This window comes from Streptomyces sp. f51, from assembly GCF_037940415.1.
Taxonomy (GTDB): Bacteria; Actinomycetota; Actinomycetes; order Streptomycetales; family Streptomycetaceae; genus Streptomyces.
Genome location: NZ_CP149798.1, coordinates 6,240,145 through 6,355,487, shown reverse-complemented (window position 1 = coordinate 6,355,487; position 115,343 = coordinate 6,240,145). Strand labels below are relative to the sequence as shown.

Below are 115,343 nucleotides of genomic sequence, written 5' to 3'. Positions count from 1 at the left end.
CGGGCGGTGGACTTCGAGAACGTGCCCGGCCAGGGAGCGATCGCCCGGGTGTCGGGCCACCGGGTCGTGGTCGGCAACCGCCGGCTGGCCGAGCGTGAGGGCGTCGACCTCGCGGAACTGGCCCGGGACCGGGAGGGGCTGGCCACCACGGGTCGTACGGTCGTGATCGCGGCGGTCGACGGCCGCGCGGCCGGACTCATCGGCATCGCCGACGCGCCGAGGGAGACATCGGGGGCCGCGGTCCGCGAACTGCACGCGCTCGGTGTCGAGGTCGTCATGCTCACCGGCGACAACCGTGCGACCGCAGAGCGGATCGCCGGGCAGCTCGGTGTCGACACGGTCGTCGCCGACGTCCTGCCCGGGGACAAAGCGGCGAAGGTGGCGGAACTACAGGCCGGTGGCCGCGAGGTGGCCATGGTGGGCGACGGTGTGAACGATGCTCCGGCGCTCGCGCGGGCCGACCTCGGCATCGCGATCGGCGCGGGCACCGACGTCGCCATCGAGACGGCGGACCTGGTCCTGATGCGCTCCGACCCGCTGGACGTGCCCACCGCCCTGCGCATCGGTCGCGGCACCCTGCGCACGATGCGGCAGAACCTCGGTTGGGCCATCGGCTACAACGCGCTGGCGCTGCCGATCGCCGCGGGCGTGTTCGAACCGGCCTTCGGTTTCGTCCTGCGGCCGGAGATCGCCGCGCTGGCCATGTCCGGCTCCAGCTTCGTCGTCGCCGTCAACGCCCTCGCCCTGAAGCGGCTTCGGCTGCCCGACGGCGGCCGGCCCTCCGCGCCCGCTCCACGGTAGACCCGAGCCTCCGAGCCGGGTCCGACCCGCTCGTCCGGCCGCCCCGCCGGCACCGTCGCACGTCGTACCGCGGCCGCCGGACAGGCCACTCCTCCCCGTGGCTCCGGCGGTCGTACGGTTCGGGGTGATTTATGGTGGCTCAAGGAGGATGCCCCCACCGGAGGTGCAATGATGCGCGCCGCGGCAGCGATCGTCTCCCTGGCTGCCGGCGTGGCGCTCATCGTCACGACATCGGCTTGTGACAAGGGCGAGTCCGAGTCGTCGAAGGCCCAGTACGGGGACTGTCAGGTCACGGGACACTACGGGCAGTTCCATCTGTCGCCCAGGACCCCTGGCGTCCTCACGGTGAAGACGACCCTGCCCGCACCCGGCTGGTGGAACGGCAAGACGCCGGCCACCGTCAAGAGCGGCTACGAGTACTGCATGGCCGCCAACATCGCCTACCGGTCCGGACTCAACCGGGTGAAGGTGGAGAACGCTCCCTTCCCGGTGGTCGTGTCCGGGAAGACCAAGAACTTCGACCTGGCCCTGGCGCAGATCACGATCACCCCGGAACGCAGCAAGGTCGCCGAGTTCTCCCCGCCCTACCTCGACTCGACCCTGGGCGTGCTGATCAGGGACGACGAGAAGATCAACGGGAACAACATCCGTGACGTCCGCATCGGAGTGGCGGAGGGCACCACGGGCGAGGCGTTCGTCAAGAACCGCCTCAAGCCGACCAAGCCCGTCACCGCCTTCCCCAACGACCCGGACATGGTCACGGCGCTGGAGAAGGGCCGGATCGACGCGGTGGTCCACGACACGACGATCCTCCTCGCGTATCCCCAGAAGCGGGCGGGCCGGGTGCGGCTCGTGGGCCAGTACCGGACCGACCAGGGGTACGGAGCCCTGTACCCGTTGGGGACGCCGAACAAGAAGGAGCTGGACCGCGTCATCAAGCAGCTGATCGACGACGGGACCCTCGCCAAGCTGTCGGTCGTCTATCTCGGTGCCGCCTTCGGCCAGGACCCGGACAAGATCCCGTACTTCAAGGTCGTCTCCTGAGCGCTCCGGGCCACCGCTCCCGCCGAGGCGGTCAGGCTCCCTCCCCCTTCACAGGTCCGCCATCAGCAGGGCGCCCAGGTCACCGGCGGCTCCGGCGTCGAGCGCCTGCTCGGCCCAGATGATCTTGCCTCGGTCGGTGTACCGGGTCCCCCAGCGGCGGGACATCTGCGCGACGAGGAACAGACCACGCCCGCCTTCGTCCGTGAGGGTCGCGCGGCGCAGGTGCGGGGAGGTGCTGGTGCCGTCGCCGACCTCGCAGATCAGGCTGTCGCGGTCGTGGAGCAGCCGCAGGGTGATGGGGCTGCCTCCGTACCGGATGGCGTTCGTGACCAGTTCGCTGAGGATCAGCTCGGTCGTGAACGCGGCCTCGCCGAGCCCCCACGCCTCCAGTCTGCGGGTGGCCTCCGCGCGGATCCGGGGGACGGCCGCGGGGTCGTCGGGCACCTCCCACTCCTCGACCTGGTCCGGGTCGAGCAGCCGGGTGCGTGCGACGAGCAGGGCGACGTCGTCGCTCGACCCGGTGCGCAGCATCGCGTCGAGCACCACCTGGCAGGTGTCGTCCGGGGTGGCTCCGTCCGTCCCGGCGAGCGCCTCCCTGAGCATGCCGAGCCCGACGTCGATGTCACGTCCGCGGGCCTCGACCAGGCCGTCGGTGTAGAGGACCAGGCGGCTGTCGGCGGCCAGCCGGAGTTCCGCCGTCTCGACCGGCAGACCCGCCCCCACGCCCAGGGGCGGGGCGACGGGGATGTCGGGGAAGGTCACGGAGCCGTCGGGCGCGACCAGTGCGGGACCGGGATGACCGGCCCGGGCGAGGACGCACCGCCCCGAGGCCGGATCGTAGACGGCGTACAGGCAGGTGGCGCCGGTGATGGCCTCGGCCGCCGCGTCCTCGTCGATCCGGGTGATCAGATCGTCCAGGTGCCCGAGGATCTCGTCCGGGGCCAGGTCGAGGGCGGCGAAGTTGTGCACCGCCGTCCTCAGCCGGCCCATCGTCGCGGCCGCGTGCAGACCGTGTCCCACGACGTCGCCGACCACCAGGGCCACCCGGGCGCCCGGCAGCGGGATGACGTCGTACCAGTCGCCGCCCACGCCCGCCTGGGCGGGCAGGTAGCGGTGGCCGACCTCCAGGGCGGACAGCTCGGGAAGCACGCCGGGCAGCAGGCTGCGCTGGAGGGTGACGGCCGTGATGTGCTCCCGGGTGTAGCGGCGCGCGTTGTCGATGCACACGGCCGCCCGGGCGGCGAGTTCCTCCGCCGGGGACAGGTCGTCCGCCTCGAAGGGGTCCTGGTCCGAACGCCAGAACTCCACGACCCCCAGCAGTTGGCCCCGCGCCTTCAGTGGTACCGAGATCATGGAGTGGATACCGTATTCGATGATCTTCCGGGCCTTCTCCGGGTCCTGGGCCCGCCAGCCGTCCGCCCAGGCGAGGTTCTCCACCAGGACGGACCGGCCGGTGGTCATGCCGATGGTCACGGGGTTGCCGGGCACGTAGCGCATCAGCGTTCCGGCGGGGCGCAGCGGCGCGTCGTCCCGGATGCCCGCGGCGGCGATACGGCGCATGTCCGTACTCGCCTCCGTCGGTTCGCCGCCTTGCAGCACGGGTTCGACCAGCTCGACGGTGGCGAAGTCGGCGAAGCGCGGGACCGCCACCTCGGTCAGTTCCTCGGCGGTGCGCGTCACGTCGAGGGTGGTGCCGATCCGGGTGCTGGCCTCGTAGAGCAGGCGCAGGCGCCCGCCCGCCACGTCCGCCCGGCCCGCGAGGGCGCGCAGCTCGGTGGTGTCCCGCAGGGTGGCGACGCTGCCCGCCTTGGGTCCCACCGGCCGCACGTTGACCGCGAGCAGGGTGTCTCCGGCCAGGAACACCTTGTCCGTGGCCGCCCGGCCCGATGCCAGCAGCGCGGCGAGGGCGGGGCTCAGTCCGAGTTCGGTGACCGGCCTGCCCTCGGCGTCGGGCGGCAGCGCGACCAGCCGGCGCGCCTCGTCGTTGACCAGCAGCAGCCTTCCGTCGCCGTCCAGGATGATCACGCCTTCACGGACCGCGTGCAGCACCGCGTCGTGGTGCTCGTACATGCGGGTCATCTCGACCGGTCCCAGGCCCCCGGTCTGGCGCCGCAGACGCCCGCTGACCAGTGCCGACCCGCCCGCGGCCAGCAGCAGTGCGACACCGCCGGCGGCGAAGATCACCGGGAGCTGGTTCTGCACCACACCGGCCACCTTGTCCACCGTGACCCCCACGGTGATGAGACCGACGACGGTTCCCTTGGCGTCGAAGACGGCCACGGTCGAGTCGACGGCCTTTCCCAAGCTGCTGTCGAAGGTGGTCTGGTGCGGCTGGCCACCGAGCGCGTCGCTGTAGGAGGTGGAGACGTGCTTCCCGATCTGTGCCGGGTCCGGGTGGGTCCACCGGAAGCCGTACGGGCTCAGGGCCACGACGTAGTCGACGCCGCTCTTCTTGCGCACCACCTCGGCGTGGGGCTGGAGCAGCGCCGTGGGGTGCTTGCTCTTCATGGCCGCCGCCGTGCCCGGGGCGTTGGCGAAGGACTCGGCCACCGCCAGTGACCGGTCGGCGGCCTCCCGGATCGCGCGGTTGCGGTCCTGGATGACGAGCACCACCACAGCGGTGGTGATGAGCATCAGGACGACCACGAGTTGCAGCAGGAAGACCTGACCGGCGACGCTGCGCGGAGTCAGCAGCGACCGCAGCCGCGTGCCGGCCGATCGGCGATGGGCCTCCGGGCCGGTTTTCGGCGGTCCGGTCTTCGGCGGCACACGGTCGCCCCGGCGGCTCGCCGGGACTTTTCGCCCAAGTTTGCCCATTTCCTCAGTATCAGTGACCGGCCCGGCGGGCGCGGCTCAGGGCGGCCACCTCAGGACTCCCGGGCGACGCCGTCACCGTCCCGGCCCGGCGGCCGGGCGGCGGAGACAGGGGGCGAGCCCGGCCGGCTCGCCCCGGGGGAGGTCAGCTGTTGGCGTTGAGGACGGGGTAGTAGCCACTGGCGTGGCCGGTGGCGGTGGGGTGGTACGACTCCCAGCTCGGCGAGACGACCAGGGAGTGCAGCCAGCCGTCGCTGGAGCACAGCTCATGTCCGCCGAACGCGGCGCGGACGTCTCCGAAGACGAAGCCGTGGGCGGCGGCACGGGCGGCGATGACGCCATCGATGACGTCCGAAGCCTCGTCGATCTTGCTGTGCTTGGTGGCGCTGAGGCCGACGCAGAAGACGTTGAGCGTATACATGTGCGGGTAGCCCAGGACGACCACCTTGGCGTTGGGAGCCTTGGCGCGGATGGCGTTGTAGGTGGCGTCGAGGCGGGCGGGGAGCGTGTTCTGCGCGTAGCTCTCGGCCGTGTTGACGCGGTTGACGCAGTCGCTGTCGGAACCGGTCACACAGGTGGTCATGACGTCCGAGAAGCCGGCGTCGTTGCCGCCGATGGTGAGGGAGACGAGGCCGGTGGAGGAGTTCAGCGGGGCGAGCTGACTGTTCGTCACATCCGTGGTGACGGCCCCCGAGCAGGAGGTGTCGGCGAACGAGGACGGGGCGTGGGCGTTCTTCCACAGGTAGGGGTAGGCGCTGAGGCTGCGGTGGCAGTCTCCGCTCGAACTGTCGTAGTTCCCTGCGCCGTTGCCGGCCGAGTACGAATCCCCCAGCGCGACATAGGCCGGTCCGGCGGCGTTCGCCGGACCGGTCAGCACCAGGCCGAACATCATCGCGAGACCGAGGGCGACAAGGGTGGATCGCAATTTGACGCGTCTCACAGGACCTCCCTGAGCGGGAAAGCTGGCCCTCATTTGGTACAACAGGCAACCACCTGGCGGAAGTGTTCATGTCAACATTGTTTCCGTATTCAACATCACGTTTGACGTCACGGAAACATGCGCGGCGGCTGTCGAGGGCGGGATGCGCGGCACCCTGGAGGGGTGGATCCCATCGGCCATGGAGGGGTGAATCCTGCCGGCCTCGGCGGGGAGGCCCCCGTCGACCCCGGCGGGGTGGACCGGGTCCGCCTGGATGGCGTGGCCCCCATCGACCCCGACCGGGTGCGCACCGTCGAGGCATCCGCCCGCACGGCGGTGGCCTGGGTCCCACCCGCGGAGCTGTGGCCGCCGATCCAGGCCGTCCGCCGGGAGCACGACCCGCAGATCCACCGCTGGCCGCCGCACGTCAACGTGCTCTTCCCGTTCGTGCCCGAGCCGGACTTCGATCGGGCCGCCCCGCTGCTCGCCGCGGCGAGCGCGGAGACGCCGGTCTTCACCGCCCGGCTGGACGGAGTACGGACCTTCCGGCACCGGGCGTACTCCACCGTGTGGCTCGACCCTGCGGCGGCCGGCGCGGCGCCATGGGAGGACCTGCACCACGCGCTGAGGCACCGGTTCCCGTTCCGCCGCGGGTCCGCCAGGCCCTTCACCCCGCACCTGTCCCTGGGCCGGACCCGGGACCCGCGGCGCGTCGGCGCCGACTGCGCCGCCCGGCTCGACGCCATGACGGCGACCGTCCGGGAACTCGTCCTGCTCTCACGCAGGGGGCACGGCCCGATGCGGGCCCGCGCCGCGATCGCCCTGCGTACGGGCGAGATCCGCCTTCTCCCGGCGCCCGACCCCGAGGCGCCGGGCCCGGAGGACACGGCGTGGCTGTCCGGGATCACCGACAGGTGAGGCCGCCGCACGCGCGGAGATCGTATGCGTGAGACCCGCCACAAACCCCTCCCCCAAAACGGACTAAAGCGTAAAAATGCTTCTTTGGAGCGGATTGCCGCCTAGGTGACCGGCTCCAGCTATCCGACGACCAGCGGCATGGGAGAAGCGTTTGATCACCGTACGCAAGCGACGCACCGGACTGATGGCTACGGCCGGCGCACTCGCACTCACAGCGCTGGGCGGTACCAGCTACGCAGCCACCAACGGCACCGGGACCCACCCGGGCGCACAGGGGCAGACACAATCACAGACTCCGACGCAGACACCGGCACAGACGCCCACGCAGTCGGCGACGCCCCGGTCGGGCGCCCAGGACGCCTCCGACGCCCGAATAAGGATCACGCCCGGGCAGGAGGTCCACGGCGTCGCACTCAACGACGCCGTGCACGTCACCGTCAGCAACGGCCGGCTCACCAAGGTGACCATGACCGCCGTCGCGACCGGTACGGAGATTCCGGGCACGCTGTCCGCGGACGGCACGACCTGGAAGCCGAACGGCCCGCTGAAGGAGGCCACCAGCTATTCGGTCACCGCGGAGGCCGAGGACGCGCAGGGCCGTTCCGCCACGGAGGGCGCCTCGATCTCCACGGTCTCCCCGGTCAACGACTTCCTCGGGCACCTCTCCCCCGGGAACGGCTCGACCGTCGGCGTCGGCATGCCGGTGAGCTTCACCTTCGACAGGACGGTCCACGACAAGGCTGCCGTCGCGTCGCAGATCCAGGTCAGCTCCAGCAGCGGCCAGCAGGTCGTCGGCCACTGGCTCAACGGCAGCCGGCTCGACTTCCGCCCCGAGCACTACTGGAAGCCCGGCTCCACGGTCACCGTCAAGATGACCGTCAACGGGGTCCAGAAGACGGCCACGTTCAAGGTCGGGCGAAGCCAGGTCAGCACGGTCGACGCGAAGACGAAGCAGCTGACCGTCGTGCGGGACGGCAAGACGATCAAGACCATCCCGATCTCGTCCGGCAGCGCCGAGCACCCGACGTACAACGGTCAGCTGGTCATCGAGGAGAAGTTCACGCACGTCCACATGAACGGCGCGACCGTCGGCCTCACGGAGAAGGACGGCAAGCCCTCGTACGACATCAAGGCCGTGCCGCACGCCATGCGACTGACGGACTCGGGCACGTTCATCCACGGCAACTACTGGGGTGCCCCCTCGGTCTTCGGCAAGGTCAACACCAGCCACGGCTGCGTGGGCCTGAAGGACGCCAGGAACGCCGACGACCCCCGGACGCCCGCCGCGTGGTTCTTCAACCACTCGATGACAGGCGATGTCGTGATCGTCAAGAACTCCGCGGACAAGACCAAGGTGTCCCCGGACAACGGCCTCAGCGACTGGAACATGTCGTGGAACCAGTGGGTCTCGGGCAGCAGCACGTCCCACTGACCCGACACCGCTCATCGCTCACGGACGAAGCCCCGACGGAGACGGTTCCGTCGGGGCTTCTTCGGCATGTCGGAGTTCACCCCCACAGATGCCGGGAGTGATTCCTCATCAGCCCGCCGGATGGCCTGACTCGCGCATGAGGAACAGCGAGCTCTCGATCGCGCTCCGGAGCTGAGGTCGAGCACCGCCCATGTCCGCTTTGCCCATCAGGATCGAGAGGAACTCCCCGTCGGGATAACCCTGCACACCGGGATCCTTCGTCGCCCAGAGCTGCGACCAGATGACGATCATCATCTCGTTGCAGGCCCGAGCACACGGCAATGCGTCCGGTCCGCCCGGTCCACCCGGCCCGTCCTCGGCAAAGACATCTCGCGCCGAAACCCCTAGCCGATGCCCCATGGCCAGTAGGAACGTCTCCCGCGACGCGGACTTCAAGGCCGTCAGAAATTGATCGTGAATCGTCACTGGTCCATGCCCCAGAAGTCTTCGTCGGTCATTTTCTTCCCGCTGTAGGGCTCGCGCGGCAGCGAATCGACATCGTATCCACGCGACCGCAGAACCGAGACCCTGGTGTTTCCGTTCATGATGGTTCCGTCCGGCTTCGCTATCAGCGGCTCATGCGCGCCCGGCCTCAGTGAGAAGACTATGTCCTCGGTGTCCTGCTTGTGCCAGAAATCCAGCGAACTCTTGTCGAGAGAACTGTCCGGGTGGAGCGACTTCAGCGGAACGTCACACGCGTCGTCGGAATTGTGGACCAGGACCGGCGTGGCCCCCGCGAGGACATAGTACGTGTGGAGCTGCTCCACGGTGAGGTTGTACATCGCGGCGGAGCCGGCTAGCGCCTTTACCTCGACAAGGACAACATGCCTGTTTGCGGCCGTGTTGAGGTTGTGGCCCGGGGCCAGTTTCCCCGCACTCACCCAAGCATGTTCCGTGTCGTCCCAAAGGGGATGGAGGGACGTTGCGTGGAGCGTTTCGATCTTGCCGGTGTTGCTGCGGATCTTGAGGTCGATGAGATCTTCGTCGTGGTGGACGAAGTGGGCTACGACTCGACGCGGGCCGCGGTGCTTTCCTGTTTTCGGGTCAGCCGCTTCGACGCTGTCGCCAGGCGCGACCTTTCCGATCTTCTTGGTTTTTCCATCTTTCAGGAGAACACGGGTGTCGAAGCTGAAACTGCACGGTCCGCCGACCCTTTCACCGTCCGCTCCCCTGGAACCGCCTATCCTTCCCAGCCCCGAGCCGATTCCTTCGCCGCCGCCGACTCCGAGCGCCTCGATCCTCACCCCGAAGCCCATGGACATGTTGCGGAATTTCGCCATGAGGCTCTGCGGACAGGTCCTCATCTCGTAGCAGGTGTTCAGCGCGTACCAGCCGAGTTGCTGGGCAGCCGCTTCGGGGTTCTCACCGTTGGTGAAGTAGCCGGGCAGTGTGCCATTGGTGCTGCGGGACACGTCCAGATACCTGTTGAAGATGCGGACGAACTTGTCCCGGCCCTTCCACTTCACCGGTACGTCGACACCCGGGAAGACCGTGTCGGGGTTGTACTGGCTGTGCCCCTGGATGCCGCCGTTGCCGTTGCAGATGGTGCACGCGGGCTCGCCCTTGCGCTGGCCGGTGTAGCCGCGCCGCTCGGGGTCGCCGGCGACGGGGTAGCCGCTGCCGCACTGGTCGGGATGGCACAGACCGGTCGGGTCGCTGTTGGTGACGGGGTTGTCCCCGGCGTAGGTGTAGCCGCCGAGCTCCTGCGGGTCGCCGGCCTCCAGGACGGGGTCGACGCTGATGAACTGGCCCAGGGCGGGGTCGTACTTGCGGGCTCCGACGTCGGTGTAGCCGGTGCTGGTGTCCTGGGGTTTGCCGAGGTAGGAACGGGTGGGGTCGGGCCAGGTGGTGGTGTTGGCGCTGGTGCGTGGCTGGCCGTAGGGGGTGTACTGCTGGCGGGCGACCTGCTGGGTGGTGGTGTCCATCGAGAGGGTCGCGGTGCCGTGCGGGTCGTTGAACAGGTACTTCAGACCGCCGCCGGTGAGGCTGGAGCGGATGGCCACGGGGGTCCCGGCGCCGCCGTGGGTGTAGGTGCGGACGGCGCCGAGGAGGACGTTGGGGATGACGCCGGTGTTGGCGACGATCTGGGTGTCGCCCGCGAAGAGGGTGGTCTGGCCGGGGTCGCGGCGGATGAGCTGGTTGCCGTCGGCGTCGTAGAGGTACTTGGTGGTCGCCGGGCTGGAGCCGGTGGTGTCCACCTGCGCCAGGTGGCCCTCGTCGTCCCAGGTCAGGGTCTGACCGGGGCCGGTGGTGGGGGTGCGGGTGTGCAGGTTGCCGTCTTCGTCGTAGCCGAACTTCGTCGGGTTCGTGGCTCCGGTGGTGGCGGTCAGGGTGTGGGGCTGGGCGCCGGTGGAGTTGCAGCCGGTGGTGCAGCCGTCGGCGTAGGTGGTGGTGACGGTGCTGCCCGAGCCGCCGATGGCGTGGTCGACGCTCTGGTGGCGGTTGCCGATGGCGTCGTAGCCGAAGGACTGCCAGTAGGAGCCGGGCGTCGTGGTGAGGGTGCCGGACGTGGGCGGGCTGGCGGCGCAGTTGTCCTTGCCGGTCCAGGCGTCGGTGAGCCGGTCCAGGGCGTCGTAGCTGTAGCACTGCTGGTCGGTGACGGTGTTGCCGGTCTCCGACTGCTGGTCGGTGATGGAGGTCGGGTTGCCTGAGGCGTCGTAGGTGTACGTGGTGTCGTCGACCGTCGGACCGGGTGCCTGGGTCCGGCTGATGATGCGCTCGGTCGGCCGCAGGGTCTGGTCGTCGTAGTGGTACGTGGTCGTGGCGGGGTTCGTCGAGGCGCCCTGGGTGACCTGGGACGGCGCCCCGTAGTCCGTGTAGACGGTGCCGTCGACGTAGACGCCGGCGCTGCTGGTGGTTCGCGTGGGGTTGCCGAGTGCGTCGTGCTCGTAGGTGATGGTCTCGTTGTTCAGGCCCTGGGTGCGCGGGTCCGACCGGGTCGCCGGGAGCTGGTCCTTGGCGGTGTAGGTGTAGGTCGTGGTGTACGTCGTCGGCAGCGGGGCCTCGGACGCCGGCAGCGTGATCGTCGTGCCCGTCGGCTTGCCGAGGGTGGTGTAGCCGGTGGCGGCGACCGTGTACCCGCCGGTGACGCCCTGCACGTAGCGGGTCGACGAGGTCGGCAGGCCGATGCGCTTCGTGTCGTACGTCCAGGAGGCGAACTGGAAGTTGGACTTCGACTTGTCGCTGCCGGTGAGCTTGCGGCCCAGGAGGTCGTAGGTGTAGTCGAGTTCGACCTGCTTGGCGTCCGTGGTGGAGACCAGGTTGCCGGCGTCGTCGTAGCCGTAGCTGCTCTTGCCCGCGTCCGGGTCGTTCTGGGACTTCTTGCGTCCGAGCAGGTCGTAGTCGAACGTCCACACCGTCTTGTCGGGGCCGGTGATCCGGTGCTGCCGGCCCGCGGCGGTGTAGCCGTAGGTGGTGGCCGAGGCGGTGCCGCCGGTGACGGTGAAACCGTTCGCCGCGGTACCGGACAGGCTGGGTGCGGCCGTGTACTGGTCCAGTTCGGTGGTCTGGCCGCGCGCGTCGACGACCTTGGAGGTGGCCACGCCGCCCTTGGGCGGCAGGACGGTGGCCCTGTCCCCGGTGTAGGCGGTGGTCGAGGACCAGGTTTTGGATCCGTTGTGTTCCTCGGTGACCAGGTCGGCCCGGCCCTGCCCGTCGTGGTCGGTGACCGTGGTGTCGGGAATGGACACCTGGGAGACCGGGATCAGGCTGCCGCGGGGGCTGCCGGCCACGAAGAACGCGTTGTTGGTGGAGACCGTCCAGCCGTGGGAGTCGTACTGGGTGTCCGAGACCGCGGTACTCGAGTTCTCTCCCGTCGTCTGTACCTGAAGCGGCCTCAGCATCGCGTCGTACAGGGTCTCACTCGTCTGGTAACCGCCGTTGTCCAGAAGCGTGTTGGTGGTGACGATCGGGGGCTGCTGGGACAGGTTGTAGCTGTAGGTCGTGTTCGCGGGCGCACTGGCGGACTTGCTCTCGTTGGGCAGCCACACCCCGGTCAGGCGGCCCAGCGCGTCGTACGTGAGCGAGGTGAGCAGGCCGCCCGCGTCCGTCTTGGCGGTGGGCAGGGACCGGGCCGGGTCCACGGTGTTGCCGGTGAGCCGGCAGTCCTTGGACGACACGGTGACCGCCGAGCAGTCGACGCCCGGGGTGACCTGGGTGACGCTCGTGCTGCCCGTGGGCAGCGCGCCACTGGCCGGGGTGTAGGAGGTGAAGACGGTCTGGGCGAGGCTCTTGCCGTCCGGTGACGTGGAGTTGGGAGTACGCGTGACCTTAGTCGGGCGACCGTAGGAGTCGTACCGGGTGGCGGCCTGATCCACGAAAGCGGTGGCCGTGGCACCGTCGGCGGAGGATGCCTGCTGGACCAGGGTGGCATCACCGATCTTGGGCAGGGCGGGATTCGTCTGCCCGTCGCCGTCGTAGGCGAAGCCGTTGGTGTCGTAGGAGGTGCGGGTGTCGGAGATCAGGGTGCCGCTCGGAGTCGCGCCGGCGCTCGAACAGTCCTGGGCCGTGGTGACGGTCTCGGCGGGCACCACCACCGTGTCGGCACCGCCCGTGAGATAGCGGGTGTAGGTGCACTTCGCGACGTTGTCGCTGTCGGCGGTCTCCCCCCGGTCGTCGACCTGCACGGGTGCGCCGGTCGTCGGCTTGCCCAGGGTGGTGTTGTAGAAGGTGTCCGTCTCGGTCCTGCGCCAGCCGTAGGACACGGCCTGACGGGTCAGCGACTTGGCGGTGCGGACCATCTGCGCCGTCAGGTCCGGCACGCCGCTTCGGCTGCGGACCGCCGTCGGGCCGATGACCTTGGGCACGGTGACGACGGCCTTGTCCAGGCCGCCCGTGGCGCTGGTGTAGGTGTCGGTCTCGAAGGTCTGTCCGGCCAGCGCGTCGTCGTCGGTGACCGAGGTGGCACCGTCCTGGCTGGTCAGGTCGGGCACCGAGCGGGTCTTGCCGCCGGGGAGCGTGTCCCCGTTCATGCCGAGGAAGTAGTACGACTTCGTGAGCGTCTTCTGGTCGTGGACCTTGGCGCCGTCGGTGTAGTGGAAGACGTTCGGGTCACCGGTGGTGACGTCCACCTCCGGGTAGCCGCGGAACTGGCCCCAGGTGCGGTTCTTCGCTTTGACGAGTTCGTTGTCGTCGTAGTGCCAGCCCGGGTTGCCCTTGTAGGCGTAGTCGGTCTCCAGCTCCGGCTGGGTGCCGTCCTGGTAGGAGTTGCTCGTGTCCGTGGTGACGACCGAGGAGACCTTGTACTTGTAGAACCAGTCCAGCCACGGCGCGGGCTGTCCGTCGGGGGTCCAGTACACCGGGAAGCAGGACAGGGTGTTGGTGGAGGCGAAGGTCTGGGCGGCCGCGTCGGCGGGGTCGTTGGGGTCGCCGGCCGGGGCGCTGGAGCAGTTCGGCCGGTCGTAGGTGACGGTCGTCTGGGCGCCGGTCTCGCTGGTGACCGTCTGGATGCGGTCGTGGTACATCAGCGGCATCTGCGGGATCGTGCCGACCCGGTTGGCCAGTTGCAGCGGCGGGTCGAAACTCAGCGCCGGAGTGGAGGCGCTGCCCGACGCTCCGCCCAGGGTGTCCAGGCCGGTGTGCTGGAGGGAGTCCAGCCACAGGGTGGGGGCGTGGTCGCCCCCGTCCGGGAAGGACTGGGTGAAGGTGAACTTGTCGACCTGCTGGGTCGCTCCGCCCACCTGGATCTGCGTGGTGATCGACGTCAGGCGTCTACGGGACCAGAAGCTCGGGCCGTGGTTGGTGCAACTGGTGGAGTCCTTGGAGCAATTGAGGTCGACCGGCACGTCGGGCCAGTAGGCGGCGTTGGCGGGCGTGAACTGACTGTCCGCGCAGGTGTTGCCCGACGGGGTGCCCGGGATGCAGCGCTCCGCAGTGTCGAAGACGATCTGCTCAGGCGCGGTACCCGAGTAGACCGTCGAGGCGGTCATGCCGTAGTCGATCCGGGACAGGGTGCCGCCGCGCGTGTAGGCGACCGCGGTGTCCTTCATGTCCGCGCCGTAGTACCCGGTCTCCGGCGCGTAGTACCAGGCCGTGGCGTTGCCGTGGGTGTCGACCACGTAGTCCAGATTGAAGCGGTAGCCCAGCGTGCAGGAGGTGGCGGCGAAGTCCGTGCTGTCCGGGCAGTCGGAGACGCCGCTGTGCGCGTGGTGGACCGGCTCGGTCCACACCGACTTCGTCTCGTCCTTGCCGCCGGCCCAGCCCGGCAGCCGGTTGCGGCCGAAGAAGTACTGCACCCCGCCCTCGGTGACCTTGAAGTACTCCCCGTTCGCCGTACCGTTCGTGGCACCGCTCAGGTCCTCGATCTTGGTGGTGGCACTGTCCTCGGCGGAGTGGAAGGTCTTGGTCGCGCCGTCGTAGACGACGTCGGTGGACATGCCGTTGAGCGACAGGGTGAGGATCTGCCCCGCCCAGCACTGGTCGCCGTCGTTCTTCGGCGCCCCCGACGACGAGTCGTCCTTGCAGGGCTTGTAGGTGCGCTCGACATAGTTCTCCGCCGAGGTCCAGCCGTCACCCAACCACGAGGACTGGTTGTTGGTGCCCTCGGTACGCGCGTCCTGGGTGGAGGAACTGTAGGAGAGATCGACGTTCGGGGCCACGCCGCCGATCGCCGGGGGCACCGAGATCGGATAGCTGTAGGTGAACGCGCCCGTGTTCCCCGAGGTCGACCAGGAACCGCCGGGCGACAGGCTGGTCGCCGCGTAGTCGCCGGACGAACCCGACGCGCCCGAAGTGGCCGCCATGACCACCATGGCGCCGGACGGCGTCGCCGCCGACCGGGCGGAGCCCGCGGCATCCGCCCCCGCCGTGCTCGGGCCCGGAACGGTGACCTGCGCGGACAGCGGCGTCCCGGGAGTGGTGCGTACCGCGGTCTGGACCTGGCACTTGGCCAGCTTGGGCGTGGTCAGCGCGCACGCCGGCAGCTGGACCAGGTGCAGACGGGAGGCGAAGTCACCGCCGAAGGCGTAGCGGAACGAGGAGTCGTCGACCCGTAGCGCGATCTTTCCGCCACCGGGGCTGGTGCGCCGGAGACCGAAGAGCAGACCGTGCACGCCGACCGCCCGTGCCGCCTTCTGATCCAGCACGGTCACCCGCACGCGCTGCGATCCGGTGGCGGTGCCGCTCGCCTTGGCCCCTGCCTCCGCGACGCCACCGAGCAGGACGGGAGTGCCCTTGGCCCGTACCTGAGCCGCTTTCGAGGTCAGCCGCGTCGAGGCGGGGGCGACCGGCAGGGTGACCAGGGAACTGGCCGGCCCGGGGAGCTTCATATGCCCGCCGGGATCAAAATGCTTGAAACCCTTGGGAGTCGAGCCCCAATGGGCCCTTCGGTGGGTCAAGGGGACTCGTTTGTTCTGCGGAGCCGAGGGCATCTTCACGTGCCGCTCGACCGACGCGGCCGCGGTGGCCACCCCGGCCGGAAGCAGGCTCACCACCAGGGCGCCGGCCATCACCGCCGCCGTGCGCCGAACCCGCCGGGCGGCTAAGCCTGCCCGCCCGCTTGTCCACCCCGAAATCCGCGCCATTCTTGCGCCCCCTCCTGGACCCCTGACACACAAGTCGCCTCTGTGGCAAGGGATTTACGTGCACATCAAAGAGGGAGGCATCAGTCAGCCATGCCTCCCGCAGAGGTTCACGCTATGGCGTCACTGCGGGCCGCTTTACAAAGGATCTCCATACGAACAGCAAAGGAATCACCCAGAGCGGGGCCGATCAGTGACCGACCTCGCCGAGGCCCGTCGCCAGGGGCGAGGACGAGTCAGCCCGGCACGCCGCTCGGCGGGAAGGGATCGCCGGCAGTCGGACCACGAGCGAGCCACTGTGCGGCTGAACAGGCACATGACCGTGACCCGGTTCCTCACCGCGGTGCTCACCGGTGAGATCCGGTCGGAGATTCTGTGGGACCGGCGGTTGCCCCCGGACTCCATTTCCGCCGGCCTGCCCTCGAACCGCCACAGGGAATCGCTGGAATCCCCACGAAAACGCACATAGGGCCGCGACCATGTGGTCGAGGCCCTCATCTGCGTGTCGCTACAGCGAGTGTAGAAGTGTCCGAGGGGGGACTTGAACCCCCACGCCCGATAAAGGGCACTAGCACCTCAAGCTAGCGCGTCTGCCATTCCGCCACCCGGACAAGGTGTCTGCCGCCTGGCCGGGGGTGTTCCCCGCGGCGACATGGACAACAATACCAAGGTTTCGGAGTGCCTTTCACCTGCATATCCGGGCCCACGGAGCGGGTCCGCGGACCTCGGTGGGGGTGCGCCTACAGTCGCACCATGGGTGACTGGATGACTACCGGCGGTCTGCGGGAAGGGCGGCGGCCCAGGGCACTGTCGCCGTGGCGGGAGCATCTGCGGGACACGTTCTGGTTCGCGCCCACCGCGGCCATGGTGCTGGTCTTCGTGGTGTGGGCGGTGGCGACCGGGATCGACACCGCGATCGTCGACTCGCTGCGCGACGCCCGCGACTACGACACCCTCGACGATCTGCTGCGGCTGGCGGAGGACGCGAAGGCCGTCGTGACCGTCGTCAGCTCGGCGATGATGACCTTCATCGGTGTGGTCTTCAGCATCTCGCTGGTCGCCGTGCAGATGGCGAGCGGGCAGTTCAGTCCGCGGGTGGTCCGGATCTTCGTACGGAGCAGGATCACCAAGGCCACCTTCGCCGTGTTCCTGGCCACGTTCCTGCTGTCGCTGCTCGTGCTGACCTCGTACGAGGGACAGACCGAGGCGCGGTACGTGACCTCGATCCCGCTGATCCAGTCGGTGCTGACGCTCACGATGCTGGGGCTGAGCCTGCTGCTCTTCGTGCTGTACGTGAACCAGACCCTGCGGCTCATGCGCATCAGCCACGTCATCGACCGGATCACCCGCGAGGCGTTCAAGGTCATGGCGCGCATGCCCGTGGGCCGCTCGACCGGCGAGGAGGAGACGCTCGGTCCCGAGACCGCCCTGGTCGCCCACCACGGGCGGGCCGGTGTCCTGCGGGACGTGAACATCACCCGGCTGGTGCGGGCGGCCCGGCAGGAGGGCGTCGTCCTGAGGCTGATCCCGCGGATCGGGGACTTCGTCGTACCGGGCACACCCCTGTTCGCCGTGCACGGAGGCCGTGCACCGGCCGGGCGCTCCCTCGGCCGGACCGTGTCCGTCGGGGTGGAGCGCACCTTCCACCAGGACTTCGCGTTCGGGCTGCGGCAGCTGTCCGACATCGGCCTGCGGGCCCTGTCGGCCGCGGTGAACGACCCGACCACGGCCGTGCAGGCGATCGACCGCATCGTGCAGTTCCTGACGGCCGTCGCCGGCCGGCCCCTCGACGCGGCGCTCCATCGCGACCGGGGCGGGAACGTGCGGCTGGTGCAGCCGGTGCCCGGGTGGACCCAGCTCGTCGATCTCGGGTTCGCCGAGATCCGCGGCTGCGCCGTGGGCACACCGCAGGTCACCCGGCGTCTGCTCGCCGGGCTCGACGATCTGGCCGCGATCGCTCCCGCGGACCGCCGTGAGCCCCTGCTCCGGCATCGCGCGCTGCTCGTCGAGGCCGTGGAGCGCTCGGTCGCCGAGCCTTCGGACCGCGCCTTCGCGCTGCGACCGGACCGGCAGGGCATCGGGTGACCGCTCGGAGTCGTGGCCTCCGGTGACCGCGCTCGGTCCCGGCGTCGGGTGGCCTGGCGGACCCGGCGCCGGGCGCCGGGCGCCCCAGCGCCCCAGCGCCCCAGCGCCCCAGCGCATCAGGGCATCAGGGCATCAGGGCATCAGGGCATCAGGGCATCAGGTGATAGTCCGGGAAGTTGCCCGGCAGCCGCTCCCCCGACGGTCCTTGCGTCACCGCCCGCACCAGGAGTTCCCCGCCCACGAAGGCGCCGCGCCACGACGCTCCGAAGCCGCCGAAGAGCTCGTCGCGGTCGCCCCGGGAGCGGGGCCGGCCCCGGCCGACCTTGAAGGCGCGGATCTGGGGGGCCAGCCGGGTGTACGTCTCCTCGTCGTCCGTGGACAGCGTGGCGACCAGCGCTCCGTTCGAGGCGTTCATCGCGGCGAGGAGTTCGGCCTCGGTGTCGACCAGGACGATGGTGTCGACCGGGCCGAAGGGTTCCGCGTGGTGCAGCGGTGACGAGGGGGGCGGATTGAGGAGCGTGACGGGCTGGACGTACGCGGCCGTGTCCTGTCCCGGCAGGAAGCGGGCGTCGGAGGGCCTGCCGCGGTACAGCGGGACGGCGCCGCGGTCGATGGCCTCGGCGACCTGGTCCGTCAGCTCCTTGGCCTTGGCCGCGTTGATGAGCGGGCCGAAGTCCAGCGAGGGGAAGGGGTCGTCGGGCAGCTCGACGGCGAGCGGGTGGCCGGTGCGCAGGGTGCGTACGGCCGGCAGGTACGCGGCGAGGAATTCGTCGAACAGGGCACGCTGGACGACGAAGCGCGGGTAGGCGGTGCAGCGCTGCTTGCCGTAGTCGAAGAGCTTGGGCACGACGGCCGTCAGGGCGTCCCAGTCGCTGAAGTTCCAGACGCCCCAGGTGTTGAGCCCCTCCTGTTCGAGGACGTGGCGCTTGCCGAGGTCGGCGACCGCGGTGGCCACGGCGGCGCCGGTGTCCCGGCCGCCGACGAAGGAGACGCAGCCGATCTCGGGCGCGCGCACGAGCGCCTCCGACAGTTCGCCCCCGCTGCCGCTGACCAGGGTGAGCGGGATGCCCTCGCGCACGGCGAGCGCGCAGGCCAGGGTCAGACAGGCGACTCCGCCGTCGGTGGGGGTCTTGGCGATGACCGCGTTGCCCGCGAGCGCCTGCACCAGCATCGCGTGGACGAGAACGCTCATCGGGTAGTTCCAGCTGGCGATGTCGGAGACGGGTCCGTCGAGCGGGGTCCTGCCCTCCAGCATGGGTTCGACGCCGTCGACGTACCAGCGCACGCCGTCGATGGCGCGGTCCACGTCGGCGCGGGCCAGCCGCCAGGGCTTCCCGATCTCCCAGACCAGCAGGAGGGCGAGCAGTTCACGGTGTTCCGTGAGCGCGTCGAGGGCCGCCGCGACACGGGCCCGGCGCTCGGCGAGGGGCACATGCCGCCAGGCGCGGTGCTGGTCGAGGGAGGCACGGACGGCCGAGCGGGCGGTGGCGCCGTCGAGCCGTGGCGGTCCGGCGATGGGGCTGCCGTCGACGGGGCTGGTGGCGGGCATGGCCCGGCCGTCGGCCTGCCAGCCGGAGTTCCAGAGGTTGAGGACCCGGTCGTCGCGGAACGCCTCGGGGGCGACGGCGAGGGACCGCCGCCAGGCGTCGCTCCAGGACGTACCGGACTTGAGGACGAGAGGGGTCGCGGCGAGGGGGCCGGGACGGGGTGGCGTGGGACCGGACGGGTCGGGGTCGGAAGGACCGGAGCCGGGAGGGCTGGGGTCGGAAGGGCTGGGGTCGGGGGTGGGCATCGGGTGTCTCCGCTCTCGGTGCACAGTCGGGGGCGGGGGCCCGGATCCTGCCGGACGGCAGGCCGCACGGGCCGCGCGAACAGTCGTCGCGTACATGAGGGAACGTAACGGGGCCCTGCGGCTTCCGACAGTCACCGCGCATTAACTATGAGTGACATCACTCGGGGTCGCCCGGCCGGCCAGCCGCGCCCGGACCAGCCCTGCCGTCCCCGTCGGGGTCTCGCCGACCCGCACGCCGGCCGCCTCCAGTGCCGTCTTCTTGGCCCGCGCGGTGCCCGAGGAGCCCGAGACGATGGCCCCGGCGTGCCCCATCGTGCGGCCCTCGGGGGCGGTGAAGCCGGCGATGTAGCCGACGACGGGCTTGGTGACGTGATCACGTATGTACGCGGCCGCCCGTTCCTCGGCGTCGCCGCCGATCTCCCCGACGAGAACGATCATCTCGGTGTCGGGGTCCTCCTCGAAGGCGGCCAGGCAGTCGATGTGGGAGGTGCCGACGACGGGGTCGCCGCCGATGCCCACACAGGTCGAGAAGCCGATGTCCCGCAGGTCGTGCATGAGCTGGTAGGTGAGGGTGCCGGACTTGGACACCAGGCCGATCGGTCCGGGGCCGGTGATGTCGGCGGGGATGATGCCCGCGTTCGAGCGTCCCGGGGAGATCAGGCCGGGGCAGTTGGGGCCGACGACGCGGGTGCCCCGGGCGGCGGCGTGCGCGCGGAGCGCGACGGAGTCGTGCACGGGGATGCCCTCCGTGATGACGACGGCGAGGGCGATCCCGGCGTCGGCGGCCTCCCGTACGGCCGCCCGGGCGAAGGGGGGCGGCACGAACACGACGCTCACGTCGGCGCCCGTCGCCCGCATCCCCTCGCGCACCGAACCGAAGACGGGGACGGTCCTCGGCGCGCTCCCCCGCCCCTCGGTGCCGGGAACGTCGAACTCCACGGCCAGACCCGCCTTGCGCGGATTGACGCCACCGACGATCTCCGTGCCGGCGGCGAGCATGCGCCGGGTGTGCCGCATCCCCTCGGCGCCGGTCATGCCCTGGACGAGGACCTTGGAGTCCTCGGTGAGAAACACGGCCATGTCCCGCTCCTTCAGCTGGTGTGGGCCAGTTCGGCGGCGAGACGGGCGGCCTCGTCCATGGTGGCGGCCTGGTGCACGAGCGGGTGCGCCCGGTCCGTGAGGACGGCACGGCCACGGGCCGCGTTGTTGCCGTCGAGGCGGACCACGATCGGCTTGGCCGGCCGTACGGTGTCCAGGGCCGCCACGATGCCCTCGGCCACCGTGTCGCAGGCGGTGATGCCGCCGAAGACGTTGACGAGGACGGACCTGACGCCGGGGTCGGACAGGACGACGGACAGTCCGTCCGACATGACCCGCGCGGAGGCTCCGCCGCCGATGTCGAGGAAGTCGGCGGGACGGGCGCCGCTGCCGGCCACGACGTCGAGCGTCGACATCACGAGGCCCGCGCCGTTGCCGATGACCCCGACCTCGCCGTCCAGCCGCACGTAGGTGAGGCCCCTGGCCGCGGCGGCGGCCTCCAGCGGGTCGTCGTGCGGGGTCTCCCGTCCGCTCCAACGCGCGTGGCGGAAAAGGGCGTTGTCGTCGAGCGACACCTTGCCGTCCAGGGCCACGAGCTGTCCCCCGGTGGTGCGGACGAGCGGGTTCACCTCGACGAGGAGGGCGTCCTCTCGCGTGAGCACCTGCCAGAGGCGCGCGAGGACGCCGGCCGTCCGCGGGGGCAGTCCGGCCGCCCGGACGATCTCGGCCGCCTTCTCCTCGGTGACGCCCTCCGCGGGGTCAACGGGGACGCGTGCCACCGCCTCCGGCCGGGCCGCGGCCACCTCCTCGATCTCGGTGCCGCCCTCGGCGGAGGCGATCGCCAGGAAGCGTCCGGCGGCGCGATCGAGGACGTACGAGACGTAGAACTCGCTCTCGATGTCGACGGGTTGGGCGAGCATCACCGTCCGGACCGGGTGGCCCCCGATGGTCATGCCGAGGATCTCGCGCGCCACGCGTTCGGCGGCGTCCGGGTCCTCGGCGAGCCGCACTCCGCCGGCCCTGCCGCGCCCGCCGGTCCTGACCTGGGCCTTGACGACGACCCGGCCGCCGAGCTCGCAGGCGATGTCCCGGGCCACGCCCGGCGAGTCCGCGATCTCGGCCCTCGGTACCAACACACCGTGTTCCGCGAAGAGTTGACGCGCCTGATGTTCGTACAGGTCCACGATTCGGCTCCTGTCCTGAAAGTGGTGCGCGACCCCTGGACATCACCCATCGGATGCGGGATAACCATCTTCATACAGTATTCGTCGACTGTATGCAATGTACGAACCTGACCCACCGCCGGCTCCATCGGGGCGGCTCAAGGCAACGGACAAGTGAGGTGACCTGTGACGACCAAGGCTCTCGAAGGCATCCGGGTCCTGGACATGACGCACGTTCAGTCCGGCCCCTCGGCGACCCAGTTGATGGCATGGCTCGGCGCCGACGTGGTCAAACTGGAGGCGCCTGCCGGTGACATCACCCGCACCCAGCTGCGGGACATCCCGGACGCCGATTCCCTCTACTTCACCATGCTCAACAGCAACAAGCGCAGCATCACCCTCAACACCAAGACCGAGCGCGGCAAACAGCTCCTGACCGAGCTGATCCGCCGCTCCGACGTCCTGGTGGAGAACTTCGGCCCCGGCGCGATCGACCGCATGGGCTTCACCTGGGACCGCGTCCGCGAGATCAACCCGCGGATCGTCTACGCCTCCATCAAGGGCTTCGGGGACGGCCCCTACACCGACTTCAAGGCGTACGAGGTGGTGGCGCAGGCCATGGGCGGCTCCATGGCCACCACAGGATTCGAGGACGGCCCCCCACTGGCCACCGGAGCCCAGATCGGTGACTCGGGCACCGGTGTCCACGCCGTCGCCGCCGTCCTCGCCGCGCTCCTCCAGCGCACCCGCACCGGACGCGGCCAGCGCGTCAACGTGGCCATGCAGCACGCCGTCCTCAACCTCTGCCGGGTCAAGCTGCGCGATCAGCAGCGGCTGGCCCACGGGCCGCTCGCGGAGTACCCGAACGAGGACTTCGGCGACGAGGTCCCCCGCTCGGGCAACGCCTCCGGCGGCGGCCAGCCCGGCTGGGCCGTCAAGTGCGCGCCCGGCGGCCCCAACGACTACGTCTACGTCATCGTCCAGCCCGCCGGCTGGGGGCCGATCACCCGGCTCATCGGCCGTCCCGAACTGGCCGACGACCCGGGCTGGTCCACCCCTCGGGCCCGGCTGCCGAGGCTCGCCAAGATGTTCCAGCTCATCGAGGAGTGGACCGTCACGCTGCCCAAGTGGCGGGTGCTGGAGGAACTCAACGCCGAGAGCATCCCGTGCGGACCGATCCTGTCCACCAAGGAGATCATCGAGGACGCCTCGCTCGCCGCCAACGGCATGGTCGTCGAGGTCGAGCATCCCGGGCGCGGCACCTACGTCACCGTCGGCAGCCCGCTCAAACTCTCCGACTCCCCCGTCGACATCACCGCCTCCCCGCTGCTCGGCGAGCACAACGAGGAGATCTACATCGGTGAACTCGGCCTCGGTGAAGAGGAATTGACGCTTCTCAAGTCGGGCGGGGTGATCTGAGATGGCGGACCGGGACCGGGTGGCGAGGGTACGGGCGCTCCTCGACGGCGTCCGGCGCCAGGGGCGCGCCGCGCTGACGGCGCCGGAGGGCAAGGAGGTCGCCGACGCCTACGGGATCGCCGTACCCGGCGAGGCCCTGGCCCGCGACGAACAGGAGGCGGTCGCCCACGCGGAACGCCTCGGCGCACCCGTCGTGATGAAGATCGTCTCCCCCGACATCCTGCACAAGACCGACGCGGGCGGGGTGCTGGTCGGTGTCGAGGGGGCGGCGGACGTACGGGCCGCCTTCCGGACGCTGGTCGCCAACGCCCGTTCGTACGACGTCCGTGCCCGGATCGACGGCGTCCAGGTGCAGGAACTGATCCCGCCCGGACAGGAGGTCATCGTCGGCGCGGTGACGGACCCGACGTTCGGGAAGGTCGTCGCCTTCGGGCTCGGCGGTGTGCTGGTCGAGGTGCTCGAGGACGTCACCTTCCGGCTCGCCCCGGTGGACACCGGCAAGGCGCTGTCGATGCTCGACTCCATCCGTGCGGCCCGGATCCTGCGCGGGGTGCGCGGCGGGCCGGCGGTGGACCGGGCGGCCCTCGCCGAGCAGATCCGCCGGGTCTCCGAACTCGTCACGGACTTCCCCGAGATCGCCGAGGTGGACCTCAACCCGGTGATCGCCTCCCCGGGCGGCGCGATCGCGGCGGACATCCGTGTGCTCCTCGGCGCCGGCCCGGCGGCCGGGCGGCGCCGCTACACCCGGACGGAGATCCTCGCCTCCATGGACCGGCTGATGCGGCCGCGATCGATCGCCGTGATCGGCGCGTCCGACGTCCCGGGCAAGATCGGGCACGCGGTGCTGCGCAACCTCGTGGACGGGGGCTTCGCGGGCGAGATCCATCCGGTGAACCCCAGGGCGGACGACATCCAGGGCCGCAAGGCCTACGCGAGTGTCACGGACATCCCCGGCGACGTGGACGTCGCGGTGTTCGCGGTTCCCGCCCGGGCGGTGCCACGCGTCCTGGAGGAGGCCGGACGCAAGAACATCCCCAACGCCGTCCTGATCCCCTCCGGATTCGCGGAGACCGGCGAACAGGGACTCCAGGACGAGATCACGGCCATCGGCGAGCGGTACGGCATCCGGCTGCTCGGCCCGAACATCTACGGCTACTACTCGACCTGGCAGGACGTGTGCGCCACCTTCTGCACTCCGTACGACGTGAAGGGCGGGGTCGCGCTCACCTCGCAGTCCGGCGGCATCGGCATGGCCGTCCTCGGGTTCGCGCGGACCACGAAGACGGGTGTCTCGGCGATCGTCGGTCTCGGCAACAAGGCGGACCTGGACGAGGACGACCTGCTCACGTGGTTCGGCGAGGACCCGCACACCCGGTGCGTGGCGATGCACCTGGAGGACCTCAAGGACGGCCGCGCCTTCGTGGAGGCGGCCCGCGCCACCGTCCCGAAGAAGCCCGTCGTGGTCCTGAAGGCAGGGCGGACCGCCGCCGGGGCGCGGGCCGCGGGCTCGCACACCGGAGCCCTCGCGGGCGACGACGCCGTCTACGACGACATCCTCCGGCAGGCGGGCGTCATCAGGGCTCCCGGCCTGACCGACCTGCTGGAGTACGCGCGCGCCCTGCCGGTGCTGCCCGCTCCCCGGGGCGACAACGTCGTGATCATCACGGGCGCCGGCGGAAGCGGTGTCCTGCTGTCCGACGCGGTGACCGACAACGGACTGTCCCTCATGGAGATCCCGCCGGATCTCGACGCGGCCTTCCGGGAGTTCATCCCGCCCTTCGGCGCCGCGGGCAACCCGGTGGACATCACGGGCGGGGAGCCGCCGTCGACGTACGAGGCCACGATCCGGCTCGGCCTCGCGGACCCGCGCGTCCACGCGCTCGTCCTCGGCTACTGGCACACGATCGTGACCCCGCCCATGGTCTTCGCCGAGCTCACCGCGCGGGTGGTGGCCGAGTTCCGCGAACGCGGCGTCGAGAAGCCCGTGGTGGCGTCGCTCGCGGGCGACGTCGAGGTCGAGGAGGCGTGCCGGTACCTGTACGAGCGGGGTGTCGTGGCCTACCCGTACACCACCGAGATGCCGGTGGCCGTGCTCGGCGCGAAGTACCACTGGGCGCGCGCGGCGGGACTGCTGGGGGGCCGCTCATGACATGAGGACGCGCGGGTCCGGCCGACGGTGCGCGTCGGCAGGACCCGGGACCCGCGGGCGCACGAAAGACATGTGGCAGGGGGCGCTGACCAGTTCTTTCGACGCAAGGGGATCTCGATCGAGATGACAACCACCGGCTGCTCGACTCCGGTGCCTCGCCGCGAGGTGAGGGACCGGCACGGACGCGTGTACCGCGTCGGCGAGACCGACCTCGACATCATGGGCCGCAGGCGCGCCTGGATGGTCTTCCTGCCCTGGGTGGGCATGCTGGGCACCGGCTCCGCCGGGTACGCGTTCGCTTCGGCGGACGGCATGCTCCGGGAGGCTCACCTCCGGAGCGGCGGACACGTCCTCTGGCTGCTGGGTGTCTGGATGTTCTTCCAGGCGGCCGTGGCCTTCCCGGCCGGGCGGCTGCGCGACAGCGGCAGGCTCCGCGCCCGTACGGCGATGCTGCTGGGCGCGCTCGGCACCCTGCTCGGCCAGGTGCCGTCGGCGTTCGCGCCAGGGGCGAGCATCGCGCTGCTCGGCTTCGCCGTGTGCGGCGGCATCGGCGCGGGCCTCGTCCGCGTGACCTGCGTGACCCTGGTCGGCAAGTGGTACCCGGAGCGAAGGGGCGCGAGGACGGGCTTCGTCGACGGCGGCTTCGCCTGCGGGGCCCTGCCGTTGCTCCTCCTGTTCACCTGGCCCGTGGACCCGGGCGGCCACCGGGGTGTGCTCGTGGGCGTCGGCCTGGTCTGCTGCGCGCTGGTCGCGGCGGCCGGCCGGTTCCTGGAGGACCCGCCGAAGGGCTGGTGGCCGCCGGGCGTCGACCCGCTGAAGGTGCCCGACGACCCGGGGATCCGGCGGGCGCTGGAGAAGAACCCGCCGGCGGTCAGGCAGTACACCCCGAGGGAGGCCGCGCGTACCCCCGTGCTGTGGACGATGTGGTCCTGTCTGCTGTGCACGGCCGGGATCGACCTCTTCGGTCTCGCCTTCCAGGTCCCGTTCGGGAGGGACATGGGCTTCGCGGGCGGGACACTGGCCGCGGCGATGTCGCTGAGGGCGGTCGTCGACGGCACCGGGCGCGGGGTCGTCGGCTGGGTCTCCGACCGCGTCGGCCGGCGTCGCACCCTGATCGTGGTGTGTCTGGTGCTGGGGTCGGCCCAGTTCGGTGTGCTGGTGTCCGGCCGGGCGGGCAGTGTGCCGTTCTTCCTGTTCTGCTCATTGGTCTCCGGCTTCGCCGGCGGCGCCGTCCTCCCGCTGTTCGCGGCCATGACGGCGGACTGCTTCGGTGAGGACAACAACGCCTCGGTCTACGGTCTGGTCCACAGCTCGCAGCTGGTCACGGGCCTCGTGGGCGCCGGCACGGCCGCGGTCGCCGTCGGCGCGTGGGACTATCACGGCGCCTTCGTGCTCGCCGGGTCCGCCGGTCTGGCGTCCGCCGTACTGGCCCTGTTCCTCAGGGCACCGGGCAGGCCACGGGCCCGCCGCATCGTTCCCAATCCGCACCCGCTCGGCGAGGAGATGGCGTCATGACGGCGGAACCCATCGCGGCGAAGGACTCGCCGGACGACGGTCACGGCGATCCCGGGCGCGCGTACCGGGAGATCACCGACGCCCGGGGCCGGGTCTACCGGGTCGGCGAGAGCGATCGGGACATCCTCGGCCACTCGCGCTCGTTCATGGTGTACCTGCCCTGGGTCGCCATGATGGCCATCAGTGTCTTCGAGTACGCGTACGGCTCGGCCGAGGACACCCTGTCGCACGCCCATGGCTGGACGCAGAGCAACACCTTCTGGATCCTGAGCATCTGGGTGTTCTTCCAGGCGGGGATCGCGTTCCCGGCCGGCTGGCTGCGGGAGAGAGGCGTCCTGACGGCCCGCAAGGCCATGTTCACGGGCTCGGTCATGTGCGCGGCCGGCTTCCTCGCCCTGTCGCATCTCAGCGACGTGGCACTGGCGATCCTGGGCTTCGGCGTCATCGGCGGCATCGGGTCCGGGCTGGTGTACGCGACCTGCATCAACATGGTCGGGAAGTGGTTCCCCGAGCGCCGTGGGGCCCGTACGGGATTCGTCAACGGCGGATTCGCGTACGGCTCCCTGCCGTTCATCTTCATCTTCAACTACGCCTTCGACACGGCCAATTACCACCGGGTGCTGGATCTCATCGGCGTCTACGTGATGGTCGTGGTGCTGGCCGCCGCGTTCTTCTTCAAGGACCCGCCGAAGAACTGGTGGCCCGCGGACGTCGACCCGATGGCCCACGGCGGTTCCGGGAAGCGTGCCGCGAGCCTGAAGAACCCGCCCGCCGTGAAGCAGTACACCCCCAAGGAGGCGATCAGGACCGGTGTGCTGCCGCTGATGTGGGTCGCCCTGGTGATGACCGCCGGTGTGTCGATCTTCGGCATCTCCTTCCAGGTCGACTACGCCAAGGAGGTCGGCTTCGGCCCGCTGGTGGCGGCGTCGTCGATGGGCGTGATGGCGGTCGTCAACGGCGTGGGGCGGGGTGTGGTGGGCTGGCTCTCCGACATCTGGGGGCGCAAGCGGACGCTGGTCTTCGTCATCGTGGTCCTGGGACTGGCGCAGTTCGGTGTGATCTGGGCCGGTGACATCCACAGCGAGGCCCTGTTCCTGTTCTTCGCCTTCCTCTCCGGATTCGGCGGCGGCGCCTTCTACCCGATGTTCGCGGCCCTGACCCCGGACTACTTCGGCGAGAACTACAACGCCACCAACTACGGTCTGGTGTACAGCGGAAAGCTGATCAGCGGCCTGTTCGGCGGCGGCCTCGGCTCGATGGTGGTCGCCGCCTGGGGCTACGACGGCGCCTACGCGCTGGCCGGCGGCATCTCCATGGCGGCGGCCGCGGTCGCCCTGCTGCTGCGCCGCCCCGGCCACAGCACCGCGGACACGTCCACGCCGGCACCACAGCCGGTCGCCTGAACCCTCCACGGGCCACCCGAACGAGGGTGGCCCGTGGACACGCCGTGCCAAGAGAACCGGACCGGCTACTTCTCGCGGTCGTGGTACATCTGCCGTGTCTGTTCCGTGTGGGCCCGCATGACGTCGGTGGCGCGCCGGCCGTCGCGGGCGGCTATCGCTGCGATCAGTTCGCGGTGTTCGGTCCACGACTGCCGTCCGCGCTGCCTGGCCACCGGTGTGTAGTACCAGCGGACCCGGCGGTCGACCTGTGCGGCCAGTTCGGCGAGGACCCTGTTGCCGGCGAGTTCCATGACCTTGGCGTGCAGCCGCGCGTTCAGCGCGACCGCGGCGTCGACGTCGTCGGCGTCGACCGCCCGCTCGCCCTCCGCGCACAGGTCCTCCAGCACGCCGACGGCGGCGGGCCCCGCGTTGGCGGCGGCGAGCCGGGCGGCTTCGGCCTCCAGGAGCGTACGGACGGTGAGGAGCTGGTCGGCCTCCGCCTCGGTCGGCTCGTGCACGAACGCGCCCTGAGCGGGCCGCAGATCGACCCAGCCGTCGGTGCTCAGCCGCTGGAGCGCCTCCCGTACGGGCTGCCGGGAGACCCCGAGATGACCGGCGAGTTCGCTCTCGACGAGGTGCTGGCCCGGCTTCAGGGCGCGGGTCGTGATGAGTTCGAGCAGCGCTTCGTAGACGCGGTCACGCAGCGGGCCGGGCCGTTCGAGCTTGGGTACCGCTCCCTGGGGCAGGCCACTCGACAACATCACGGTCCCTCCCTTGGCAGCGTCGTCGCCGCGATAGGAAGTCGATTATCAATTGTCTTTCGCCTACAGTCTACGGCGCGCAAACGCGCCGCAGACAGGGAAGTTGGGCTCCTGGCACCGGGGGCGGCGGGGCCGGACGGGCGGATGGGGCCGCCTCACGGGCAGCGGACGACCTGCCCCGCGTAGGAGAGGTTGCCGCCGAAGCCGAACAGCAGGACGGGGTCGCCGGTGGAGATCTCCCCGCGCTCGACGAGCTTGGAGAAGGCGAGCGGGATGCTGGCGGCCGAGGTGTTCCCGGAGTCGACGACATCGCGTGCGACGACGGCGTTGACCGCGCCGATCTTCAGGGCGAGCGGCTCGATGATGCGCAGGTTGGCCTGGTGCAGGACGACTCCGGCCAGGTCCTCGGGCGTGAGACCGGCCCGCTCGCAGGCCCTCCGGGCGATCGGCGGGAGCTGCGTGGTGGCCCAGCGGTAGACGCTCTGGCCCTCCTGCGCGAACCGCGACGGGGTGCCCTCGATGCGTACCGCGTTGCCCATCTCGGGCACCGAGCCCCACAGCACCGGCCCGACCCCGGGCTCCTCGCCCGCGGGACAGGCCTCGACCACGGCGGCCCCCGCGCCGTCCCCGACGAGGACGCACGTGGTGCGGTCGGTCCAGTCCGTCACGTCGGTCATCTTGTCGGCGCCGATGACGAGCGCCCGGGTGGCCGCGCCGGCCCGCACGGCGTGGTCGGCGGTGGCGAGGGCGTGGGTGAACCCGGCGCAGACGACGTTGACGTCCATCGCGGCGGGCGAGGGGATGCCGAGACGGGCCGAGACCCGGGCGGCCATGTTCGGGGAGCGGTCGACGGCCGTGGAGGTGGCGACGAGGACGAGGTCGATGTCGCCGGGCGTCAGACCGGCCGAGGCGAGCGCCTTGGCGGCGGCGTGCGCGGCCAGCTCGTCGACGGGTTCGTCGGGGCCCGCGACATGGCGGGTCCGGATGCCCACACGGCTCCGGATCCACTCGTCACTGGTGTCGACCATGCCCGCCAGGTCCTCGTTGGTGAGTACCCTGGCGGGCTGGTAATGGCCGACGGCGGCGATCCGTGAGCCGTTCATGAGTGGTCCCCCTCGTGCTTCGGGTAGCGGGATCCACCAGTCTGATCAGTGACTCGCGGGTACGACGGCAGGTGAAGCCACAGGATTGCGCCGCCAGGCTTGTCGGCTTCTGTCAGACCTTGGGACGTCCGAACACCTACCCCGAGAACAGTTGGGTCGCCTTCTGTACGAGCTCGTAGACCCCGTAGCACAGGGGTGCGCCCACCCAGAGCCAGGCGAGGACGGTGAGCGCCCGCCGGTCGGACGGACCCGGGACGGCGCCGCCGTCAGGCGGACTCGGGCTGCTGTCGTGCGACATCGGCGGCCTCCCTCGGCGCGGGGATGTGGTGGCGGGCGTGCACGGGGCGTACGAACTCGTTCGCGACGAATCCGACGGCGAGCAGCCCGATCATGATCAGGAACGACAGTCCGTACAGCGACGGGCCGTGTCTGCCCGCCGCCTCCTGGTGATCGGCGATCCGGTTCACGATCAGCGGGCCGAGCACACCGGCGGTGGACCAGGCGGTGAGCAGCCGGCCGTGGATGGCGCCGACCTGGTAGGTGCCGAACAGGTCCTTCAGATACGCGGGGATCGTGGCGAAGCCCCCGCCGTAGAAGGAGAGGATCACCAGCGCGCTCAGGACGAACAGCGGCTTCGAGGAGTCCCCGAGCCAGGCGATCAGCGCGTACATCAGGGCGCCGACCCCGAGGTAGACGCGGTAGACGTTCTTGCGGCCGATCAGGTCGGAGGTCGAGGACCAGCCGATGCGGCCGGCCATGTTGGCGGCGGAGAGCAGGGCGACGAACCCGGCGGCCGCGGAGGCGGTGACCGGGGTGGAGCCGTCCGCGAAGAAGTCCGTGATCATCGGCGCGGCCTTCTCCAGGATGCCTATGCCCGCGGTGACGTTCATGCACAGAACGACCCACAGCAGCCAGAACTGCGGGGTGCGGACGGCGCTGCGGGCGGAGACCTGGACCCCGTCGAGCGCGCTCGGCCCGGACGCGACCGGTGCCTCGCCGCGCGGCACCCGCACCAGCAGCACACCGAGCGTCATGAACACGGCGTACGAGAGCCCGTGCACGAGGAAGGCGAGCGCGATCCCGGAGGAGTCGGAACCGAACGACTTCAGCATCTGTGCGGACCAGGGCGAGGCGATGAGCGCGCCGCCGCCGAAGCCCATGATCGCGATGCCGGTGGCCATTCCGGGCCTGTCCGGGAACCACTTGATCAGGGTGGAGACGGGTGAGATGTAGCCGATGCCGAGGCCCGTGCCGCCGACGAAGCCGTAGCCGAGGACGATCAGCCAGTACTGCTCGGTGGCCGCGCCGAGCGCGGAGATGAGGAAGCCGGAGGAGAAGCAGACGAGGGCGACGGTCATGGCCCAGCGCGGACCGTTGCGCTCGACGAGGGTGCCGCCGAACGCGGCCGACAGACCGAGCATCACGATGGCCAGCTGGAAGGGCAGCGCGCTCTGGGTTCCGCTGAGACCGAGCGCGGATTCGAGCGGCGGCTTGAAGACGCTCCAGGCGTAGGCCTGGCCGATGGAGAGGTGGACCGACAGGGCGGCCGGCGGGACGAGCCAGCGGCTCCAACCGGGGGGTGCGACGGGAGGGCTCATGATCCGGACGATAGGAAGCGGTTGTCCGGCTGTGAAGCGGGGGGACGCGAACACGTCGACCGTATGCGATGAGCGGTATCCCTGGCGCGACGAACGGTCGCCGGGCCGGGCACCGGGGACGCGGACCCGGCACGGTCGCCCAGTCCGGCACCGGGGGATGGACCCGGCGCGGTCGCCTTGCCGGCATCCGGCGTCCGGCACCCCGGCACCCGGGCTGCGGGCACCCGGGACGCGGACCCGGTCCCGCGCCGGCCGGTCCTGTCCCGACCGCACCCTTGTCGAGCCACCTTCCATCCTGTAGACAATATTTCGTCGACAGTGTTCGGCAGTTCCTCGGTACCCTCGACCGAACGGAGCGCCCCACCGTGAGAGTCGCAGTTCTCGGCGCCGGTGCGATCGGCGCCTACGTCGGCGCCGCCCTGCACCGCGCGGGCGCCGACGTGCATCTCGTGGCCCGTGGACCGCATCTCGCGGCCATGAGGCAGCACGGCGTCCAAGTCCTCAGCCCACGCGGGGACTTCACCGCCCAAGCCCATGCCACCGACGACCCGGCCCGGATCGGCCCGGTCGACTACGTCTTCCTCGGCCTGAAGGCCAACTCGTACGCGGCGTGCGGGCCGTTGATCGAGCCCCTGCTGCACGACACCACCGCGGTGATCGCCGCCCAGAACGGCATCCCCTGGTGGTACTTCCACCGGCACGGCGGACCCCACGACGGCCGCCGGGTGGAGAGCGTGGACCCGGGCGGCGCGGTCAGCGCGGTGCTGGCCCCCGAGCGTGCGGTCGGCTGCGTCGTGTACGCCGCGACCGAGCTGGCGGCACCGGGAGTCGTCCGCCACCTCGAAGGCACCCGGTTCTCCGTCGGGGAACCGGACCGCTCCGTCTCGGCGCGCTGCCGCGCGTTCAGCGACGCGATGCGCGAGGGCGGGCTGAAATGCCCGGTCGAACCGGAGCTGCGCAACGACATCTGGCTCAAGCTGCTCGGCAACATCTCCTTCAACCCGATCAGCGCGCTGACCCGGGCCACGATGCGGCAGATGTGCCTGCACCGCGGAACCCGCGGGGTCGTCGAGATCATGATGGCCGAGACGCTGGCCGTCGCCCAGGCCCTCGGCTGCGATGTGGGGGTGTCCATCGAGCGTCGCCTCGCCGGTGCCGAGCGGGTCGGCGACCACCGCACCTCCACACTCCAGGACCTGGAGCGCGGCAAGCCGCTGGAACTGGACGTGCTGCTCGCGGCCGTCGTGGAACTGGCGGAGACCACCGGGGTACGGGTCCCGACGCTGCGCACCGTGTACGCCCTCTCGGATCTGCTCGCGCTGCGGACGGCGGCGTGAGCGGGACCGACCAGCGCGTGAGAGCAGGGCGGGCGGCGGACCCCGTGAGGCACCACGCGCGGCCCGCTCCACCGGTGCAGGACAATGAGACACGAAGGTCACCCCCGCACCGTGCCCCGGGTGGCCGAACGCCAACCGGCGATCGCCAGGACCGATCCGGCCGGCCGCACGTACGGAAGCGGGACTGATCAGGACATGGGACGAGTCACGGAACGACGCAAGGTGATCCGCATCCGGGACGGGGCCGTGAGCACCCGACCGGACACGCTCGTCGCCGAGGAACCGCTGGAGATCCGGCTCGACGGCAAGCCCCTGGCGATCACCATGCGCACCCCCGGCGACGATTTCGCGCTGGCCGCGGGCTTCCTGGTGAGCGAAGGGGTGCTGGGCCGGGCCGACGAGCTCCAGAACATCGTCTACTGCGCGGGCGCCACGGTGGACGGCTCCAACACGTACAACATCGTCGACGTACGGACGGCGCCCGGTCTCGTCGTCCCCGACATCACGCTCGAACGCAATGTGTACACGACGTCCTCGTGCGGTCTGTGCGGAAAGGCGAGCCTGGACGCGGTGCGGACGACGGCCCGCTGGACCATCGACGACACGCTGGACGGCACCGCTCCCCCGGTGCGGCTGGAGCCCGGGCTGCTGGCGAGCCTCCCCGACCGGCTGCGCGCGGCTCAGCGGGTCTTCGACCGGACCGGGGGCCTGCACGCGGCGGCGCTGTTCACCGAGGAGGGTGAGCTGGTCGACATCCGCGAGGACGTGGGCCGGCACAACGCGGTCGACAAGCTGGTCGGCCGCGCCCTCCAGAACGGCTCGCTCCCGCTGTCCCGGACGGTCCTGCTGGTCTCCGGCCGCGCCTCCTTCGAGCTGGCGCAGAAGGCCGTGATGGCCGGGATCCCGGTGCTCGCGGCGGTCTCCGCCCCGTCGTCGCTGGCCGTCGACCTGGCGGCGGAGACCGGCCTGACCCTCGTCGGTTTCCTGCGCGGCGCCAACATGAACGTGTACGCGGGCGAGCACCGCGTCACCCTGCGGGCCACGGCCGGCCAGGGCTGACAGCGGCTCCCCGCGACACGGCGGCGGGGCCCCGGACGGCGGGGAGCGCCCCCTGCGCCGGAGGGGGCCCCGTGTCTGCCCGGCCCCGGCCGGCGGCCCGTACCGGCCGGGCTGCGCCGCCCCGCGGGGTCACCGCGTCGAGAAGCGCACCTCGCCGGCGGTGACGACCGTGCCGAGGCGCGGGAAGTCCAGACGGACGGATGCCTCGTGCTCGGCCGGGGTGAACGCGGCCATCGCGTCCTCCACGAAGACCAGGTCGTAGCCGAGGTCGCCGCCGGCGCGGGCGGTCGACTCGACTCCGAGGTTGGTGGCGATTCCGCCGAACACCAGGGTGGAGACGCCGTGTTCGCGCAGCCGCTCGTCGAGGCCGGTGCCCTGGAAGCCGCCGATGGTCCGCTTCACGATCTCCAGATCACCCTCCGCGACGAGTCCGGAGACCAGTCCGCTCCCCGGGGGCTGCTCGGCGACCCCGGACCGCTCGACCCTCACGAGGACGACGAGCGCGCCCGCCTTCCGGAAGGAATCCGCCAACTCCTGTGCGGTGGCCAGTACTTTGGTGCCCTTGTGCGGTTCGAGGGGCAGCGCCACGATGCGCTCCATCAGATCGACGAGCACGAGGGCCGTGCGCGTCGGGTCGAGGGCGAGGCGGGGTTCGGTTTCGGGTGCGGTCATGACGGAACGTTAGCCCGCATCAGCCGTCCGTACCGGAAATCCGGATCGACAAGCCCGTGAACGGCTCTCTCCGCACGGCCACGCGACCGCGGAAATCTGGCGTGAACACGACCGGTACCTGCTCCTTGTGGGGTGTGTGAACGCCCAAGTAGCCTCTGCGGCGCGAACGTTGGACGTGGGATGTCCATAGGATCCGGAATGCCCAGCCGTCGTACGAAGGGCAGGTCGCACCATGCCGTCACGCCTCCCCACCCGTCTGAGATCCCTTCTCGTCGTCCTTCTCGGCATCGCCGCACTCGTCACGCTCCCGGGCACGGCCCGCGCCGAGGCGGGCACCGCCGCCGGCACGTTCGAGCAGCAGGTGCTGTTCAAGGCCTCCCAGGATCCGGGTTACGCCTGTTTCCGCATCCCCTCCGTCGTCAGGACGACCCGGGGCACCCTGCTGGCGTTCGCCGAGGGACGCGTCCTGAACTGCGGCGACGCGGCCGACATCGACATCGTGGTGAAGCGCTCCACCGACGGCGGGCGCACCTGGAGCCCGCTCCAGGTCGTCAACGAAGGGAACGGCGACACCCACGGCAATCCCACCCCGGTCGTGGACCGGAAGACCGGCCGGATCGTGCTGGCGGAGACCTACAACACCGGCCGCACCGACAGCGCGAGCTGCTCGGTCCCCTGCGACCGCACCCCGCACCTCCAGTACAGCGACGACGACGGCCTCAGCTGGTCCGCGCCGCGCGATCTGAGCGGCGAGATCCTGCCCGCGAACTGGAACTCCTGGTACGCCACCGGTCCTGTGCACGGCATCCAGCTCACCCGCGGCCGGCACGCGGGACGGCTCGTCTTCGCCGTCAACACCGAGACCTGGGACGGCAGCCGGGTCACCGCCAACAACGCCGCTCTCGTCACCAGCGACGACGGCGGCGACCACTGGGACATCGGGGCCACGGACTCCTGGCCGATCGCGGCCGACGGCACGTACCGGCAGAAGCCGTCCGAGATGACGCTCACCGAGCGCGCCGACGGATCGGTTCTGGTCAGCGGCCGCGAGCAGGACGGCACCGACCTCGGCCACCGCACCCAGGCGGTCAGCCGGGACGGCGGCGACAGCTTCGTGTCCCCCTTCCGCAACGTCCCCGACCTCTACGCGCCCCAGGTGCAGGGCTCGACGCTGCGGTTCGGCGACCGGATCCTGCTGTCCTGCCCCGCCGACCCCGACCGCCGCCGGACCATGATGATCCGCTCCTCCTACGACGGCGGTCGCACCTGGGACAGCGTCGACCGCGGCACGGTCGTCACCACCGACTGGTCCGGCTACTCCGACCTGGTGCCGGTCGACGGCGCCACCGTGGGCCTGGTGTACGAGGGCGGTGCGGTGGACGCGCGCGACGAGATCCGCTTCGCCCGTTTCACCGAGGACTGGCTCCAGGCGCGCCGGGGCCCCGACCCGACGACGGCCGACCTGGCCCCGTTCACCCGGCGGGCGGCGGTGCTCGGCGGCGCGGGCGAGACCTCGGGCGTCCTCGGCGGCGCGCTGGAGTTCGACGGCACCGACGACGCCGTACGGCTGCCCTATCAGGACCGGTTGCCGCTGGGCACGAGGGACTTCACCGCTTCCCTGTGGTTCCGCTACACCGCCACCGCCGGTGAGCAGCCGCTGCTGTGGATGGGCGGGATCGGGACGAGCCAGCCGCAGGTGTGGCTGCGCGGGGAGCCCGCGTCCAACCGCATCACCGGACTGATCACCACCCGGGACGGCGCCTCGCCCCCGGCCACGGCGTTCGTTCGGACCACGGCCGCCTTCAACGACGGCCAGTGGCACCGTCTGGCGCTGCGGCGCGGCGCGGGACAGCTCACCCTGTTCGTCGACGGGACGACGGTGAGCACGGCCGACGTGCCCGGATCGGTGAGCCGGAACTCGCCGTTCGGTGTGCACGTCGGCCAGCGGATGGACGGCCGGGCCCACTTCACCGGAGCGATCGACGACGTACGGGTCTACGACCGCGCGTTGAGCGACGCCGAGCTGTCGGCGACGCCCTCACGGAAGGTGACCCCGGACACCGTGCTGTGGCTACCGCTGGACCACGTGAGCGGAACGGACTAGAAACCGCCGTCCCGTCGCGCCCCGGGTGCCGGCCGGCCCGTCCGGGCCGGTCCGGCCGCCCGCCTCGGGGTCGCGGGCCCGGCGCTTGGCGATCACCGCGCACACCATGAGCTGCATCTGGTGGAAGAGCATCAGCGGGAGCACGGCGAGGGAGGCGTGCGCTCCGAACAGGACACCGGCCATGGGCAGGCCCGAGGCGAGCGACTTCTTGGACCCGGCGAACTGGATGGCGATCCGGTCCTCCCGGCCGAAGCGCAGGACCTTCGTGCCGTACCAGGTCAGCAGGAGCATCACGGCGAGCAGCAGTGCCTCGACCAGGAGGAGGCCCCCCAGCCGGACGGCGCTCACCTGGCTCCAGATGCCCCGCACCATGCCCTCGCTGAACGCGGTGTACACGACGAGCAGGATCGATCCGCGGTCGACGAGGCCGAGCACCTTCTTGTGGCGGGTGATGAACGCGCCGATCCAGGGGCGCAGCAGTTGTCCGGCCAGGAACGGCACCAGGAGCTGGAGCACGATCCTGACGACCGAGTCCGCGGAGAACCCGCCGCCGCTGTTGCCGAGGAGGAGCGCGGCGAGCAGGGGGGTGACGACGATGCCGGCGAGCGACGAGAAGGAGCCCGCGCAGATGGCGGCGGGCACGTTGCCGCGGGCGATCGAGGTGAAGGCGATCGACGACTGGATGGTCGAGGGGACGAGGGTGAGGAAGAGGAGGCCGGTGTAGAGGTCGTGCGTCAGGAGCACCGGCTCGAGGCCGCGGGCGGCGAGGCCGAGCAGCGGGAACGCCACGAAGGTGCAGATCAGGACCGTGCCGTGCAGGCGCCAGTGCCGGAGGCCGTCCAGTGCCTCACGGGTGGACAGGCGTGCGCCGTACAGGAAGAAGAGGAAGGCGATGGCCGCCGTGGACGCGCCCGAGGCGACGTCCGCGGCCGTTCCTCTCGCGGGGAGCAGGGCGGCGAGGCCCACGGTCCCGAGCAGCAGCAGGATGTAGGGGTCGACCGGCATCCAGCGCGGCCACTTCAGGCGTTTCACGGTGCTCCACTGCTCGGTCGCTCGGTTCGGTGCGGCCGATCGCCGTCGGCGGATCGTGCCCTCTCCATCGTCCTCCGCCCCGCCCCGATCGGGAATCCGTCATACCGCTCTGACTGTCATCACGTATCGCGATAACGTGAGGGTGTGTACGACCCTTCCCAGCTGCGTACGTTCCTGGCGGTGGCCCAGACGCTGAGTTTCACGCAGGCCGCCCGGCGGCTGGGGGTGCGCCAGTCCACGGTCAGCCAGCATGTGCGCCGGCTGGAGGACGCGGCCGGCCGGCAGTTCTTCTCCCGCGACACCCACTCCGTCGAGCTCACCGAGGACGGCGAGGCGATGCTCGGCTTCGCGCGGCGGATCCTGGAGGTCCAGGAGCAGGCGACGGCGTTCTTCGCCGGGACACGGCTGCGCGGCCGGCTGCGTTTCGGCGCGTCCGAGGACTTCGTGCTGACGCGGCTGCCGGAGATCCTGGAGGGGTTCCGCACCGACCACCCCGAGGTGGACCTGGAGCTCACGGTCGAGCTGTCCGGCACGCTCCACGAGCGGCTCGCCGCGGGGCATCTCGATCTGGTGCTGGCGAAGCGGCGACCCGAGGATCCGCGCGGCGAGCTCGTCTGGCACGACCGGCTCGTGTGGATCGGCGCCCCGCGGCTGCGGCTCGACCCGGACCGCCCGGTCCCGCTGATCGTGTACCCGCCCCCGGGCATCACCCGCGCGCTCGCCCTCGAAGCGCTGGAGCGCCAGGGCAGGCCGTGGCGTGTCGCCTGCACCAGCGGCAGCCTGAACGGTCTGCTCGCGGCGGCCCGCGCGGGCCTCGGTGTGATGGCGCACTCCCGCGGACTGGTGCCGCCCGGTCTGGTCCGGGTGCCGGAGCGGGCGGGGCTCCCGGAACTCGGCGAGGTCGACTTCGTGCTGGTGCACGGGCGGCGGCGGCCGTCCGCGCAGGGCGCCGCGGACGCGCTCGCGACGGCGATCCTCGCAGGCGGGGACCGGCTGCACCGGGGGCGACAGCGGGGCTGAGTGGTGTCCACGGCAGGCCGGGGACCGGCCGGGCGGCCGGGCGCCGGACCGGGGTCCGTCGCGGTCGACCGGGGTCGTAGCGATTCCGTGGAGATTAAGCACCCGAAACCTACGGAACCGTAAGGAATTCTGTCCGCCCCTTCCCCTTGTGCGGGCATTTCCGCAGTTGACTCGTGCGCACGGCGCACTGCCCGGCGATTCGAGCCCCCTCCCGTCCGCTCGCGTGGTGGGGTAGCTTTCACGGCGCTGTGCGGAGGCCACGAGGAGCGGTATTGCGCGAGTTCACCAACCCCCCGTCGGCGTCGGCGCCGCCGGTGGGCGGCCTGGCCGACGCCGTGTTCGAGTATGCCCACCTGGACCCGCTCCACGTCGCTCTCGGCCGCAAGGACGAGCAGGGGCAGTGGCGCGATGTCACCTCGGCCGAGTTCCGGGACGAGGTCCTGGCGCTCGCCAAGGGCATGCTGGCCCACGGTGTCCGCTTCGGCGACCGGGTCGCCATCATGTGCCGTACCCGCTACGAGTGGAGCCTCTTCGACTTCGCCCTGTGGACGATCGGCGCCCAGGTCGTGCCCATCTACCCCACGTCCTCGGCGGAGCAGGTCTTCTGGATGCTGCACGACGCCCAGGTGTCGGCGGTCATGGTGGAGCACGAGGACCACGCGATGACCATCGCCACGGTCGTCGACCGGCTGCCCCAGCTGCACCGGCTCTGGCAGCTCGACGTGGGCGCGGTGCACGAGCTGTACGAGGCGGGCGCGCACATCGACGACGACGTGGTGCACCGGCACCGCCGCGCCGTCACGCCGGAATCGATCGCGACGATCATCTACACCTCGGGCACCACCGGGCGCCCCAAGGGCTGTGTCATCTCGCACGCGAACTTCATGTTCGAGGCGGACACCGTCATCGGGCGCTGGGAGCCCGTCTTCCACTCCAAGCGCGGCGACGAGGCGAGCACCCTGCTGTTCCTGCCGCTCGCGCACGTCTTCGGACGGATGGTGCAGATCGCCGCCTTCCGCGGGAGGGTCAAGTTCGGGCACCAGCCCCAGCTGCACGCGTCCGCGCTGCTCCCCGACCTCGCCGCGTTCCGTCCCACCTTCTTCCTCGCGGTGCCGTACATCTTCGAGAAGGTCTTCAACTCCGCGCGCCGCAAGGCCGAGCGGGAGGGCAAGGCCGGCCCCTTCGAGAAGGCCGTGGACGTCGCCGTGCGCTACGCGGACGCCGTCGAGGCCAAGGCCTGGGGCACGGGTCCGGGCCCCTCGGCGAGCCTGCGCATGCAGCACCAGGTCCTCGACAAGCTCGTCTACTCGAAGGTCCGGGCCGCGATGGGCGGCCGGGTCAGACACGCGATGTCCGGCGGCTCGGCGATGGACCGGCGGCTCGGGCTGTTCTTCGCGGGCGCGGGCATCACCATCTACGAGGGGTACGGGCTCACCGAGTCCACGGCGGCCGCCACCGCCAATCCGCCCGAGCTCACCCGGTTCGGAACCGTCGGACAGGCGATCCCCGGCACCACCGTGCACATCGCGGACGACGGCGAGATCTGGCTGAACGGCGGCAACGTCTTCCAGGGCTATCTGAACAACGACAAGGCCACCGACGCCACCCTGCACGACGGCTGGCTCGCCACCGGGGACCTCGGGTCCCTGGACGAGGACGGCTACCTCACCATCACCGGGCGCAAGAAGGAGATCCTGGTGACCTCCGGCGGCAAGAGCGTCTCGCCGGGGGTGCTGGAGGAGCGGGTGCGCGACCATCCGCTGGTCGCGCAGTGCATAGTGGTCGGCAACGACCGGCCGTACATCGCCGCGCTCGTCACCCTCGACTCCGAGGCCGTCGAGCACTGGCTCCAGATGCGCGGCAAGCCCCCGCTGTCCTCCGGCGATCTGGTGCGCGACCCTGATCTGGAGACCGAGGTGCGGCGTGCCGTGGTCGCCGCGAACACCCTGGTCTCGCAGGCCGAGTCGATCCGTACGTTCCGGATCCTGGCCAACCAGTTCACCGAGGAGCACGGTCTGCTGACGCCGTCGCTGAAGCTGAAGCGCAAGGCGATCGAGAAGGCGTACTCGACGGAGGTCGAGGCGCTGTACCGGACGTGATCCCGGATCGGCCTCCGGCGCAAGCTGAGGGATGATTGATCGGACTATTTCAGCCAATCTGCGATTCCGCGTGCCCGGAGCCCGGTCAGGAATGCATCACGGCCCGTGATCGTTGACGATACGAGAACCATCCGACGACTGAAGGATCGAGAGCTCGTGAGCAAGGTCCCCCCGATCATCCTGAACAACGGCGTCGAGATGCCGCAGCTGGGCTTCGGCGTCTGGCAGGTGCCGGACGACGAGGCGGAGCGGGCGGTCGCCACCGCACTGGAGTCCGGGTACCGCAGCATCGACACAGCGGCGATCTACGGCAACGAAGCGGGCACCGGCAAGGCCGTCGGCGCCTCCGGCATCGCCCGCGAGGAGCTCTTCGTCACCACCAAGCTCTGGAACAGCGATCAGGGGTACGACTCCGCGCTGCGTGCGTTCGACACCTCGCTGGAGAAGCTCGGCCTGGACTATGTCGACCTGTATCTGATCCACTGGCCGACGCCCGCCCGCGGCCGTTATGTCGACACCTTCAAGGCCTTCGAGAAGATCTACGCCGACGGCCGCGCCAAGGCCATCGGCACCTCGAACTTCCTGCCGGAGCACCTGGCCAGACTGATCGAGGAGACGTCCGTCATCCCCGCCGTCAACCAGATCGAGCTGCACCCGCACCTCCAGCAGCGCGCGGCCCGCGAGTTCCACGCTGAGCAGGGCATCGCGACCGAGGGCTGGTCGCCGCTCGGCCAGGGCAAGGGGCTCCTCGAGGTCCCGGCGATCGTCGCCATCGCCCAGAAGCACGGCCGCACCCCGGCCCAGATCGTGCTGCGCTGGCACCTCCAGCTGGGCAACATCGTGATCCCGAAGTCCGTGACCCCGTCCCGGATCAAGGAGAACATCGACGTCTTCGACTTCTCCCTGGACACCGAGGACATCGCGGCGATCTCGGCCCTGAACGAGGACCGCAGGATCGGCCCCGACCCGGCCGCGTTCGACGTCGGCTGACCGGCCCGGCACCGCAGCCGCCGCCCGGATGCTCACCGCATCCGGGCGGCGGCTTTTTCGCACCCTTGGACCGGACCAACCCGGGAACAGGTCTTGACGCGGTCATGCAAGCAGGGCCACTTTGGAGGAACCCGGTAAGGAAAGTTTCCTAACAGAAGGGTCCCCCACAGTGCGCACTCGAACACTGACCCTGTCCGCGGTCGCCGGAGCGGCACTGCTCGCCGTCGCCGCGCTCCCGGCCAGTGCCTCCGGCACCGCCGCCCCCCGCTCGGCGCAGGAGGGCTCGGTCAGCGCGGCCGCCCTCCTCGCCAAGGTGACGTCCTGTTCGCAGATCTCGAACGGCAAGTACAGGACCGACGAAGAGACTTCGGCCACGATCCCCGTCTGCGGCAAGAACGGCGCCGTGTTCTGGAAGGCCGACATGGACGTCGACTGCGACGGCCAGGTCACCTCCAGGTGCAACGCCGACACCGACCCCTGGTTCCAGGACGACACCGCCTTCCACCAGTCCGACGGCAGGCCACTGCGCGCCGACTCCCTGCCGTACGTCGTCGTGCCGAGTTCCAGCAGCATCTGGAAGTACACGAGTTCGGGCATCAAGGGCGGCGGTGTGGTCGCCGTCGTCTACAACGGCAAGGTCGAGTACGCGGTGGTCGGCGACACCGGGCCGACGAAGATCATCGGTGAGGCGTCGTACGCCACGGCGAACGCGCTCGGTATCGACCCCGACCCGGAGACGGGCGGGGCCGACAGCGGCGTGACGTACATATTGTTCAAGAACTCGCAGGTGTCCCCCATCGAGAGCCACAGCGCGGCCGTGTCCCTCGGGGACTCGCTGGCCAGGCAGTTCCTCGCGAACAACTGAGGACCCGCGAGGTGGGGACGGCCCGGGGGGAGACGGGAACTCCGGTCCCCCCGGGCGCGGATCAGACGGGCTGGCCGATCGGGCGGACGACGACGGTGTTCACGTCGACACCCGCCGGCTGCCCGACAGCCCAGACGATCGAGTCGGCGATCTGGTCCGCCGTCAGGAGATGCCCCGGCGGCAGGCTCCCGTAGCTGTCCCAGAACGGGGTCTCCACCCGGCCGGGCGAGACCAGGGTCACGCCCACGCCGTACTCGGTGACCTGACGCCGGGTGTTCTCGGCCAGCCCGGTCACCGCCCACTTGGTCGCTCCGTAGATGTTGCCGGGCGTGTTCACATGCCCGGCGACACTGCCGATCAGGACGATGCGGCCACGGGACTCCTTCAGCGCGTCGATGGACGCCCTGATGAGCAGCGCGGGACCCAGCACATTGGTCAGCACCATCTCGGACCAGCCGGCCGGGTCCCCGTCCGCGACCGTGTCATGGGTGGCGAACCCGGCGTTGGCGAGGACGGTGTCGATCCGCCCGAATCCCTTGAGCGTCGTCTCGACCGCGGCGCGCACCTCGTCGTACTCGGCCGCGTGCCCGACGATCGTCAACAGCCCCTCGGGGCGGCCGAGTTCCTCGGCGAACGCGTTCAGCCGCTCCTCACCGCGACCGGTGACGGCCACCCGGTGCCCGGCGCCGAGCAGCCGACGGGCGACCGCGGCTCCGATGCCGCTTCCACCCCCGGTGATGAGCGCGACAGGAGAATCGGTCATGGTGTACCTCCGGGAGTGTGCGGCCCGGGCGGGCCAACTGTGCACGGAACCAGGGGAGTTCACCACTTGGAGCACACTCGATGTCAAGGCCCGCCGGCCACGCGCGACCGGCGGACGGCCACCGGGACTACTCCGGCTTGACCCCCACGTACACCGTCATCGCCGTCAGGACGAACACGTCCGAGCGGTGGTGCACGCTCGCCTTGTCGTCCGGGTCAAGGAGCCGGTCGAGCGTGGCGAGGTCCTCGGCGTCGAGCCCTTCGGCGAGCCCCTCCCGCCTGCGGGTCAGCGCGCCGAGAATGAAGGCGCGGGCCTCGTCCGAGACCGGGGCGGGCAGGTCGACCAGGAAGGTACGGGTCGCCGTGTGCCGGAGCCCGACGCCGGTGAGCAGGGCGGGCCAGTCCTCGGTCTCCGCCACCGAACCGTGCAGCTCGGTCCGCATCCTGGTGAACCACTCGTCGTGCACCGCGTCGATCCGGGCTTCGAGACCCGGCCGGCCGATACCGGTGTCGCGCGGGAGGAACCGCGTGGGCAGGCCGCCCTCCAGCAGGGCGAGGGTGCCGCCGGGGGCCAGACTCCGGACGAAGCCCGTGAGCGCGGCCCGCTGGTCGCCGACGTGGTGCAGCGACCGGCTCGCCCACAGCAGGTCCGCGGGGTACTCCAGGTCGCCCACGCCGTCGGAGAGTTCGGCCTCGATCGTGCCGAAGCGGTCGGCGAAGCCCAGCCGCTCGGCCCGGGCGCGGGCCTCCGCCAGCAGGGGCTCGGCGCCGTCCACGGCGACGACCCGGGCGCGGGGGAACTTCTCGGCGAACAGGCCGGAGATGACGCCGGGGCCGCTTCCCGCGTCCACGATCAGTCCCGGATCGGGACGCTGCTCCCGAAGCCACTCGGCCGCCTGCGCGTACGCCGGGGTGAACAGCTCGGCCTCCCGCACCAGCATGGGCAGCATCTCGGCGAAGTCGATGTGGGTGTGGGTGTGGTCATGGGTCCCGCCGTGCGCATGCCCGTGGCCCTGCGCGTGCCCGTTCCCGTGCCCCTGTGCCGAGCGGTGGCCGTGGCCGCTGCCGTGGTCGTGATCGTGGTCCTGTGCCATCGGGGAAGCCTCTCTCTCGGTAGGAGGCCAGCCTGCGCCACCAGTCCCGGAAACGGCCAGTCGTGTTGCTCGAACGGCAAAAGAGCCCACCCGAAAACCGGGTGCGCCCGGAGGGGGCCGTCGTCGAGCATGGCCGCATGGACGACGTGATGCTGGAGCGCTTCCTCGCGGACGGTTTCGTACGGATCGAGGGCGCCTTCCCGCCACGGGTCGCGGCCGACTGCGTCCGGCTGCTGTGGGAGGAGACGGGCTGTTCCCCGGACGACCCCGCCACCTGGACCGAGCCGGTGCGCTGGGTCTCCGGGATGGCCCAGGGCCCCTTCGCCGCCGCCGTCAACACACCCGCCCTGCACGAGGCGTTCGACCTGCTGCTCGGCGAGGACCGCTGGGAGCCGCGCTACTCGCTGGGGAGTTTCCCGCTGCGCTTCCCGCACGCCGAGGAGCCGGACGACGCGGGCTGGCACATCGAGGGAAGCTATCTGCCCGACGGCGCGAACTGGTACCACACGAATCTGCGCTCCAGGGATCGCGCCCTGCTGATGCTGTTCCTGTTCACCGAGGTGGGGCCACAGGACGCGCCGACCCGGATCCGGGTCGGCTCGCACCTGGACGTGCCGCCGTTCCTGGAGCCGTACGGGGAGGAAGGCGTCTCGGGCCTGGACATCGCGCCGCACCTCGTCGGGGCGACGGCGCACCGGCCGGTCGCGTACGCCACCGGCCGGCCCGGTGACGTGTACCTGTGCCATCCGTTCCTGGTGCACGCGGCGCAGCCGCACCACGGGAGCCGGCCGCGCTTCATGGCGCAGCCGCCGCTGCACCCGGCGGCGCCCCTGGAACTCGAGCGCGCCGACCGGGACTACTCGGCGGTGGAGCTCGCGATCCGCCAGGGGCTGGGGAAGGACTGAACCGGCCCCCGGCGGATCGCGCGCGGTCGCCTAGCCGGCGAGGGCGCGCAGATGGTCGCGCACCCCGATGCCGTAGGAGGTCGGGGTTCCGTCGTAGTTCGAGATCAGCGACGGGCCCGAGGAGCAGTCCCAGGTGTTCCAGGTCCAGCCGAGGTACGAGAGCCCCCGGTCGTCGAACCACTTCATGACGGTGTCGACGAAGGAGTGGGAGCAGGTGTTCTCCCCTATCTCCCCTGCCACCAGCGGCACTTGGGCGGCGACGGGGGCGAGCGTGGAGGTCCAGCAGCTCTCGCTCGCGCAGGTGTTGAAGTTGTAGACGTGGTACGCGGCGACGAGATTGCCGGTGGGGTCGTTCGGCTTGTACGCCAGCCACTGGCTCAGGTCGTTGGAGTACGCGAGCCCGCCGGCCAGGATCACGTTCTTGGCGCCTGTGCCGCGCACCGCGTCGACCAGCGACTGCATCCCGGCGACCTGGTAGGAGATGCCGGGGCAGGTGCCGCCGTCGCGCCAGCAGGTCCACGCCTGGGTGGCCGTGGAGGTCGCGCGGTCCGGGTAGGGCTCGTTGAACAGGTCGAACGCGACGGCCTGGTCGTCCTTGAAGGTGCTCGCGACCGAGGACCAGAAGGACGGGGTGTACTGCGCGTCGGGCATCGGTTTCTGGCAGGTGGCGTGCACGTCGGAGCAGCCCGCCGAGTTGCCCGTGTACTGGCCGTACGTCCAGTGCAGATCGAGCACGGGGGTCATGCCGTGCGCCTCGACCTTGGCCACCAGCCCCTTGACGGCGGCGATGTAGTTGGCGCCGGCGTACTCCGGTTTGATGTTGGCGAGGCCCAGCCAGCACTCCTCGTTCAGCGGGATGCGGACCGTGTTGGCCTTCCAGTCGGCGATCGCCTTGACGGAGGCGTCGTCGACGGGACCGTCGAAGAAGCCGTAGCCCTGGACGCACATGAACTCGCCGCCGGAGCGGTTGACTCCGAGCAGCCTGCGGGTGGCTCCGGCGGAGTCGACCAGTTTCGTACCCGACACATGCAGCTTCGGCGCCCCGCCGCCGGACGGCGGCGGATCGGTGGGCGTGGGCGTGGGTGTGGGAGTGGGCGTCGGCTGGGTGTCCACGTTGCAGGTGGTGCCGTTCAGCCTGAAGGCCGTCGGCACCGCGTTGCCTCCCGACCAGGAGGCGAGGAAGCCTGCGCTGACGGTCGCGCCGCTCGCCAGCGAGCCGTTCCAGCTCTCGTTGGACGCGGTGACCGTCGTACCGGACTGGGACCACTTGGCGTTCCAGCCCTGGGTGACCTTCTGGCCGTTCGGGAAGTCGAAGCCGAGGCTCCAACCGCTCAGCGCGGACATGTTGTTGGTGATGGTCACGGCGCCCTGGAAGCCGGTGTCCCACTGGCCGGTGACCGAGTACTCCACCGTGCACGCGGGAGTTGCTCCCGAGGCCGTGACGACCGGCGCGACGACCGTGCCCACGAGGGCGACGGCGGCGCCGATGACGAGGAGAGACAAACGCGGGGGGTGACGCATGAAGCGACTCCTTGCAGCTCTGGCACGCCGTGACGGACGCGTCGACTGATGGAACCGCTCCCACTGGTGCGGATGAAGCTAGCGCCAACTGCCGCCGTTGCACAGGGTGGTTGCGCAGTTGGTCCGTCGAATCATTTCGACTCTTCAAGCATCTTGACCGTTCACACCCCTCTCTCCAATATGGGAGCGCTCCCACTGGTTCAAGGCTTGTTGCTCCTCCCCCCATTCGCCGAGCCGCAAGGAGGAACCAGCACCATGGATCCCAGCCCTCGAATAAGACGTCGTCGCAGGTCACGACGGCTATGGACAGCCGTGTCGGCGGCGCTCGCCCTCCCGCTCACGACGCTGGCGACCGGTACGACTCCCGCACACGCGGCCACGGTCCAGTGCAGCGTCGACTACAAGACCAACGACTGGGGCTCCGGCTTCACGGCGGATCTGACGATCACCAACCGGGGCGCCGACGCCATCAACGGCTGGACCCTGACCTACGCCTACACGGGCAACCAGGCCCTCACCAACGGCTGGAACGGGACCTGGTCGCAGTCCGGCAAGACGGTCACCGTGAAGAACGCGGCGTGGAACGGGACGATCGCCGCCGGGACCGCGGTGACCGCCGGCGCGCAGTTCACCTACAGCGGCACCAACACCGCCCCGGCGTCCTACGCCGTCAACGGCACCACGTGCACCGGCGCGCACCAGCCGCCGATCACCGTGCTGACCAGCCCCGCGGCGGGCGCCGTGTACACCCAGGGCGACCCGGTCCCGCTGGCCGCGACCGCGGCGGCGGCCGACGGGGCGACCGTCTCCAAGGTCGAGTTCTACGACGACACGACCCTGCTCGGCACCGACACCAGCTCGCCGTACACGCTGTCGGCGTCGGGGCTGGCCGTGGGCGCGCACTCCATCGTCGCGAAGGCGTACGACAGCCTGGGCGCCTCCGCGGACTCCACCCCCGTCGGCATCACGGTCGCCGCGGGGCCGGCGATCGTCGCCTCACCGACCCAACTGGGCGTCCAACAGGGCAAGTCGGGGACGTTCGCGGTCAAGCTGTCGACCCAGCCGAGCGCCGGCGTGACGGTCGCGGTGGCCCGGACGGACGGCAACACCGGACTGTCCGTGACCGGCGGTTCGAGTCTGGTCTTCACCCCGTCCAACTGGAACACCGCCCAGACGGTGACGATCACCGCCGACGCCTCGGGCACCGGGGCCGCGACCTTCACGGCCTCGGCGACCGGCCAGGCCAAGGCCACGGTCACCGTGACGGAACTGGCCGCGACGAAGGCGTACGACGCCCGCTTCCTGGATCTCTACGGCAAGATCACCAACCCGGCGAACGGCTACTTCTCCCCCGAGGGCATCCCGTACCACTCGGTGGAGACGCTGATCGTCGAGGCGCCGGACCAGGGACATGAGACGACGTCCGAGGCGTACAGCTATCTGATCTGGCTCCAGGCGATGTACGGGAAGGTCACCGGCGACTGGTCGAAGTTCAACGCCGCGTGGACGACCATGGAGACGTACATGATCCCCACGCACGCCGACCAGCCGACCAACTCGTTCTACAACGCGTCCAAACCGGCCACCTACGCGCCCGAGCTGGACACACCGAACGAGTACCCGGCCAAGCTCGACACCGGTGTCTCCGTCGGCACGGACCCGATCGCCTCCGAGCTGAAGAGCGCGTACGGCACGGACGACGTGTACGGCATGCACTGGCTCCAGGACGTGGACAACACCTACGGCTACGGAAACGAGCCCGGCAAGTGCGAGGCCGGACCCACCGCCACGGGTCCGTCGTACATCAACACCTTCCAGCGCGGTGCGCAGGAGTCGGTGTGGGAGACGGTGCCGCAGCCGACCTGCGACTCCTTCAAGTACGGGGGAAAGAACGGCTACTTGGACCTCTTCACCGGGGACTCCTCGTACGCGAAGCAGTGGAAGTACACGGACGCCCCGGACGCCGACGCGCGTGCGGTGCAGGCCGCCTACTGGGCCGACGTGTGGGCCAAGGCCCAGGGCAAGAGCGCGGACGTGTCGGCGACCGTCGGCAAGGCGGCGAAGATGGGCGACTATCTGCGCTACGCCATGTACGACAAGTACTTCAAGAAAATAGGCAATTGCGTCGGCCCGACGACCTGCCCCGCGGGGACCGGCAAGGACGCCTCGGACTATCTGATCTCCTGGTACTACGCCTGGGGCGGCGCGAACGACACCTCGGCCGGCTGGGCCTGGCGCATCGGCTCGAGCCACGTCCACGGCGGCTACCAGAACCCGCTGGCCGCCTACGCGCTCAGCACCAACGCCGATCTGAAGCCCAAGTCGGCGACGGGCGCCTCGGACTGGGGCACCTCGCTGACGCGGCAACTGGAGTTCTACCGCTGGCTCCAGTCGAGCGAGGGCGCCATCGCGGGCGGCGCCACCAACAGCTGGGCGGGCCGGTACGCGACGCCTCCCGCCGGGACGCCGACCTTCTACGGCATGTACTACGACCAGCAGCCGGTGTACCACGACCCGCCGTCCAACCAGTGGTTCGGCTTCCAGGCGTGGTCCATGGAGCGGGTCGCCGAGTACTACCAGCAGACGGGGAACGCGAGCGCCAAGGCGGTCCTCGACAAGTGGGTCGCGTGGGCGCTGTCCAAGACCACGATCAACCCGGACGGCACCTACCAGATCCCCTCGACCCTTCAGTGGTCCGGCGCCCCTGACACCTGGAACGCGTCGAGTCCCGGCGCCAACAGCGGACTTCACGTCACCGTCGCCGACTACACGAACGACGTCGGGGTGGCCGCCGCGTACGCCAAGACGCTGTCGTACTACGCCGCCAAGTCCGGCAACGCCCAGGCGAAGACGACCGCCAAGGCGCTCCTGGACGGGATGTGGAACAACTACCAGGACGCGCTGGGCATCGCCGTCCCGGAGACCCGCGCCGACTACAACCGCTTCAACGACACCGTGTACGTGCCGAGCGGCTGGACCGGCACCATGCCCAACGGCGACGCGATCAACTCCTCCTCCACGTTCGCGTCGTTGCGCTCCTTCTACAAGAACGACCCGGCCTGGTCGAAGATCCAGGCCTATCTGGCGGGCGGCGCCGCGCCCTCCTTCACGTACCACCGGTTCTGGGCGCAGGCGGACATCGCCCTCGCCATGGGTTCGTACGCGGAGCTTCTCGAATAGTCCCCGCTAAGGCTCCGGGTACGCGGCCCTGTCCCTGACGGCAGGGCCACCGGCCGGGCGGTTCCTCACCGCACTGAGGACCGCCCGGCCGTCATTTTCTCCTCCCACTCCTCCTGCGCACCGGAGAGGACTCCCCCGTGCGAAGAACCCGCATCCTCACGGCCGTGCTCGCCCTCGCCGCCGGGTTGCTGGCCGGCACCCCGCCCGCCCTGGCCGCGGGCACCCCAGCGACGACGGCCGCGAGCACCTCCACGACGAAGGTCGCGGCCGACACGTACACCTGGAAGAACGCCCGGATCGACGGCGGCGGCTTCGTCCCCGGCATCGTTTTCAACCGCACCGAGAAGAACCTCGCCTACGCGCGCACCGACATCGGCGGCGCCTACCGGTGGGTCCAGGCGACGAAGAGCTGGACGCCGCTGCTCGACTCGGTCGGCTGGAACGAGTGGGGGCACACCGGCGTCGTCAGCCTCGCCTCCGACTCCGTCGACCCGGACAGGGTGTACGCGGCGGTCGGCACGTACACCAACGGCTGGGACCCGACGAACGGGGCCGTGCTGCGCTCCGCCGACCGCGGGGCGACCTGGCGGAAGACGGATCTGCCCTTCAAGCTGGGCGGCAACATGCCCGGACGCGGCATGGGCGAGCGGCTGGCGGTGGACCCCAACAAGAACAGCGTCCTCTACCTCGGCGCGCCCAGCGGCAAGGGCCTGTGGCGCTCCACGGACTCCGGGGTGAGCTGGTCGCAGGTCACGGCGTTCCCGAACGTGGGGAACTACGTCCAGGACTCCACCGACACCAGCGGCTACGCCTCCGACAACCAGGGCGTCGTCTGGGTCACCTTCGACGAGTCCACCGGCACGCGGGGAAGCGCCACGCAGACGGTCTACGTGGGGGTCGCCGACAAGGACAACGCGGTCTACCGCTCTACCGACGGCGGCGCGACCTGGTCCCGGCTCGCCGGCCAGCCGACCGGGTACCTCGCGCACAAGGGCGTTCTCGACGCGGTGAACGGCTACTTCTATCTCGCCTACAGCGACACGGGCGGCCCGTACGACGGCGGCAAGGGCCGGTTGTGGCGCTACGCGACGAGGACCGGGGCGTGGACCGACATCAGCCCGGTGGCGGAGGCCGACACCTACTACGGCTTCAGCGGGCTGACCGTCGACCGGCAACACCCGGGAACCGTGATGGCGACGGCGTACAGCTCCTGGTGGCCGGACACCCAGATCTTCCGGTCCACGGACAGTGGCGGCACCTGGACCGAGGCGTGGGACTACACGTCGTATCCGAACCGTTCGAACCGCTACACGACGGACGTCTCGTCCGTGCCGTGGCTGACCTTCGGCGCGAATCCCTCGCCACCCGAACAGAGCCCCAAACTCGGCTGGATGACCGAGGGGCTGGAGATCGACCCGTTCGACTCGGCCCGGATGATGTACGGGACGGGCGCGACGATCTACGGCACGGAGAACCTCACCAACTGGGACTCCGGGGGCCAGTTCGCCATCAGGCCCATGGTCCAGGGGCTGGAGGAGACGGCCGTCAACGACCTCGCCTCTCCCCCGTCGGGTGCTCCGCTGCTCAGCGCGCTCGGTGACATCGGCGGATTCCGGCACACGGATCTCACCAAGGTCCCCTCGATGATGTACACCTCGCCGAACCTGACCACGACGACCAGCCTCGACTACGCGGAGAACAACCCGAACACGGTGGTCAGGGTCGGCGACCTCGACTCCGGCCCGCACATCGGGTTCTCGACGGACAACGGCGCCAACTGGTTCGCGGGCAGCGACCCTTCGGGTGTCACCGGCGGCGGCACGGTCGCCGCGGCCTCGGACGGCAGCCGCTTCGTGTGGAGCCCGGCGGGCACCGGAGTGCGGTACACCACCGGGTTCGGCACGTCGTGGTCCGCGTCGAGCGGCATCCCGGCGGGCGCGATCGTCGAGTCGGACCGGGTCGACCCGAAGACCTTCTACGGCTTCAAGTCGGGCAGGTTCTACGTCAGTTCGGACGGCGGGGCGACCTTCACGGCGTCCGCCGCCGGCAATCTGCCCGCCGGGGACAGCGTGCGCTTCAAGGCGCTGCCCGGCACCAAGGGCGATGTGTGGCTGGCGGGCGGGGCGAGCGACGGCGCGTACGGGCTGTGGCACTCGACGGACGGCGGCGCGACCTTCACCAGGCTGACGAACGTCGACCAGGCCGACACGATCGGCTTCGGCAAGGCGGCGACCGGCTCCTCGTACCAGACGCTCTACACCAGCGCGAGGATCGGCGGCGTACGCGGGATCTTCCGCTCGACGGACGAGGGCGCGAGCTGGACCCGTATCAACGACGATGCCCACCAGTGGGGTTGGACCGGCGGAGCCATCACCGGGGACCCGCGGGTCTACGGGCGCGTGTACGTCTCCACGAACGGGCGCGGCATCGTGTACGGCGACACGTCGGACACCGGGGGCGGTGGCGGTACGGACCCGACGCCCCCTCCGAGCGGGGCCTGCTCGGTGACGTACAGGATCACCAACCAGTGGCAGGGCGGATTCCAGGCCGATGTCACGCTCACCGACACCGGGTCGGCCGCGTGGACCGGCTGGACACTGGGCTGGTCGTTCGCCGACGGCCAGAAGGTCACGCAGCTGTGGAACGCCGACTACACGCAGTCGGGCGCGGCGGTGACGGCCAGGAACGTGGGCTGGAACGCGAACGTGGCCGCCGGTTCCTCGGTGGGCTTCGGCTTCACGGGGAGCTGGACGGGGGCGAACACGAAGCCGACGGTCTTCAAGGTGGGGGATCAGATCTGCGCGGTGGGGTGACCTCGCCCCTCCCCCTTCGCGTCCGGGAGGTGTGGCCGCCGGCAGTCATCCGGCGGCCACACCTCCCGGCCCGGCCTCGAAGTTGATCACAACTGCGTCACCACCTCCACCGATCACTCACACATTCTTCACATCACCCGATATGGTCACCGTCCACGCACCATCCCTTGGGGGGACCATGTCGTACAGCCAGCCGCCGCCCGGATACGGGCGGCAGCCCGTGCCGCCCGGGCCGGCACCGCAGCCCGGACGCCCCCGTTGGGCACGCAAGCGCTATGTGCTGCCGTCGATCGCCTTCGCCTTCTTCCTCGGAATCGGCGCCGGCGGCGGTGACAACAGCGGTGGCGGGCAGAAGACCAACACCACGAAGGCCGCGGCCGAGAAGGTGAGGCCCGCCCCCACCGTCACCGTCACGACGACCGCGACGGCCACGGCGACCGCGACCGCGAAGCCGAAGCCCGCACCGACGGTCACCGCGACGAAGACGGTCAAGGTGAAGGTCACCGTCACCGCGCGGGCCGCGTCGAACAGCGGCTCGGGCGGCGGCGGAAGCGGCACCGGCGGAACCAGCGGCGGCACCTGCTCCATCACGTCCAACGCGGGCAACTGCTACTCGGCCGGCCAGTACTGCCGTAACGGCGACCACGGCGCCAGCACGACCACCGCGGGCGGCACCAGGATCACCTGCGCGTACCGCTCCGGCGGATGGCGCTGGACCTACAGCTGACGGCCACTCGGCGCGGGACGGACCCCGGGGGGGGTGACGCCCCGGGGTCCGTCCCTACGCGTATCTGCGGGCCAGTTCGGTGACCGTCTCCGTGATGCGGGTGCGTAGTTCGGGTGGTTCCAGGACCTCGACGGCCGTGCCGAGGCGCAGGAAGTCGTCGTGGGCCTGGTCCAGGGATTCCACGGGAACGGTGGCACGGGTCCAACCTGTCGCGTCCGTAAGCCCGTTGGCCGCCACGGCGCGACCCGCGGGACCGCCCAGAGAGGTTCCGGGCGCGATCCGTACGACCGCCTCCACCGGGTGCAGCCGCTCGTGGAACTCGCGTTGGTACGTGCTCCAGTACGCGGCCAGGTCGAACCCCTCGGGCCGGGTGAACTCCTCGCCGGAGGAGTTCAGTTCGAGAATCTGGTCCACCCTGAAGGTGCGCGGGCCCGGACCGGCGACGACGTACCAGCGGCCCGCCTTGAGGACGAGACCGTACGGCTCCAGACGGCGCTCCACGTCGGTGGGTTCGCGCCAGCGGCGGTAACGGACGTCGAGGACCCGGCCGTTCCAGACGGCGTCGGCGACGGCGGTGAGGTACGGCGTCTCGTCGGCGTCCGCGTACCAGCCCGGCGCGTCCAGATGGAAGCGGCCGCTCACCCGGTCCGCGTGCTCGCGCAGTTCACGGGGAAGGGCGGCCCGCACCTTGAGCTGGGCCGCGGCGAGCACCGAACCGAGTCCGAGCTCGGCGGCGGGTCCGGGGACACCGGCCAGGAACAGGGCTTCGGCCTCCTCGGTGGTGAGGCCGGTGAGCCGGGTGCGGTAGCCGTCGAGCAGCCGGTAGCCGCCCGCGTGTCCCGCGTCGCCGTACAGCGGCACGCCCGCCGCGCTCAGCGCCTCGACATCCCGGTACACGGTACGGACCGACACCTCCAGTTCGTCGGCGAGCTGGGCGGCGGTGAGTCTGCCGCGAGTCTGGAGCAGCAGCAGGATCGAGAGGAGACGGCTGGACTTCACTGACACAGGATGTCAGTGAAGCGGCTCTAGCGTCCTCCCATGACTTCAGCCACCTCCATTCCTTCCACGACCTCCGTGGATCCCGCGGCGCCTGCGGGGCCTCCGGGGCCGGCACCTTCCGGGGGCTCCGTGGGTTCCGCGAACTCCGGCGCGCCCCCGGCCTCCGCCGCCTTCCGGGAGAAGTTCCTGACCGTGCAGCCACCCGTCGAGGCGGCGGGTCGGGCGATCAAGCGGTACCACGTGACCGCGGACCCCGCCGGTATCGAGCCGGAGATCGAAAGGGCGGCCCACGCGATGCTGCCGGGCCTGCTTCCCGAGCCGGACGGCACCCCTCCCGCCACGTTCGCGGTCCTGCACAGGGGCGGCGACGGCAGCGCCTATCTCTGCACGTACAGCTGGGTCTGGGACAACGTCCTGCACTTCCGGGCCGCCGCCGCGGGCCAGCCGGTGCTCGGCTGCCCCGACCGCGATCCGACGAACTTCGTCGTCACGGAACGCCCGTGGATCGGCTGTGTCTGGGAGCTGCCGCCGATCCTGCACGAGCGTGACGCCTGGGTACGGCATCTGCTCGCCCCCGAAGTACCGGACCTCGACGCCTACTTGGCCGACTCGCTCCCCGAGGGAACCACGGGAGACCGCGCGTGAACGACATCCGCGACAACGCCTCGCCTGCGCACGACTTCGACTTCCTCCACGGCGACTGGGACGTCGCCCACCGCCGCCGCACCGACTTCCTCGACCCGGACAGCGACTGGGAGGAATTCCCGGCGGTCTCCCGCTGCCGGCCCCTGTTCGGCGGCGCGGCGAACATCGACGAGATCGACGTTCCGAGCCGGGGATGGACGGGCCTCACGCTACGGCTCTTCGACGTGGAGACCGAACTGTGGTCGCTGAACTGGTCGTCCAGCCGGACCGGCCGGCTGTTCCCTCCGGTGTTCGGGCGGTTCGGTCCGGACGGACGCGGGGAGTTCCACGGCGACGACACCCATGACGGCAGGGACGTTCGGGTGCGGTTCGTATGGTCGGGCATCTCGGCGACCACGGCCCGCTGGGAGCAGGCGTTCTCCGTGGACGGGGAGGACACCTGGCTGGTCAACTGGACCATGGACTTCACCCGGAGAGGCGCCGGCTGACGCCCGGGTACGGACCGGGTCGCGCACGTTCACCGCCTGCGGAAGGCCCGCAGGGTGAAGTCCGGTTCGCGGCGCGGGACATCGGGGCCCGGCAGGGTCTCGACCCGCTCGGCCAGCCGGGGTCCGCCGGCCGCGTAGAGGCGGCCGCCGCGGATGTACTGGGCCACGCGACGCGGGGTACGGCCCTGGCCGTGGCCGCGGAAGAGGGCCGTACCGCTCGGGTCCAGGCCGTGCTCGGCGGCGTACGCCGAGACGCGTTCGGCCCCGTCCTCGGCGTGTGCGGCACGACAGTGGGCCGTCAACTCGTCGATGTCGCTGCCGACATGACGAGCGGCGTCCTTGTCGACGGTGGTGACGAACACACCGCCCGGGCGCAGGACGCGTGCGGCTTCGGCGACGACGGGGCGCGCGTCGTCCAGCAGGTGAAGCAGCCAGACGGCGCACACGGCGTCGAACGAGCCCGCGGGGAAGGGGAGTCGACGGGCGTCGGCGCGCACGACGGCCCCCGGCAGGCGCTCCGCCGCCCGCAGGGTCATGCCCCGGGCCGCGTCCGCTCCCGTCACCCTGAGCCCCGGGCGCGCGGCGGCGAGCCTGCTCGTCACGATGCCGGTGCCGCAGGCCACATCGAGCAGGTCCCGGGCGTCCTCGGGGACCAGGGCGAGCAGGGCGGCGGCAGCGGAGGCGGCCCGTGGCTCGCCGCCCCGGGTCGCGTCGTACCGGTCCGCCTCCTTGTCGTAGTCCAGCACGGCGGTCAGCTCGCCCCGTGCGCCGGCGCGAGTTCCTCCACCCTGCGGGCGAGGTCGAAGTCGAGCGCGGTGACGGCGCCGCCGACACTGTGGGTGTTCACGGCGAGGGAGACCGTGTTGTAGCCGAGGGTGAGGTCGGAGTGGTGGTCGAGCTCCTCCTGCACCTGGGCGATGTGCACGACCAACGCGGTCGCCGCGAAGTGCGAGCCGAGCCGGTAGCTACGGGTGAGGCGGTCGGCGTCCACCGACCAGCCGGGCAGCTGCGCCAGCCGCTCCTCGATCTGCTCGGGCTCCAGCGCTACGACGGCCATGGACGTGATCCCTTCGTACGGCGGGTGAGGCTGCGGGGCCGCGGCCCGGGCCGGGGGACGCCCGGTGCCGGACCTCCGGCGAAGGGCGACCGGAGCAGCCCTTCGCCCAGCGTGCCACAGTCGGCATCCCCCGGCCCGGGACATTGGGCGAGGCGGCTGACCTGCGAGGGCCGGACGGGTGCGCTGCCCTGTGCGGGGTGGCTGCGGGCCGCTCGCCGGGCGCCCTTCGCCGTCGGCGGCCCGAAGGAGCCGTACGCCGTCATCGGGGTCCTCGGTGGGAGGGCGGCGGAGCCGGTGAGCCGGCACGCGCTGTCTGCGGACTCGGTGCGCCGGAGGCGTAGCCGGAGGCGTAGGCGTAGGCGTAGGCGGAGCCGGTCGGCCATGGCACGGGCTCGGGGATCTCGCCGCGCCGGAGGGGACCCGGCGGAGCCGTTGAGCCCGAGGGGCTCGGGTGCCGCGTTCCGACGCTCCGGGGCCGCCGCCCTGCCGCAAGGGGCGCGATCGTCGTGCGGTCACCGGCCGGCTCCTCGGCTACGGTCGTCGCATGAGCATCGACCCGCCCGGTCCCGTCGCCGCCCCAAGTGCCCGTGCCGAAGCCGGTGTCGGTCCGCTGCTGCGCGCCTGGCGGGAGCGGCGGAGGGTGAGCCAGCTCGAACTGGCGCTGCGTGCGGACTCCTCGGCCCGGCACATCAGCTTCGTCGAGACGGGACGCTCCCGCCCGAGCGAGGAGATGGTGCTGCGGCTCGCCGAGCACCTCGACGTACCGGTACGGGAGCGCAACGCGCTGCTGCTCGCGGCCGGTTACGCCCCTCACTACGCGGAGACCCCGTTCGACTCCCCGTCGATGGACGCGCTGCGCGAGGGCGTGGAGCGGCTGATCCAGGGCTACGAGCCGTATCCGGCGCTGGTGGTGAACGCCACGTACGACGTCGTCGCCGCGAACCGCGGCATCGCCATGCTGCTGGACGGTGTCCCCGACCGGCTCCTCGCGCAACCGCTGAACGCGATGCGGCTGACCCTGCATCCGGAGGGTCTGGCCCCGCGCATCCGCAATCTGCGGGCCTGGCGCGGCCATCTGCTCGCCCAGATGGACCGGCAGATCGCGCTGAGCCGTTCGGAGCCGCTGCGCGCGCTGTACGAGGAGGTGGCGGCGTATCCGGTCCCGGAGCGGGACGCGGCGGGTGAGGAACACGAACCGGGCGCCCCCGTCCCCCACTTCGCGCTCCCTCTTCGCATCGAACACGACGGCCGGGTGCTTTCGTTCGTCTCGTCCATCTCGACGTTCAACACCCCGATGGACGTGACCGTCGCCGAGCTGGCCATCGAGACGTTCCTCCCGGCCGACCCGGCCACGGGAAAGTATCTTCACTCGCTGTCTTCGTGAGGGCTCGGCTCGAACATGGCACACTGCACGCATACTTCGGCGCGTGGGGAGGCGTGGCGTGAGTGAGCGGCGGCCGGCACCCACGGTGGGGCAGGTGGTCCTGGGCCGACGGCTCCAGGAGCTTCGGGAGGCCGCGGGCCTGAAGCGGGAGGAGGCGGCGCGTGTCCTGCGGGTCGCGCCGGCGACCGTGCGGCGGATGGAGACGGCCGAGGTCGCTCTCAAGATCCCTTACGTACAGGTCCTGTTGACGACGTACGGTGTCGACGACGCCGAGGCCGAGACGTTCGTGGCGCTCGCCGAGGAGGCGAACGAACCGGGCTGGTGGCAGCGGTACCACGACGTGCTGCCCGACTGGTTCAGCATGCACGTCAGCCTGGAGGGCGCGGCCCGGCTGATCCGCAGCTACGAACCGCACTTCGTGCCGGGGCTGTTGCAGACCGAGGAGTACGCGCGGGCCGTGCTGGAGGCCGGGACGGTCGGGCAGACCGGGGCCGGCGCCATCGACCGTCATGTGGCGCTGCGGATGAAACGGCAGGCGCTGCTCACCCGCGAGAACCCTCCCCACCTCTGGGTGATCATGGACGAGACGGCCCTGCTGCGTCCGGTGAGCAGCCGGGGCGAGGTGATGCGCGAGCAGATGGACCGGCTCCTGGAGTGGGTCGAGCTCGATCACGTCACGCTTCAGGTGGCCGAGTTCGCGTCAGGCCCGCACCCGGGGACGTACACCTCCTTCACGCTGTTCCGCTTCGCCGAGCGGGAGCTGCCGGACATCGTCTACAGCGAGTACGTGACCGGCGCCCTCTATCTCGACGCGCGCGAGGAGGTGGCCCTGCATCTGGAGGTGCTGGACCACATGTCGGCCCACGCCGCCTCCGCGGAGCGCACCAAGGAGATCCTCCGGGAGTTCCGCGAGCGCTACTGAACGGATCCCCGGCGCCCGCTAGGGCCTGTCCCCGCCGGGCCCTTGCGCGCCCCCTTCGTGTTCGTCGTCCACGATCTCCGCGTCGACCACGACGTCCTCCTCACCGGGGACCGGCCCGTCCGCCCGCTCCGTGGGCGGTCCGTCCTGCGGGGCCGACTGCTGCTGGGCTCGGGCGTACATGGCCTGGCCCATCTGCTGGCTGACCGTGGCCAGTTTCTCGATGGCGCCGCGCAGGGCGGCGGTGTCGGTGGAGGAGTCCTCCAGGAGCTGTTTCAGCTCGCCGGCCGCCGAGGCGACGGCGTCCTTCGTGTCGGCGGGGATGCGCTCGTCGTTGTCGCGGACGAACTTCTCGGTCTGGTAGACGAGTTGTTCGCCCTGGTTGCGGGTCTCGGCCGCCTCCCGGTTGCGCCGGTCCTCCTCGGCGTACTGCTCGGCCTCGCGCACCAGGCGGTCGATGTCGTTCTTGGGCAGCGCGGAACCGCCGGTCACGGTCATCTTCTGCTCGCGCCCCGTGGCCAGGTCCTTCGCCGAGACATGGGTGATCCCGTTGGCGTCGATGTCGAACGCGACCTCGATCTGCGGGACCCCGCGCGGAGCGGGCGGCAGTCCGGTGAGGTCGAAGACCCCGAGCTTCTTGTTGTACGCGGCGATCTCGCGCTCGCCCTGGTAGACCTGGATGCCGACCGAGGGCTGGTTGTCGGCGGCGGTCGTGAAGATCTCCGAACGCCGGGTGGGAATCGTGGTGTTGCGCTCGATGAGGGTGGTCATGATGCCGCCCTTGGTCTCGATGCCGAGGGACAGCGGGGTGACGTCGAGGAGCAGGACGTCCTTCACGTCCCCGCGGATCACACCGGCCTGGAGTCCGGCGCCGAGGGCCACGACCTCGTCGGGGTTGACGCCCTTGTGCGGTTCCTTGCCGGTGAGTTCCTTCACCAGCGCGGTGACGGCGGGCATCCGGGTGGATCCGCCGACCAGGACGACGTGGTCGACGGCCGACAGCTTCACACCGGCGTCCTTGACGGCCTGGTGGAAGGGCGTCTTGCAGCGGTCGAGCAGGTCGGCCGTCAGTTCCTGGAACTGGGCGCGTGTCAGCTTCTCGTCGAGGTGCAGGGGGCCCTGGGCGGTGGCGGTGATGTAGGGCAGGTTGACGGTGGTCTCGGTGGACGAGGACAGCTCGATCTTGGCCTTCTCGGCACCCTCGCGCAGCCGTTGCAGCGCCATCTTGTCGTGTCCGAGGTCGATGCCCTGCGCGGCCTTGAAGCGCTGGGCGAGGTGCTCGACGATCCGCTGGTCCCAGTCGTCCCCGCCGAGCCGGGTGTCTCCGTTGGTCGCCTTGACCTCGATGACCCCGTCGCCGATCTCCAGGAGCGAGACGTCGAACGTGCCGCCGCCGAGGTCGAACACGAGGACGGTCTGCTCCTCCCCTCGGTCCAGTCCGTACGCCAGGGCCGCGGCGGTGGGCTCGTTGATGATCCGTAAGACCTTCAGGCCCGCGATCTCGCCCGCCTCCTTGGTGGCCTGGCGCTGCGCGTCGTCGAAGTAGGCGGGCACGGTGATCACGGCGTCCGTGACGTCCTGGCCGAGGTAGGCCTCGGCGTCCCGCTTCAGCTTCTGGAGCACCCGCGCGGACAGTTCCTGGGCGCGGTAGCGGGTACCGTCGACGCTGCCCTTCTCGGGAAAGCGCCAGTTCACGTCGCCCATGTACCGTTTCACGGACCGCGCGGTGCGCTCCACGTTCGTCACGGCCTGCCGTTTGGCGACCTCGCCGACCAGCACCTCGCCGTTCTTGGCGAAGGCCACCACCGAGGGCGTGGTGCGTGCTCCCTCGGCATTGGCGACCACCGTCGCCTCACCGCCCTCCAGGACGGCCACCACCGAGTTCGTCGTTCCGAGATCGATCCCGACCGCACGTCCCATGTCAGTCCCCTTCCGCCCCGGCTCTGCCCGCCCTCAAGCACAAAACCTGTGTTGTCGCTTGTCAATGGCGCGGACGGCCCGACGGCCCCGGACACGCCGGTGCCGCGCCCCGGCGGACGGGACGCGGCACCGGTGTACGTGCGTCAGGCGAGCTTCGCCGACAGGGTGATCGTCGTACCGGTCAGGGCCTGGCTGACCGGGCAGTTCTTCTTGGCGTCCTCGGCCGCCGCGACGAAGCCGTCGTTGTCGAGGCCCGGCACCGTGCCCTCGACCGTGAGGTGGATGCCGGTGATGCCCTCGCCGGGCTGGAAGGTGACGTCGGCGTTGGTGAGGAGCTTGGTGGGAGGCGTCCCGGCACCCGCGAGGGCGTGCGACAGCGCCATGGAGAAGCAGCTGGAGTGGGCGGCCGCGATCAGTTCCTCGGGGCTGGTCTTGCCGTTGGCGTCCTGGGCCCGCGACGCCCACGTCACCGGCTGCTGGCCGATGCCGGAGGAGTCGAAGGTGACGACGCCGTTGCCCTCGAGCAGGTTGCCTTCCCACACGGTGTGTGCGGTGCGCGTGGTTGCCACGATGATTCCTTTCGGGAGTGGTCCCGTTGCCGGGGTCCGTGCCTCCCATCCGATCACACCCGGGCCCGGTGCACCCCACGGTTGGGGCGGCGACCTGCCGGAGCGTGTCCGGGATTTCGTCGGCGGGGGACGGCGGGCGCGTCGCGGTGGGCGCTCAGGTCACGCGGAAGACCGGTCCGCGCGCGGTGAACTGCAATCGCGCGCCGTGCGGCACCAGATACGCGTGCTCGCGCCGCACCCGCAGCACGTCGCAGTAGCCGTCCGTGATCACCAGGACGGGTGCTCCCGGCGGAAAGTCGTCGGCGCGGTGCAGCAGGTCGACGCCCGGCTGCAGGACGGTGCCGCCGCGCCCGTGCACCCGTACGCGGCCGGCGATCTCCGTGACCGGCAGATAGCCGGCGTCGTGCGGGGCCGCGTCGCAGAACACGACCCGGGCCGCCGGGACGTCGCGGGCCTCGGCGTAGGAGGCGATGGCGCCCAGTGCCTTGCCGAGCAGGACGCGGTCCATGGAGGCGGAGGTGTCGAGCACGACGCCGAAGGTGCAGCGGGCGATCTCCTCGGGCGGGAACCAGCGGCCCGCGCGTGGGATGTCCGGGGTGGCGGCCTGCCGACGGGAGGGCCGGGCGAAGGACCGCAGCGGCTCGGGCCGGGGCACGAACTCGTCGAACCAGCGGGCGAGTCGGGCGTCCCAGGGCAGCGGCGGGTGGCTGAGCGCGCGGATCTCCTCCACCAGTCCCCCCGGCAGGAAGCCGCGTTCCTGCCGCTGGTGAAGGTCCAGTCCCTGGGCCAGGCCGCGCCGGTAGAACTCGTCGAGGTCGACGTAGTCGCGCGGCGGGCCGAGGGGTCCGCCGAGGATGTCGCCCGTTCCCTTGCCGCGCAGCGTGGACAGGCGCCGCATCCGGCGCAGATCGCCGGCGATCCGGTCGTAGACCTCCTCGGCGGACAGGTCCTTCAGCCCCGGGTCGTGCAGCAGCCCCTCGGGCATCGTGCCGACCTGCATCTCGCACAGCCAGCCGTTGATCACGTAGTCGGCGGCGACGTTGAAGAGGTACGGGTCCCGGGCGCCACGGCGGTCACCGTGGCGCAGGGCGGCGTGCAGCATCTCGTGGGCGAGGACGAACCGCCATTCCTCGTCGCTGAACCGGCACAGCGGGTTGATGTAGATCTCGGCCGCCTCGGTGTCCACGGCGGCGACGGAGATGCCGTGGGCGCGGGCGAGTTCGGCGTCGGCGACGAGGGTGATGCCCGCGGCGAGGCCGCCGAGCAGCGGGTAGGAGGAGACGAACCAGCTCAGCGCCCGTTCCCAGGGCCGGAGCGGGACGGGCCCCTCGCCCATGGAGGCGCGCCGGCCGCCGGCCACGTCCATCGCGGCGGACATCGTGCGGGTGAGCGCGTGCGCGAAAGCCACCTGCCAGTCGGCCGGAACCGCTCCGCGCCAGGTGTTCCAGGGCACGAGCACCTGGTCCGGGGCTCCGCCCGCCGTACCGCAGTGTTCGTACCGGGCGGGGATGCCGTCGCGGCGCCAGGCGGCGGCGAGCCGTTCCTCGTCCCCGTCGGGGTAGGAGTCCGGGAGGTCCTCGGGGGTCAGCCGTGCCGAGAAGCCGCGCAGGAAGCGGTTCACCACCACGCAGCGGGCGGCGAGGTCGAAGCGGTCGGGCTGCTCGCGCTCGGCCGTCGCGGCCGGGAGGTGACCGAAGCCCAGGTGGATGACGGCGTGCGCCACGGCCCAGGCCCAGGTCACGGGGTCGGCGCGCCGGGCCGGATTGACGTGCACGATCCCGTTGGAGCTGACGACCACGAGCCCGTCCCTGGGGACTCTGTCGCACTGCTCCTCCCGGCAGATGCGGAAGTCCACCGCGTCCAGCGCCGGGTTGGCCCGTACCAGCCGCATCCCCTCGGCGAACGCCTCGGCGGCGGGGTCGGGCTTGGTCGTGGCCCCGGCCTTGCGGGAACGGCTCACCGCCGCGCCTCCACGAGACGCGGCATGTCCCGGGCGGCCTCCACCAGGAACCAGGCGGGCAGGACCGGATTGCCGTCGGCGTCCGAGGCGATGACGGTCTGGGCGACCTCGACGGATATCTCCGCGAGCTGGATGAGCAGGGACTTGGCCCGGTACGCGGTCTGGCGGGCGCTCGCCGGGATGTGGTCCCGGCCGGCCGGGAGTTCCTTGATCAGACGGCCGCGGAAGGACTCCGCGAGGTAGTACAGGAGATCGCGGTCCTCCGTGCGGTGGGGCCAGCGGGCGTCGCCCCTGAGGACGGCCTCGATGCCGAAGCGGCTGCGCACGATCTTGACGTAGCCGCAGAACGCGACGGCGTGAGCGGGCGTCAGCGTGCCGTGGGCGATCACCTTCAGGGTCCGCTCGTCGACCGCGTCGCCGAAGGAGCGCAGCGCGTCGGAGAGCATGTGCCAGGAGCGGGGGGTGGAGAAGGGCTCCTCGGTCTTCGGCGGCTTGGACCACAGGTGGTCGGGGCGGTCGGTGAGGTGGTCGAGCACCCAGGGGTGGATGTCGTTGGCGGCGGCCCAGACGAGCCAGTCCTTGGGCGAGGCCTCCAGATGGACGTGGGTGAGGCGGTTGACCAGGGCCGAGGCGATGGGGCGGGCCAGCGCGTTGTCCGTCGAGCGGTTGCCCGCGCCGATCACGATCGAGCCGGCCGGCAGCTCGTAGTCACCGATGCGGCGGTCCAGGATCAGCGAGTAGAAGGCCTTCTGCACATCGGGGGTCGCCGCGTTCAGCTCGTCGAGGAAGAGGCAGTACGGCTCGTCGCGGGCGATGGCCCGCGGCGGGCAGAAGACGGAACGCCCGTCGCGGATCTGCGGCACGCCGATCAGGTCCTCGGGCGCCAGCTGCGTACCCAGCAGGCTCACGCACTCCAGCCCGAGCGATTCGGCGAACTCCCTGACCAGGGAGGACTTTCCGATGCCGGGGGCGCCCCAGAGGAAGACCGGCCGCACGACGGCCAGGCCGAGCAGCAGCTCGGGGACGCGGGAGGGAGTGACGGTGACGGCTGCCTGCACAGGCGGGCTCCTCGACGAGGTGCGGGAGGGAAGGGAGAACGGGAGGGATGGGAGATGGGGGTGGTGCGGATGGCACGTGCGCGAGGGCGCGGGGTGCGATGCCCCAGTGTGGGTGCGACGGTCCGTCCCCCGCCTCCCATTTTCCGGCGCGCGCGGCCGCCCGACCGGCCCCAGCGGCGGCGCCGGCCGGCCCGCTCCCACACGCGACCGCCCCGACCGGCCGCTCCCTCGTTCCCGTCCTCCTGGTGGCGTCGCCGCCCGCACAACTCGGCCCCGGCGTCCGGCTCGTGGCGGAGTCCTCGCTCAGGCGGCCTGTTCGTCCGGGGTGGCCGGCAGCGGGACTTGGGGGCCGTCGCACTCGCCCAGCCAGCGCCGCAGCACCTCGTGCACCCGCTCCGCGCCGACGAGCGCGCTGTCAGGGCCGACGAGCGCGCTGTCAGGCCCGACGAGTGCGCTGTCACGGCCGACGGGCTCCGTCTCCGCGCCGGCCGGCGCGGACAACGTCAGCGGGGAGAGGAGGAAGGGGTGCCCCTGGGCTCCGCCGAGGCCGCCGTGCGAGCCGATCTGCTCCTCGAAGGCGAGGACTTCGCCCTCGACGGGGTCGTACCAGGAGTTGACCATGATGTCGGCGGTGTGCGGGAACGTGTGCGTGCGCCGCACCGCGGCGGCGGCGCCGGGCCCGAAGTCGGCCAGGGGACCCGGGTGTTCGTCGTCGAGCCGGTCCAGCGGCACCTCGGCTCCGTGCGCGCCGAGCACGAGCCCTCCGTGCTCCTCGCTGCGGACCAGGAGGAAGCCGACGCCGGGGTGGTTGGCGAGCGTGGACAGCAGCGCCGGATGACGCCGGTCGATCTCCTCCCGGCTCATCCGGTGCGCGACGTCGGGGAAGGAGACGAGACCGAGGTTGCCGGAGGCCAGGACCAGGGGTTCGGAGCGGTGGTGCTCGGGGCCGTACCGCTCCCCGCGCGCCTCGACCGGTCTGCGCAGGGCGGCACGGACGGCGGTACGGGCCTCGGCACCGCTGTGGGTGCGGCGGACCTTGCGGGGCACGGGGAGCCCGCAGCCGGCCCGGACCAGATGGCCGAGGCTGAGGCCGTACCTGGTCAGGAAGGTCTCTCCGGGGCTCTGGCCGTGGTCGGAGAGCACGACGACGCGGTACGGCCGGGGGGCGTGCTCGGCGACCTTCTCGATCAGCGCGAGCGACCGGTCCAGCCGCTCCAGGATCCTCTCGGCGTCCCGGCTGCGCGGTCCGGAGTGGTGTGCCACCTCGTCGTAGGCGACCAGGTCCGCGTAGACCGCGTTGCGCCCGGCGAGCATGTCGCCGATGACCGCGGCGACCACGACGTCCCGCTCGACGACGGTGGCGAAGGCACGCACGAACGGGTACAGCCCGCCGCGCCCGACCCGGGGCCGCCGCCGCTGGAGCCGGGCCCGGGTGGACTGGCCCGTCTCCCTGAAGACCTCGGCGACGAACGACATCGCCGTGCGGACGGCGTTGGCCGGGTCGGAGAAGTACGCGAAGTAGCCCGCCCGAGAGCGGTTGTCCCGTCCCCTGCGCGCGGCCACGGACAGCACGAGGGCCAGCTCGTCGGCACCGCCGCCGAAGAGGTTGCCGCGGCTCGCGCCGTCGACCGTGAGCAGGCCTCCGTCACCGGTGTACGCGACGGCCCGCCGCTGGAGTTCGGCCGCGCTGGTCGGCCGGTTGCAGACCATGACCTCCTGGGTGTCCTTCTCGTACCAGCGGAACGCCGGGACGTCGTGGTTGGTGCCGTGCAGGATGCCGAGCTGACTGGCGCCGGTCTGGCTCGACCAGTCGGTTCTCCAGCGGGTGAGCCGGTGGGTGGGGCGGGGCCCGTCGAGCCATCGGGCGGCGGTCGGCATCAGATCCCTGTCGATCGCCTCCCGCAGCACGTCGTGCCCGACGCCGTCGAGCTGGAGGAAGACCACGCCGGGGGTGGAGGGGCCGGGCCGCCCGGCCGCGCGTCTGCGGCGCCGGTCGGCGAGGCGGTAGAGACGGCGGCGGTACGCGTCGTCGTCCCGTACGGCGAGGGCGGCGCCGGTGGCCGAGGCGACGGCCGACATGACGGCGGCCACGACCACGGCGGTCTCGGGCGCCGCGTCACCGTGCCCCGAGGGGTTGAGCCGCAGGGCGATCAGCAGCAGCGAGCCGTTCAGGAAGAAGACGAGCAGGCCGAGCACGAACGCGGGGACGAGCAGCAGGGTCCGCACCAGCAGGGGCCACACCAGCGCCGAGAGGAGACCGAAGACCCCCGCGCCGGCCGCGGCGGTGACGGCGATCCGGGTCGCGCTGTCCCCGCTCGGCGACTGGAGCCTGAAGTCGGGCAGCACACCGGCGAGGACGAGCATCGTGACCGTGGACACGGCCCACACCGTGATGCTGCGTCCCGCCGCGCTGGCGAGGCGCCGCCACCGTCCCTTGTCCACGCCCAGTCCACCTCACGTCCCGGCCCGCCCGGTCCGCGCGGCCTGCTCCCACCCTGTCACAACGGCCGGAGATCCCCAGAAGTCCCCAAAAGCCGCAAGAACTCCCGCGGCGGGTTCCCCGGAAGCCCCTTTGCCGTGGCACGACCAGCGAGAAGGATCGGGCGGGTGATCAGGAGAGGGACCGGGAAAAGGGATCAGCGGCCGTCGTAGCCGGCCGTCGGCATCGACAGACGGCGGTGGACCCTGGCCTTCATCTGGGCGTCGTACGCCGGTTCGGCGGTGCCCACGGTCTCGACGCGCACCCCCCGGCGCGCGCACTCGGCGGTGAACTCCTCGACCGAGGCGAGGGCGCGCTCCAGCACCCGGTGGCTGGGCGCGACGAACAGGTCCACGAGACCGGCCTCGACGTCCGCCCACAGGCTGCGGTGGTCGGGGCGCAGCCCGCGTACGAGGAGTTCCCGGGTGACGACGTGGCCGTGCTCGGCGGCCCAGCGGGCGCACATCGCGTACTGGCTGCGGGAGTCGACGAGAAAGGGGTCCTCGTCGAGCTCCTCCAGAGGGGTCAGGCTCGCGATCGCCATGACGCGGAGCGAGGGCGGGTGCGGCGCGGGGCCGCCGTGCTCGTGCGGGCGTGTGAGGGCGTGCGCGCCGGAGGCACCGCGTGCGTCTCCCATGGTGTCCCCCTCACCTCCTGGTTTCGCCGCAGACCCTACTCCTGCCCGTAGGCTCGGGGGGAGTCGTGCGAAGGAGGCAAAGAGGTGCCGGTGGAGATCACCTGGTGGGGGCACGCCACCTGCACGCTGGAGGACTCCGGGACACGCGTGCTCACCGACCCCCTCTTCGCGCGCCGGCTCGCACACCTGCGGCGCAGGCGCGGGGCGCCGCCTCCTCCGTCGGCGGCGGTCGCCGATGTCGCGCTGGTCTCCCATCTGCACGCCGACCATCTGCATCTCCCCTCGCTGGCGCGACTGGCCCCGGGCACCCGGCTGCTCGTGCCGCGCGGGGCCCCGCGCTCGGTGCGGGGACTGCGCAGGCTCGACCATCTGCGGCTCACGGAGGTCGGTCCCGGTGACCGCACCCGGGTCGGTGACCTGGTCGTCCGCACGGTTCCCGCCCGGCACGACGGGCGCCGGCTGCCGATCGGACCGCACCGCTCCCCCGCCGTCGGGTATGTGATCGAGGGGGAGGCGCGGACGTACTTCGCCGGGGACACGGGGCTGTTCGCGTCGATGGCCGATGAGGTCGGGCCGGTCGACGTGGCACTGCTGCCGGTGGGCGGCTGGGGACCTTGTCTCGGGGAAGGGCATCTGGACGCGGGTCGCGCCGTCGAGGCGCTCGCGGCGCTGCGTCCGCGCAGCGCCGTGCCGGTGCACTACGGCACGTTCTGGCCCATCGGGATGGATGCCGTGCGCCCCCACGAATTCCACGCGCCGGGTGAGGAGTTCGCGCGCCTGGCCGCCGAACGCGCGCCGCGGGTGGCGGTGCATCTGCTGGGGCAGGGCGAGAGCATGCGTCCGGAGGCCGCTCGGTGATCTCCTGGCCCGCCGCCGGGGCGGTGGTTCCCTCGGTCCTTCTGTCCACGACGCCGCCGACCGTCCCGCCGGAGTCCACCCAGCAGGCGATCGGCTATCCGTCGCTGTTCCTTCTGGTGCTGATCGGCGCGCTGGTGCCGGTCGTGCCCACGGGCGCGCTGGTGAGTTCGGCGGCGGTGGTGGCCTTCCACCGGACGCAGACCTCGCCCTTCGCCCTGTTGCTGGTGTTCGTGGTGTCGTCGCTCGCCGCGTTCCTCGGCGACCTGGCGCTGTACTGGCTGGGTCGGCGCGGTATGGGCTCGAAGAACGGGTCGCGCTGGCTGGAGGCGATCCGGGATCGTGCCCCCGAGGACCGGCTCGCCCAGGCACAGGACAAGCTCGCCGACCACGGCATCGCCGTGCTCGTCCTGTCCCGGCTCGTTCCGGCGGGCCGCATTCCGGTGATGCTGGCCTGCCTTCTGGCGAAGATGCCGCTGCGCGTCTTCGCCCGTGGGGACTTCCCGGCCTGCCTGGCGTGGACGGCGACCTACCAGATCATCGGCATCCTCGGCGGCTCGCTCTTCCCCGAGCCCTGGGAGGGCGTGGTCGCGGCGGTGGCCCTGACCGTCGTGATCAGTGTGGCGCCGGGTGCGTGGCGCAGGTTCCGCGCGCGCAGGCCCTCGTAGGAACACGGCCGCCGTCCGTACGAGGGATGGCCGCCGTCCGTCGACGAGCAGGCGCGCGGCGACGCGGCCGCGGTCCGTACGAGGGATGGCCGCCGTCCGTCGACGAGCAGGCGCGCGGCGACACGGCCGCCGTCCGTACGAGGGGACGGTCACCGCCCGCTCCGGCCTGCCCGGCGACTCGGTCACTCCAGCACCCGGGAGCCGCCCACCGCCAGATCCCACAGGTTCTCCCGGGCCAGGCCCGCCCGCTCCCAGGCGGCCCGCACCCGCCGAAGGGGTTCGAGGACGGGTTCGGCGGAGAGCACGAACGTGCCCCAGTGCATCGGCGCCATCCGGCGGGCGCGCAGGTCGAGGACCGCCTGCACGGCCTCCTCCGGGTCGCAGTGCACATCGCTGAGCCACCAGCGGGGGTCGTACGCGCCGATGGGCAGGAGGGCCAGGTCGATCCCGGGGTGGCGCTGCCCGATGCGGGTGAACCAGTGGCCGTATCCGGTGTCGCCCGCGAAGTACACCCGCCGGCCCTCGGGTGCCGTGAGCACCCAACCGCCCCACAGGGAGCGGCAGGTGTCGGTGAGGGTGCGCTTGGACCAGTGGTGGGCGGGGACGAAGTCGAAGCGGACGCCGTCGAGTCGGGCCGCCTCCCACCAGTCGAGCTCGGTGACGCGGCTGAACCGGCGTCGCCTGAACCAGCGTCCGAGGCCGGCCGGCACGAACACCGGTGTGTCGCGCGGGAGTCGGCGCAGTGTCGGCGCGTCCAGATGGTCGTAGTGGTTGTGACTGATGACGACCGCGTCGACGCGCGGCAGTGCGCTCCAGGCCACGCCCACCGGGGTGATCCGGGCCGGGGTCCCCACGATCCGGCGGGACCAGACCGGGTCGGTGAGGACGGTGAGTCCGCCGATCCGGATGACCCAACTCGCGTGCCCCGCCCAGGAGACGGCCACCGTCCCCGTGTCGGCCCGCGGCAGCGGTCCCGGCTCGAAGGGCAGCAGCGGGATCTCGGCGAGCCCTTCGGCGCGCGGCCGCAGGGCACCCTCGCGGGCGAGCCGCGCGAAGGCCCGCAGCCCCGGCAGCGGCGCGGTCAGCCGGTCCACGAAGGAGCGGGGCCAGACGCGCCGTTCGCCGAGGGGGCGGGGCTCGGCGAGCGGGTGGGGGTCGGTGACAGGGTGCGGATCGGTGCGCGGACCCGGGTCGGTGAGAGGGTGCGGATCGGTGGGCGGCGGAGGGGTGAGGACGGCCGGGTGTCCCGTGGCCGGGGCGGCCGGGGGCGCGGGATCACCGGTGGGCTGGGGCGTCGTGCTCGTGGTGGTCGACTCGGACTGCTGCGTCATCGCGGGGGCTCCCGTCGCCGAGCGTCGTCGCGGAGATCGTCGAAGACCGACTCCAACCGGGTCAACGCGCGGTGCACATGCGGCAGTTCCAGTGGCGAGGGAGAGGCGAGCGATTCCTCACGTTCCTCGTCCGTGGAGCCGAGCAGCGGCCCGGTGCCGAGGCGGACCCGGAGCGCGGCGAGGTCGTCGCCGAAGCGGTGTCCGCCCGGTGCGGGCATGCCGAGCCGGGCGGACAGCCAGTCCTCCAGGTCCTGCGCGTCCCCGACGCCGTGCGCGCCGAGGGCGGAGCGGAGCGGTCCGAGGTCGACGTACAGATGCCGGCCCGCCTGCGGGGGGCGTGCGACGGCCCCCGCGGCGCCCACCACGCGGTGGGCGGCCTCGGCCACGCGGGCGTGCAGGCGCACGGCGGCGGTGAGCCGCTCGGTGATCGCGGCGGGCTCCCCGAGGGCGTACGCGGCCGCGGCGGCGACCGGTTCGGCGACGCGCGCTCCCAGCACGGTGAGCACGTCGAGGACCCGTGAACGCAGCGACGCGCCCGCGTCGTTGTCGGGGAAGCGGGCGACGGCGGCGGGCCAGCCCTGCGGCAGGAAGGCGCCCGCGAGATCGGTGATCACGGTGACGTCGCCGGGGAGCATCTCGGCGGGGCTGAGCAGCACGGTGTCCTGCGGCTGGTGCGGGGTGTCGCGCCAGGTCTCGTCGCTGACGATGTGCAGGCCCTCGCCCGCCGCGGCCTCGACGGCCTCGTGCACCACCTCGGGCGGTGCGACGGTGGCGGTCGGGTCGTCGGCGACGGACAGCAGCAGCAGACGCGGGTGCCCGCCCTCCGCACGGACCCTGCGGACGGTCTCCAGGAGGGCGGAGGAGTCGGGGACGCCGCCGCACTCGGCGGGCGTCGCCACATGGAACACGGATCTGCCCAGCAGGCGTGCCTGCGGTGCCCACCAGGCGGCGCACGGGCGGGGCACCAGGATGTCGCCGCCGACCGCTCCGGTCAGGGCCAGCAGCAGCGCGGCGGCTCCGGGGGCGGCCGCCACCCGGTCGGGTGCGGCGCGCAGTCCGCGTCGGGTCCAGTAGCCGCTGGCGGCGTCGAGGAGGACGGGGCCGCCGCCGCAGGGCTCGGCCTCGGGGCGGCCCGCGGCGGCGGCCAGTACCGAGCGGAGCTCCGTCGGCACGGGCAGGCCCTGGTCGGGCAGGGGCGGGCCGTAACGGAGTGGTCCGTGGCTCTCCGGGTCCGTCCGCCGCATACCTGCCTCCGCACCGTGGATGCCGCCGTTCCCTGTTCCGGAGCCGTTCCGCCCGTACGGGTCCGGTGTCCTCGTCCCTTCGTGCAGCTCGCCGGACGCGGCCCGCCCGCCCGCGCCGTGGGCCGCTCAGTGCCGGAGGCACGCCGTCCCCGGCTCGGGTGTACGGCGGTCGCCTCGCCGTCCGTCGTACGGTCCGTCCTCTAGGGCCGCCGCCGGCGCAGCCCGCGCAGGTGGTACGCGGCCACGCCCAACGCCCCGGCGATCAGCACCCCGCCGGTCACGAGGGCCGGCACCGAGTCGGTGAACACCCCGCCCTCGCCGGCCTGTACACCGCGCTGGACGGTGGGCGGACGCTCCCGCCCGCCGGTGCCGGGTCCGGTCCCGTCGCCGGGACCGTGCGTCGTCGTGGCGCCGCGGGCCACGGCGTACGAGGCGGTCCACTGCTTCCCCTGGCCGCCCGGGGGCGCGGGACAGACGCCGCCGACGTTCCACCGTCCGTCGGCGCCCCCGCCGTCGGAGAGCGGCGCGTCGGGTCCCGGCCTGTCCGGGCCCACCGTCCCGGGAACCGTGGTGTCGGGACCGACCGCACCGGGCCCCACGGTGTCGGGAACCGTGTCGGGACCGACCGTGTCCGGGCCCAGGTCGTCGGGGCCCGTCGCATCCGGACCCACCGTGCCGGGACCGACCGTGTCCGGAGTGTCGGGGATGAGGGAGTCGGTGACCCCGGGGTCACCGGCGCCGGGAGCGGGTGCCTGGGCATCGGGCACGGCGTTCTCCGAACCCCCGGTGGCGGGGCTCACCGCGTCCGCCCCGGGGGCGCCGGCCGCCCCGGCTCCGGCCGCCGCACCGGGGTCGGAGTTCTTCGCGTCGGAGGCGTCGGAAGCGCCGGAAGCGTTCGAGGGGCCGGTGCCGGACGTTCCGGGGCTCACCTCGTCGAAGCCGCGCCCCGCGTCGGATCCCTGGCCCGCGGAGTCGGCGGGCTGGTCAGGCCCGCCGGACGAGATGTGGGCGGTGCCGCTGTACGAGGCGGCGCCCGCCGCGCCCGGGCCCGCGCCGTCGACGCGGTGCAGCTGGACCTTCCCCTCCTGGAACCCCTGGGAGCTGGCGTCGATGGAGTTCGGCAGGGTCCCCCCGATCGCGTCGCAGCTGACCGTGACGGTGACGGTGCCGCCGGGTTCGACGGAGCCGGGACTGACCTCCGCGGCCGGATCCGCGACCGCGCCCGACGCGGCGGCGCCCAGAGCGGCGCCGGCCAGGGCGGTGGCGTACAGGACTCGGGCGGTACGGCGCATGAGCGAGGCTCCTTCGGCGGGCTGCGGTCCGAGAGCCACGGCCGTCGTGTCCCTCGAAGCCATCAGAGCCCGCCGCACCCCGGGACGCGAACGGCCGGACACCATTCGCGGGAAACCGGGGGCCCGAGCGGGTGACGTCCCGCGCGGGGCGGCGGCAATCCCACGGTGGGGCGGATGCCGTCACGCGGCGAGGGCAGCCGGCCGCAGCGAGGGGAGCCGTCCGGGGGCGAGGGGAGCCGCCCGGGGCGAGGCGGGAGCCGGACCGCGCCGGAGCGGATGCCGTCATGCGGCTGGGCGCGAGCCGGCCCGGCGGCACCCGGGTGTCCCGGTGGGGCGTCGGGCCGGCCGGTGCCATCCAGTGGGGCCCGTGCCGTCCCGCGCGGGACGGGTGCCGGCCCGCCGACCCGTGGCGCGCCCGCGCGAGGGCGGGCGCCGTCCCCGGCAGCCGCGCCCTACCGCCTCCGTCCCCGCCCGCGAGGCCCTCTCAGGCCGCGTCGCGCATGATCTGTTCGCGCAGGCGGTCGCAGCAGCGGTTGATCAGGCGCGAGACGTGCATCTGGGAGATGCCCAGCTCGTCGGCGATGCGGCTCTGGGTCATGTCGCCGAAGAAGCGCATGTAGAGGATGGCCCGTTCCCTCTCGGGCAGGGCCTGGAGCCGCGGCTTGACGGCCTCGCGGTCGATGACCGTGTCGAGGGCCGGGTCCGGGGAACCGAGGGCGTCGCTGAGGGAGTAGCCGTCCTCGCCGCCCGGCAGTTCGGCGTCGAGGGAGAGCGCGGTGAAGCTCTCCAGTGCCTCCAGGCCCGTCAGGACGTCCTCCTCGCTCATCCGGGCGTGCTCGGCTATCTCCGTGACCGTGGGCCGGCGCCCCGGGATGGTCTGTGACAGGTCCTGCCCGGCGAAACGGACCCGGTTGCGCAGGTCCTGGACCCGGCGCGGCACGTGCAGGGTCCACATGTGGTCACGGAAGTGACGCTTGATCTCCCCGGTGATCGTCGGCACCGCGTAGCTCTCGAAGGCGTTGCCCAGCTCGGGGTCGTAGCGGTCGACGGCCTTGACCAGTCCGAGCGCGGCGACCTGGCGCAGGTCCTCGTAGTTCTCGCCGCGGCTGCGGAAGCGGCCCGCGAGCCGGTCGGCCATCGGCAGCCAGGACTCGACGATCTCCTCCCGGAGAGCGTCGCGCCGTTCGCCCGGAGGAAGCGAGGCGAGCCTGCGGAAGGCCTCCCCGGTGTCCGGTGCGTCGTCGTGCGGATGGTGCGTCGCGCTCGCTCGGGTTCGCATGGTGCGTCGCAACTCCCTTGATGATGCCAGGTGATGGACAGTCATCGTGGGAACGCACTCGTGCTCCGGACGAGTACACCCAGGGCGCGGATGGCCGCTCCCACGGACGTGCCTCCTGTCCGAAGCACTGCAACTGCGTCTGCCCCGCGCCATGCGGGACAAACACCCTCCGATTCTCCCCGGCGCCGTGGAGTCGCGTCACGCCGGGGTCCGGGTCAGGGCCTGCGTCCGACCAGACAGAGCAGTTTCGTCTGGACGTCGGCGCCGGGCGGCGGCTCCTCGGGCGGCGCGAACAGCCCGGTCCGCTCCAGTTCGGCCGCGTGCGGGGTGACCTCGCGGACCGCGAACGACAGGAGGTCGCCGGGGAGTTGTTCGTCGGCGCCGATGGCACGGGACAGGTCCCAGCTGTGGACCGTCAGATCGGTGACGAGCTGCGCGCAGTAGTCGCCGGCCGGCATGTCCCCGAACGAGAGATGGACCGTGCGGTCGAGCGCGCCGGGCTCGGCGAACACCACGCGGGAGGCCTCGGCCGCGGCCTCCCAGGCGGCGACGGGGTCGGGGCCGAGCAGATCACCGTCCAGGGAGTCGCCGACCGCGTCGACGGTGGCACCGTCCCGGACCAGCGCGGGCACCCACGCCTGCTCGGAGACCAGGTGCCCGACGAGATCGCGCACGCTCCAGTCGGTGCACGGCGTGGGGGCCTCCCACTGGTCGTCGTGGATCGCGTGGACCCGCCGGCCGAAGAGCTCCAGGGCCTCGGACTGCCGGGTCAGGATCGATTGCGGCGCGTTCATGCCGGCGGCACCCCCGCGGCTCCGCGCTCCCGGGCTCCGTCACGGGTGCGGCCCGCCGACACGGGCCGCCGCGGGTGGCGGCGCAGATACTCGCCCTCCAGCTGTGCCATGCGCACGTTGTGGGTGTGCAGCGCGTCGTTCGAGCCGTGCAACAGCGTGTCGTGGCGGGTGCGGTGGATGGCCTCCAGCTCTTTCATGAGCTGCTGGTCGTCCAGCCGGCCCGGGTCGACTCCGGTCATGGTGCTACCCCGCTCGTCGTGGCCGTCGGTGCGGTCCGGGCACCGGCCCCGGGCAGTCACTGCCCCGAGCGGCGCCCGGGAGGGAGCCATGGATCGAGACCCACTCCCTCCACTCTACGAACATCCGGGGTGCCGGGCCTCCCCGGACGCCGCCCGCGCCGTCGGCACCGGGACACCCCGTGCCGGGCCGCCGCTCCCGTCCGGCCGCCGCCGGCGCCCTGCTACCGCTCCCGCTCCACGCGGCGCTCGTCCCACACCGGCTCCCGCGTCTCGCGTACCCGGCCGTCGGAGCCGAAGACCAGGTAGCGGTCGAAGGAGCGGGCGAACCAGCGGTCGTGGGTGACCGACAGGACCGTCCCCTCGTACGCCTCCAGGCCTTCCTGGAGCGCCTCCGCGGACTCCAGGTCGAGGTTGTCGGTCGGCTCGTCCAGGAGCAGGGCCGTCGAGCCCTCCAGCTCCAGGAGCAGGATCTGGAAACGGGCCTGCTGGCCGCCCGACAGCTTGTCGAAGCGCTGCTCGGCCTGGGCGGTCAGCTCGTAGCGCCGCAGCCTCGACATCGCCGCCCCGCGGTCCTGGGAGTGCTCGGTCCACAGGATGTCCAGGAGCGTGCGGCCCTCCAGTTCCGGGTGGGCGTGCGTCTGCGCGAAGTGGCCCGCGACCACCCGGGCGCCGAGCTTCCACTCGCCGGTGTGCGCGACGTCCCCGCCCGCGAGCAGCCGCAGGAAGTGCGACTTGCCCGAGCCGTTGGAGCCGAGGACGGCGACGCGCTCGCCGTAGTAGATCTCCAAGTCGAAGGGCTTCATCAGCCCGGTGAGCTCAAGTCCCTTGCAGGTCACGGCCCTCACCCCGGTCCGTCCGCCGTGCAGCCGCATCTTGATGTCCTGCTCGCGCGGCGGCTCCGGCGGCGGTCCCGCCTCCTCGAACTTGCGCAGCCGGGTCTGCGCCGCCGCGTACCGCGAGGCCATCTCATGGCTGACGGCGGCGGCCTGACGGAGGTTCAGCACCAGCTTCTTGAGCTGTGCGTGCTTCTCGTCCCAGCGCCTGCGCAGTTCCTCGAAGCGTGCGAACCGCTCCCGCCTGGCCTCGTGGTAGGTCGCGAAACCGCCGCCGTGCACCCACGCGTCCGCGCCGGCCGGACTCGGCTCGACACTGATGATCTTCTGGGCGGCGCGGGCGAGGAGTTCGCGGTCGTGCGAGACGAACAGCACGGTCTTGCGGGTCTCCTCGAGCCGCTCCTCCAGCCAGCGCTTGCCGGGGACGTCGAGATAGTTGTCCGGCTCGTCGAGGAGGAGCACCTCGTCGTTGCCGCGCAGCAGCGCTTCGAGGACCAGGCGCTTCTGCTCGCCTCCGGACAGGGTCCGGACCAGCCGCCACTGCGCCTTCTCGTAGGAAATGCCGAGCGCGGCCGTGGTGCAGATGTCCCAGAGGGTCTCGGCCTCGTATCCGCGGACCTCGGCCCAGTCGGAGAGCGCCTGGGCGTAGTGGAGCTGCGCCGCCTCGTCGTCCACGGTCATCATCGCGTGCTCGGCGGCGTCCACGGCCTTCGCCGCCTCGCGGATACGGGGCGGGGCCACGGAGACGAGCAGCTCGCGCACGGTCGTCTCGTCGCGTACGGAGCCCACGAACTGGCGCATCACGCCGAGCCCGCCGCTCAGCTTCACGCTCCCGCCGTGGGGCTTGATCTCTCCCGAGAGCAGCCGCAGCAGCGTCGTCTTGCCGGCGCCGTTCGGTCCCACCAGGGCGACGACGGCCCCTTCCCCCACCCGAAACGACACGTCGCCGAGCAGCGCCCTCCCGTCGGGAAGGTAGTACTCAAGATGTGCGGCTTCGAGATGTCCCATGGGCAGGCATTCTCCGGGGAGGCGGGGATCAGGGCAAACGGGTATGCGACCGGGGGCCGGGAGCCGGGCGGGACGGGCTGCGACCAGGGGCCGGGAACCGGGCGGGGCGGGCGTCCGGCGGCGGGGCGGGAAGTGCCCGATCCGGGGTAGACGGACCCGCATGACCACGACCCCGGATGTCGACCTGACCGCCCTCGTACCGGGCCGGCACGCCCTTCGGGACCGCCTGCTCGCCCTGGACTGCCGGATCTTCGAGGCGGTCGCGGCCCGGCACTGGCCGGGCGGCGACCCCGTGCTCCCACGGCTGAGCCGGAGCGCGAACCACGGTGTCCTGTGGTTCGCCACGGCCGCCGCCGTGGCGGCGAGCCGTACTCCGCGGGCCCGCCGGGCCGCCGCGCGGGGTGTCGCCTCGCTGGCCCTGGCGTCCGCCACGATCAACACCATCGGCAAGCGCTCGGTGCGCCGCGACCGCCCCGGTCTCGACCCGGTGCCCGCGGTCCGGCAGCTCAAGCGGCAGCCGATCACCACGTCGTTCCCGTCGGGGCACGCGGCCTCGGCCGCCGCGTTCGCCGCGGGGGTGGCACTGGAGTCCCGCGGCTGGGGCGCGGCCGTCATACCGCTCGCCGCGGCGGTGGCGGTGTCGCGCGTCTACACCGGCGTCCACTTCCCGAGCGATGTCGTGGCCGGTGCGGCCCTGGGCGTCGGCGCCGCGTACGCGGTGCGCGCGCTGGCCCCCACCCGGGACCGGCTGACCGTGCCGGGCCGTCCGCGCACCGACGCTCCCGCGCTGGCCGAGACCGAGGGCGAGGGCCTGGTCATGGTGGCCAACACGGCTTCCGGCACCGCGGAACGGGTGGGCGCGCTGGCCGGCGCGTTGCCGCGGGCGGAGATCGTGGAGAGCGAACCCCAGGACGTGCGGGAGGAGTTGGAGAAGGCGGCGGCCCGCGCCCGGGTGCTGGGCGTGTGCGGCGGTGACGGCACGGTGAACACCGCGGCCGAGGTTGCCCTGCGCCACGGGATCCCGCTCGCCGTCCTCCCCGGCGGCACGCTCAACCACTTCGCGCACGACCTCGGGGTGGAGGGCGAACGCGATCTCGTCCGCGCGCTCCAGGGGGGCGAGGCGGTCCGGGTGGACGTGGGCCGGTTCGCCTCCGGCGGCAGGTCGGGCATCTTCCTCAACACGTGCAGCCTGGGCGTCTATCCGGAGCTGGTGCGCGAACGGGAGAACTGGTCCAAGGTGATCGGCAGTTGGCCGGCCGGGGTGCTGGGCGCCCTGCGGGTGCTGCGCGCCGACCACCATCCGCTGCGGGCCGAACTCGGGGGCCGCAGCCACCCGTTGTGGCTTCTGTTCGCCGGCAACGGCACCTACCACCGCATGGGCCTGGCCCCGGCCCGCCGCTTCGACCTCGCGGACGGCCGTCTCGACGTACGGGTCGTGCACGGCGGCCGCCATCCCGCCCTGCGGCTGCTTGCGGCGGCCTTCGCGGGGCCCCTCACCCGCTCCCCCGCCCACGCGGCCGTACGGGTGGGCGCTCTGCGCGTCGAGGGCGTGGCGCCCGGAACGCTGCTGGCCTACGACGGCGAGGTCACCGAGGTGAGCGGCGAGGTGGTCCTGCGCAAGAGCCCCGGGGCGCTGACCGTCTACTGCCCGCTCCCCGCGCACTGACGGGCGCGGCCTGCCCGCCCCCAGAAGTGGGGTGTCCATATGGCAAGACGCGGGTCTCACGATTCGACATGACCGCGTACGGTGATGACATCGCCCCGGGGAGTGCGCGCCCGCCCGGCGAGTCACGTACGACGAGAAGGGGATCGGTCATGTCGCAGTCGAAGCCGCAGGAGACCGCCGTCTACACCCACGGCCACCACGAGTCGGTGCTCCGCTCGCACACCTGGCGCACGGCCGCCAACTCGGCGGCCTACCTGCTCGACTCGCTGAAGCCGCACATGCGGATCCTCGACATCGGCTGCGGTCCCGGCACCATCACGGCGGACCTCGCCGCGCTGGTGCCGGACGGACGGGTCACCGGCGTCGACCACGCACCCGGCATCCTGGACCAGGCACGCCGCACCGCGGACGAACGCGGGCTGCGCAACGTCGAGTTCGCGGTCGCCGACGTCCACGCGCTGGAGTACCCGGACGACACCTTCTGCGTGGTCCACGCCCACCAGGTGCTCCAGCACGTGGGCGATCCGGTGCAGGCGCTGCGCGAGATGCACCGGGTGACCAGGCCCGGCGGGTTCATCGCCGTCCGCGACGCGGACTACTCGTCCATGACCTGGTACCCGGCCACGCCGGGCCTGGACGACTGGCTGGACCTGTATCTGCGGGTCGCCCGCGCCAACGGGGGCGAACCCGACGCCGGCCGCCGTCTCATGTCATGGGCGCGGGCGGCCGGGATCCGGGACATCACGTCCACGTCGAGCACCTGGACCTTCGCCACCGAGGAGGAGCGGGAGTGGTGGAGCGGACTGTGGGCCGACCGGACGCTGGCCTCGGCATACGCGGAGCGGGCCACGGAAGGCGGCCACGCGACCCCGGAGCGGCTGCGGGCGGTGTCGGACGCCTGGCGGCGGTGGGGGCGGGACGAGGACGGCTGGTTCTCCGTCCTGCACGGAGAAATTCTCTGCCGAAAGGAAGCGTGATCCCGGGATATCGGGCAACCAGGAACGCAGGAGGTTACACACTATGGTTCCCATTCTGCTGGTTCTGCTGCTCGCGCTCATTCTCTTCGGCGCCGGATTCGCACTGAAGATTCTGTGGTGGATAGCGCTGGTGGTCCTCGTCCTGTGGCTGCTCGGATTCCTGGTGCGCGGCACGAACGCTTCCGGGGGCCGTGGCCGCTGGTACAGGTGGTAAAAACCTCCCTCTTCGGGGAGGCCCCGGCAAGACCCGGGGGAAAACGGCTTTGCGCGGGCCGGGGGTCCAGGAGTTTCCTGGACCCCCGGCCCGCGCTCCGCGCGCTCAGCTCCTTCGGTCCATACCGCCCGTGAGGCCAGTGAACCCGGTCAGGCCGGTCGATCGCGTGAAGGAGTACGCGGCCCACGGCCCGGTGAGTTCCACCCGGATTCCCGGTTCCTCCCCCGCCTTCCCGTTCACCCGTGCCACGAATTCCCCGGAGTCCGAGCGCGGCACCAGATAGGCCGCGTCGAAGATTTTCTTGCCCTCTTCTCCGGGGGAGGTCTCGCGAACGCCGTCCTGCCCCCGTGGAGTCAGCAGCCGGTTCTCCTCGGCGCACTCGGAAAGGGTGTCGTGCAGCCGGCGCGTGAATGCGTCCGCAAGGTTCCCGGAACTCCCTGATTTCCCGGTGTCCCCGGGGGTTCCCGCGTACACACTCACGTCCCATTCCACGCGTCCGTCGAGCCGGTCGAGAGTGCGCAGGAAATCCTCCCTGCGCTCCTCCATCATCACGCGTACGCCGCTGTCGTCCCGGAGCACCGTGGCGAGCCGGAGCGGCAGCGGGCTGGTGACGGCGGTGAGCGCGTCGATGACTCCCTGGTGGGCACGGGCCGTCGCCTCCAGCCAGTGGACGTCCTCCAGCCTGCGACGCAGCGGCTCCGCCGCGAACTCCCCCTCCGGGACCGCGCCGACCACGGCGATCAGGTCACCGTGGCGCAGCAGTTTGGGCGGGACGCCCCCGACCCCGGTCAGCTCGGCCGTAAGCGCCGCCGAGAAGGGGCGGCAGATCGCGTAGACGTAGCGCAGAGCGCTCATGGATCTCCTCCCGCGCTTCCACATGCACCCCCCAGGGCGTACTGACCATGGTGCCCTCAGTGTTCCGGTCAGCGCACCATGGCCGTCTCGACCAGCAGACGGCCCGCCGCCGCGATCGACTCGGCGTCGATGCCCGCCGCGCGCAGCTGCTCGGCCGGGCTCGCGGAGCCCGGCATCGTCCGGACGGCCAGGCGCACCAGGCGGGGCACGGGGCGGCCGTCGGTGAAGGCGTCGAGCACCGCGTCGCCGATCCCGCCCTCCTCCCGGTGGTCCTCCACCGTGATCAGGCAGCCGGTCTCCGCTGCGGCCTCGCGCAGGGTCGCGCGGTCCACGGGCTTGACCGAGTAGAGGTCGATCACCCGGGCCTGGATGCCCTCGCGGTCGAGCGCCTCCGCGGCGGCCAGCGCCTCGTGGACGGTGACCCCCGCGGCGACGAGCGTGAGCCGGTCGTCGGCGGAGGCGCGCAGCACCTTGCTGCCGCCGACCGGGAACTCCTCGGTGGCGCTGTAGACGACGGGGCTCTCGCCGCGCGAGGTGCGCAGATAGCGGATGCCCTCCAGGCCCGCCATCGTGGCGACGAGCTTCGCCGTCTGGTTGGCGTCACACGGGTACAGCACGGTCGATCCGTGGACGGACCGGAACATCGCCAGGTCCTCGAGACCCATCTGCGAGGGGCCGTCCTGCCCGATGGAGACGCCCGCGTGGGACCCGACGAGGTTGATGCCCGCACCGCTGACGGCGGCCATGCGGACGAAGTCGTGGGCGCGGGTGAGGAAGGCCGCGAACGTCGAGGCGTAGGGGACCCAGCCGCGTACGGCCATGCCGACGGCGGTGGCGACCAGTTGCTGCTCGGCGATGTAGCACTCGAAATAGCGCTCGGGATGCTCCTTGGCGAAGAGCTCGGCGCGGGTCGAGTCGCCGACCTCGCCGTCCAGGGCGACGACGTCACCGCGTGCGTCGCCGAGCGCGGCGAGCGCATGGCCGAAGGCGTCGCGGGTGGCGACCCGGTCGCCGGGCTCGTACCGCGGCAGGTCGAGGTGTCCGGAGCGCACGGCGTGCAGCGTCCTGGCGGCGGGCGGCGGCTGGACCTCCACCCGGCGGTCGTGCACACCGCCGAGTTCGGCGATCGCCGCTTCGGCGTCCGGCAGCGGCTTGCCGTGCAGTCCCTCGCGGTCCTGGACCGAGGCCACGCCCTTGCCCTTGAGGGTGCGGGCGAGGATCACGGTGGGCCGTCCCTCGGTGGAGTCCGCCTCCAGGAAGGCGCGGTCGATCGCTTCGACGTCGTGTCCGTCGATCTCCACGGTGTGCCAGCCGAACGCCGCGAACCTGCGGGCGTACGCGCCGAGGTCGTGTCCGTGCCGGGTCGGCCCGCGCTGGCCCAGGCGGTTGACGTCGACGATCGCGGTGAGGTTGTCCAGGTGCTCGTAGCCCGCGTGCTCGGCGGCTTCCCACACGGAGCCCTCGGCGAGTTCGCTGTCGCCGCACAGCACCCTGACCCGGTAGCCGGTGTGATCGAGCCGCTTTCCGGCGAGTGCGATGCCGACCCCGACGGGCAGCCCCTGGCCGAGTGATCCGGTGGCGGTCTCCACCCAGGGGAGCCGCCGGGGCGTCGGGTGCCCTTCGAGGCGGCTGCCCGCCTTGCGGAAGGTGAGCAGTTCGGCCTCGTTCAGGGCGCCGGCCGCCTTGTACGCGGAGTACAGGAGCGGTGACGCGTGCCCCTTGGAGAGGACGAAACGGTCGTTGCCCGGATGCCGGGGGCGTTCGAAGTCGTAGCGCGTGTGACGGGCCAGGAGGACCGCCATGAGGTCGGCGGCGGACATGGACGAGGTCGGATGGCCCGAGCCCGCCGCGTCGGCGGCGCGGACGCTGTCGACGCGCAGCTGCTGGGCCAGATCGATGAGACGGCGAGTGTTCATGATGCTCCCTTCCCTTCGCCCGGCGGTTTCCGGACAGCTCGGTGCTCCGGTCCCTCCCGCCGGCGCGGGTGAGGCCGGTTCCCGCCCGCCGTACGGGCTTTCCGCGTCCCCCTGAGCCGGGGTCCCAAACACGGGCGCATCCGGTGTTTCCCGCGTGGGCCCCTGGCACCCGGGCGGCGGGCTCGCGCGACCGGAGACGCTCGGGACCGGACCCGGCCTCCGGCGCCGGTCGCGGCGACGATCGCCGCCGAGGACGTCGAGGAGACCGGGAGGGTCCTGACCGACCTCGGTGCGTGGGTGGTCGCGGGCCCGGTGGGGACACCCGCGGGCCGCGACCTCATCGCCGTGCATCCCGACGGGTCGGTGGACGAGTACGCGGACCGACGGGGCTGAGGGTCACGGCCCCAGACCCCGGACCGTCCCGGGTGCTCCACCCGACGGTGGAACACCCGGGCCCGTGACCGCGCGGCCCGTGACCGGTCCGGAGGCCGAAGGCGGCGGGTCCCGTCGGCCCGGGCCCTGCCGGGCGGGGGCTCAGGGCGTGGACGGTGGCCGCATGCGGAAGTCGTAGCACGCCGGCAGCGGCTCGTCGCTCAGCCGGGACCACAGCCGGTCGATGGTCTCCGCGCCCTCCCGCAGGTCGGCGACCTCGAAGCCCGCGTCGAAGACCGCCCGGGCGTCCTCGCGCCTGCCCTCGGCGAGCAGCAGTTCGGCCTCGACGAGACGGAACCGTCCCCGCTCCCGGGTCGCGGGGTGCAGCCGCTCCCACACGGCGCGCGCCTGCTCCGGACGGCGGGCCCTCAGCAGCGCCTCGACGGCCTCGCGGCCGAGCGCGGCGGTGACCGCCGTCCACTGCCGGCCGTCGTCGCGCCGCTCCCGGCAGAGGTCGTCGAAGGCCTCGGCGTAACGGTCGGCGGCGCGCTCGTCGTTGCCCGCCTCCTGGTCGGCGACGGCGAGGCAGCGCAGCAACGGCCAGAGCGACGGGGCGAGTTCGAGCGCCCGCTCCCAGCTGCGCACGGCCTGGGCCACGTCCCCGGCATGCCACTGGGCGACTCCGAGGTGGTACTCGGCGACCGGGGCGGCCGGTGCCGTCTCCAGCATGTCGCGCCAGTGCGAGGCCACCAGCGTCTCGCCGGGCGGCCCGACCCGCCGGGGCTCGGGGAACGCGCCGGAGCGCAGCAGTTCGAGCCACGGCTCCTGGTCGTCCCCGAGCGTGCTCTCCTCGAAGGGTGTGCCGGGCAGTTTGTGGGCGGCGCGCAGCACTTCGAGCGCGCCCCAGCCGGATCCCACGGCCATGACCTCGCCGGGCGCGCTGTCGGCGTGCGGCAGCCAGGCCTCGTACGCGGCGTCGACCGCGTCCCGGGACAGGGCGCTCTCCAGCCGGCCCTCGGCCTCCGCCCGCGCGGCGTCCCAGTCGGCCCCGTGCGCGCTCCGCGCGCTCACGGTCAGCGGCCCGTACGCCTCCAGCCAGGACACCTCGCTCTCGGCCTCCAGGCGCACGTGTTCGAGCTGGGTGCGGGCGAGTCCCGCCTGGATCTCGCAGTACCCGCCGGTTCCCGGCTCGGTGAGCCACTCCTGCCAGCGCCGCCCGCCGGACCCCGAACCCCAGACGAAGAGCTTGCGCCCGCGCAGGACGTCGGTGGACGTCTGGACCAGGCCCCGGCCCGCTTCGTCGACCGCGGCGATCCAGCGGCGGCGCCCGTCGGGCACCTCGTAGAAGTAGTCGGCGGGGAAGACACTGTTGAGCGGGTACGTCCGGTCGGCCCCGTCGTACGCCGGCACGGGCACCCGGCGCAGCCGTCGCTCGTAGCCGAAGTGCCAGGCCTCCTCGGCCGGGGCGAGCACCCTGCGCTCCTCGGGGACCGCGATGTTGGACCACCAGTACAGCGGGGCGGGCTTCTCGTGCGGGTTGCGGACGCGGACGCCGACGTACAGGAAGTCGGAGCCGTCCGGCAGCCACAGGTCGACCTGGAAGGGGAGGTCGCGCAGCCGCTCCCACTCCCAAAGGCGCAGCATCTCGCCGCCGTCCGGGGCGGGGACGCGGGCGGCGTGGACGGGTGAGCAGGACAGGGTGGTGTGCCCGGTGGCCCCGATGTTCCACTCGATGCCGCCGGAGAACCAGGCGCCGTTGAGGGCGAAGCAGGCCGGCTGGAGCACCGGGTTGGTGTAGAGCAGTTCCGTCGCGGTGGGTTTGTGGAAGAGGGAGACGACACGGCCGCCGTATCCCGGCAGCACGGTGGCGCGCAGCCGGTCGTTCTCGATCACTATCGTGTCGAGTTCACGCGGCGGCCGTTCTCGCTCGTACCCGTCCCGTATGCGCTCCGGCAGCACGCTGCGCAGTGGCTCGTACCCGATCTGCCGGGCCATGTCGCCGGGCAGGCCGACGCGGTCGCGGTCGTCGATACGGTGCATCTCGTCGAGGGTCCGCAGGGGCGGCAGCGGGTTGCTCGGGCCCAGTTCCGCCGCCGGGAGGGCCAGTACGTCACGTCGGATCGTCGTCACGATGACCATGGAACATGCTCATCGGCCTGCTGACCAGGGTGTCCGCTCACCAGAATCGGGTCAGGTTTCCGCAAAGGCGCCGGGCGCCTTCGCGGCCGGCTGCGGGCACCCGTCAGCGGGGCTTGACCATCTCCGCCGTGATCGCCCATCGCTCGTGGTCCCGCCAGGCGCCGTCGATGTGGATGAAGGCGGGCGAGAAGCCTTCGAGGCGGAAGCCGCAGGCGCGCGCGAGCGCGACCGACCCCGCGTTGGCGGGCTGCACGTTGATCTCCAGCCGGTGCAGGCCCAACTCCCCGAAGGCGTACCGCACGACGAGATCGAGGGCCTCGGTCATCAGTCCGCGTCCCGCCGCGTGCGCGAAGGCGCCGTAGCCGAGGGCACCGCACAGGAAGCCGCCGTGGACGATGTTGTTGATGTTGATGAAGCCGGCGATCCCCCCGCCGTCCCGCTCGCAGACGAGGAATCCGGCCTTCGTCGGATCCTCGATGAGCCGCCCGGCGTAGACCGCGTAGGCGTCGACGTCGGCGGGCGGGAAGAGCCAGGGGCGGTGCAGGCTCCGGCTCTCCCTGGCCCGCGCGGTGAATTCCGGGCCGTCGTCGAGGGTGAAGTGGCGAAGGGCCACGCGCGGGCCCTCGGCGAGGAAGCCGACGTTCTCAGGCATTCGATCACCCTACGCGAGCACACGCCCGGCGGCCTCCCCTCGGTCAGAGCAGCGCGGGCTCGTCCAGTGTCAGTGTCCCGGCGTCCGCGTCGAGCTCGGCGCGGACGCCGAACGGCATCGTCAGCGAACCCTCCGCGTGCCCGAACCCGAAGTGCTCGACGACGGGGACACCGAGCGCTCCGAGCCGGTCCGCGAACACCGCGCGGAGCCGGTCGTACGGTCCGCAGTCCGCCCAGGAGCCGAGCGCGATCCCGGCCACCCCGTCGAGCCAGCCGCCGCGCAGCAGTTGCGTCAGGATCCGGTCCAGCCGGTACGCCTCCTCGCCGACGTCCTCGATCAGCAGCAGCCCGCCGCGGGCGCCGGGCCGGGCGTGCGGTGTGCCGAGTTCGGCGGCCAGGAGGCTGACGCAGCCGCCGAGCGTGACCCCTCGGGCCTTCCCGGGCACGAGCGCGGCGGCCTCGGCGGAAGCGATGGTCCGCACCGATTCGGGTTCGAAGAGGGTCGCCCGCAGATGCTCCTGCGACCGGGTGTTCTTCAGGAAGCCGAGGGAGGACACCATCGGCCCGTGCAGGGTCGCGAGCCCCACCCGCGTGGCGAACGCCTCGTGCAGTGCGGTGATGTCGCTGAAGCCGACGAAGACCTTGGGACCCGCGGCCCGGATCGCGTCCCAGTCGAGCAGGTCGATCATGCGCTGGGCGCCGTAGCCGCCGCGGGCGCACAGCACCGCGGCCACGTCCGGGTCGCACCAGGCCGCCTGGAAGTCCGCGGCCCGGTCCGCGTCCGTGCCCGCCAGGTAGACGAACTCGTCGTGCCGGTCGAGGACATGGGGGGCCACGACGGGGTCGAGGTCCCAGCCGCGCAGGATGTCGAGGCCGGCTTCGAGCCGCTCCTCGGGGACGGGCCCGCTGGGCGCGACGACCGCGACCCTGGCCCCCGCGGCGAGCCGTGCGGGCCGGGTCAGTGCGGTGATCGATGCGGTCGTTCGGGTCACTCGTGGTGCTCCAGGTGCTGGTGGTTCATGTGCCGGTGGTTCATGTGCCGGTGTTCAGATGGCGGTGTTCAGATGGCGGTGGGTGTGGTCGGGTCGCGTGTCTCTGCCCTGCGCCGGCTCACTTGGACAGGTCCAGGGTGGGGATGCCCGGCGGGTCCAGTGCGAGGACCTGGGCGTACAGGGAGAGTTCGGCCTCCAGGGAGCGTTCCATCGTCTCGGCGCGCCGGAAGCCGTGTCCCTCCCCCTCGAAGGCGATGTAGGCGTGCGGGACATGACGGCCCTGCTCCTCGACGCGGGCCAGGAAGCGCTCGCACTGCGCCGGCGGGCAGACGGCGTCGTCGAGCCCCTGGAGCAGCAGGAAGGGCGCGGTGATGCGGTCGGCCTGGGTGGAGGGCGATCGCTCCGTGTACCGGGCGGGCACCTCGGCGATCGGGCCGACGAGCGATTCCAGGTACTGCGACTCGAAGTCGTGGGTCTCGCCCGAGGCCCATTCGCTCAGGTCGACGACGGGATAGAGGATCGTGCCGCAGGCGTAGACGTCGGTGGTGGCCAGGGAGGCGGCCGTGGTCCAGCCGCCCGCGCTGCCGCCGCGGACGGCGAGCCGCCGCCCGTCGGCGGTGCCCTCCTCGGCGAGGGCGAGCGCGACGGCCGCGCAGTCCTCGACGTCGACCACCCCCCACTGTTCGCGCAGCAGGTTGCGGTACTCCCGTCCGTAGCCGGTGGATCCGCCGTAGTTGACCTCGGCCACGCCGATGCCCCGGGAGGTGAAGTAGGCGATCTCCAGGTCGAGAACGAGGGCCGACCTGCTGGTGGGGCCGCCGTGGACCCGGACGACGTACGGCGGGAGTTCGTCCGCGCGGCCGACATGGCCGGGGTGGTGCGGCGGGTAGATGTGCGCGTGGACCTCGCGTCCTGCCGGGCCCGCGAAGGTACGGATCTGGGGCTCCGGGTAGTACGCGGGGTCGACCGGGTCGTCGTGCGCGGCGCCGACGACCCGGGCCCGCCCGGTTCGGGCGTCCAGTTCGACGACCTCGTGGGCGCTGCGGGGGCTGGCTCCGACGCCGACGACCCTGCTGCCGTGCACGGCGAGCGTCGACGCGAACTCGGTCCAGGGGCCCGCCGTGTCGACGACCTCCCCCGTCTCGGGGTCCAGTATCCCGAGCGCGGTGGCACCCCGTCCGTGCACGACGGCGATCAGGCCGCTGTCCAGCGGCGCGAACCAGCGGAGCCCGACCTTCCAGAGCGGGCCGCCGAACTCCTCCTCGCGCGGACAGACGGCGATCGCCCCGCCGTCCGGGCCGAGGCGGTGGAGGTTCCACCAGCCGCTGCGGTCGCTGACGAAGAGCAGCGTGCCGTCGGCCGCCCAGTCGGCCTGGACGACGGACTCCTCGGGGCCCCCCGCGACGACCCGCGGGGCGGACAGCGCGCCGTGCTCGGTGACGTCCGCGAGGATCACCTCGGTGCCGTCCCAGGGCATGCGCGGGTGGTCCCAGGCGATCCAGGCCGCCTGCCGGCCGTCGGGCGAGAGCCGGGGTCCGGTGACGAACCGGTGCCGCCCGTCGGACAGTTCGCGCACGGCGTCCCGGTCCTGTGCCGCCGATCCGTCCAGCGGCACCGCGACGACGGCCCGGCGCACATCGGTGGGCCCGGCCCCGGTGAACTCCTCCATGACGCACCAGACCTCACCGCGCTCGGGCCGCAGCTGCGGATCGACCCAGCGCAGTCCGCCGCCCACCGCCGAGAGCGGGGTCAGCGGGCGCGGTTCGCCTCCCGGCTCCCAGCGGTAGAGGCGCTGGTCGGCGAAGTCGACGAAGACGACCAGCGGTCCTTCGGGGCGCATGACTCCCGCCCAGGGACTGCCGCCGTACTCCATGACGCGGCTGCGCACGTTCCACGGCGCCGGGAGCACCGACTCCTCGGTGCCGTCCGCCGTCCGCCTGACCAGCGTGCGCCGACCGTCCTCGGCCGGCCGGGGTTCGGTCCACCAGGCCTCGTCGCCGACGAATCCGACGAACTCGGGATGGCCGTCGTGCGCGGCGGCGAGCCGCGCGTCGATCGGCGAGGGCCATGAACCGTAGGGCGTGGTCTGCATCTCGTCCCCCTAGGCCGTGCGCAGGAAGCGGTCGAGGACCCGGACACCGAAGTGGAGCGCCTCGACCGGGACACGCTCGTCGACTCCGTGGAACATCGCCTGGTAGTCGAAGCCCTCCGGGAGCTTGAGCGGCGCGAAGCCGTAGCCGGTGATGCCGAGACGGGAGAACTGCTTGGCGTCCGTGCCGCCCGACATGCAGTACGGGACGACATGGCCCTCGGGCGCGAACTCCTCGACGGCCGCGCGCATCCGCGCGTACGTCGGCGAGTCCAGCGGCGCCTGGAGCGCCACCTCGTGGTGGTGGAACTCCCACTCCACGTCCGGTCCGGTGAGCCGGTCCATCGTCGTGCGGAACTCGTCCTCGCCGCCCGGCAGATACCGGCCGTCCACGTAGGCGACGGCCTCCCCCGGAATCACGTTGATCTTGTAACCGGCGCTGAGCATCGTCGGGTTGGCGCTGTTGCGGACGGTCGCCTCGACGAGGGAGGCGGCCGGGCCCAGCTTGCCGAGCAGGGCGTCGACGTCGTCCAGGTCGCCGTCCACGCCGTACAGGGACGCGAGTTCGGTCAGGGCGGCCCGCACGGTCGGGGTGATGCGCAGGGGCCACTCGTGGGCGCCGATGCGGGTGACCGCCGCGGCCAGCCGGGTCACCGCGTTGCTCCGGTTCACCTTGGAGCCGTGGCCCGCCCGTCCCCGCGCGGTGAGCTTGAGCCAGCCGGTGCCGCGCTCCCCCGCCGCGATCGGATACAGCTGCCGTCCGCCGCCGTCGTGGAAGGTGAACGCCCCCGACTCGCTGATGCCCTCGGTGCAGCCCTCGAAGAGTCCGGGGTGCTCGTCGGCCAGGAAGCCGGAGCCGTCCTCGGCGCTCGCCTCCTCGTCGGCGGTGAAGGCGATGACGAGGTCACGCCGGGGCCGTACCCCTTCGCGCGCCCAGGACCGGACCACGGAGAGGATCATCGCGTTCATGTTCTTCATGTCGACCGCGCCGCGTCCCCAGACGACACCGTCGCGGATCTCCCCGGAGAAGGGGTGCACGCTCCAGTCCCCGGCCTGGGCGGGCACCACGTCCAGATGACCGTGGACCAGCAGCGCGTCGGCGGACGGGTCGGTGCCCTCCAGCCGGGCCACGACGTTCGTGCGGCCCCTGGTGCGCTCCAGGAGGGTGGGTTCCAGGCCCGCTTCGGCCAGGAGGGCGGCGGCGTACTCGGCGGCCGGGCGCTCCTGGCAGTCCCCGCCGCCCCGGTTGGTCGTGTCGATCCGGATGAGGTCGGAGGTGAACCGGACGACCTCGTCGAGTGCCCGTTCGTCAGCCATACTGCTCCTCCACCGCGGCCGAGGCGATCGTGGTGACCGCCTTGAAGGTCCGAATACCCTCGTACATCGTGCCGCTGGTGTACGCGATCTTCCGCTCGCCGATCCGTGCGACCCCCGGCACGACGGTGGCGGCCATGGCCAGGTGCTCGGCGTCGAACTCCACGGCGACGGTGAACGGTCCGCCGGCGACCGGTTCGTGCCGCACCGCCAGCGCGGCCGCCTCCTTGGCCGCGGCCCTGATGTCCGCGGCGGTCCTGGCCGGGGTGCGGCACACGGCCGCGTACCGCGAGACATGGTCCTTCACGGCGACCTTCGGCGCCTCGGGCGCGTATCCCAGCGCGTCCTCGCAGGCCACGTCGTCGCCGGTGACCAGCACGACCGGCACGCCGTACTCGGCGACCACGTGGGCGTTGAGCAGTCCTTCACTGGCCCGCACGTCATTGACCCACACGCCGGTGATGGAGTTCGCGAGATAGGTGTGCGCGAGGACGCCCTCCATGCCCGCTCCCGCGTGGTAGCCGACGAACGCGATGCCGTCCACGTCCCCGTGCTGCACGCCCTCGACCATGGACAGCGCCTTGTGCCGCCCGGTGAGCATCTCGGCTCTCTCGTCGAGCCGTTCGAGGAGGAGGTTCCGCATGGTCCAGTGGGCTTCGTTGATCAGCACCTCGTCGGCGCCGCCGTCGAAGAAGCCGAGCACCGCCGCGTTCACGTCCGAGGTGAACAGCGCGCGGCACCGCTCCCACTGGGGAGTCCCCGGCAACACGTCGGCCGGCCAGGTCACACCCGTGGCGCCTTCCATGTCGGCGCTGATGAGGATCTTCATGCCGAAACCGTACGCGCTTCGGCCCGGACCCGGCAGAGCCTGTGGACAACTCCCGCCGGGCCGGACCGGCGGTGTCACCCGGGGCGGCCGGCCACCAGCCACCGCGAGGGAAGTTCGATCAGGGTGCCGTCGGGCGTGTGCTCGGTCGTGAAGAGCGGGAGTTCGCCGCTGGCGAGAACCGTGAGGCCGGCCTGGCGCAGATGCTCGGGGACCGCCGCGTCCTCGACCGCGCCCGGGGCGATGCCGTGCCGGAACACCGGGGCCAGCTTGGCCGGAGGGCCGTCCGGGCCCTGGGCCATCGCGCGCAGGACGGGACCTGCGGCCTCGGCGAGTTCGACGAGGAAGACGCGGCCCCGGTCGCCCGCCAGGGTGGCCAGTCCGTCCGCGAGCGGCTGCCGGTCGTCCGGATCGGACTGGTGGAGCACGCCCCGCATGTAGATGTTGGCGTCGCCGAGCTCCGCGTGCAGCGCCTCGGTCTCGGTCTTGTCCGCCGCGTCGAGCAGCCGGTACCTCGCCTGCCCGGCCGCGTCGGCGGCGCGGGCGTGATCGAGCGCGGCGGACACCAGGTCGGTGCCGATGACCCGCGGGAACCGGTCGGCCAGGAACCGGGTCTGGGTGCCGTTGCCGCAGCCGATGTCCACCAGCGGCAGGTCGGGGGCGGTCAGGTGCGGCTCGAAGTGGGCGAGGTGGACCGCGGCCGTGAGGGCGGGCTCGGCGTCCCAGAGGACCTCGCCCGGTCCGTCGGGGGCCTCACGCCAGAAGCCCTCCCAGGCTCCTCTGTACCGACTGTTCACGCTCATGCCCGCTCCCCGGGGTCGTGATCGCGCCCGCCGGGTCCCGGCGGGCCTGATCGGTCTACCGCGCCCGGAGTGCGGCGACAAGCAGGCGGCGCATACCTTCACGGCTCATTCGAACCCCGTACCCCTTCGTGCGCCGGAGTCGCTCCGCCGTGCGGGCGGCGGAGGAACGGATCAGCCGCGCGGGAGCGTCAGTTCGAACCACACGGTCTTGCCGGCGCCCGTGCGACTCGCGCCCCATTCGCGGGACAGCACGCTGACGATCCGCAGGCCGCGTCCGAACTCGTCGCCGGGACCCGCGCTGAGCAGGATCGGAAGGGTGTGGTCGTCGTCGTCCACCTCGCACAGCAGGGTGTCGCCGCGCACGAGCCGCAGCCCGATCCCACGGCTGTGCGCGTGCCGTACGACATTGGTGACGAGCTCGCCGACCAGCAGCTCGGCGTTGTCCGCGAGTCCCGCCAGACCCCACGCGTGCAGCTGTTCACGGACCACGGCCCGCGCCCTGCCCGCCTCGGCCGGTTCCGGCGCCAGTCGCCATTCGGCGACGGCCTCGGGCCCGATCCCGTTGAGGCGGGCCATCAGCAGGGCCACGTCGTCCTTGCGGCCGCCGCGCGTGTTGAGCGCGCGGATGATGGTGTCGCAGGCCTGGTCCATCGAGGCGGCCGGGTGGGCGGCCGACTCGCACAGGGTGGCGAGGCCGACACCGATGTCCTCGCCGCGCACCTCGACCAGTCCGTCGGTGCACATCACCAGCCGGTCGCCCGGCTCCACCCGTACGCGGACCGCCTCGAAGGGCACTCCGCCGACGCCGATGGGCGCTCCGGTGGGCAGGTCGAGCAGTTCGCTGCGCCCGTCCGCGGCGCGGACCAGGACCGGCGGGATGTGGCCCGCGTTGGCCAGGTGCAGCAGTCCGGCGATCGGGTCGTAGACCGCGTACAGGCAGGTCGCGAGATAGCCGTCGCCGAGGCGCTGGGCGAGGTCGTCGAGATTGCGCAGGAGCTGGGCGGGCGGCAGGTCGAGGGCGGCCATGGTCTGGACGGCGGTACGCAACTGGCCCATCATCGCGGCAGAGTTGAGACCGTGGCCCATGACGTCCCCGACGACCAGGGCGGTGCGCGAGCCGGGCAGTTTCACCGAGTCGAACCAGTCGCCGCCGACGCGTCCGAGGAGCGTTCCGGGCAGATAGCGGGTCGCGATGTCACAGCCGGCCATACGGGGCGCGATGGTCGGCAGCATGCTGTCCTGGAGGGTCTCGGCGACGCTCTCCTGGAAGGTGTACATGCGCGCGTTGTCGAGCACCAGGCCCGCGCGGGCCGCCAGTTCGGCGCCGGTGACCCGGTCCATGTCGTTGAACTCGACGCGCTCGGGGTGACGCAGCAGGATCATGAACCCGAGCACCACGTTCCGGGCCTTGAGGGGCACGACCAGCATGGAGCGGTTCGTGATGAGCGGCCTGATGTCGCGCTTCTCGAACTGCGCGGCGATCACATGGCCCATCTGCTCGCTGATGCGCGGCACGAGGACGGGCTCACCGGTGGTCATGCACTGGAAGAACGGGGTGTGCGCGGGGAAGGGCATGGCCTCGCCGACCGGCACGACGTCGTCCCAGCGGCCCGGCTCGTCCGTGTGCTCCACGGCGACCCGGTGCCACATCGTGGTCGTGTCGGGCACGCCGTCGGGGAAGCCCTCACCGGCGACGACCTGCTCGCGCAGATAGGTGCCCGCCACGTCCGTGAAGCGGGGCACGACGGCCCGGCTGACCTCCTGGATGGTCCGCGACAGGTCGAGGGAGGTCCCGATGCGCCCGCTGACCTCGTTCAGGAACTCCAGGCGCTCCCGCACCGCCACGTACTCGAGGTCCTCGCGCTCGTCGTCCGGGAGGTCCCGCGGCACGGGTGCGCCGGACGCCGCCAGGGCCGCGCGTTCGCGGCGTGCCGTGCGTTCCGCGCGCCGGGGCACACCCCAGTCGGGAGTGACGGGCACCCGGTCGTTCTGGCTGAACTCCAGCACGGGATAGCCCAGTTCCAGCACCTGCGCGACCACGCGGGCGCTCTCGCCGACGCTCATGCTGGGCAGGATGTCGGGGAGCCTGCGGGCCAGTTCCTCGGCGCCGGGGAAGTCGGTGTGCAGCGCGAAGCCGGGCGCGATGCGCTCGAAGGAGACGTCGTCGTCCTCGTGCCGCATGGCGGCCGCGTCGGCGGCGAGCACGAGCAGCCGCTCGGGGCCGGGGCCGACCAGGGGGTAGGCCCACCACAGGACGTCGATCCGCCGGGGACCGGCCGCGCCGAGCCGGGCACGGCCGGCGGCGGGATAGGAGAGCCGTCCGTCCAGGGAGGACTCAAGGCCGGGCCCGAGTCCGTCGTACGTGGCACGGCTCCCGAAGGGGACGACGTCCGCGGCCTCGGGGAGCGCGCCGGAGACGGGCAGCAGGTCCACGGCCTGACGGCCCAGCGCCTCTTCCTTGGCGACGCCGAACAGCCGCCGTGCGCCGCTGCTCCAGTGCGAGACGAGCCCGTCGCGGTCGACGACGACCACGGCCAGCGGGATACGGCCGTCGGTGGCGTGCTCCGCCGCGCCGTCGCCGGCTCCGGGGCCGGACGCCGCGCCCGTTTCGGTGCCACGGTCCATGGCCCAGGCCCTCTCTCCCCACGGCTCCGCAAGATCTGTGCCGCCTCCACCACGGTACGGCGACGGCCGGTCACGATGTGCGGCAATACGGGAATTGAACGCGACGGGGGCGCCTCCGGCGCGCGGGCCACCCGGTCACCCCGGTCCACGCGCCCTGCTCCGGGACCGCGTCGGTCCCTGCGCCCCGCCCCCGGACCGGCTCGCGCCCCACTCCCCGACAGCCTCGTTCCTCGCGCCCCGCCCCCTGAACGCCTCAGTCCTCGTGCCCCACTTGCAGGTCGCGTTCGGTGCGGTCGCCGCCCGCGACCTGGAGGACGGTGGCGACGGGCGGATAACCCGCCGCGATGACGGTGTACTCGCCGGACGACAGGTCGATGAACCGGAAGGTCCCGTCCGGGCCGGTGGTGAGGGTGTCGACCACGTTCCCGGCCGCGTCCAGCAGCGTCACGCGGGCGTCCTCAACGGGCCGCCCGCCGCCCGCGCGGACCGTGCCGCGCAGCACGGCGCCACCGGCGAGTTCGACGTCCTGGCGGGTCTCGCGGGCCGCCTGGACCATCACCGGGAGCGCGGCCGGGCGGAACGCGGGCGCGCCGGCGGCGAGGGTGTACTCGCCGGCCACCAGGTCCGTGATGACGTATCCGCCCTCGCGTCCGCTGCGGGTGGTGGCCACCACCTCGCCGTGCGCGTTGGTGAGGGTGACGGTGGCCTCGCGCACGGGGGTGCCGTCCGCGGTGAGCACGCTGCCGGTGAGCAGCCCCGCGCCGCCCAGCACGACGTCGAGTTCCACGGGCCGCTCGCCGACCGTGACCGAGACGGCCTGCGGCTGGTGACCCCCGGCCGCGGCGATCAGTACGTACGAGCCCGACCCGGGCGTGGACAGGGCGTACCGGCCGTCCGCCGCGCTGGCGCCCCGTCCGATCTGCTGTCCCCCGATGTCGATGAGGGTGAGCGCGGCGCGCGCGACGGCGGTGCCGTCCGGGTGCTGCACCGTGCCGCAGACGGGAATCCCGGCGGAGTGTCCCGAACGGGCCTGCGGAACGCGCTCGTTCGTCCGTGCGGCGTCCGGGTCGGAGGTGGATGCGTCGTGGGACACCGGCGGTTTCTCCTTGAGGAAGCAGGCGATGAGCAGGCCGAGGACGAGGACCGGCACGAGGTAGAGGAAGATCCGCGGCATGGCGTCGGCGTAGGCGCCGATGTACCGGTCGCGCAGGGCCGCGGGCATGGCGTGGACGCTGTGCGGGGTGATGGACTCGGGGTCCGGGGCCGCGCCGCCCGCGCGCGCGGGGAGGCGTTCGGCGAGCGCGTCGGCCAGCCGGTGGGCGAAGAGCGTGCCGAAGACGGCGGCGCCGACGCTGCCGCCGATCTGGCGGAAGTAGTTGTTGGCGCTGGTCGCGGTGCCGAGGTCGGCGGGCCGGACGGAGTTCTGCACGGCGACCACCAGCACCGGCATGACCATGCCGATGCCGACACCGAGGACGGCCATCCAGACGCTGTACTGGAGCCTCGGTGTGTCGGCGTCGAGGCCGGAGAGGAGCCACATGCCGGCGGCCGAGAGGGCGCAGCCGAGGACCGGGAAGACCTTGTAGCGGCCGGTACGGCTGATGAGCTGCCCGGAGACGATGGAGGCGACGACGATGCCGCCCATCATGGGGAGCATCAGGAGCCCCGACTCCGTGGCCCCGGCTCCGTCGGCCATCTGGAGGAAGGTCGGGAGGTAGCCGGCGGCGCCGAAGAGCGCGGCTCCCACGACCAGGCCGACGAGCGCGGTGACGTCGAAGACGGGGTCCCTGAACAGCCGCAGCGGGATGAGGGGTTCGACCGCGAAGCGCTCGACGACGAGGAAGAGCGCGGTGGCGGCGAGTGCTCCGGCCGCCAGGGCGAGGACGACCCGCGAGTTCCAGGCGTACTCGGTGCCGCCCCAACTGGTCAGCAGGACCAGGCAGGTCGACGCGGCGGCCAGGAGCAGTACCCCGAGGACGTCGACCCGTCCGCGGACCGCGGGCTTGGGCAGCTTCAGCACGACGGTGACGACGGCCAGGGTGAGCAGGCCGAAGGGCACGTTGACGTAGAAGCACCAGCGCCAGGACAGGTGGTCGGTGAAGTAGCCGCCCAGCAGGGGGCCCGCGACCGAGGCGAGGCCGAAGGCGGCGCCGATGAGCCCCATGAACCGGCCGCGCCTGCGCGGCGGCACGATGTCCGCGATGATCGCCTGCACGCCGATCATGAGGCCGCCCGCGCCGAGTCCCTGGACCGCGCGGAAGGCGATCAGCTGGTCCATGGTCCGCGCGCGTCCGGCGAGCGCGGAGCCGACGACGAAGACGGCGATCGCGAACTGGAAGACGCCCTTGCGGCCGTAGAGGTCGCCGAGCTTGCCGTAGACGGGCAGTCCGACGGTGGAGGTGAGCAGATAGGCGGTGATCGCCCAGGACATCCTGTCGAGGCCGTGCAGCTCTCCGACGATCTTCGGAAGCGCGGTCGCCACGATCATCTGCTCGAGGGCGGCGAGGAGCAGGGCCGGGATCAGCCCGCAGAAGATCAGGCGCACCTGCCGCGGGGTCGGACGGAGGGGGTCGGTGGCCGCCGGGGCGGTGTCCGGCAGGGGTGCGAGGGCCGGTTCGTCCTGCACCAGAGTGATCCCGCCCACGTATCCGCTCCCCTCGCCACGCCCGCCGCGCAATTGCCGCCAATCGCGACAACTCCCGGCAAGCGTGACGAGTTACGGCACAGTGTGGCAAAGATCGGGGATCCACCCGAAACGGTGAGCGCACAACACGCCCTCGGGTGGGGCCTCTTGACGACGGGCCGCCGTCAAGTGACCTTCCGGCGGCCACACCTGGCCTCCCGGGGACTCACGTGGGAGCGAGGGTCACTTCTCGGTCTGCGCCGCAAGGTTGGCGAGCAGGCTGTCGTAGATGCGGCCGAGGCCCTTGGGCGCAAAGGTCCGCTCGAAGAAGCCGCCGACGCCGCCGGCGCCGTTCCAGACGCTGGTGACCACGACACGCGACGCGCCCTCGCCGGCCGGGGTGACACGCCAGGTGGTGACCATGGAGGAGTTGCGGTCCTTCTCGACGAGCTCGCCGTCGGTGGGCTCGCTCACCTCGAGCAGGCAGTCGCGGACGCGCTTGCTGGTGGCCTGGAGCTTCCAGTGGACGAGGGTGCCCTCGCCGTCGCCGCCCTCGCGCACCTCGTACTCGCTGAAGTGCTCGGGCAGCAGCTTGGGCCGCGTGCCGTTGTAGTCGGCGAGGGCGTCGAACACCGTTTCCGCGTCCGCCGCGATGACCCGCTCCGTCGTGGCCTCGACCTGCGCCATGGCACTTCCTCCAGCAATCGGTTCCTCGGGGTGTGCGGCCAGCCAACCACCCGGCGGCCCGGCCGCCCAAATCGGGGTCCCCGTGGGCTCGGGCGGCATCGGCGGGGCGACACGGGAAACAGATCGCACGATCAAGGGAACATGTGTTCTATTCTCTCTTCAGTGCTACCTAGGAGACGCCATGCGCTGGGAGAACCTGACAGCGGACACCGCCGACAGCTCCGTCCGGGACGCCGCCCTGTTCGGCGCGGACGCGGTCACGTCGAGGACGTTCGACACCCCCGAGTTCAGGGGGATCACCTTCCACGAGATCCGGGCACGGTCGATCGTCAACCGGGTGCCGGGGGCCTCCCGCATGCCGTTCGAGTGGACGGTCAACCCCTACAGAGGCTGCTCGCACGCCTGCGTCTACTGCTTCGCCCGCAAGACGCACAGCTATCTGGACCTCGACACAGGGCTCGGGTTCGACTCGCAGATCGTGGTGAAGGTCAACGCCCCCGAGCTGCTGCGCCGCCAGCTCGCCTCCCGCCGCTGGCTCGGCGAGCACATCGCGATGGGCACCAACGTCGACTGCTACCAGCGCGCCGAGGGCCGCTACCGGCTCATGCCGGGCATCATCGCGGCCCTGCGCGACCACGCGAACCCCTTCTCGATCCTGACGAAGGGCACGCTCATCCTGCGCGACCTCGATCTTCTGAAGCAGGCGTCCGAGGTCACCGACGTGGGGATATCGGTGTCCGTGGGCTTCACCGACACCGAGCTGTGGCGCACGGTGGAGCCGGGCACACCGGCCCCGGAGCGCCGCCTGGACGTCGTCAGGGCGCTGACGGACCACGGCATCGGCTGCGGCGTCCTGATGGCCCCCGTGATCCCGTTCCTGAGCGACCACCCCGCCCAGCTGCGCGCCACCGTACGGGCCGTCGCCGCCTCGGGAGCCACCTCGGTGACCCCGCTGGTGCTGCATCTGCGGCCCGGCGCCCGCGAGTGGTTCATGGCCTGGCTCGAACACCACCACCCGCATCTCGTACGGCGCTACGAGCGGCTGTACGCGGAGGGCGCGTACGCCCCGAAGTGGTACCAGCGCCGGATCACCCGTCAGGTCCACGAGCTGGCCCAGGAGTACGGCATCGGTCCCACGCGCGCGGGAATGCCGCGCCGGATCGCGGTCCCCGAGCCCGCGGACACCCCCGCGCCCGGACCGACACAGCTGACACTGCTCTGAAGGACGATGACGAACCGTCACGACGGCCCGCCGCACGCCCTCCCCCGGATCCCCGAACCCCCAGGACCCCGAAGTCCCCCCGGACGCGCCCGTGACGGCATCCGAGCGCATCGCGCCATCCAATCGGGTCGAGTCTCGCCGTAACACGTTCCTCCGGGACCACCGCCCGGCACGATACGGCGAAGGCCGTGGCGTGCACGGCTCAGAATCCTCCGTCCTGGGAGGCCTTGTGAACAAACGCGCAGCCGCTCTGTGCGGGGCGGCCGTCGTGCTGGCCGGGATGATCACCTCGATCCCCGCCGACGCGAGCACCGGCCCCGCCGCCGCACCGCGCACCACCCGGACCGCGAAACCCGTCTGGAAGAAGTGCGGCACCAGCGACTATCCGACACTCCAGTGCGCCTCCCTGAAGGTGCCGCTCGACCACACGAACCCCTACAGCGAGCGGATCACCCTCGCCCTGTCGCGTGTCCCGCACACCGCGAAGACGTTCCAGGGGCCGCTGCTGGTGAACCCCGGCGGGCCCGGCGGCAGCGGACTCACCCTGGCCGGCTTCGTCGCCTCCGCGCTGCCCAAGACCGTGGTGGCGCAGTACGACGTCATCGGCTTCGACCCGCGCGGCGTCGGCGCGAGCAGGCCCGCGCTGGACTGCAAGCCGGGCCACTTCAAGCCGGTCCGTCCCGACACCGTGCCGAGCTCACGGGCCGCCGAGCAGGCCAACCTCGTCCGCGCCAGGGACTTCGCCGAGGCCTGCCGGACGAAGTACGCGAAGCTGCTGCCGTACCTCGACACGGTGAGCGCGGTTCGTGACATGGACGCGATCCGCGCCGCCCTGGGCGCCAAGAAGATCAACTACTTCGGGTACTCGTACGGCACCTATCTGGGGGCCGTGTACGCCAAGCTCTATCCGCAGCGGGTTCGCAGGCTGGTCCTCGACTCCATCGTCGACCCCGACGGTGTCTGGTACGACGACAACATCGGCCAGGACTACGCCTTCAACGACCGTCATCTGGCGTTCCTGGCGTGGGTCGCCAAGAACAACGCCGCCTACAAGCTCGGCACCGACCCGTCCGTGGTCGAGTCCAAGTGGTACGCGATGCGCGCGGCCCTCGCCAAGAACCCCGCGCAGAAGAAGGTGGGCGCCTCCGAGCTGGAGGACACGTTCATCCCGGGCGGCTACTACAACGGTTACTGGCCCTATCTCGCGGAGGCGTTCGCGTCCTACGTGAACGCCAAGAACGCGGACCCGCTCGTCGAGGCGTACGAGAACTTCGGCGCCGTCGACGCGTCGGGGGACAACGGCTACAGCGTCTACACGGCGGTCCAGTGCCGTGACGCGTCCTGGCCGCGCGACTGGCGCCAGTGGCGCCGGGACACCTGGGCGGTGTACGACAAGGCGCCGTTCATGGCCTGGAACAACGCCTGGTACAACGCGCCGTGCGCGTTCTGGCCCACGGACTCGCTCCGCCCCGTGGACATCTCCAACCACCGGCTGCCACCGACGCTGCTCTTCCAGGCGACCGACGACGCGGCCACGCCCTACGAGGGAGGGGTGACCGTCCATCACCGGCTGCGCGGATCAAGCCTGGTGGTCGAGCAGGGCGGCGGCAACCACGGCATCACGCTGAGCGGCAACGCCTGCCTGGACAAGTACCTGGCGGCCTATCTCACCGACGGCACGGTGCCGCGCGGCAGCGGTGAGGCCGACGCGGTGTGCCGGACGCTGCCCGACCCGAAGCCGCTGACGGCGAAGGCCGCGTCCTCCTCCTCGCGGGGTTCGACGCTGCACGGACTGCTCGGCTACAGAGGCTGACCCCAGCGCGGGCGCCCGTCGGGGGCGTTGTCGGACCCGTGGTCCACCATGGACCCATGAACGAGCCGACGACCGTCTCCGTCCCCGACGGGCCGCGGGTCCGTGAGATGACCCTCGCCGACTGTGCCCGCGTGGCCGAGATCCGGGTGCGCGGCTGGCGGAGCGCGTACAAGGGCCTGATACCGCAGACGTATCTGGACGGGCTCAGCGTCACCGAGGACGCCGAGCGCCGCCGCCACAGGCTCGAAGGGGGCGACGGCAGCGTCGTGAACCTGGTCGCGGAGCGGGACGGGTCCGTGGCCGGCTGGGCCTGCCACGGACCGCACCGGGACGGCGAAGTCCGTCCAGGGGACGTCGAGTTGTACGCGATCTACGTTCATCCCGACCTGCTCGGCCGGGGAGTCGGGCAGGCCCTGCTGCGGGAGTCCGTGCGCCGCTGCACGGCGGCCGGGCACGAACGGATGCTGCTGTGGGTCCTCAAGGAGAACACCCGGGCCCGCCGTTTCTACGAGAGAGCCGGCTTCCGTCCCGACGGCGCCGAGGAGCCCTTCGAGGCGGACGGGGTCGCGGTGCCCGAGGTGCGCTACACCCGCGCCCTGACGGGCGGGGGACCGGACCCAAGGCCCTAGACCCGGCGGTCCCCGGTCAGCCGGTTCAGCGCGCGCACCGCCGTCTCCGCGAGCGCGGGGTGGGCCAGCGCCTCGTTCAGGACCCCCCGCGCGCGGGTGTCGCCCAGGACGCCCAGACCTTCCGCGCACGCGAGGGCGACCTTGCGGTACGGGTCGTGCGGGCGCAGCCTGCGCTCCAGGGTGGTGATCAGCGCGGGTACGGCCTCGGGCGCGCGCAGTTCGACCAGGAGCCGTACCGGCTGGAGCGCGTAGGCGACCCGCAGTTCGTTGGTGGCCAGGGCCGCGGCGGCGCGGGCGGTGCGCGGGTCGCCGAGCCGGGCCAGGGCGTGGGCGGCGGACGCGCAGCGCTGCGGATCGCGGTGGTTGAGCAGCAGGACGAGCGCCTCGAAGGCCCGCCGGTCCCCCGCGGTGCCGAGCCGGAAGGCGACCAACTCCCGCGCCCAGAGCGGCTGTCCGGGCTCGGTCAGCGCCGCCGCCAGCACAGTGGGGTCCTCGGTCCCCGCCAGACGTTCGTAGGCCGCCGCGGATCCGGCCCCGGCCTCGGCGCGCAGACGCTCCGTGAGTGATCGCAACGCTTCGTCCATGGGGCCGAGCTTAGGCAAGGCCGTGTGGTGCGGGGACGTACATCACAAAGTCGGGGGGCTGGCGCGCTCGTTACTGACGGGTTAAGCTCAGACGAGCGAGTTACCCACTCGTGTCTTCACCTCTCGGTGGCCTGGTGACGCAGCCGCCGTGAGAGCAGTCGGTTCGGTACTTCAGGTACCTCTCAGTACGACATGGCTCCGGGACAGGGCCGGTCGGCTTTCACCGCCCATGGGCGCCCGTTCGACGGCGCCCCGGGACGGCACCGGGCGTGTGCGCTCGTCAGCCCGGAAACACCCGCAACCTCCGCACGGTGTGCGCCTGTCGGCGTACCCGCGTGCGCTCCTCAGTCGTCACCAATTTCTGGAGTCCCGCGATGGCCACTCCCCTGTCCGACACCCCTCTGTCCCCGCTGAAGACCGTCGCCGTCGTCGGCCTCGGCACCATGGGCACCGGCATCGCCGAGGTCCTGGTCCGGGCCGGCCGTGACGTGATCGGCATCGACATCAGCGAAGCCGCGGCCGCCCAGGCCGTGGCCACCCTCGAAGCCTCCACCGCCCGCGCCGTGCGACGCGAGCACCTGAGCGACGCGGAGCGCACCGACGCCCTCGCCCGCTTCCGCACCTTCACCGACCTCGCGGCCGCCGCCGACGCCGACCTCGTCATCGAGGTGACCCCGGAGTCGTACGACATCAAGCAGCAGGTCTTCCGGGCGCTCGACGGCATCGTGCGCCGTGAGGCGATCCTCGCCACGGGCACCAACGCGCTGTCCGTGACCCGGCTCGCGGCCGACTCGGCCCACCCCGAGCGCGTGCTCGGCCTGCACTTCTTCAACCCGGCGCCCGCGATGAAGCTGGTCGAGGTCGTCTCCTCGGTGCTGACCGCGCCGACGGCCGTGACCGCCGTGACCGACCTGGCCGTCGAACTGGGCAAGGAGCCGGTCGCGGTGGGCGACCGCCCCGGATTCGTCGCCGACGGGCTGCTCTTCGGCTACCTCAACCAGGCGGCCGCGATGTACGAGGCGAAGTACGCCTCCCGCGAGGACATCGACGCGGCGATGAAGCTCGGCTGCGGACTGCCCATGGGGCCGCTCGCCCTGCTGGACCTGATCGGCGTGGACACCGCGCGGACCGTCCTTGAGGCGATGTACTCCGAGTCGCGCGACCGGCTGCACGCCCCCGCTCCGATCCTCAAGCAGCTCAGCGAGGCGGGCCTGACCGGGCGCAAGTCCGGCCGCGGCTTCTACTCGTACGAGGCCCCGGGCAGCGACGCCGTCGTGCGGGACGCGCTGACGCCGCTGGAGGGCGCCGTCCTGGCGCAGGGCCGCACGGTCCGCTCGGTGGGTGTGGCCGGCTCCGGCACCATGGCCTCCGGGATCGCCGAGGTCTTCGCCAAGGCCGGGTACGAGGTCGTCCTCGCCGCCCGTACGGAGGAGAAGGCGCAGACCGCCAAGGCCCGGATCGGCAAGTCGCTGGCCCGTTCCGTCGACAAGGGCCGGATGACGGCCGAGGCGGCGGCGAAGACCCTGGACCTGATCACGCCGACCGGCAGCTACGACGACTTCGCCGACGTGGACCTGGCGCTGGAGGCGGTCGCCGAGGACCTGGAGGTCAAGCAGCAGCTCTTCGGCACGTTCGACAAGGTCTGCAAGCCCGGCGCGATCCTCGCCACCACCACCTCCTCGCTGCCCGTCGTCGCCTGCGCCCGCGCCACCTCGCGCCCGCAGGACGTCATCGGCATGCACTTCTTCAACCCGGCCCCGGCGATGAAGCTGGTCGAGGTCGTGCGGACCGTGCTGACCGCGGACGACGTGCACGCCACCGTGCGCGAGGTCTGCGCGAAGATCCGCAAGCACCCGGTGGACTGCGGCGACCGGGCCGGCTTCATCGTGAACGCGCTGCTGTTCCCGTACCTGAACAACGCGATCAAGATGGTGCAGGAGCACTACGCCTCGCTGGACGACATCGACGCGGCGATGAAGCTGGGCGGCGGCTACCCGATGGGTCCCTTCGAGCTGCTCGACGTGGTCGGGCTCGATGTCTCGCTGGCCATCGAGAAGGTCCTGCACCGCGAGTTCCGGGACCCCGGTCTCGCCCCCGCGCCGCTTCTGGAGCACCTGGTGGCCGCGGGCTGCCTCGGCCGCAAGACGGGCCGCGGCTTCCGCGAATATGCCCGCCGCTGAGGGCACGGGCGACTGGCTCACCGAGGACGCCGACTGGGGCGGACTGCTGGGCCCCGCCGGACACCCCCCGCCCCTCCAGGGCGGGGGGATCCCCGGACATGCGCGCTCTCCTGCGCACATGCAGTACGTTCGGGGCATGTCCCAGCCCGCCAGGTCCTCACGTACGCCAGCCACGCCCGACGCGCCGGAGAGCGCCGCGGGCAGTCGCGCGGCGGCCCAACGCCTCAAGATGCGCCGGGAACTGGCGGCCGCGGCCATGGAGCTGTTCGCCGCCAAGGGGTACGAGGCGACCACCGTCGACGAGATCGCGGCCCGGGCCGGAGTGGCCCGACGCACCTTCTTCCGCCACTTCCGCTCCAAGGAAGAGGCGATCTTCCCCGATCACGACGACACCTTGATCCGGGCCGAGGCGGTGCTCAACGCGGCCCCGGCGCACGAGCACCCGCTCGACACCGTGTGCCGCGGCATCAAGGAAGTCATGAGGATGTACGCGGCCCAGCCGGAGATCTCCGTCTCCCGCTACAAGCTGACCCGCGAGGTGCCGACGCTGCGCGAGGCGGAGATCGCCTCGGTGGCCCGCTACGAGCGGCTCTTCACCCGCTACCTCCTCGGCCACTTCGACGAGCACGCGCACGACGACGACGCCAACGACGATCCGCTGCTCGCGGAGGTCGCCGCGTCGGCGGTGGTCACGGCCCACAACCACGTCCTGCGGCGCTGGCTGCGGGCCGGCGGCCAGGGCGACGTGGAGTCCCAGCTGGACCACGCCTTCGCCATCGTCCGCAAGACCTTCGGCAGCGGGATCGGCGCGGGACGGGAGACCGCGCCGCGAACGGCGCCCGCCTCGTCCTTCACCGAGGGGGACGTGCTGGTGACCGTGGCCCGGGTCGACGCCCCGCTGGACCAGGTGATGCGCACCATCGAGCAGGCCCTCAAGGAACGGCCGTAGCGGCCGTCAGCCCGAGGACGGCCCCTTTCTCCGACCCAGCGCCGGACACGCTCACTTCGAGCGTGTCCGGCGTTTTTTGTGCCCTGGTTTGAACGTTTTGCCCGCCCACCTGATCGATCATCGCTCACGTGTTACGTAAAGATTTCACCTGAGCGCAACTTCTGGCACTCCGTGCCTTGTCAGGTGACACGGCGTGCCATACGTTGAAGGAGTCCGGGCGGCCGGCGTGCAGAGACCATGCGTACGCCGGCTGTCCCCGCAAGCCACATGGCCTGCGCGCCCGGACGCCTGCGTCACAGGCAACCTCCTGCGCCAACCACAGCGCTGCCACAGCACCACCTCCGCCGGACCGACGGCACACCCCTCAGCAGCACCGACGTACCCCTCAGCGTTCTCCCTCGGAACGCGTATCGCCGGAGGCAACACCGTGAAGGAAATCCTGGACGCGATTCAGTCGCAGACGGCCACGTCCGCCGACTTCGCCGCTCTTCCGCTCCCCGAGTCCTACCGCGCGATCACCGTGCACAAGGACGAGGCGGAGATGTTCGCCGGGCTCAGCAGCCGCGACAAGGACCCCCGCAAGTCGATCCACCTGGACGACGTGCCGGTGCCGGAACTCGGCCCGGGCGAGGCCCTGGTCGCGGTGATGGCGTCCTCGGTGAACTACAACTCGGTCTGGACCTCGATCTTCGAGCCGGTGTCGACCTTCAACTTCCTGGAGCGCTACGGGCGGCTCAGCGACCTCAGCAAGCGCCACGACCTGCCGTACCACATCATCGGCTCGGACCTCGCGGGCGTCGTCCTGCGCACCGGCCCGGGAGTCAACTCCTGGAAGCCCGGCGACGAGGTCGTCGCGCACTGCCTGTCGGTCGAGCTGGAGTCCTCGGACGGCCACAACGACACGATGCTCGACCCCGAGCAGCGCATCTGGGGCTTCGAGACCAACTTCGGCGGCCTCGCCGAGATCGCGCTCGTCAAGTCCAACCAGCTCATGCCGAAGCCGGACCACCTGAGCTGGGAGGAGGCCGCGGCCCCCGGCCTGGTGAACTCCACCGCCTACCGGCAGCTGGTCTCGCGCAACGGCGCCGGCATGAAGCAGGGCGACAACGTCCTGATCTGGGGCGCGAGCGGCGGACTCGGCTCGTACGCCACGCAGTTCGCGCTCGCGGGCGGCGCCAACCCGATCTGTGTCGTCTCCAGCGAGCAGAAGGCGGACATCTGCCGCTCGATGGGCGCCGAGGCGATCATCGACCGCAGCGCCGAGGGCTACAAGTTCTGGAAGGACGAGACCACCCAGGACCCGAAGGAGTGGAAGCGCTTCGGCAAGCGCATCCGCGAGTTCACCGGCGGCGAGGACATCGACATCGTCTTCGAGCACCCGGGCCGCGAGACCTTCGGCGCCTCGGTCTACGTCACCCGCAAGGGCGGCACCATCACCACCTGCGCGTCGACCTCGGGCTACATGCACGAGTACGACAACCGCTACCTGTGGATGTCGCTGAAGCGGATCATCGGCTCGCACTTCGCGAACTACCGCGAGGCCTGGGAGGCCAACCGGCTCGTCGCCAAGGGCAAGATCCACCCGACGCTCTCCAAGGTCTACTCCCTGGAGGACACCGGACAGGCCGCCCACGACGTGCACCGCAACCTCCACCAGGGCAAGGTCGGCGTCCTCGCGCTGGCACCCGAGGAGGGCCTGGGCGTCCGCGACCACGAGAAGCGCGCCCAGCACATCGACGCCATCAACCGCTTCCGGAACGTCTGAGGTCCATCCATGACAGAGCGTCAGACAGCCGACGGGCGGCGTGAGAAGGACCGGCCGTGGCTCATGCGCACGTACGCCGGCCACTCCACGGCCGAGGCGTCCAACGAGTTGTACCGGCGTAACCTCGCCAAGGGGCAGACAGGGCTCTCCGTGGCCTTCGACCTGCCGACGCAGACGGGCTACGACCCCGACCACATCCTCGCCCGCGGCGAGGTCGGCCGGGTCGGCGTGCCGGTCTCGCACCTCGGTGACATGCGCAGGCTGTTCCAGGACATCCCCCTGGAGCAGATGAACACCTCGATGACCATCAACGCCACCGCCATGTGGCTGCTGGCGCTCTATCAGGTCGTCGCCGAGGAGCAGGGCGCCGACATCACCAAGCTCCAGGGGACGACCCAGAACGACATCGTGAAGGAGTACCTCTCGCGGGGGACGCACGTCTTCCCGCCGGTACCCTCCCTCCGTCTCACGACGGACATGATCACGTACACGGTCAACCACATCCCCAAGTGGAACCCGATCAACATCTGTAGCTACCACCTCCAGGAGGCCGGCGCCACGCCGGTCCAGGAGATCGCGTACGCGATGTCCACCGCGATCGCCGTCCTGGACGCGGTGTTCGCGTCCGGGCAGATCGACGAGGACCGCAAGGGCGATGTCGTGGCCCGTATCTCCTTCTTCGTGAACGCGGGTGTCCGCTTCATCGAGGAGATGTGCAAGATGCGGGCGTTCGGGCGGATCTGGGACAAGATCACGCGCGAGCGGTACGGCATCGAGGACCCCAAGCAGCGGCGCTTCCGGTACGGCGTCCAGGTCAACTCCCTCGGTCTGACCGAGGCGCAGCCGGAGAACAACGTCCAGCGGATCGTCCTTGAGATGCTGGCCGTCACCCTGTCCAAGGACGCCCGTGCCCGCGCGGTCCAACTGCCCGCCTGGAACGAGGCGCTGGGCCTGCCCCGCCCCTGGGACCAGCAGTGGTCGCTGCGCATCCAGCAGGTCCTGGCGCACGAGAGCGACCTGCTGGAGTACGAGGACATCTTCGAGGGCTCGCACGTCATCGAGGCCAAGGTGACCGCCCTCGTCGAGGAGTCGCTGGCCGAGATCGCGCGGATCGAGGAGATGGGCGGCGCGATGGCCGCCGTCGAGTCCGGCTACCTCAAGTCGCAGCTCGTCTCCTCGCACGCCGAGCGCCGGGGCCGGATCGAGGGCGGCACCGACAAGATCGTCGGCGTCAACGTCTTCCAGTCGACCGAGCCGAACCCGCTCACGGCCGACCTGGACGCGGCGATCATGACGGTCGACCCCGCGGTCGAGGCCCGGGTGATCTCCGCGCTCGGGACCTGGCGCGACACGCGGTACCAGCCGCCCTTCAACCACCCGCGCCCGTGCAAGGCGCTGGAGAAGCTGAAGGAGGCCGCGAAGGGCACCGCCAACCTCATGGAGGCCACCCTGGAGTGCGCCCGCGCCGGTGTCACCACCGGCGAGTGGGCCGGGGCCCTGCGCGAGGTGTTCGGCGAGTTCCGCGCCCCGACCGGTGTCTCCTCGGCGCCCGTCGCGGTGACCGCGGAGGAGGGCACCGCGATGGCCCTGGTGCGCCGCAAGGTGGAGCTGACCGCCAAGGACCTCGGCGCCGGCAACCTCCGCTTCCTGGTGGGCAAGCCGGGCCTGGACGGACACTCCAACGGCGCCGAGCAGATCGCCGTGCGGGCGCGTGACGCCGGCTTCGAGGTGGTCTACCAGGGCATCCGGCTCACCCCGGAGCAGATCGTGGACGCGGCCGTGGCCGAGGACGTGCACGCCGTGGGCCTGTCCATCCTCTCCGGCTCGCACGCCCAGCTCGTCCCCGACGTCCTGGAGAAGCTGCGCGCGGCCGGCGCGGCCGACATCCCGGTGATCGCGGGCGGGATCATCCCGAACGCGGACGCCGAACAGCTGCGGGCCGCGGGAGTGGCCGCGGTCTTCACCCCGAAGGACTTCGACATCACCGGAATCATCGGCCGTATCGTCGACGAGATCCGCAAAGCGAACAAGCTCGACCCCCTGGAGGTCCCCGCATGACCACGCCCGTCAACCGTCTGCGTCCCAGGCGCTCCTGTCTCGCCGTTCCGGGCAGCAACCCACGCTTCCTGGAGAAGGCCCAGGGCCTTCCCGCGGACCAGGTCTTCCTGGACCTGGAGGACGCGTGCGCGCCGCTGGCCAAGCCCGACGCCCGGCACACCATCGTCAAGTTCCTCAACGAGGGTGACTGGACCGGCAAGACCCGGGTCGTGCGCGTCAACGACTGGACGACCGAGTGGACGTACCGCGATGTCGTCACGGTCGTCGAGGGCGCGGGGCAGAACCTCGACTGCATCATGCTGCCGAAGGTCCAGAGCGCCCAGCAGGTCGTGGCGCTCGACCTCCTGCTGACGCAGATCGAGAAGACGATGGGCTTCGAGGTCGGCAAGATCGGCATCGAGGCGCAGATCGAGAACGCCCAGGGCCTGAACAACGTCAACGAGATCGCCACCGCCTCCCAGCGCGTGGAGACCATCATCTTCGGCCCGGCCGACTTCATGGCGTCGATCAACATGAAGTCGCTCGTCGTCGGTGAGCAGCCGCCCGGCTACCCGGCGGACGCCTACCACTACATCCTGATGAAGATCCTGATGGCCGCCCGCGCCAACAACCTCCAGGCGATCGACGGTCCCTACCTCCAGATCCGCAACATCGACGGCTACCGCGCGGTCGCCCAGCGCGCCGCCGCGCTCGGCTTCGACGGCAAGTGGGTGCTGCACCCCGGTCAGGTGGAGGCCTCGAACGAGATCTTCTCCCCCTCGCAGGAGGACTTCGACCACGCCGAGCTGATCCTGGACGCGTACGACTACTACACGTCCGAGGCCGGCGGCAAGAAGGGCTCCGCGATGCTCGGCGACGAGATGATCGACGAGGCCAGCCGCAAGATGGCGCTCGTCATCTCGGGCAAGGGCCGGGCCGCGGGCATGCAGCGCACCACCTCGTTCGAAGCCCCGGAGGCCTGAGCACCATGCAGTTCGGACGCACCTACGAAGAGTTCGAGGTCGGGGCGGTCTACAAGCACTGGCCCGGAAAGACGGTCACGGAGTACGACGACCACCTCTTCTGTCTGCTGACCATGAACCACCACCCGCTCCACATGGACAGCAACTACGCGGAGAAGACGACCGATTTCGGCAAGAACGTCGTCGTCGGCAACTACATCTACTCGCTGCTGCTGGGCATGTCCGTGCCGGACGTCTCGGGCAAGGCGATCGCCAACCTGGAGGTCGAGTCGCTCAAGCACGTGGCGCCGACCTTCCACGGCGACACGATCTACGGCGAGACCACGGTCCTCGACAAGACGCCCTCCCGGTCCAAGTCGGACCGCGGGATCGTCTACGTGGAGACCAAGGGCTACAAGCAGGACGGCACGCTGGTCTGCGTGTTCCGCCGCAAGGTGATGGTCCCCACCGAGACGTACATCAAGGAGCGCGGCGGCGAGCAGCCCGGCCGGCCCGAACTCTCCGCCCCGGCGGAGAAGAAGACGGAGAAGTAGTCATGGCGCGACTCGCCCAGACCGCCGGTCTGACCGATGTCCAGCAGGAGATCCTCTCCACGGTCCGCGATTTCGTGGACAAGGAGATCATCCCGGTCGCCACCGAGCTGGAGCACCGCGACGAGTACCCGCAAGCGATCGTCGACGGACTCAAGGAGCTGGGTCTGTTCGGTCTGATGATCCCCGAGGAGTACGGGGGCCTGGGCGAGTCGCTGCTCACCTACGCGCTGTGCGTGGAGGAGATCGCCCGCGGCTGGATGTCGGTCTCCGGCATCATCAACACCCACTTCATCGTGGCGTACATGCTCAAGCAGCACGGGACGCAGGAGCAGAAGGACCACTTCCTGCCCCGGATGGCGCTCGGCGAGGTGCGCGGGGCCTTCTCCATGTCGGAGCCGGGCCTCGGCTCGGACGTGTCGGCGATCACGTCCAAGGCCGTCAAGGACGGCGACGAGTACGTTCTCAACGGCCAGAAGATGTGGCTGACGAACGGCGGATCGTCGACCCTGGTGGCGGTTCTCGTCCGAAGTGACGAAGGACACCCCGAGGGCACGGCACCCCACAAGTCGATGACGACCTTCCTGGTGGAGAAGGAGCCCGGCTTCGGAGAGGTCCGCCCCGGCCTCACCATCCCCGGCAAGATCGACAAGATGGGTTACAAGGGGGTCGACACCACCGAACTCATCATGGACGGACTGCGCATTCCGGCCAATCGGGTGCTCGGCGGCACCACCGGCCGAGGGTTTTACCAAATGATGGACGGAGTCGAGGTCGGCCGTGTCAACGTCGCGGCCCGTGGCTGCGGTGTCGCACAGCGCGCATTCGAGCTCGGCGTCTCCTATGCCCAGCAACGTCACACTTTCGGCAAGGCGATCGCCCAGCACCAGGCCATCCAGTTCAAGCTGGCCGAAATGGCTACCAAGGTCGAGGCCGCCCATGCAATGATGGTGAACGCAGCTCGCAAAAAGGACTCCGGGGAACGAAACGACCTCGAAGCAGGGATGGCGAAGTACCTCGCCTCCGAGTACTGCAAAGAGGTCGTGGAAGATGCGTTCCGGATCCACGGCGGCTACGGCTTCTCCAAGGAGTACGAGATCGAGCGCCTCTACCGTGAGGCGCCGATGCTGTTGATCGGCGAAGGTACCGCCGAAATCCAGAAAATGATCATCGGGCGCCGGCTGCTCGAAGAGTATCGACTCCAGGGCTAGATGTCCGGGTTCGGGGTGTTTTCATCGCGAAGAAGATCACACCCCGTCAGCTCTCTTCAGCCGTCGACTCCGCATCTTGGCTTGCCCAGTTGCGGTCTGCGACCGGTACGATCGCGTGAAAGCCGCCGTCCCCCGTTCGAGCGCGGCATCATCCGCTACGAAGGTCATCCATGCCCCACAGCCAAACCTCTGCACCTCGCGGCCGGGTCCGCCTCGCGCGCGGAGCATCGCCGTGGCTTCTCCCGACCGTTGCCACCGCAGCACTCAGCCTGGCCCGTTCGCGCCGTTCCGGCGCGGCCAAGGCCGTGGCCGTACCCGCCACTGCGCTCGCAGCCGGGATGCTGTGGTTCTTCCGCGACCCCGAGCGTGAGATCACGCAGGGCCGGGTCATCTCGCCCGCCGACGGTGTGGTGCAGAGCATCATGCCGTGGAAGGACGGGCGCACCCGCGTCGCGATCTTCATGAGCCCGCTCAACGTCCACGTCAACCGCGCGCCTCTCTCCGGCACGGTGACCTCGGTCGAGCACATCCCCGGTGGGTTCGTCCCGGCGTTCAACAAGGAGAGCGAGAACAACGAGCGCGTCGTCTGGCACTTCGACACCGAGCTCGGTGACATCGAGATGATCCAGATCGCCGGCGCCGTCGCCCGTCGCATCGTGCCGTACATCCCCCAGGGGACGAAGGTCGAGCAGGGCGACCGGATCGGTCTGATCCGCTTCGGCTCGCGCGTGGACATCTACCTCCCCGAGGGTGTCGAGGTCGACGTGGAGGTCGGTCAGAAGACCGTGGCTGGGGTGACTCGAATTGACCGTGATTGATCCCGAGACACAGGCCGGCTGGGTGCCGGAGGCCGATGAGCTGGACGACGAGGAGGAGATGCCTCTCTCGCTCCGCCTCTCGATAGCGGACACGCTCACGCTCGGCAACGCCACGTGCGGCTTCATGGCGGTGTACTTCACCACCACCGGCATCCTGATCCCGCACCTCACGGGCAGCGACGAGTCGGGCATGGCCCGTCACTCCGCCGCCACGGCCGTGATCCTGATGCTCTGCGCCGCGATCTTCGACCTGTTCGACGGTCTGGTGGCCCGCAAGCTGCGCTCCTCCCCCATGGGCGCCGAGCTGGACAACCTGTCCGACCTGATCAGCTTCGGGCTCGCACCGGCCTACTTCGTGCTCGTGTACGGCATGGTCGCGGACGACGCCTACCAGAAGGTGGCGGCGGTCGGAGCGATCGTGGTGCTGCTCGCCGTGGTGCTCAGGCTCGCGAGATTCTCCTGCGTCACGGTGAAGGACGGCACGTTCCAGGGCATGCCGAGCCCGTTCGGCGCGCTCACGGTCGTCTCGATCATCCTGCTGGAGCTGCCCTTCGTCGCCACGCTCATGGCGATCATGGGCACCGCCTGGCTGATGGTGAGCCGGGTCGAGTACCCCAAGCCGCGGGGCCGCCTCGCGGTCGCGATGCTCTCGTGGATCGTGCTCTCGATGGGTCTCCTGGCCGCGTGGGCGTTCGACGCCCCGGGCGGCCAGCTGCTCCTCCAGACCGGATGCGCGCTTCAGCTGGTCATGGGCGCGGTGATCCCGCTGTTCGCCACGGCCCGCCGGGTGAACAACTTCCGGGGCAACCGCCGCGAGGCGCGCGCCGCGCAGCTCCCGTAACACCCCGCAGTACGCCGAAGGGCCCCGAACCAGACGGTTCGGGGCCCTTGCGTTTGCCGGGGCGCGGAGGATCGTGCGCGGGGCGCGTGCCGGGATCAGGCGCCGGGTGTGTACCCCTGAGCGACGGACGAGGTCTCCGCCTCGCGGACGACCTTCATCCCGCCCACCGCGTTCTTGTCGGGCTGGAGGATGACGCTCTGCTTCGACGACGCCGACTTCGGGTCCGTGAAGTTCTGGGAGACGCCGAATCCGGGGTCGAACGCGTCGATGGTCAGCAGGGCCTTGTCGACGCCCTCACGGGTGAGGTCCTTGGCCGCGCAGGCCTTCTTCAGCGCCTCGCCGAACGCCGACGCGGCCGTCCAGCCGGCGACCACTCCGTTGTCGAGGGCGTCCTTCGGATAGGCGGTCCTGTAGTCGGCGACCAGCTTCTTGGCCTTCGGGGTGTCCGCGCCGATCGGCAGCGAGGGGTTGGCCACGTAGAAGTTCGCCTCCAGGGCCGGGGCCGCGGCGGTGGCGAGGAGCTGCGGGGCGAACGCCGAGTTGTTGCCGATCACCGGCACGTCGAACTTCAGGGCCGCCGCGACCCCGACGAGCGAGGCCGCCTGCCGCGGGCCCGCGCTGATCACGACGGCCTTCACCCCGGCCTTCTTCAGCGCGACGACCTGACCGGTCATGTCGTTGTCGGTCGGCTTGATCCTCTGCTCGACGACCTTGAGCCCCGCCTGCTTCGCCATGTACCGGGAGCCGGTCAGGGCGTTCTCCCCGTAGTCGCCCTCGAAGTACACGTGGCCGATGCTGTCGCCCTTCCTCAGCCCCTTCTCCTTCATCAGGAAGTCGATCGCGTTGATCGTCTCGATGTCGTACGTGGAGCCGATCGGCCGGATGTACGGGCTGCCCAGCAGGGTCGCCGACCAGGCCTGCGGCAGGACCAGACCCTTGTCCTGGCCGTCGATGCGCTGCTTGACGGCGGCCACGAACGGCGAGCCGATGAACTGGGTGAAGCCGAGCACCTTCGGCGCCAGCTCCGCGTACCCGGAGACGGCCTTCTGCGGGTCGTAGCCGTGGTCGCGGACCGTCAGCGCCAGCTTGTAGCCGCAGACGCCGCCGGCGGCGTTGGTCTGCTTCACATAGAGCTGCTGGGCCTGGGTGACGCTCTTGCCGAGCGTCGCGTAGACACCGCTCATGTCGGTGAGCGCCCCGAGGCTGATCGTCTTCCCCGAGATCCCCTCGCCGGTCCGCACCCCGCCAGCGCCCGCCTTGTCCCCTCCGCCGTCCTTGGCCTTGGAGCTGCATCCGGCCAGCACGAGCAGGGCGGCCAGCGCCCCGGCGGCCAGCTTCGCGGTACGTGCGGTTCTCATCGTTCCTCCCCTTCGGTGGCCCCGGGACGGGGCGTGTCGCGGGCCCCGGGACGGGGCGTGACGCGAAGCCGGGCGGCCGTCCTGACCAGGCCGCCCGGAAGAAAGAGCACCACCGCCACGACGGCGGCGCCGTACAGGTACCGGGCCGCCTCGCCGGGCACGATCCCGCCCGTGCCCGGGTCGGAGACCAGGGGCAGGGTGTCGCTGTAGCGGGTCAGCAGCTGGGGCAGCAGCGAGACGAACGCGGCCCCGGCCACGGCCCCCGCGACCGAGCCGAGCCCCCCGATGACGATCATGGCGAGGTAGTCGAGCGAGAGCGTGATCCCGAAGTAGTCGGGCACCGTGCG

General features: G+C 71.4%; 88 protein-coding genes, 1 tRNA gene and 1 pseudogene (2 of these 90 only partly in view). 42 read left to right on the top strand and 48 right to left on the bottom strand.

The window, feature by feature from the left end; translation table 11 throughout:
• On the top strand, window positions 1-801 hold the 3' portion of the coding sequence (locus WJM95_RS27500; RefSeq protein ID WP_339132485.1) for a heavy metal translocating P-type ATPase. 1,557 nt of this gene lie to the left of the window's left edge; 801 of the gene's 2,358 nt are visible here — the last part of the coding sequence; its start codon lies beyond the left edge, outside the window; it ends in the stop codon at window positions 799-801.
• A 171-nt stretch (window positions 802-972) separates the two neighbouring features.
• Window positions 973-1,845: an ABC transporter substrate-binding protein gene (locus WJM95_RS27495; protein ID WP_339132484.1), complete on the top strand. Its 873-nt coding sequence runs from the start codon at window positions 973-975 to the stop codon at window positions 1,843-1,845.
• A gap of 48 nt (window positions 1,846-1,893) precedes the next feature.
• Here the strand turns inward: WJM95_RS27495 and WJM95_RS27490 are convergent, their stop codons facing one another.
• A complete protein-coding gene (locus WJM95_RS27490) occupies window positions 1,894-4,662 on the bottom strand; it encodes a SpoIIE family protein phosphatase (protein ID WP_339132483.1) in 2,769 nt (922 codons plus the stop codon).
• 142 nt (window positions 4,663-4,804) lie between these two features.
• Window positions 4,805-5,551: an SGNH/GDSL hydrolase family protein gene (locus WJM95_RS27485; protein ID WP_339135884.1), complete on the bottom strand. Its 747-nt coding sequence runs from the start codon at window positions 5,549-5,551 to the stop codon at window positions 4,805-4,807.
• Between the two features lie 234 nt (window positions 5,552-5,785).
• Here WJM95_RS27485 and WJM95_RS27480 point away from each other — a divergent pair, with 234 nt between their 5' ends.
• Both WJM95_RS27480 and WJM95_RS27475 read left to right on the top strand, forming a co-directional pair.
• Window positions 5,786-6,496, top strand: a complete 711-nt coding sequence (locus WJM95_RS27480) for a 2'-5' RNA ligase family protein (RefSeq protein ID WP_339132482.1) — start codon at window positions 5,786-5,788, stop codon at window positions 6,494-6,496.
• A 151-nt stretch (window positions 6,497-6,647) separates the two neighbouring features.
• Complete coding sequence (locus tag WJM95_RS27475) at window positions 6,648-7,928, top strand: Ig-like domain-containing protein (RefSeq protein ID WP_339132481.1); 1,281 nt, start codon at window positions 6,648-6,650, stop codon at window positions 7,926-7,928.
• Window positions 7,929-8,036: 108 nt separating this feature from the next.
• Here the strand turns inward: WJM95_RS27475 and WJM95_RS27470 are convergent, their stop codons facing one another.
• The 3 genes from WJM95_RS27470 to WJM95_RS27460 all read right to left on the bottom strand — a co-directional run bounded on the left by WJM95_RS27470 (window position 8,037) and on the right by WJM95_RS27460 (window position 16,095).
• The gene (locus WJM95_RS27470; protein WP_339132480.1) at window positions 8,037-8,393 is read right to left on the bottom strand and encodes a hypothetical protein; all 357 of its coding nucleotides are present in this window, start codon (window positions 8,391-8,393) and stop codon (window positions 8,037-8,039) included.
• A complete protein-coding gene (locus WJM95_RS27465; RefSeq protein WP_339132479.1) occupies window positions 8,390-15,232 on the bottom strand; it encodes an RHS repeat-associated core domain-containing protein in 6,843 nt (2,280 codons plus the stop codon). The genes WJM95_RS27470 and WJM95_RS27465 overlap by 4 nt, the downstream gene beginning before the upstream one ends.
• A 778-nt stretch (window positions 15,233-16,010) precedes the next feature.
• Window positions 16,011-16,095: transfer RNA gene (locus WJM95_RS27460), tRNA-Leu, on the bottom strand.
• Between the two features lie 142 nt (window positions 16,096-16,237).
• Between WJM95_RS27460 and WJM95_RS27455 the strand changes: the two genes are divergently transcribed.
• A complete protein-coding gene (locus tag WJM95_RS27455; protein WP_339132478.1) occupies window positions 16,238-17,569 on the top strand; it encodes a DUF2254 domain-containing protein in 1,332 nt (443 codons plus the stop codon).
• 148 nt (window positions 17,570-17,717) lie between these two features.
• On the opposite strand, the gene WJM95_RS27450 is transcribed toward WJM95_RS27455, so the two are convergent.
• The 3 genes from WJM95_RS27450 to sucC all read right to left on the bottom strand — a co-directional run bounded on the left by WJM95_RS27450 (window position 17,718) and on the right by sucC (window position 21,583).
• Window positions 17,718-19,361, bottom strand: a complete 1,644-nt coding sequence (locus WJM95_RS27450) for an aldehyde dehydrogenase family protein (RefSeq protein WP_339132477.1) — start codon at window positions 19,359-19,361, stop codon at window positions 17,718-17,720.
• A gap of 141 nt (window positions 19,362-19,502) precedes the next feature.
• Complete coding sequence (gene sucD / locus WJM95_RS27445) at window positions 19,503-20,441, bottom strand: succinate--CoA ligase subunit alpha (protein ID WP_339132476.1); 939 nt, start codon at window positions 20,439-20,441, stop codon at window positions 19,503-19,505.
• An 11-nt stretch (window positions 20,442-20,452) separates the two neighbouring features.
• Window positions 20,453-21,583: an ADP-forming succinate--CoA ligase subunit beta gene (sucC, locus tag WJM95_RS27440; protein WP_339132475.1), complete on the bottom strand. Its 1,131-nt coding sequence runs from the start codon at window positions 21,581-21,583 to the stop codon at window positions 20,453-20,455.
• A 165-nt stretch (window positions 21,584-21,748) separates the two neighbouring features.
• Between sucC and frc the strand changes: the two genes are divergently transcribed.
• The 4 genes from frc to WJM95_RS27420 all read left to right on the top strand — a co-directional run bounded on the left by frc (window position 21,749) and on the right by WJM95_RS27420 (window position 28,048).
• Window positions 21,749-22,981 carry a formyl-CoA transferase gene (frc, locus tag WJM95_RS27435; protein ID WP_339132474.1) on the top strand — a complete coding sequence of 411 codons (1,233 nt, stop codon included), beginning with the start codon at window positions 21,749-21,751 and terminating at the stop codon, window positions 22,979-22,981.
• Between the two features lies 1 nt (window position 22,982).
• Complete coding sequence (locus WJM95_RS27430) at window positions 22,983-25,130, top strand: acetate--CoA ligase family protein (RefSeq protein ID WP_339132473.1); 2,148 nt, start codon at window positions 22,983-22,985, stop codon at window positions 25,128-25,130.
• 123 nt (window positions 25,131-25,253) lie between these two features.
• On the top strand, window positions 25,254-26,645 hold the full coding sequence (locus WJM95_RS27425; RefSeq protein ID WP_339132472.1) for an OFA family MFS transporter: 1,392 nt from the start codon (window positions 25,254-25,256) through the stop codon (window positions 26,643-26,645).
• Window positions 26,642-28,048 carry an OFA family MFS transporter gene (locus tag WJM95_RS27420; RefSeq protein WP_339132471.1) on the top strand — a complete coding sequence of 469 codons (1,407 nt, stop codon included), beginning with the start codon at window positions 26,642-26,644 and terminating at the stop codon, window positions 28,046-28,048. Before WJM95_RS27425 ends, WJM95_RS27420 begins: the two co-directional genes overlap by 4 nt.
• A gap of 65 nt (window positions 28,049-28,113) precedes the next feature.
• Here WJM95_RS27420 and WJM95_RS27415 read toward each other — a convergent pair whose 3' ends face one another.
• The 4 genes from WJM95_RS27415 to WJM95_RS27400 all read right to left on the bottom strand — a co-directional run bounded on the left by WJM95_RS27415 (window position 28,114) and on the right by WJM95_RS27400 (window position 31,489).
• The gene (locus WJM95_RS27415) at window positions 28,114-28,788 is read right to left on the bottom strand and encodes a GntR family transcriptional regulator (protein WP_339132470.1); all 675 of its coding nucleotides are present in this window, start codon (window positions 28,786-28,788) and stop codon (window positions 28,114-28,116) included.
• Between the two features lie 155 nt (window positions 28,789-28,943).
• Window positions 28,944-29,891 carry a beta-ketoacyl-ACP synthase III gene (locus WJM95_RS27410; protein WP_339132469.1) on the bottom strand — a complete coding sequence of 316 codons (948 nt, stop codon included), beginning with the start codon at window positions 29,889-29,891 and terminating at the stop codon, window positions 28,944-28,946.
• A 136-nt stretch (window positions 29,892-30,027) separates the two neighbouring features.
• Entirely contained in the window at window positions 30,028-30,189 is a 162-nt protein-coding gene (locus WJM95_RS27405; protein WP_339132468.1) for a hypothetical protein, read from the bottom strand.
• On the bottom strand, window positions 30,158-31,489 hold the full coding sequence (locus WJM95_RS27400) for an OFA family MFS transporter (protein WP_339132467.1): 1,332 nt from the start codon (window positions 31,487-31,489) through the stop codon (window positions 30,158-30,160). Before WJM95_RS27400 ends, WJM95_RS27405 begins: the two co-directional genes overlap by 32 nt.
• A 365-nt stretch (window positions 31,490-31,854) precedes the next feature.
• Between WJM95_RS27400 and WJM95_RS27395 the strand changes: the two genes are divergently transcribed.
• Window positions 31,855-32,826: a 2-dehydropantoate 2-reductase gene (locus tag WJM95_RS27395; RefSeq protein WP_339132466.1), complete on the top strand. Its 972-nt coding sequence runs from the start codon at window positions 31,855-31,857 to the stop codon at window positions 32,824-32,826.
• Between the two features lie 195 nt (window positions 32,827-33,021).
• Window positions 33,022-33,885 carry a formate dehydrogenase accessory sulfurtransferase FdhD gene (gene fdhD / locus WJM95_RS27390; protein ID WP_339132465.1) on the top strand — a complete coding sequence of 288 codons (864 nt, stop codon included), beginning with the start codon at window positions 33,022-33,024 and terminating at the stop codon, window positions 33,883-33,885.
• 129 nt (window positions 33,886-34,014) lie between these two features.
• Here the strand turns inward: fdhD and WJM95_RS27385 are convergent, their stop codons facing one another.
• Window positions 34,015-34,557 carry an isochorismatase family protein gene (locus WJM95_RS27385; protein ID WP_339132464.1) on the bottom strand — a complete coding sequence of 181 codons (543 nt, stop codon included), beginning with the start codon at window positions 34,555-34,557 and terminating at the stop codon, window positions 34,015-34,017.
• A gap of 232 nt (window positions 34,558-34,789) precedes the next feature.
• Between WJM95_RS27385 and WJM95_RS27380 the strand changes: the two genes are divergently transcribed.
• Window positions 34,790-36,661 carry an exo-alpha-sialidase gene (locus WJM95_RS27380; protein WP_339132463.1) on the top strand — a complete coding sequence of 624 codons (1,872 nt, stop codon included), beginning with the start codon at window positions 34,790-34,792 and terminating at the stop codon, window positions 36,659-36,661.
• On the opposite strand, the gene WJM95_RS27375 is transcribed toward WJM95_RS27380, so the two are convergent.
• Window positions 36,629-37,693: a bile acid:sodium symporter family protein gene (locus tag WJM95_RS27375; RefSeq protein WP_339132462.1), complete on the bottom strand. Its 1,065-nt coding sequence runs from the start codon at window positions 37,691-37,693 to the stop codon at window positions 36,629-36,631. The genes WJM95_RS27380 and WJM95_RS27375 overlap by 33 nt on opposite strands.
• Window positions 37,694-37,837: 144 nt before the next feature.
• On the opposite strand from WJM95_RS27375, the gene WJM95_RS27370 reads away from it, so the two are divergent.
• From WJM95_RS27370 to WJM95_RS27355, 4 genes are all read left to right on the top strand, one after another.
• On the top strand, window positions 37,838-38,713 hold the full coding sequence (locus WJM95_RS27370) for a LysR substrate-binding domain-containing protein (protein ID WP_339132461.1): 876 nt from the start codon (window positions 37,838-37,840) through the stop codon (window positions 38,711-38,713).
• 272 nt (window positions 38,714-38,985) lie between these two features.
• Window positions 38,986-40,812, top strand: a complete 1,827-nt coding sequence (locus tag WJM95_RS27365) for an AMP-binding protein (protein WP_339132460.1) — start codon at window positions 38,986-38,988, stop codon at window positions 40,810-40,812.
• 198 nt (window positions 40,813-41,010) lie between these two features.
• Window positions 41,011-41,802 carry an aldo/keto reductase gene (locus WJM95_RS27360; protein WP_339135882.1) on the top strand — a complete coding sequence of 264 codons (792 nt, stop codon included), beginning with the start codon at window positions 41,011-41,013 and terminating at the stop codon, window positions 41,800-41,802.
• A 169-nt stretch (window positions 41,803-41,971) separates the two neighbouring features.
• Window positions 41,972-42,667, top strand: a complete 696-nt coding sequence (locus WJM95_RS27355; protein ID WP_339132459.1) for a glycoside hydrolase family 75 protein — start codon at window positions 41,972-41,974, stop codon at window positions 42,665-42,667.
• Between the two features lie 61 nt (window positions 42,668-42,728).
• On the opposite strand, the gene WJM95_RS27350 is transcribed toward WJM95_RS27355, so the two are convergent.
• Together WJM95_RS27350 and WJM95_RS27345 are read right to left on the bottom strand one after the other, a co-directional pair.
• The gene (locus tag WJM95_RS27350; protein ID WP_339132458.1) at window positions 42,729-43,430 is read right to left on the bottom strand and encodes an SDR family oxidoreductase; all 702 of its coding nucleotides are present in this window, start codon (window positions 43,428-43,430) and stop codon (window positions 42,729-42,731) included.
• 127 nt (window positions 43,431-43,557) lie between these two features.
• Window positions 43,558-44,523, bottom strand: a complete 966-nt coding sequence (locus WJM95_RS27345) for a class I SAM-dependent methyltransferase (RefSeq protein ID WP_339132457.1) — start codon at window positions 44,521-44,523, stop codon at window positions 43,558-43,560.
• Window positions 44,524-44,660: 137 nt separating this feature from the next.
• Between WJM95_RS27345 and WJM95_RS27340 the strand changes: the two genes are divergently transcribed.
• Window positions 44,661-45,428 carry a phytanoyl-CoA dioxygenase family protein gene (locus WJM95_RS27340; RefSeq protein ID WP_339132456.1) on the top strand — a complete coding sequence of 256 codons (768 nt, stop codon included), beginning with the start codon at window positions 44,661-44,663 and terminating at the stop codon, window positions 45,426-45,428.
• A 30-nt stretch (window positions 45,429-45,458) separates the two neighbouring features.
• Here the strand turns inward: WJM95_RS27340 and WJM95_RS27335 are convergent, their stop codons facing one another.
• On the bottom strand, window positions 45,459-46,949 hold the full coding sequence (locus WJM95_RS27335; RefSeq protein ID WP_339132455.1) for a cellulase family glycosylhydrolase: 1,491 nt from the start codon (window positions 46,947-46,949) through the stop codon (window positions 45,459-45,461).
• 255 nt (window positions 46,950-47,204) lie between these two features.
• Here WJM95_RS27335 and WJM95_RS27330 point away from each other — a divergent pair, with 255 nt between their 5' ends.
• From WJM95_RS27330 to WJM95_RS27320, 3 genes are all read left to right on the top strand, one after another.
• Window positions 47,205-50,129 (top strand): glycoside hydrolase family 48 protein, encoded by a 2,925-nt coding sequence (locus WJM95_RS27330; RefSeq protein WP_339132454.1) that lies wholly within the window; start codon window positions 47,205-47,207, stop codon window positions 50,127-50,129.
• A 137-nt stretch (window positions 50,130-50,266) separates the two neighbouring features.
• Complete coding sequence (locus WJM95_RS27325) at window positions 50,267-52,942, top strand: cellulose binding domain-containing protein (protein ID WP_339132453.1); 2,676 nt, start codon at window positions 50,267-50,269, stop codon at window positions 52,940-52,942.
• A 178-nt stretch (window positions 52,943-53,120) separates the two neighbouring features.
• The gene (locus WJM95_RS27320; protein WP_339132452.1) at window positions 53,121-53,669 is read left to right on the top strand and encodes a hypothetical protein; all 549 of its coding nucleotides are present in this window, start codon (window positions 53,121-53,123) and stop codon (window positions 53,667-53,669) included.
• Window positions 53,670-53,723: 54 nt separating this feature from the next.
• On the opposite strand, the gene WJM95_RS27315 is transcribed toward WJM95_RS27320, so the two are convergent.
• Window positions 53,724-54,668, bottom strand: coding sequence for a YafY family protein (locus tag WJM95_RS27315; protein ID WP_339132451.1), 945 nt, complete (start codon window positions 54,666-54,668; stop codon window positions 53,724-53,726).
• A 129-nt stretch (window positions 54,669-54,797) separates the two neighbouring features.
• Here WJM95_RS27315 and WJM95_RS27310 point away from each other — a divergent pair, with 129 nt between their 5' ends.
• Both WJM95_RS27310 and WJM95_RS27305 read left to right on the top strand, forming a co-directional pair.
• A complete protein-coding gene (locus tag WJM95_RS27310; RefSeq protein ID WP_339132450.1) occupies window positions 54,798-55,313 on the top strand; it encodes a hypothetical protein in 516 nt (171 codons plus the stop codon).
• Window positions 55,310-55,801, top strand: a complete 492-nt coding sequence (locus WJM95_RS27305; RefSeq protein WP_339132449.1) for a hypothetical protein — start codon at window positions 55,310-55,312, stop codon at window positions 55,799-55,801. Before WJM95_RS27310 ends, WJM95_RS27305 begins: the two co-directional genes overlap by 4 nt.
• Window positions 55,802-55,830: 29 nt before the next feature.
• Here WJM95_RS27305 and WJM95_RS27300 read toward each other — a convergent pair whose 3' ends face one another.
• Both WJM95_RS27300 and WJM95_RS27295 read right to left on the bottom strand, forming a co-directional pair.
• The gene (locus tag WJM95_RS27300) at window positions 55,831-56,547 is read right to left on the bottom strand and encodes a class I SAM-dependent methyltransferase (protein ID WP_339132448.1); all 717 of its coding nucleotides are present in this window, start codon (window positions 56,545-56,547) and stop codon (window positions 55,831-55,833) included.
• 5 nt (window positions 56,548-56,552) lie between these two features.
• Window positions 56,553-56,858 (bottom strand): 4a-hydroxytetrahydrobiopterin dehydratase, encoded by a 306-nt coding sequence (locus WJM95_RS27295; RefSeq protein WP_339132447.1) that lies wholly within the window; start codon window positions 56,856-56,858, stop codon window positions 56,553-56,555.
• Window positions 56,859-57,402: 544 nt separating this feature from the next.
• Here WJM95_RS27295 and WJM95_RS27290 point away from each other — a divergent pair.
• Together WJM95_RS27290 and WJM95_RS27285 are read left to right on the top strand one after the other, a co-directional pair.
• Window positions 57,403-58,242 (top strand): helix-turn-helix transcriptional regulator, encoded by an 840-nt coding sequence (locus WJM95_RS27290; protein ID WP_339132446.1) that lies wholly within the window; start codon window positions 57,403-57,405, stop codon window positions 58,240-58,242.
• Between the two features lie 58 nt (window positions 58,243-58,300).
• Window positions 58,301-59,164, top strand: coding sequence for a helix-turn-helix transcriptional regulator (locus WJM95_RS27285; protein ID WP_339132445.1), 864 nt, complete (start codon window positions 58,301-58,303; stop codon window positions 59,162-59,164).
• A gap of 18 nt (window positions 59,165-59,182) precedes the next feature.
• Here WJM95_RS27285 and dnaK read toward each other — a convergent pair whose 3' ends face one another.
• The 6 genes from dnaK to WJM95_RS27255 all read right to left on the bottom strand — a co-directional run bounded on the left by dnaK (window position 59,183) and on the right by WJM95_RS27255 (window position 67,691).
• Window positions 59,183-61,081, bottom strand: coding sequence for a molecular chaperone DnaK (gene dnaK, locus WJM95_RS27280; protein WP_339132444.1), 1,899 nt, complete (start codon window positions 61,079-61,081; stop codon window positions 59,183-59,185).
• Window positions 61,082-61,224: 143 nt separating this feature from the next.
• Entirely contained in the window at window positions 61,225-61,650 is a 426-nt protein-coding gene (locus WJM95_RS27275) for an OsmC family protein (RefSeq protein WP_261705012.1), read from the bottom strand.
• A gap of 154 nt (window positions 61,651-61,804) precedes the next feature.
• Entirely contained in the window at window positions 61,805-63,610 is a 1,806-nt protein-coding gene (locus WJM95_RS27270; protein ID WP_339132443.1) for a hypothetical protein, read from the bottom strand.
• Window positions 63,607-64,668: a MoxR family ATPase gene (locus tag WJM95_RS27265; RefSeq protein WP_339132442.1), complete on the bottom strand. Its 1,062-nt coding sequence runs from the start codon at window positions 64,666-64,668 to the stop codon at window positions 63,607-63,609. Before WJM95_RS27265 ends, WJM95_RS27270 begins: the two co-directional genes overlap by 4 nt.
• 303 nt (window positions 64,669-64,971) lie before the next feature.
• On the bottom strand, window positions 64,972-67,110 hold the full coding sequence (locus tag WJM95_RS27260) for a phage holin family protein (RefSeq protein WP_339132441.1): 2,139 nt from the start codon (window positions 67,108-67,110) through the stop codon (window positions 64,972-64,974).
• Between the two features lie 194 nt (window positions 67,111-67,304).
• On the bottom strand, window positions 67,305-67,691 hold the full coding sequence (locus WJM95_RS27255; protein WP_339135880.1) for a hypothetical protein: 387 nt from the start codon (window positions 67,689-67,691) through the stop codon (window positions 67,305-67,307).
• A 177-nt stretch (window positions 67,692-67,868) separates the two neighbouring features.
• Here WJM95_RS27255 and WJM95_RS27250 point away from each other — a divergent pair, with 177 nt between their 5' ends.
• Window positions 67,869-68,642 (top strand): MBL fold metallo-hydrolase, encoded by a 774-nt coding sequence (locus WJM95_RS27250; RefSeq protein WP_339132440.1) that lies wholly within the window; start codon window positions 67,869-67,871, stop codon window positions 68,640-68,642.
• 41 nt (window positions 68,643-68,683) lie between these two features.
• Window positions 68,684-69,307 (top strand): VTT domain-containing protein, encoded by a 624-nt coding sequence (locus tag WJM95_RS27245; protein WP_339135878.1) that lies wholly within the window; start codon window positions 68,684-68,686, stop codon window positions 69,305-69,307.
• A 182-nt stretch (window positions 69,308-69,489) separates the two neighbouring features.
• Here the strand turns inward: WJM95_RS27245 and WJM95_RS27240 are convergent, their stop codons facing one another.
• The 7 genes from WJM95_RS27240 to WJM95_RS27210 all read right to left on the bottom strand — a co-directional run bounded on the left by WJM95_RS27240 (window position 69,490) and on the right by WJM95_RS27210 (window position 77,327).
• Window positions 69,490-70,638: an MBL fold metallo-hydrolase gene (locus tag WJM95_RS27240; RefSeq protein WP_339132439.1), complete on the bottom strand. Its 1,149-nt coding sequence runs from the start codon at window positions 70,636-70,638 to the stop codon at window positions 69,490-69,492.
• Window positions 70,635-71,882, bottom strand: a complete 1,248-nt coding sequence (locus WJM95_RS27235) for an aminotransferase class I/II-fold pyridoxal phosphate-dependent enzyme (RefSeq protein ID WP_339132438.1) — start codon at window positions 71,880-71,882, stop codon at window positions 70,635-70,637. Before WJM95_RS27235 ends, WJM95_RS27240 begins: the two co-directional genes overlap by 4 nt.
• A 200-nt stretch (window positions 71,883-72,082) precedes the next feature.
• Entirely contained in the window at window positions 72,083-73,174 is a 1,092-nt protein-coding gene (locus tag WJM95_RS27230) for a hypothetical protein (protein WP_339132437.1), read from the bottom strand.
• Between the two features lie 484 nt (window positions 73,175-73,658).
• Window positions 73,659-74,453, bottom strand: a complete 795-nt coding sequence (locus WJM95_RS27225; RefSeq protein WP_339132436.1) for an RNA polymerase sigma factor SigF — start codon at window positions 74,451-74,453, stop codon at window positions 73,659-73,661.
• A gap of 215 nt (window positions 74,454-74,668) precedes the next feature.
• On the bottom strand, window positions 74,669-75,247 hold the full coding sequence (locus tag WJM95_RS27220) for a TIGR03086 family metal-binding protein (protein ID WP_339132435.1): 579 nt from the start codon (window positions 75,245-75,247) through the stop codon (window positions 74,669-74,671).
• On the bottom strand, window positions 75,244-75,486 hold the full coding sequence (locus tag WJM95_RS27215; RefSeq protein ID WP_339132434.1) for a DUF6158 family protein: 243 nt from the start codon (window positions 75,484-75,486) through the stop codon (window positions 75,244-75,246). Before WJM95_RS27215 ends, WJM95_RS27220 begins: the two co-directional genes overlap by 4 nt.
• A gap of 221 nt (window positions 75,487-75,707) precedes the next feature.
• Window positions 75,708-77,327, bottom strand: a complete 1,620-nt coding sequence (locus WJM95_RS27210; RefSeq protein ID WP_339132433.1) for an ATP-binding cassette domain-containing protein — start codon at window positions 77,325-77,327, stop codon at window positions 75,708-75,710.
• Window positions 77,328-77,487: 160 nt separating this feature from the next.
• On the opposite strand from WJM95_RS27210, the gene WJM95_RS27205 reads away from it, so the two are divergent.
• From WJM95_RS27205 to WJM95_RS27195, 3 genes are all read left to right on the top strand, one after another.
• Window positions 77,488-78,993, top strand: a complete 1,506-nt coding sequence (locus WJM95_RS27205) for a phosphatase PAP2 family protein (RefSeq protein ID WP_339132432.1) — start codon at window positions 77,488-77,490, stop codon at window positions 78,991-78,993.
• 149 nt (window positions 78,994-79,142) lie between these two features.
• Window positions 79,143-79,970 carry a methyltransferase domain-containing protein gene (locus WJM95_RS27200; protein WP_339132431.1) on the top strand — a complete coding sequence of 276 codons (828 nt, stop codon included), beginning with the start codon at window positions 79,143-79,145 and terminating at the stop codon, window positions 79,968-79,970.
• Window positions 79,971-80,013: 43 nt separating this feature from the next.
• Window positions 80,014-80,184, top strand: coding sequence for a hydrophobic protein (locus WJM95_RS27195; RefSeq protein WP_339132430.1), 171 nt, complete (start codon window positions 80,014-80,016; stop codon window positions 80,182-80,184).
• Between the two features lie 105 nt (window positions 80,185-80,289).
• On the opposite strand, the gene WJM95_RS27190 is transcribed toward WJM95_RS27195, so the two are convergent.
• Both WJM95_RS27190 and WJM95_RS27185 read right to left on the bottom strand, forming a co-directional pair.
• A complete protein-coding gene (locus tag WJM95_RS27190) occupies window positions 80,290-81,039 on the bottom strand; it encodes a GvpL/GvpF family gas vesicle protein (protein WP_339132429.1) in 750 nt (249 codons plus the stop codon).
• Between the two features lie 68 nt (window positions 81,040-81,107).
• Entirely contained in the window at window positions 81,108-82,955 is a 1,848-nt protein-coding gene (locus WJM95_RS27185) for a transketolase (RefSeq protein ID WP_339132428.1), read from the bottom strand.
• A gap of 228 nt (window positions 82,956-83,183) precedes the next feature.
• Here WJM95_RS27185 and WJM95_RS27180 point away from each other — a divergent pair.
• Window positions 83,184-83,348, top strand: a pseudogene (locus tag WJM95_RS27180) (VOC family protein); the annotation flags it as partial.
• A 141-nt stretch (window positions 83,349-83,489) separates the two neighbouring features.
• Here WJM95_RS27180 and WJM95_RS27175 read toward each other — a convergent pair.
• The 10 genes from WJM95_RS27175 to WJM95_RS27130 all read right to left on the bottom strand — a co-directional run bounded on the left by WJM95_RS27175 (window position 83,490) and on the right by WJM95_RS27130 (window position 98,076).
• Window positions 83,490-85,466, bottom strand: coding sequence for a DUF5107 domain-containing protein (locus WJM95_RS27175; RefSeq protein WP_339132427.1), 1,977 nt, complete (start codon window positions 85,464-85,466; stop codon window positions 83,490-83,492).
• 103 nt (window positions 85,467-85,569) lie between these two features.
• Window positions 85,570-86,118, bottom strand: coding sequence for a GNAT family protein (locus WJM95_RS27170; protein WP_339132426.1), 549 nt, complete (start codon window positions 86,116-86,118; stop codon window positions 85,570-85,572).
• Between the two features lie 43 nt (window positions 86,119-86,161).
• On the bottom strand, window positions 86,162-87,088 hold the full coding sequence (locus WJM95_RS27165) for an LD-carboxypeptidase (protein ID WP_339135876.1): 927 nt from the start codon (window positions 87,086-87,088) through the stop codon (window positions 86,162-86,164).
• Between the two features lie 139 nt (window positions 87,089-87,227).
• Window positions 87,228-89,201, bottom strand: coding sequence for a prolyl oligopeptidase family serine peptidase (locus WJM95_RS27160; RefSeq protein WP_339132425.1), 1,974 nt, complete (start codon window positions 89,199-89,201; stop codon window positions 87,228-87,230).
• Between the two features lie 9 nt (window positions 89,202-89,210).
• Window positions 89,211-90,515: a M20/M25/M40 family metallo-hydrolase gene (locus WJM95_RS27155; RefSeq protein ID WP_339132424.1), complete on the bottom strand. Its 1,305-nt coding sequence runs from the start codon at window positions 90,513-90,515 to the stop codon at window positions 89,211-89,213.
• The gene (locus WJM95_RS27150) at window positions 90,508-91,341 is read right to left on the bottom strand and encodes a M55 family metallopeptidase (RefSeq protein WP_339132423.1); all 834 of its coding nucleotides are present in this window, start codon (window positions 91,339-91,341) and stop codon (window positions 90,508-90,510) included. Before WJM95_RS27150 ends, WJM95_RS27155 begins: the two co-directional genes overlap by 8 nt.
• A gap of 74 nt (window positions 91,342-91,415) precedes the next feature.
• On the bottom strand, window positions 91,416-92,141 hold the full coding sequence (locus tag WJM95_RS27145; RefSeq protein ID WP_339132422.1) for a class I SAM-dependent methyltransferase: 726 nt from the start codon (window positions 92,139-92,141) through the stop codon (window positions 91,416-91,418).
• A 171-nt stretch (window positions 92,142-92,312) separates the two neighbouring features.
• The gene (locus WJM95_RS27140) at window positions 92,313-94,766 is read right to left on the bottom strand and encodes a SpoIIE family protein phosphatase (RefSeq protein WP_339132421.1); all 2,454 of its coding nucleotides are present in this window, start codon (window positions 94,764-94,766) and stop codon (window positions 92,313-92,315) included.
• 253 nt (window positions 94,767-95,019) lie between these two features.
• Window positions 95,020-97,410: an MFS transporter gene (locus tag WJM95_RS27135; protein WP_339132420.1), complete on the bottom strand. Its 2,391-nt coding sequence runs from the start codon at window positions 97,408-97,410 to the stop codon at window positions 95,020-95,022.
• Between the two features lie 222 nt (window positions 97,411-97,632).
• Window positions 97,633-98,076, bottom strand: coding sequence for an SRPBCC family protein (locus tag WJM95_RS27130; protein WP_339132419.1), 444 nt, complete (start codon window positions 98,074-98,076; stop codon window positions 97,633-97,635).
• A gap of 181 nt (window positions 98,077-98,257) precedes the next feature.
• Between WJM95_RS27130 and WJM95_RS27125 the strand changes: the two genes are divergently transcribed.
• The 3 genes from WJM95_RS27125 (at window position 98,258) to WJM95_RS27115 (ending at window position 101,740) form a co-directional block, all read left to right on the top strand.
• Complete coding sequence (locus tag WJM95_RS27125; RefSeq protein WP_339132418.1) at window positions 98,258-99,298, top strand: Rv2578c family radical SAM protein; 1,041 nt, start codon at window positions 98,258-98,260, stop codon at window positions 99,296-99,298.
• A 229-nt stretch (window positions 99,299-99,527) separates the two neighbouring features.
• Window positions 99,528-101,111, top strand: coding sequence for an alpha/beta hydrolase (locus WJM95_RS27120; RefSeq protein ID WP_339132417.1), 1,584 nt, complete (start codon window positions 99,528-99,530; stop codon window positions 101,109-101,111).
• A 56-nt stretch (window positions 101,112-101,167) separates the two neighbouring features.
• Window positions 101,168-101,740, top strand: a complete 573-nt coding sequence (locus WJM95_RS27115; RefSeq protein ID WP_339132416.1) for a GNAT family N-acetyltransferase — start codon at window positions 101,168-101,170, stop codon at window positions 101,738-101,740.
• Here WJM95_RS27115 and WJM95_RS27110 read toward each other — a convergent pair.
• Window positions 101,737-102,324 (bottom strand): adenylosuccinate lyase, encoded by a 588-nt coding sequence (locus tag WJM95_RS27110; RefSeq protein ID WP_339132415.1) that lies wholly within the window; start codon window positions 102,322-102,324, stop codon window positions 101,737-101,739. The genes WJM95_RS27115 and WJM95_RS27110 overlap by 4 nt on opposite strands.
• 374 nt (window positions 102,325-102,698) lie before the next feature.
• Here WJM95_RS27110 and WJM95_RS27105 point away from each other — a divergent pair, with 374 nt between their 5' ends.
• From WJM95_RS27105 to pssA, 9 genes are all read left to right on the top strand, one after another.
• Window positions 102,699-104,504, top strand: a complete 1,806-nt coding sequence (locus tag WJM95_RS27105; RefSeq protein WP_339132414.1) for a 3-hydroxyacyl-CoA dehydrogenase family protein — start codon at window positions 102,699-102,701, stop codon at window positions 104,502-104,504.
• A 136-nt stretch (window positions 104,505-104,640) separates the two neighbouring features.
• Complete coding sequence (locus WJM95_RS27100) at window positions 104,641-105,453, top strand: TetR family transcriptional regulator (RefSeq protein ID WP_339132413.1); 813 nt, start codon at window positions 104,641-104,643, stop codon at window positions 105,451-105,453.
• Between the two features lie 427 nt (window positions 105,454-105,880).
• Complete coding sequence (ccrA, locus tag WJM95_RS27095; RefSeq protein WP_339132412.1) at window positions 105,881-107,218, top strand: crotonyl-CoA carboxylase/reductase; 1,338 nt, start codon at window positions 105,881-105,883, stop codon at window positions 107,216-107,218.
• Between the two features lie 9 nt (window positions 107,219-107,227).
• Window positions 107,228-109,276, top strand: a complete 2,049-nt coding sequence (locus tag WJM95_RS27090; protein WP_339132411.1) for a protein meaA — start codon at window positions 107,228-107,230, stop codon at window positions 109,274-109,276.
• Window positions 109,273-110,238 (top strand): CoA ester lyase, encoded by a 966-nt coding sequence (locus tag WJM95_RS27085; RefSeq protein WP_339132410.1) that lies wholly within the window; start codon window positions 109,273-109,275, stop codon window positions 110,236-110,238. Before WJM95_RS27090 ends, WJM95_RS27085 begins: the two co-directional genes overlap by 4 nt.
• A gap of 5 nt (window positions 110,239-110,243) precedes the next feature.
• The gene (locus WJM95_RS27080) at window positions 110,244-110,771 is read left to right on the top strand and encodes a MaoC family dehydratase (RefSeq protein ID WP_339132409.1); all 528 of its coding nucleotides are present in this window, start codon (window positions 110,244-110,246) and stop codon (window positions 110,769-110,771) included.
• A 2-nt stretch (window positions 110,772-110,773) separates the two neighbouring features.
• Window positions 110,774-111,979 carry an acyl-CoA dehydrogenase family protein gene (locus tag WJM95_RS27075; protein ID WP_037621472.1) on the top strand — a complete coding sequence of 402 codons (1,206 nt, stop codon included), beginning with the start codon at window positions 110,774-110,776 and terminating at the stop codon, window positions 111,977-111,979.
• A 170-nt stretch (window positions 111,980-112,149) separates the two neighbouring features.
• On the top strand, window positions 112,150-112,797 hold the full coding sequence (locus tag WJM95_RS27070; RefSeq protein WP_078943298.1) for a phosphatidylserine decarboxylase: 648 nt from the start codon (window positions 112,150-112,152) through the stop codon (window positions 112,795-112,797).
• Window positions 112,798-112,819: 22 nt separating this feature from the next.
• Window positions 112,820-113,638 (top strand): CDP-diacylglycerol--serine O-phosphatidyltransferase, encoded by an 819-nt coding sequence (gene pssA, locus WJM95_RS27065; protein ID WP_339135874.1) that lies wholly within the window; start codon window positions 112,820-112,822, stop codon window positions 113,636-113,638.
• 95 nt (window positions 113,639-113,733) lie between these two features.
• Here the strand turns inward: pssA and WJM95_RS27060 are convergent, their stop codons facing one another.
• Both WJM95_RS27060 and WJM95_RS27055 read right to left on the bottom strand, forming a co-directional pair.
• Window positions 113,734-114,996: an ABC transporter substrate-binding protein gene (locus WJM95_RS27060; RefSeq protein WP_339132408.1), complete on the bottom strand. Its 1,263-nt coding sequence runs from the start codon at window positions 114,994-114,996 to the stop codon at window positions 113,734-113,736.
• Window positions 114,993-115,343: the final stretch of a branched-chain amino acid ABC transporter permease gene (locus tag WJM95_RS27055; protein ID WP_339135872.1), read on the bottom strand. Its footprint extends 738 nt past the window's final position; only the last 351 of its 1,089 coding nucleotides appear in the window; its start codon lies off the right edge, out of view — the gene reads right to left on this strand; it ends in the stop codon at window positions 114,993-114,995. The genes WJM95_RS27060 and WJM95_RS27055 overlap by 4 nt, the downstream gene beginning before the upstream one ends.

What these genes read in the sequence shown, in the direction of transcription:
- WJM95_RS27080 (WP_339132409.1), top strand. Translation starts at nt 110,244, where the DNA reads ATGCAGTTCGGACGCACCTACGAAGAGTTCGAGGTCGGGGCGGTCTAC.
- WJM95_RS27330 (WP_339132454.1), top strand. Translation starts at nt 47,205, where the DNA reads ATGGATCCCAGCCCTCGAATAAGACGTCGTCGCAGGTCACGACGGCTA.
- WJM95_RS27450 (WP_339132477.1), bottom strand. Translation starts at nt 19,361, where the DNA reads ATGCCCACCCCCGACCCCAGCCCTTCCGACCCCAGCCCTCCCGGCTCC.
- WJM95_RS27130 (WP_339132419.1), bottom strand. Translation starts at nt 98,076, where the DNA reads ATGGCGCAGGTCGAGGCCACGACGGAGCGGGTCATCGCGGCGGACGCG.
- WJM95_RS27105 (WP_339132414.1), top strand. Translation starts at nt 102,699, where the DNA reads ATGGCCACTCCCCTGTCCGACACCCCTCTGTCCCCGCTGAAGACCGTC.
- WJM95_RS27335 (WP_339132455.1), bottom strand. Translation starts at nt 46,949, where the DNA reads ATGCGTCACCCCCCGCGTTTGTCTCTCCTCGTCATCGGCGCCGCCGTC.
- WJM95_RS27170 (WP_339132426.1), bottom strand. Translation starts at nt 86,118, where the DNA reads ATGCCTGAGAACGTCGGCTTCCTCGCCGAGGGCCCGCGCGTGGCCCTT.
- WJM95_RS27195 (WP_339132430.1), top strand. Translation starts at nt 80,014, where the DNA reads ATGGTTCCCATTCTGCTGGTTCTGCTGCTCGCGCTCATTCTCTTCGGC.
- WJM95_RS27210 (WP_339132433.1), bottom strand. Translation starts at nt 77,327, where the DNA reads ATGGGACATCTCGAAGCCGCACATCTTGAGTACTACCTTCCCGACGGG.
- WJM95_RS27405 (WP_339132468.1), bottom strand. Translation starts at nt 30,189, where the DNA reads ATGTCGCACGACAGCAGCCCGAGTCCGCCTGACGGCGGCGCCGTCCCG.
- WJM95_RS27205 (WP_339132432.1), top strand. Translation starts at nt 77,488, where the DNA reads ATGACCACGACCCCGGATGTCGACCTGACCGCCCTCGTACCGGGCCGG.
- WJM95_RS27255 (WP_339135880.1), bottom strand. Translation starts at nt 67,691, where the DNA reads ATGGCGATCGCGAGCCTGACCCCTCTGGAGGAGCTCGACGAGGACCCC.
- WJM95_RS27175 (WP_339132427.1), bottom strand. Translation starts at nt 85,466, where the DNA reads ATGGTCATCGTGACGACGATCCGACGTGACGTACTGGCCCTCCCGGCG.
- WJM95_RS27455 (WP_339132478.1), top strand. Translation starts at nt 16,238, where the DNA reads ATGGGTGACTGGATGACTACCGGCGGTCTGCGGGAAGGGCGGCGGCCC.
- dnaK (WP_339132444.1), bottom strand. Translation starts at nt 61,081, where the DNA reads ATGGGACGTGCGGTCGGGATCGATCTCGGAACGACGAACTCGGTGGTG.
- WJM95_RS27225 (WP_339132436.1), bottom strand. Translation starts at nt 74,453, where the DNA reads ATGCGAACCCGAGCGAGCGCGACGCACCATCCGCACGACGACGCACCG.
- WJM95_RS27415 (WP_339132470.1), bottom strand. Translation starts at nt 28,788, where the DNA reads ATGTTGTCGAGTGGCCTGCCCCAGGGAGCGGTACCCAAGCTCGAACGG.
- WJM95_RS27220 (WP_339132435.1), bottom strand. Translation starts at nt 75,247, where the DNA reads ATGAACGCGCCGCAATCGATCCTGACCCGGCAGTCCGAGGCCCTGGAG.
- WJM95_RS27060 (WP_339132408.1), bottom strand. Translation starts at nt 114,996, where the DNA reads ATGAGAACCGCACGTACCGCGAAGCTGGCCGCCGGGGCGCTGGCCGCC.
- WJM95_RS27420 (WP_339132471.1), top strand. Translation starts at nt 26,642, where the DNA reads ATGACGGCGGAACCCATCGCGGCGAAGGACTCGCCGGACGACGGTCAC.
- WJM95_RS27070 (WP_078943298.1), top strand. Translation starts at nt 112,150, where the DNA reads ATGCCCCACAGCCAAACCTCTGCACCTCGCGGCCGGGTCCGCCTCGCG.
- WJM95_RS27290 (WP_339132446.1), top strand. Translation starts at nt 57,403, where the DNA reads ATGAGCATCGACCCGCCCGGTCCCGTCGCCGCCCCAAGTGCCCGTGCC.
- WJM95_RS27350 (WP_339132458.1), bottom strand. Translation starts at nt 43,430, where the DNA reads ATGACCGATTCTCCTGTCGCGCTCATCACCGGGGGTGGAAGCGGCATC.
- WJM95_RS27185 (WP_339132428.1), bottom strand. Translation starts at nt 82,955, where the DNA reads ATGAACACTCGCCGTCTCATCGATCTGGCCCAGCAGCTGCGCGTCGAC.
- WJM95_RS27200 (WP_339132431.1), top strand. Translation starts at nt 79,143, where the DNA reads ATGTCGCAGTCGAAGCCGCAGGAGACCGCCGTCTACACCCACGGCCAC.
- WJM95_RS27240 (WP_339132439.1), bottom strand. Translation starts at nt 70,638, where the DNA reads ATGACGCAGCAGTCCGAGTCGACCACCACGAGCACGACGCCCCAGCCC.
- WJM95_RS27215 (WP_339132434.1), bottom strand. Translation starts at nt 75,486, where the DNA reads ATGACCGGAGTCGACCCGGGCCGGCTGGACGACCAGCAGCTCATGAAA.
- WJM95_RS27110 (WP_339132415.1), bottom strand. Translation starts at nt 102,324, where the DNA reads ATGGACGAAGCGTTGCGATCACTCACGGAGCGTCTGCGCGCCGAGGCC.
- WJM95_RS27230 (WP_339132437.1), bottom strand. Translation starts at nt 73,174, where the DNA reads ATGCGCCGTACCGCCCGAGTCCTGTACGCCACCGCCCTGGCCGGCGCC.
- WJM95_RS27100 (WP_339132413.1), top strand. Translation starts at nt 104,641, where the DNA reads ATGTCCCAGCCCGCCAGGTCCTCACGTACGCCAGCCACGCCCGACGCG.
- WJM95_RS27495 (WP_339132484.1), top strand. Translation starts at nt 973, where the DNA reads ATGCGCGCCGCGGCAGCGATCGTCTCCCTGGCTGCCGGCGTGGCGCTC.
- WJM95_RS27485 (WP_339135884.1), bottom strand. Translation starts at nt 5,551, where the DNA reads ATGATGTTCGGCCTGGTGCTGACCGGTCCGGCGAACGCCGCCGGACCG.
- WJM95_RS27090 (WP_339132411.1), top strand. Translation starts at nt 107,228, where the DNA reads ATGACAGAGCGTCAGACAGCCGACGGGCGGCGTGAGAAGGACCGGCCG.
- WJM95_RS27190 (WP_339132429.1), bottom strand. Translation starts at nt 81,039, where the DNA reads ATGAGCGCTCTGCGCTACGTCTACGCGATCTGCCGCCCCTTCTCGGCG.
- WJM95_RS27085 (WP_339132410.1), top strand. Translation starts at nt 109,273, where the DNA reads ATGACCACGCCCGTCAACCGTCTGCGTCCCAGGCGCTCCTGTCTCGCC.
- sucD (WP_339132476.1), bottom strand. Translation starts at nt 20,441, where the DNA reads ATGGCCGTGTTTCTCACCGAGGACTCCAAGGTCCTCGTCCAGGGCATG.
- WJM95_RS27465 (WP_339132479.1), bottom strand. Translation starts at nt 15,232, where the DNA reads ATGAAGCTCCCCGGGCCGGCCAGTTCCCTGGTCACCCTGCCGGTCGCC.
- WJM95_RS27380 (WP_339132463.1), top strand. Translation starts at nt 34,790, where the DNA reads ATGCCGTCACGCCTCCCCACCCGTCTGAGATCCCTTCTCGTCGTCCTT.
- WJM95_RS27295 (WP_339132447.1), bottom strand. Translation starts at nt 56,858, where the DNA reads ATGGCCGTCGTAGCGCTGGAGCCCGAGCAGATCGAGGAGCGGCTGGCG.
- WJM95_RS27345 (WP_339132457.1), bottom strand. Translation starts at nt 44,523, where the DNA reads ATGGCACAGGACCACGATCACGACCACGGCAGCGGCCACGGCCACCGC.
- WJM95_RS27115 (WP_339132416.1), top strand. Translation starts at nt 101,168, where the DNA reads ATGAACGAGCCGACGACCGTCTCCGTCCCCGACGGGCCGCGGGTCCGT.
- WJM95_RS27150 (WP_339132423.1), bottom strand. Translation starts at nt 91,341, where the DNA reads ATGAAGATCCTCATCAGCGCCGACATGGAAGGCGCCACGGGTGTGACC.
- WJM95_RS27160 (WP_339132425.1), bottom strand. Translation starts at nt 89,201, where the DNA reads ATGCAGACCACGCCCTACGGTTCATGGCCCTCGCCGATCGACGCGCGG.
- WJM95_RS27410 (WP_339132469.1), bottom strand. Translation starts at nt 29,891, where the DNA reads ATGAACGGCTCACGGATCGCCGCCGTCGGCCATTACCAGCCCGCCAGG.
- WJM95_RS27400 (WP_339132467.1), bottom strand. Translation starts at nt 31,489, where the DNA reads ATGAGCCCTCCCGTCGCACCCCCCGGTTGGAGCCGCTGGCTCGTCCCG.
- WJM95_RS27425 (WP_339132472.1), top strand. Translation starts at nt 25,254, where the DNA reads ATGACAACCACCGGCTGCTCGACTCCGGTGCCTCGCCGCGAGGTGAGG.
- WJM95_RS27360 (WP_339135882.1), top strand. Translation starts at nt 41,011, where the DNA reads ATGCCGCAGCTGGGCTTCGGCGTCTGGCAGGTGCCGGACGACGAGGCG.
- WJM95_RS27340 (WP_339132456.1), top strand. Translation starts at nt 44,661, where the DNA reads ATGGACGACGTGATGCTGGAGCGCTTCCTCGCGGACGGTTTCGTACGG.
- WJM95_RS27075 (WP_037621472.1), top strand. Translation starts at nt 110,774, where the DNA reads ATGGCGCGACTCGCCCAGACCGCCGGTCTGACCGATGTCCAGCAGGAG.
- WJM95_RS27430 (WP_339132473.1), top strand. Translation starts at nt 22,983, where the DNA reads ATGGCGGACCGGGACCGGGTGGCGAGGGTACGGGCGCTCCTCGACGGC.
- WJM95_RS27155 (WP_339132424.1), bottom strand. Translation starts at nt 90,515, where the DNA reads ATGGCTGACGAACGGGCACTCGACGAGGTCGTCCGGTTCACCTCCGAC.
- WJM95_RS27140 (WP_339132421.1), bottom strand. Translation starts at nt 94,766, where the DNA reads ATGGACCGTGGCACCGAAACGGGCGCGGCGTCCGGCCCCGGAGCCGGC.
- fdhD (WP_339132465.1), top strand. Translation starts at nt 33,022, where the DNA reads ATGGGACGAGTCACGGAACGACGCAAGGTGATCCGCATCCGGGACGGG.
- WJM95_RS27145 (WP_339132422.1), bottom strand. Translation starts at nt 92,141, where the DNA reads ATGAGCGTGAACAGTCGGTACAGAGGAGCCTGGGAGGGCTTCTGGCGT.
- WJM95_RS27125 (WP_339132418.1), top strand. Translation starts at nt 98,258, where the DNA reads ATGCGCTGGGAGAACCTGACAGCGGACACCGCCGACAGCTCCGTCCGG.
- WJM95_RS27320 (WP_339132452.1), top strand. Translation starts at nt 53,121, where the DNA reads ATGTCGTACAGCCAGCCGCCGCCCGGATACGGGCGGCAGCCCGTGCCG.
- WJM95_RS27235 (WP_339132438.1), bottom strand. Translation starts at nt 71,882, where the DNA reads ATGCGGCGGACGGACCCGGAGAGCCACGGACCACTCCGTTACGGCCCG.
- WJM95_RS27490 (WP_339132483.1), bottom strand. Translation starts at nt 4,662, where the DNA reads ATGGGCAAACTTGGGCGAAAAGTCCCGGCGAGCCGCCGGGGCGACCGT.
- WJM95_RS27385 (WP_339132464.1), bottom strand. Translation starts at nt 34,557, where the DNA reads ATGACCGCACCCGAAACCGAACCCCGCCTCGCCCTCGACCCGACGCGC.